The organism is Streptomyces sp. NPDC085946 (assembly GCF_044540485.1).
In the GTDB taxonomy this organism is placed as follows: domain Bacteria; phylum Actinomycetota; class Actinomycetes; order Streptomycetales; family Streptomycetaceae; genus Streptomyces.
Map to the genome: position 1 here is coordinate 1 of NZ_JBITSF010000022.1, position 114,300 is coordinate 114,300.

Genomic DNA, 114,300 nt, shown 5'->3' on the forward strand with positions numbered 1-114,300 from the left:
TGCCAGGTCCGGCGCCAGCGCTGCACCGAGCGCACACTCACCCGTAAGTCCTTGGCGACCTCGGCGTTGGAGGCACCCACAGCGAATAGCTCCGCAGCCTCCAGCCGGATCCGCTCGCGAAACGCCTGCCGTTCAGGCGTCAGCCCACCACCCTGCGGATATCTCACACAACAGGCATACCGCGACGATCACACATCGTCAGCCCTCAACGACATCACGCCGCAAAGGTCAGTAGCGGGGTTCATGACTCTTTGAGTGGATCTGCTGTCACCTGATGGTGTGGCTGCGGGGCGGAATCTGCCGGTCCGCGCTTGTTGATCTGGTGCTGTGACCGGGTGAGTGAACGCAAGCCGTACCCGAGCGACTTAGGGCTTGCCGGGAATCAACACGTTGATTTGATCTTGATGCTGCCGGGGTCAAGGAACCGGGCGATGTCATCTGGTGTGCGGAAGCGGGCTGTTGAGGCGAAGACTCGAACGCCTTGGGCGGCCAGGAGCGGGCGGACGTCTTTCGCAGCCCGGCTGACCGTCATGGCGGTGGTGTTGAAGAGCTGACCCAGGAGGTCCATGGTCGCGATCTTCCGCAGGTGGAGCACGGTGACCAGGACCTTATCGGCTGGGGTGAGCTTGGCCTTGGCGCCCGCGCCGGGGGCCACCAGGCGCTCGTGGCCTCGACGTGTGCGGAGCACTTGCTCGCGTTGAATCTCCATCGCCGGGGTCAATGCGTCGATGAGTTCGCTGAGGTGCTGACGGGTCATCCCGGTCAGTTCCGGGTCCTGGAGCGCACGCCGGGAGATGCACGTCGGTCCGTCTGGCAGGGCATTGTCTGGAGTGCTGCCGGTGGTCGCGGCGTCCATCGGACGCTGGGGGTGGAGGGTGTAGTTCCAGTCGCCGTGGAAGCGATGGCGAGTGATGGGCAGGGCGGCGATCTCGTCGTCGCTGATGCGGATGCCGGTGGGGTACTCACCGTGGTCGAGTTCGGCATGGACGGTGAGGCCGGTGCGGCTGGTGGTCGCGGCGATCGTCTGGAGCATGACTTCGTGGCTGGTCAGGGGTCTGCCGCGCCAGTTCATGGTGATGTGGGAGAACAGCCGGTGCTCGATCTTGTTCCACTTCGAGGTGCCTGGCGGTAGGTGGCACACCGTGATCTCAAGGCCGCTCTCGGCAGCGAGGTCGGCGAGCTGGGTCTTCCAGCCGCGGGTGCGGTAGCCATTGGAGCCTCCGCCGTCGGCGGTGATGAGCAGTCGGCGGGCGCGGGGGTAGTCGTGCCGGCCGCGGGCCTGCCACCAGTTCCGGATCGAGGCGACGGCGAACGCCGCGGTGTCGTGATCGTTTCCGATGCTGACCCAGCCGGCGTTCGCGGCCATGTCGTAGATTCCGTACGGGATCGCCTTCTCGGCCTGGCCGGGGAAGTCGTGCGTCTTGACCTTCACGGGCTGTGCTGCGGGCCGCCATTCCTGCCCGGCGTTCTTGTAGTCGCCGATCAGCTCCTTCTTCTTGCCGTCCACGCTGATCACCGGGTCATCGGCGTCCCGGTGCTCTCGGGCCTGCTCGTTGAGGTATCGGAACTGGGCATCCCTGTCGGGGTGCTGAGCGCCCTCGATGGTCTTGGCATTGGCCTGCAGACTGAAGCCTTCCTCCCGTAGTAGGCCGGCGACCGTGTCGGCGGAGACCCGGTGGCCCTGCCGGGTCAGCTCCGCTGCCAGTTTCCGCGTCGACTTCGTCGTCCACCGCAGCGGTGACATCGGGTCACCGCGTTCGTCGGGCTCGACCAGCGCAAGCAGAGCCGGTCGCAGCCCTGGATCAAGGTCCACGGCTTTCTTCCGACCCCCGCCAGGCCGGCGAATCCGCCCCAGCGGGGCCTGACCAGAGTCCAGTTCAGCCGCTCCGCGAGAGACCGTGCCTTCCCGAACCCCGGCTGCTGCAGCGACGAGCCGGATCCCGCCATGCCCCAGCGACAGTGCCTCCGCCCCTATGGCCAGCCGACGCTGGCGCTCATCCAGATGCGGCAGCAACGCCTGGAACTTCGCAGCCAGGACGTCCTCGATCCCCTCCGGTCTCCCCATACCAGAACAACGAGTTCCGCAGCAGGAAGCCACGACTTGTTTCCCGGCAGGCCCTTACTGATCATTTCAGAATGAGCTTGGTGCAAGGCTTGGCTGTGGGCGGGGCCGGCGGCAGACTCCTGCGAGTGTCGGATGATCTTGTGCCTGATGATCTGTGGGATCGTGTCGCCCCGCTGCTTCCTCCTCGTCCGCCGCGGCATCGGCGGTATCCAGGTCGGCTGCCGGCGGATGACCGGGCCGCCCTGCGCGGGATCATCTACGTCCTGCGCACCGGTGTGACCTGGGCGGACGTGCCGAGCGAGACGATCGGCTGCAGGGGGGTGAGGTGCTGGCGGCGCCTGCGGGACTGGACCGGGGCCGGCGTCTGGCCCCGCCTGCACGAGATCCTCCTCGCAGAACTCCGCAGGACGGGTCTGCTGGACATGAAAAACGCCGCGGTCGACGGCTCGCGCATCCGGGCCCTGAAAGGAGGACTCACACCGGACCTTCGCCAGTCGACCGCGGCCGCCTCGGCAGCAAGCACCATGTGATCACCGACCGGCACGGAACACCTCTTGCGGTGTCGTCGACCGGCGGAAACCGTCACGACGTCACCCAGCTCACGCCCCTGCCGGACTGCGACTAGGACAAGTACCGTCGCCTCCTGCGCGCTCGTGGCATCACGCCGAAGATCGCACGCAAGGGCACCGCCCACGGATCCGGCCCGGACAAGACCAGGTGGGTCGTCGAGCGGACCTTCGCCCGGCTCCACCAGTTCGAACGCCTGCGGACCCGCTACGAAATACGAGCCGACCTCCACCTCGGACTGCTCCAACTCGCCTGCAGCATCATCTGCTTGCGACGACTCCGAACCTCATTCTGAAATGACCAGTTACGGCCGACGAGGGCGGGCAGGCCCTTCACATACTCCCGCATCCGGTGCCGCAGGTCGGCACGGCCGAACCGGTGGCTGATGCGGAGGAACAGGTCGTCGAGTCCTCGTTCCCGGGCCGCGGCCGCATGGTCGTCGATCACGCCAGGGTGCTGCCCGTATCGGGGCCCGGCAGTTTTCCCGATCCACTCGTTGCAGAGGCGGTCCAGCGAGACCGTCCCTGACGCACAACCGGCCGACTACACCCTGGAGGGTTCCTCCGACCAGGTCAGACAGCGAAACGCTGCTGCAGTACTGGCACCCCTCCGAGCGTCGGCCCGGATGCGGACCGTGCCGAGGCTTGTCCGCGGCATGTTTGCGGAACTCATCGCGGGGTCAACGCCGTTGTGGGCAGCTTCGGCCCGCTCAGACCCGGCTCGCGTCCTCACGGACGACCCGTACGGAGCGGCCGGGATCCTCACCGGGCAGGCCCGGCGGGAGCACTGGGGCCAGGGCGCGGAACACCGCCTCCATGTGCCGGTCGTCGTATGCGGCGAGGGTCTCGCTGGCCTGGAGCAGCAGGCCGCCCGCGCGTAGCGGGTGCACCGCGTGGAAGGCGCCGGTGGCCTCCAGCGCGGCCGTACCGCCGAGCCGGTCGGCCAGTTCGGCGGGGACGCCGGTGACCCAGGAGTAGCCGCGCAGCAGGGTCCGCGACTCCCGCAGGGAGCGGCGCCGCGGGCGCTTGAGCACCGCCTCCAGATCGGTGGTCTCGTGGAAGTTGCGGTGGTCGATCCGCGCGAAGGCCGGGTTGGCCCCGTCCAGGGCGGCGGCGAGGAAGGCGACCAGGCCCGCGCACCACGCGGCGTCGGCGACGCGCTCGGCGCCCCGTACTGCCGCCGACAGCTCGGTGTGGCTGCCGCCGCGACCCGTCTGTGTGCCTCCCACGCGGCCCACGTCGTCGACCCAGGCGTCCCCGTCGTCGAGGGCGGGCGCGTGGAAGCCGGCCGCGGCGTGGAACGGCGACGACCGCAGCGCGTCGGCCAGTTGGTCCCAGTGTGCGCGGGCGTCGCGCACCCGGATGTCCCGGCCGCCGGTCATCGACTCGCTGACCAGGGCCCAGGATCCGGCCGTCTCCTCGTCCCCGGCGGGGAAGAGCCGGTCGGTGGCGGTGCGGAACCAGTGGACGAGGAGGTCGCCGCGGGGCGTCGCCGCCTGGTCGTCGAGCGTGGCCCACACGGCCACGTCCATGGTCGGGGTCTCGTCGTCCACCAGGCGCGTGCCTTTGTCAATGTTTCGGAGGCCCTGGTCGTCGGCCCGACTTTATCGGAGCGGGCCGACGACCAAGGGGCGGTGTGTCTGCGGCGGGGACCGCGGTGTGGCTGCGCCGGCGGTCTTGCCGAGGAAGGCCTTGTCGTCGGGCCAGGTGCCGCTGCCGCCGGTCCGGGGCGCGCCGAATGGAGTGCTGTAGCCCTTGGTGACCGCCTGGGTGGTGGCGTCCATCGCCACCGAGGAGGTGCCGTGGTGGTCGGTGGCCGGCCAGCACAGGGTGTCCGTGCCGGACTTGTTGGTGCGCAGGGCGATCCCGTTGCCGTCGAAGCCGTAGTAGCGCTGGGCCCAGAACTTGCCGGTGGTCGTGTCCAGGTGCCCTCGGTGGTGCCGAGGTGGAGGTCCGTCTCCCCGGCGGCGTTGCGGCGGACGAGCAGGTTGCCGTCGGCGTCGTGGACGTAGCCGGTGGCCGAGGTCCCTTCCTTCACCTCACTGAGCTTGCCCTCGGGTGACCAGGACAGGGTCTGGGTGGCCGTGCCGTCGGGGCGGGTTTCGGTGTTGCCGGCCGCGTCGTAGGCGTAGGCAGGGGTGACACCGGTGCAGGAGGCCGCGGTGGTGGTCGCCGTCAGGGCGTGCGGTTGCGCAGAGCCGTAGCAGTAGGTGCGGGTCGTGGTCGCGGTGCGGCTGGTCTCCGTCGCCCCCAGCCCGGCGTCCGTGTAGGTGTAGGGCGTCCAGGCTCGTCAGTTTCTGTCTCCTTGGTCAGCGCCGGGTCCGGATGAGGATGCTCGCGAAGCGGAGTCCGACCTGGCAGGCGATCGCGAGCCGCAGGTCGTCGACAAGGTGAAGCACCCAGGAGATCGACACGTCCGGGTGCCGAGAACGCGGCACCGGTTCCGTCCCAGAGGTACCAGTAGTCAGAACGGACCGCGCGAAGGAGAAGGAGCACCCCGTGACGATCGAGCGGATGGACAACGTAGGCATCGTCGTCGACGACCTGGAGGCTGCCATCGCCTTCTTCACCGAGCTCGGCATGGAGTTGGAAGGCGAAGCGCATATCGAGGGAATCTGGGCAGACCGGACGGTCGGCCTCGACGGGGTCCGCAGCGCCATCGCGATGATGCGCACCCCGGACGGTCACGGCAAGCTGGAGCTGACGAAGTTCCACACCCCCGCGGCGATCACTGCCGGACCGCTCGACCCGCCACCCAACACTCTGGGCCTGCACCGTGTCATGTTCGCCGTCGACGACATCGACGACACGATCACCCGGCTGCGCCGCCATGGTGCCGAACTCCTCGGTGAGGTGGCGCAGTACGAGAACGTCTACCGGCTCTGCAACCTCCGCGGTCCCTCGGGAATCATCGTCGCTCTGGCCGAACGGATCGGCTAGGTTCTGCCTCTTGGGTCGGCGTCAGGTCCGGACGAGGATGCTCGCGAGACGGAGTGCGGCCTGGCAGGCGATCGCGAGGCTGTCGGTTCGTGTGGCCGGGCCGCGCCAAGGACGTCGTCGCGGACGGCGTCGTGTCCCTCACCCTCGACCACCCCGACGGCGTCCGGCTGCCGGACTGGACGCCCGGGGCGCACATCGATCCCGTGCTGCCGAACGGGATCACGCGGCAGTGCTCCCTGTGCGGTGACCGCTGGGACCCGTACGGCTACCGCATCGCCGTCCTGCGCGATCCCGCCGGGCGTGGAGGGTCGGCCTACGTGCACGACCGGCTGATGCGGGGGGACCGAGTGGGTGCGGGCGGGGCGCACAACCACTTTCCCCTGGTGCCGGCCGACCGCTACCTGTTCATCGCGGGCGGCATCGGGATCACCCCGCTGCTGCCGATGATCCGGCAAGCCGAAATGACGGGCACTGAGTGGCAGTTGCTGTACGGCGGTCGTACCCGCGCCTCAATGGCGTTCCGCGCGGACCTCACGCACGCCTACGGCGGCCGCGTGCACCTCGACCCCCAGGACGAGTGCGGCCCGCTGGACCTGGCCGTGTGGCTGAACGAACCGCTGTCCGCGACCAAGGTGTACTGCTGCCGCGGCTCGAGAGGACGGAACGTACCGCCTCGATGCGCTCCAGCCACTGCGGATCGGCGCCACCACCCGCTGCGAAACCCGGCAGCCAGGCAGGCGGTGCACTGCGGATGTCCCCGGAGGCGAGCGTGCTCCCCGAAACGTACTTTCCGGTCAGCAGCCCCATCGCGAGCGGGCTGCGGTTGATGCTCGCGTGGTCGGACGCCTCACACAGGGCGAGCGTTTCGGGCGCGTCCTGGAGGACGTTGCAGCGGTGCTGCACGGCCGCGCAGTGCGGGCCCGCGGCGAAGGAGGGCCGCGCGCCCCGGGGCGTCAGTGCTCCATGCGTACGCGCGGATCAGCCCTTCCCGTACGAGATCCTCGCAGCCGTCCCGCAGGAGAGCGGCCCGTTCGAGCACCTTGTCGGCCAGCCCCTGTGCCTTGGTGCAACCTGATCTGGATCTCCTCCGCCCGGCCCGGCCGGTCCAGCGGGATCACCACCGCCCGCCACGACAAGACCACCACGCATCTCCGCGAGGCCGGCCTCGGCGCCCTGGCCGACCTCGGCTTCGCCGGCCCGGACGACCAGCCCGACGACGACCCCGTGATCATCACCGGCCGCAAGGCTGACCGGCAGGAATCCGTCACTCCCGGACCACACCAGCCCCGCGAACTGCGGAAGCAGGACGAAACGATCCCGCTGGTCGTTCGCGGTGTTCGCCGTACCTATCCAGTACCTGAGCGGCGAGCGTCGTCCAGGACGTCACGCAGTGCCCAGTAGGCGGGTTTCACCTCGTACGTCGCGTCCCAGGGAAGAGCGTTTCCCGGACTCGGGGGATAGTGTCGCAGGTCAGCCGTGGAGCCGTACTTGTCGGTGAAACCCCAGGTCGAGAACGAGGTGCAGTTGGGTTCTTCGACGCAGACCGCGAGTTTCCCCGCCAGCTGGCGGGCCTGGATGTCCTCTTCGTCCTCGTCGACGAGGACGTCCGCCTCCGAGACCCGGGCCTTCAGGCCGAGCTTGGCCAAAGCCCGGACCTTGCGTCGGAAGACCTCGGGGTCGGTACGGTCGCCGACGGCGTATTCGTGGTCCTGGAAACCGACGCCATCGATCGGAACGCCCCGCTCCTTCAACCGGATCAGCAGCGCGTAGAGGGCATCCCAGCGTGGACCGTCCTCCTCCACCCCGTACTCGTTGAGGTAAAGCACCGCGTGCGGGTCGGCCTCGCGGGCAGCATGGAAGGCGATGTCGATGTACTGCTCACCCATCGCTTCGAACCACAACTGTGGCCGCACGCCCCGGTTGCCGTTGGAGTAGTCCTCGTCCTCGTCGGACATGGGCTCGTTCACCACGTCCCATTCCGCCACCTTCCCCCGGAAGTGGCCCGCTACCGCGCGTATGTGCTCCACCATGACGCGCCTGCGTTGCTCGTGCGTCATCTCGGCGCGCATCCATGCGGGGAGGGCTTCGAACCAGACGAGGGTGTGGCCGTGCACCTTCATCCTGTTGGCCTCGGCGAAGTCCACCAAGGTATCGCCTTCCGCGAACGCGAACACGCCGCGTCGAGGCTGGACGAACTGCGGCTTGAAGTCGTTCTCCGGCGTAAGCATGGAAAACTCCTCACCCGCCGTCCGGCGGTAGGCGCTGTCAGTCAGCAAGGGGCCCGCGGCCAGGGCGGTTCCCATACGGATCGGGCGTGGGAGAACCGCCGCCAGATCACGCATCGCATCGCTGGACCGGGGCACTCGCAGGCCAGGCGCGTCCACGACGGACATCCGGCCCCGTCCCAGTGACCGCGCGTGGAGATCGCTGAGGGTCCAGCCCTTCCCGCGGGCTCCCGCATCCGCGCCGAACCAGATGCGGCCACTGCCGAAGACGTCCCGCGCGGGAACGGTTCCCACGACCCTGCCGTCGGCCTCCAGCACAAGCCTGTCTGCGCGGACTTCGACGGCGAGGCGGACTTCGGGCCCCAGGCCGCTCCCGAAGGTCCGGGTCATCGCAGGTCTGTCGGAGTCCCCGTCCCAGCGGTCGATCCGGAGCCTCCCGCCGACCACGCCGATGCGCACGCCGCGCCGTCCGTAGCGCCATTCGTCGTAGATGACCGGCGTCTCACCGTACAGATGCAGGTAGGCATCCGTGTCATCCGTGCGCCGCAGGCCGGCTTCGATCCGGACATCCCCTCGGAACACCATGTGGGGACCGCGCAGGTTCACCGGTGGGTTCGGCTGTCCGCCGGTACCGTCCTGGCGTGTGATGCGCCGGTCGAGGGGTGTGACCCGTACCCCTGCGTGCGTGGGCCTCCCGCCGGCGAAGTGAGCCCAGTCCCTGCCGTTCAGGAGGTCCTCCACAGGTCCCCCCGCGGGCGCGGAGGTGCCGGCACGGTCCCCCGAGACACCAGCGACCAAGGCACACACAACCGCGATGACAGCGCTCTTTCGAAACCGCATGAACAGCAGCACTCCGCATCCTCAGCCCGTCTTCCGACGGCATCGCCGCCCTCGGCCACACCGTCGCCGAGCACCGTCCTCCCCAGCCGCGGCAAGAACGGTGCGCAACCGATCGCGCCGCCCCACTGTGACTGATCGCGATTGTTTCAGGTGCGAGTGAGGGACCGTCGGCCGAGGACCGTTCGGGAACGACGGCCGGAGAGCGGTCGGTACGGTCAGGAATGGGGTCGTTTCATCCTGATTCCGCAGTTCGCGGGGCTGGTGTGGTCCGGGAGTGACGGATTCCTGCGGGTCAGCATCATGATCACTGCGGGGGTGATCGTCGGTCACCTCTGGACCCGGTGTTCGCGAGGACGAGGAGGGCCCGCAAGAGGGTGGTCGCGTGGCGGGCGTTCGTGCGGGTCTTGGTCAGGATGCGCCAGGACTTGAGGTGGGCGAACCCGTGCTCGACGGTGGCGCGTTCGCGGCTGATCAGCCGGTTCGCTTCCTTCTCGGCGTCGGTGAGTTGGTGGTTCCGGGTGGCCTTGCGGCCGGTGATGATCACGGGGTCGTCGTCAAGCCGGTCGTCCGGGCCGACGAAGCCGAGGTCGGCCAGGGCGCCGAGGCCGGCCTCGCGGAGATGCGCGGTGATCTTGTCGTGGCGGGCGGCGGTGATCCCGCTGGACCGGCCGGGCCGGGCGGAGGAGATACCGGCCAGCTCCGTGCGCAACAGCTCCGCACGTTCCTCCGACTCAAGCCGCTGCTGCACCCTCCGCGTCAGCACATCCGTCATGCTGCGGAACCTACGCGGCCAGCCATCGGGCCCGCCTCAGAACGCCCGACCTCACCCGTGACAGACGATCACGTCCTGACGATCTCGCCTCCGACCAGCCGGAGCCCACCAGCCACGACCCACACCAGGGCCCATGACCTGCGATTTTCAGGATGGAACGCGCTCAGTGATCACTCATCGGACAGCCACATCCGATATCAACTGGATCAACCGGCCAGCCCGCCGAAGAGACATGCGCCAGGCCACGCCCACCACGGTGCGCACCGCGGCCGCGGTGGGCCCGTCCTGCTATGCGCAGCTGTTCCTCGGCGCGTGGCCGCGCAGCAGCACCGATGACGCCACCACTGCGCAGGTTCGGCTCGCGCGAAGGGCGAACTGTCCTCCACGGTCGGGCAGTTCTTCGGTGCCTGCCTCACCGGCACCGGAGAGATGGAGCGCTGCATCGCGCCCGGCGTGAAACCGGCGGCCTTCTCCCCGCCCCGTACAACGCGGTCACCGTTGTAGGGCGCGCGAGGGGGCGCTGCCTGGGCCCGGCTGTCCCGGTGACGGCGCCCAGTGGCGACACCCGGTGACGACGGTGTCCACCTCTCCGACGGCGACGCAATGCGGTTGGTGCGGCTTTGCGGGGCTGTGCCCGAGATGGTGTTCTCGCCGGCGAGGTGTCAGGTCATAAAGCTGGTCATGGTCAGACGGATCATGGCTTCACAGCAGCTATACGGTATGTCGGTTTCTCTTCCCATCGCGACCCGAGAAGCGATGGCACTTGTGTGTTCGCGCGGCTTCCGCAGGGCTATTGACCTGCTCGGATTCACTGTGTTTCTCTCGGCCTGAAAACCTGGGGCACCGCTGTCGACCGTGGCTGTCCGCTCTGGGGGGCACACCAAGGGCACGGGTGGCGTGCCGGGGCGGATCGAGAGGGCACGAGGTGTTTCGGGGCTTTGGGGGACGCGGCGGGAGCACTGGCGAAGTGACCGCATCGCACTTGCGGACACCTCGGCCGGGCCTGCCCCGGAAGCGGGTGTTACGAGGCGGGTGCTCCTCGTACGACGGCCTCGCGGCCTTGTCCCAGCCGGTCCTCGACGGCCCCTGTACGCCCGCCGAGCGGGCCCCTTGACGTCACCGCTGCCGCGACACGGGTTGCCGCGGCACCGCCCGCGACGGCGTCCGTCCCGCCTCGGCGCGAGCAGTCGATGCTGCGGGGAACAGCAGTGGCCGGACTGCCGCCGGAGCCATGGGCAGCACCCCCAAGACAATGCCCCGCGCTGGAGCCGGCGGATGACGCACGGTCGGCGGCGAACTCACCGGAACCCGGACTGCGATCTTTCCGTCTTGCTCCGACGGACCGTCCTTCCTGAGAGGAGAAGCGACTCCGGCCGAAAAGTGACGAAAAGCGACGAGCGGAATCCGCCCTGACATGACCAACATCTAGAGAAGCAGCCAAAAGTGAGCCACATACCACCGCAGAACCTTTCGCCGACGCGTCGAAGAACCGCTTTCTTTCTGGGGCGTCAACCGCGGACGGCCCTCTGGATTGCGGCAGGGGCCGTGACCCTGGGGTTCCTCGTCGCGCTGGAGTTCACCGCGCGCCACTACGGCGTGCCGGGGCCGATCACCAACCAGGTGCGGGAGGTGGTGTACGCCCCCAAGTCGGGCGGTCTGCTGTACGCCGCCATGGCGTTGATGATGGTGGTGCTCACCCGGCGGGAACGGTTCGTCGCGGTGGGTACGGCGATCGGTGTCGACGTCTCCTTCCTGGCGGTTCGGTGGGCGGTCGACGCCGGGACGAACGGCGGTCACCCCTTCGGCAACGGCGCCCTCTGGGTGATCCTGGGCAGTGGGGTCATCGCCGTCACCCGCCGCACCGGCCGGGAACGGGTCCTGCTGCTGAAAGGCGTCGGGCTGGCCCTGCTGCTGGTGGCCGGCCGCAAGACCGGCGACACCTGGCTGTTCATCACCTCCATGACCCGCCCGACAGTGCTCGACCAGTACGTGGCCACCGCCGATCACGCGCTGGGCAACCCCTCGTGGCTGGCGGGCCGGATCGTGACGGCCACCGGCCCCATCGGCTTCAACTTCCTCGACTTCGTCTACGGCAATCTCGCGGTGGCCGCGGTCATCGCCGCGCTGTACCAACTGCGCCATGTGGCGGTCGAGCGCCGCTTCCCGCGCCACCACCTGGTGCGCACGTTCCTGGTGATCGGCCTCGTCGGGCCGGCCTTCTACATGATCTTCCCGGTGGTCGGGCCGGTCTTCGCCTACGGCACAGGCGCCGAGCACTGGTCGGCAGTCAGCCTGTGGGCGCCGGACATGCCGCCCAGTGAGCCCTGGGCCGTGGCCGACCTGTGGCCGAGGACGCTGCCGCCGGTCGGTACCCCGCATCCCATGCCGTTCGACGAGGTCACCCCGCGGAACTGCATGCCCAGCCTGCACACGGCGTGGGCCACCGCGATCTTCATCCACTCCCGGAAGGGCCCTCGCGTCCTGCGGTTCGCAGGAACGTTCTGGCTGGTCGCCACGCTCGCCGCGACGCTGGGGTTCGGCTACCACTACGGTGCGGACCTCATCGCCGGCGTGGTGTTCACGCTCACGATCGAGGCGGCCCTGCGCTCATTCGACCAGGGCTGGAACCGGTCGGGGGTCCTGCTGGTCGTCCACGGTGCGACGGTCTTCGCCGCGCTCTTGCTGTCCTATCGGTTCCTGCCGCTGGCGATGGCCGAGCATCCCTGGGTGTCCGGACCCCTGCTGGTGCTGGCGATGCTCTCGGTGATCTACGGCTACATGCGGACGACCACGCTGTGGGAGCCGAGGACCGCGCCGGCGCGGCAGCCGGAACCGCAACCCGAACTGATCTGAGGGCGTTGCCCCCTTAGTGGGGCGCGGGGGCGCGGGTGCGTGACGACGTGCCGGGTCTGTGGTCAGGCCGTGGTGGCCGCCCGTGACGCGTTCCTGGGCGTCTGCCGGGAAGACCTCGCCCGCACCGCTCGCTCCTGGTATCCCCCGCCCCAGGCCGGTGCTCGCGGCAACCGCTACCGCGTCGCGGGCGAGGACGACGTCGTCGCGCAGCCCCGGGTGCCGGGTGAGCGCGTCGGTCATCCGCGGGTCGGCCCGGTGGGTGGCCACGCCGGCCAGGTCCGCGGGCCGCCCGCGCGAGGGCGGTCAGCCCGCTGGTCGCCCATGGGAGCGGCCGGGGCGTGGTGGCGTTCGGACCGTCCGCGTGTTCGGCAGCACCGGCTGCGGCGGAGTGCCTCGGGCGGCTCGGCACGGCAGTACGGTGATGCGGTCTCATCCGGCGCCCTGTGCGCTGATGTGGGCGAGCAGTGCAGCGGTCCCGTCCTCTGCGGCGATCCCGCGGGCGAGTCCGGCCGCGCGGCGGTGGTGGGCCGGCTCGGACAGGCAGGCCGTGATCGCGTCGCCGAGGGCTTCGGCGGTGAGGCCCTGGAACGGCACAGGCCGCGGGGCGACTCCCAGCTCGTACAGCCGGGACGCCCAGAACGGCTGGTCGGCCATGACGGGAACGGGCACGGCGGGCACGCCGGCCCTCAGTCCGGCTGCGGTGGTGCCCGCCCCGGCGTGGTGGACGACGGCGGCGACGCGCGGGAACAGCCAGTCGTGCGGGACGTCGCCGACGGCCAGGACGTCGTCGCCGCGGCCGCTCAGACCGGCCCACCCCTCCTGCACCACCGCGCGCACGCCTGCCCGCCGCACCGCCGCGGCCACCAGCTCACCGAGCCGCTCCCCCTGCCCCACCGCCATACTGCCGAACCCGATGAACACCGGAGGCGGACCGGCCTGGAGGAAGTCGACCAGCTCGGCCGGCGGTTGCCAGCCGTCCGGCCGCGCGGGCCACCAGTAGCCCACTACTTCCGCCCAGGACGGCCAGTCCTCCGGGCGCGGCACCACCCGCGGGCTGAAACCGTGGAAGACCGGCCGGACGTCCACCGGTGCCGCGGGCGCGCCGGCGGGCAGTCCGAGGAGGGCGCGCAGCCGGGTCACGGCGCCGGCGAAGACCCCTTCCGCGCGCCTGAGCACATCCCGGCCCGCGGCGAGGTTGCCCTCCGGTCCCGGGCCGCCGGTGTTCCGGGCGTTGGGCAACGGGAACCGCCCGGTGGCGAAGGACGGTACGAGGTAGGTGCCGATGACGGGGACGCCGAACGCCTCGCCGGCCGTCCGGCTGAGCGGTGCCGGGCCGGAGGCCGTGAGCAGCAGGTCGGCACCGTCCGCCACGGCCTTCGCCACCCCGTCGGCGAGTCCGTCCGCGTACGCCCTCGTCAGCGCCTGTGTCTCCTCCCGCGATGCCGCCCGGGCCCAGTCCCGGATCAGCCCCCGCGGGTCTCCCGGCACGGGCCGGTGGTCGAGACCGCACCCGCCGAGCAGGGCGGCGAAGGACGGGTGAGCGGCCACGGCGACCTGATGACCTGCTTCCAGCAGGCGCCGCCCCAGGCCCGTGTAGGGAGCGACGTCTCCCCGTGAACCGGCGGTGATGATCAGAATGCGCATGGAGTGATTCTCCTCGGCGGCCGTCCGGCCACCATCGCCTGCCACGAAGACGGCGGGGCCATGCGGCCGCTGTTCGCCGCCGGCGGTTCGGACGTCGAACAGGCGGGCCGCGCGGCCCGGCGGAGGGCACGTTCACGGACGCGGGTGGCGGGAGGGCGGCGGAGCCGAGTGGGACGGCTCCCGCGCCCGGCTCGCCGTGCACGCAGACGGACGGTGCCGCTGCGCTCCGGAGCGGGGGCAGACGTGACCGGCTCGTTTCCCGAAGTGCGGGCGGCCGCCCCCGCCCGGTTGCCGGCCGGCATCGGACCGGACGGCGAACCGGTGGTACGGGGTCCGGCCGGCCTTCGTGCGGCACGCGCGGCGCTTGCGGCGGTGTTCGCGGAGTACGGCCCGGCAGCGCCGCTGACGTGCTGTCCGTCGACCGCCAGCCCGGCCGTGACGAAGAGCCGGCTCGCGCGGGCCGCAACCGGGCTGGAGGGTCTCGTCCTCAAACGGTGGGACGAGGCCTGCGCCGCCGGCAGCAGTCCGTCATGAACCCGGTCGGGCCATGGCCGGCCCATGGCCGTGCCGGCTCAGATCGTCAGAGGTATCTCGGCCCAGATCGTCTTGCCCTGCGCCGCGTGACGGGTGCCCCAGTGCCAGGCGAACTGGGCGACGAGGAGCAGTCCGCGTCCGCCCTCGTCGAAGGAGCGGGCACGGCGCAGGTGCGGGGAGGTGCTGCCGGCATCGGAGACCTCACAGATGAGGCTGCCGTCGTGGATCAGCCGCAGCTGGATGGGAGGTTGGCCGTAGCGGATGGCGTTGGTGACCAGCTCGCTGACCACCAGCTCGGTGACGAAGGCGGACTCGTCCAGACCCCAGGCCGTCAGCTGGTCGGTGACCTGCTTGCGCGCCTGGGCGACGACGACGGGTTCCGGGGGCAGGTTCCAGGTGGCGACCTGCCCGGCTCCCAGGGCGCGGGTGCGGGCGACGAGCAGGGCGATGTCGTCCTCGGGAGGGGCGGGCAGCAGCGTCGCGAGCACGTCGTCGCAGAGCGTGTCCAACGTCTGCGCGGGCCGGGTGAGGGTCCGGCGCAGCGCACCGAGCCTCTCGTCGATCTCGTGGCCGCGGTCCTCGATCAGGCCGTCGGTGTACAGGGCCAGGAGGCTGCCCTCGGGCAGTTCGACCTCGCACGCCTCGAAGGGCAGGCCTCCCAGGCCGAGCGGTGGGCTCGCGGGGAGGTCGAGGAAGGCCGCCTCGCCGTCCGGGGTCACCACGACGGGCGGCGGGTGGCCGGCGCGGGCCAGGGAACAGCGGCGGGAGACGGGGTCGTAGACCGCGTAGAGACAGGTGGCGCCGATGTCTCCGGCGATGTCGGCGTCGGCCGCGGCCTCGGAGGACAGGCGGAGGACGACGTCGTCGAGGTGGGTGAGCAGCTCGTCGGGCGGCAGGTCGATGTCGGCCAGGGTCCGGACGGCCGTGCGCAGCCGCCCCATGGTGGCGGAGGCCTGGATCCCGTGGCCGACGACATCGCCGACCACCAGGGCGACCCGGGCGCCGGAGAGCGGGATGACGTCGAACCAGTCACCGCCCACGCCGGCCCGGCCTCCGGCGGGCAGGTAGCGGGAGGCGACCTCGACCGCCGGCTGGTGGGGCAGTGCCACGGGCAGCAGACTGCGCTGCAGGGTCATGGCCGTGACGCGCTCACGGGTGTAGCGACGGGCGTTGTCGATGCACACCGCGGCCCTGGCCGTGATCTCCTCGGCCAGCAGGACGTCGTCCTGTGCGAACGTCTCCGGGTGCCGGGTGCGGCCCAGGAAGACCGAGCCGAGAGTGACACCCCGAGCGCGCATCGGCACCACCATCACCGAGTGCGCCCCGGTCCGGAGGAGCCGGGTGGCCCGCTCGGGGTCCTGGGCCGCCCATCGGGCCATGGAGGAGCCGTTCACCTCGTACACCGTGGAACGGCCGGTGGCCAGGCACTCGGCGGTGGGCGCGGACGGCGGGTACTCCACCTTGTTCCCGAGCCGGAGCATGATGTCGAGGAGGGCATCGGTGGCTGCCTGCCGTGCGGTCCGGCGCATGGTGACCGGACCGCGCGGCGGGCCGTCGGGCGGCTCCTCGCCGCGGTGGATGAACTCCAGCAGATCGACCGACGCGTAGTCCGCGAGCCGGGGGACGATCACGTCGGCCAGTTCCTGCGCGGTGCGAGTGATGTCCAGGGTGCTGCCGATGCGGTTGCCGGCCTCGTTGACCAGCAGCAGCCGCTGGCGGGTCAGGTACTGCTCGGTGATGTCGAGGAGCGCGATGGACGATCCCTGCACCTGGCCGAGGTGGTTCTTCAGGGGGGAGAGGAACACGGACCAGGTACGCCTCCGTGACTCGGTGGGTGCCCGGAGGTGCCGGACCACGTGCACGGGCTCCCCGGTGCGCACCACCTGGTCCTGGAGCTCCGTGAATTCGTCGTACGCCGGACTGGGCAGGAGGTCCATGAGGCGGCGCCCTCGTATCTGCTCCTCGGACAGGCCCACTATCCGGGCTATCACGTCGTTGGCTCCCACCGCCCGGTTGTCCTGGTCGTAGAACGCCACTGCGACCGGGAGCTGGGACAGGGTGAGTTCCCTCAGCAGGGTGCCCTTGTCCCCGGGCGGGCCCGGTCCGTCGGGAGCCGAGGCCGTGAGGACCCATTGAGTCCGCCCGTCCCCGTCCGGGCACGGGCAGGCCCGGACCATCACGTCCACCGTCCGGCCGTCCCGGTGCCGAGCGGGGACGACGCCGTACCACGGCGCCTGTTCCGCCAGACGGCGCAGGACCGACGGGGGGAGGTGCGAGACGAGCAGATCGGCCGCGGGGCGTGAGACGACCTCCCCGGCCACGTAACCGAGCAGGCTCCGGGCTTCCTCGCTCCATCCCGTGATCACACCCCGTTCGTCGGCGATGGCGACGGCGGTGGTCGAGGTCGTGGCGCACGGCTCGGGCGTGTCGTCGGGTCGGCTCTCAGCACCGTTGTCCTGTAGTGCCATGTTCACCCATTTCATCCCAGTACAAGGCATTTTATCGTCCGGGGTCTCCGGTCGGCGGCCTCGCGGCGTCCCGCACCGGCTCCGTCCCGCACCGCAGATTCCGGCTCCGGCTCTCCCGCCTCTTCTGTTCTTGGCGCGCCTCTTCTGTGCTTGGCGCACGGTGAAGCGGCTCTTTTCGGGTGCTCCTCCGGTCGATCGGGCCGGGAAGGGTCGTCCGCAGGGAGCTCGCCTCGCTTGACGAGAGACACAGGGGCACCCCGGAGGCCGGTGCCGTGGTGGCAGTACCGCCCGCGGCCGTCCTCCGGTCCGTGCACCAGGCGCCGCGGACCCACAGCGGCGACCGGGAAGGCGCCGGGGCAGTGTGACGCCGGTTCCGGTGCTCGGCGGCGACACCCGCATGGAGTACGGACTCGTAGGCGGTACGGCCTTCGGAGCGCACCAGCGGGGGGCGTCCCGCCCTGACCCGTAGGACAGTAAGAACCATGAACCGTCACCGACGCCCGCCCCGACGGGCACCGTGGATCGCGGGCGGCGCCGTCGTGCTCGCCCTCGGCGGCGTGGGCATATGGGCCTTGGTGGCGCAGGACGGCGACATGCCTCGCCCGGAGCCTTCGCCCTCGACCGACTTGTCCCTGCCGACGCTGAACCCGCTGCCGACCTGGACGCCCGAACCGGAGACGCCGAGCACGTCACCGCCGACAGCGTCGGAGTCGCGCTCGCCCGAGCCCACGCCGAAGGACACTCGCTCCCCCAGGCCGACGTCCACCGATCCGCGTTCGCCCGCGCCGACGGGGGCGGACCGCACCCGTCCACCCGGACCGCCCAGCGGCCGGCCCACGGCCACGACCCGGTCCCGGCAGCCCACCCCGCCCGGCGAGCGGCCCACGGCCACGACCCGCTCCCGACAGCCCACCCCGCCCGGCGAGCGGCCGACACCGGCGGACGGGACCGGGCAGCCGCAGCCGTCGGCACACCAGCCGACGCCCCGCCGGACGGTGGCGACGACGAGAGGGACGGCGACGCCGGACGCGTCCGACGGTCGGACGCGGAAGGCGACCCCGGCACACAGCCGGCCCGCAACACCCGAACCCTCGCCCCGGCCCTCGCGAGCCGCGACGACCCCGGCACCGGCACGGTCGGGGCCGTCGACGCCCGCACCGTCCGCCTCCGCCCCCACTCCCCCGCCCGGGCCGGTGACGCCGACACCGACGCGCGGCGGCATCAAGCCGGCGACCACCACGTGGTACACGTCCGCGACGGCAGTGGCCGCCGCTCGGCGGATGGCCGCGGCGGAGGTGGCCGGCGACCCGGCGTGCTCGATGGCGGCCGTGGGACGGCCGGACCCGAGCCTGATCCCGCAAGGCAGCCGCATCGGCATCGGCAACCACGGCCGTTACTGGTGCCTGATCTGGTAGGGCGAGGCAACCCCCTGCCCCACGGGCACCGGCGTCATGGGCCATGACATCGATGCCTCCCCCGCGACTCCCCTGATTACCGATTTCAGCTCGTCAGGGGGAACTTCGACGAAGCGAGGCTGTCACGGGTGGGTCTGCCCGGGCAGTGTGAGGATCTCGGCTCCGTCGTCGGTGATGGCGATCGTGTGCTCGCTGTGGGCGGTGCGGCAGCCTGTGGCGCTGCGGAGCGTCCAGCCGTCGGCGTCGGTGACGAGTGTGGCGGTGTCGGCCATGACCCAGGGTTCCAGGGCCAGCAGCAGTCCGGGGCGCAGCTTGTACCCGCGGCCGGGCCGTCCGGTGTTCGGGACGTGCGGGTCCTGGTGCATCGTCGATCCGATGCCATGGCCTCCGAACTCGGTGTTGATCGGGTAACCCGCTTCTGCGAGGACGGTGCCGATGGCATGGGAGAGGTCCCCGATGCGCGCCCCGGGGCCGGCGGCGGCGATGCCTGCCGCGAGCGCGCGCTCGGTCGTCTCGATCATTGCGACGCTCTCTTCGGGACGGGCGTCGCCCACAAGGAAGCTGATGGCGGCGTCCGCGGCCACTCCGCCCTTGGAGACGGCGAGGTCGAGGGTCAGCAGGTCTCCGTCGGCGAGTGTGTAGTCGTAGGGCCGCCCGTGCAGCACGGCGTCGTTGACCGCCGTGCAGATGTAGTGACCGAACGGGCCGCGCCCGAAGGAGGGTGCGTAGTCGACGTAACAGGACCGGGCCCCCGCCTCGATGATCATTTCTTTGGCCCACCGGTCGATGTCCAGGAGGCTCGTGCCGACCGTGCTGCGGCGCCTCAGCGTCTGCAGGATGTCGCCCACGAGGGCGCCGGTGACCTTCGCCCTGGTCAGACGCGTGGTGTTCAGAATCTCGATCACGGGGAGCAGCTTTCCTTGTTCCAATAATTATCCCGGTCTAACTATACCGGTATTAGAATGGCTTCATGGTCAGGTTGCCGCTCACCCCCGCCGAGGTAGAACGTGGACAGCGCCTCGGCGCCCTGCTGCGCCGGGCACGGGGGGGCCGCTCGATGCTCGAGGTCGCGCTCGACGCACACGTCTCGCCCGAGACCCTCCGGAAGATCGAATCCGGCCGCGTCGCGACGCCCGCCTTCCCGACCATCGCGGCGATCGCCGGCGCCCTGGGCCTCTCCCTGGACACGGTCTGGGCGGAGATCAACCAGCCCCAGCGCCCGGCCGAGGACCCATCGCTCCCGCTTGTCGGACAGCGCGCGTGACAGCCAGGCGCACCACTGCCTGTGCATCACCGGTCGGGTGCGCCGTTGAGTCACACATGGAGAGCCGAGGACTTCACCCCCATGCCGGCGCTCGTCGTCATGGGGGATTCGGCACCCTGGAACGGCACGGTGCGGGGGTCACGGACCGGACAGGGACCCGCAACCGGTGAGGATTGCTTCCCACACCCGTGCTCGGCGCCCCGACGGCCCTCCACCCGATGCCGGGGCAGCCGCGGGAGGTGCTGCTCAAGCCGCTGTGACGTACCCGCTGATCGAGGTCGGGGAGTACTTCCCCTACGACGGCCGGGACATCGCCCGGCTGCTCGTGGCGGGCCGGTGGGACCGGCCCGCGGAACGCATCACGGTCCCCATGCGGACCATCAGGCCGGGCGGCATCGCCGGCCTGGAAGCCGCCGTCGCGGACACTCGGCGACCGAGGTGTCCCTCCTGAGCCCGGGCTGAGGCCGCGCTCGCGTTGGCGCGCCCTGTCATGTGAGCCACGCAGGGGCCGGCACGCCTGCGTGTCGTGCCCGTTCCGCCACCGATGCGGAGACTTCCTCGGCTCGGCGGGGCTGTGCGCCGGCCCACGGCCGAGTCGGTGCGCACGCTCAGGGTCGAGCGCCCGACGGGCACACCGGCCGCGGTCCGCGGCCGGGCACCCGGACGCGGTGCCTCCTACGCGCCGTCGGCGGCGTCCTCCCGGCGGATGTCGGCGAACTCCCACCAGGCGAGCGGAAGCCAGTCTCCGTCGACAAAGCCGTCGACGGATCCGCCGGTCCCGCTGATGGCCACACGGGTCCCTTCCGGATATGTGGTGCCGGACAGGCCAGAGACCGGGACGAGTAGGGTGCCAAGACGTCGTGACAAGGTTCTGAATCCTTCCGGTTACACAAAGGGAGCATTGTCCCCCTCGTGCGAATCGTCTCATCATGCCCCAGTCTGGAGTATGAGGCAGAGCACACGAGACCGGCCGGGCTGCGGGCCGGGACCCTCTTCCCCTCGGATGCACCGGCCCCGGCCCCGGCACTTTCGTAGCCGAGCGTGAGCAACAGAGCACACGAGTGGAGGTGCCCCAGGATGAGGGCCGTCGTGTACAAGGGACCGTTCGAAGTAGCGGTCGAGCAAGTGGAGGATCCCCGGATCCAGCACCCGAACGACGTGATCGTCCGCGTCACGTCCACTGCCATCTGCGGCTCGGACCTGCACATGTACGAGGGCCGCACCGCCGCCGAGCCGGGCATCGTCTTCGGCCACGAGAACCTCGGCGTCATCGAGGAGGCCGGCGACGGTGTGACCTCGCTCAGCAGGGGCGACCGGGTCGTCATGCCCTTCAACGTGGCCTGCGGGTTCTGCAAGAACTGCACGGCCGGGTTCACGGGCTACTGCGTGACCGTGAACCCGGGCTTCGCGGGAGGCGCCTACGGTTACGTCGCGATGGGCCCCTTCCTGGGCGGTCAGGCCGAGTACGTACGAGTGCCGTACGCCGACTTCAACTGCCTGAAGCTCCCGGAGGGCGACGAGAACGAGACCGACTTCGTCCTGCTCGCCGACATCTTCCCGACCGGCTACCACGGCAACGAGCTCGCCGACGTACGTCCGGGTGAGAGCGTCGCGGTGTACGGCGGTGGCCCCGTCGGCCTGATGGCGGCCTACTCGGCGATGCTGCGCGGCGCGAGCAAGGTGTTCGTGGTCGACCGGGTGACGGAACGGCTGCAGAAGGCGGAGGAGATCGGCGCCGTGCCGATCAACTTCGCCGAGGGCAGCGCCGTGGACCAGATCAAGGAGCAGACCGGAGGCGAAGGGACGGACAAGGGCATCGACGCCGTCGGCTACCAGGCACAGGCGCACGGCGAGGACCGCGAGGAACCGGCGACCGTGCTGAACCAGCTCGTCGAGACGGTCCGGCCGACCGGCGCTCTCGGCGTGCCGGGGCTGTACGTGCCACGCGACCCCGGCGGTCCCGATGACCAGGCGAAGCAGGGGATGCTGCTCGTCTCCATCGGACGCCTCTTCGAGAAGGGGCTGCGCATGGGCACCGGGCAGTGCAACGTCAAGCGCTACAACCGCCAGCTGCGGGACATGATCGTCGAGGGACGCGCGACGCCGAGCTTCGTCGTGTCGCACGAACTGCCCCTCGGCGAGGCGCCGACGGCGTACGAGAAGTTCGACAAGCGGATCGAGGGCTACACCAAGGTGGTGCTGCACCCGCAGGCCTGACCTGAGGCGTCGGCTCCAGCCGCGTCCGCGTGCCACGCCCCTTCGCGGGTGTGGCACGCGGACGCGTCCGGCTACTCGACCTTGACCCAGTCCAGGGTGCGTTCCACCGCCCTCTTCCAGCCGGCGTACCCTTCCTCGCGCTGGTCGTCGGACCATTGGGGCTGCCAGCGCCTGGACTCCTGCCAGTGGGTGCGCAGTTCGTCGGTGTCCCGCCAGAACCCGGTGGCCAGTCCCGCCGCGTAGGCGGCGCCGAGTGCGGTGGTCTCGGCGACGACGGGGCGGCTGACCGGGACGCCGAGGACGTCGGCCTGGATCTGCATGCACAGGTCGTTGGCGGTGACACCGCCGTCGACCTTGAGGACGTCGAGGTGCACCCCGGAGTCCTGTTCCATGGCCTCGACGACGTCGCGGCTCTGGTAGCAGATGGATTCCAGGGTCGCTCGTGCCAGGTGCGCGTTGTCGTTGTAGCGGGCGAGGCCGACGATCGCCCCCCGGGCGTCGGAGCGCCAATAGGGCGCGAACAGGCCGGAGAAGGCGGGCACGAAGTACATCCCGCCGTTGTCGTCGACGGTGCGGGCGAGGTCCTCGCTCTCGGCCGCGGTCTTGATGATCTTCATCTGGTCGCGCAGCCACTGCACGGCCGACCCGGTCACCGCGATGGAACCCTCCAGCGCGTAGACGACGGGGCTGTCACCGAACTGGTAGGCGACGGTGGTCAGCAGGCCGTGCCGGGAACGGACCAGTTCCGTGCCGGTGTTGAGCACCAGGAAGTTGCCGGTGCCGTAGGTGTTCTTGGCCTCGCCCGGCGCGAAGCAGACCTGCCCGACGGTGGCCGCCTGCTGGTCACCGAGCACCCCGCTGATGGGCAGGGCGGCGCGCAGCGGCCGGGAGGTCCGGGTCACCCCGTACGCCTCGCGGTGGGACGAGGGGTTGATGGTGGGCAGCATCGCCCGGGGGATGCCGAAGAACCCGAGCAACTCCTCGTCCCAGTCGAGGGTCTCCAGGTCCATCAGCATGGTGCGGCTCGCGTTGGTCACGTCGGTGGCGTGGATGCCCCCGTCGGGGCCGCCGGTCAGGTTCCACAGCACCCAGGCGTCCGTGTTGCCGAAGAGGGCGTGGCCCTGTTCCGCCGCCTGGCGGACGCCGTCGACGTTCTCGAGGATCCACTGGAGCTTGCCCGCGGAGAAGTACGTGGCCGGCGGCAGTCCGGCCTTGCGGCGGATGACATCGCCCTTGCCCGAGCGTTCCAGTTCCGCCGCGATGGAGGCGGTGCGGGTGTCCTGCCACACGATGGCGTTGTAGTAGGGACGGCCGTCGCGCGGGTCCCAGACCACCGTGGTCTCCCGCTGGTTGGTGATGCCGATGGCCGCCAGGTCGGTCCCCGACAGGCCGCCGTACCGCAGGGCGTTCTGCATGACCGAGTTGGTGCGCTCCCAGATCTCCACCGGGTCGTGCTCCACCCAGCCGGAGCGCGGGAGGATCTGCGCGTGCTCCAGTTGGTGCTTCGCCACTTCGTTGCCGCCGTGGTCGAAGATCATGAATCGGGTACTGGTGGTTCCCTGATCCACCGCGCCGACGAAGTCCGCCATGGTGTGCCGCCTCTCCGACCGGTGTCACTGCTTGGATGCCGGGACGCGTCCCGGCGGCTCGGGCTCCGCCGTCGGCAGGAACCGGCCGATGAAGGCCTTGTACAGGCCCGCGCCGAGCACGCCGCCGATCAGCGGACCGAGGATCGGCACCCAGAAGTAGAGGTTGCCGTACTGATCTCGCCACGCTCCGCCGTATCCCGTGAAGAAGCTGGCCAGCCGTGGGCCGAAGTCACGCGCGGGGTTGATCGCGTACCCCGCGTTGGTTCCCCAGGCCATGCCGATCGCGACCACGACCAGGCCGATGACGAAGGGGGCGAGATTGGCGCCCGGGGGCGTGTTCAGCAGGTCCGTGATGGCCATGATCATCAGCAGCAGGAGTGCCGTGCCGATGACCTGGTCACGGAACGCGCCCCACTCGTAGACCGGGAGATTGGGGTTGCCGTTGGCGGGGAGTGTGGAGAAGACGCCCTGTGTCTTGATGGTGTGGCCCGGGTCGGCCTTCGCCAGCGCCTCGGTGTAGTTCCAGCGGACGATGAGGGCGGCCACGAAGGCGCCGGCCGTCTGGGCCAGCGCGTAAGGGGCCACTTTGCGCCACGGGAATCCCTTGAACACGGCGAGGGCGACCGTCACCGCGGGGTTGAGATGGGCGCCGCTCAGCCGCGCGGCCACGTAGACACCCAGGGTGACACCGAGACCCCATGCCCAGGAGATGCTGTCGTGGTCTCCGAGGCCGCCCGCCGGGTCCGTGAGGGCCCCGCCCGCAACCACCTGGGCCACCACGCCGCAGCCGAAGAGGATGAGGATCATGGTGCCCGCGAATTCGGACGACACTTCACCGATCAATCCGGACCGTGTTCGCCGCTCAGCCATGGAAGCTCGCCTTCCGCCGGACCAACCGACTGTTGACTCCCCGAGCTGTTCACCTGACAGGCTAAGACGACTTCGGATAAACCGCACGTACAGGGCATTTACCTCTCGCCGGGTGGTCAAGGGGGCCGGTGGAGTCGCCTGGGCGGTTCGTCGGGCACGGGATGCCTGATCTGTACGGCGGCGCCACCTCCCGGGCCGCTCGGTCCGGCGATCCCATGGCGGGTCGGCCCGCCCGCCGAAGCAGGTGCGTGACGGCTGTCGCTCGGCTTCGCGAGGCCGCGCGTTCCCGCCCCGGGACCACCGGGCAGGACAACCGCTCCGGCGTCGTCTTCTTCGCCGTGTGTCACGACCGGCCGTCGACCGCTCGTCGGGGAGGCCGTCCGACGGCTGTCCGCGACGGCAACTCCCCCTCGCACAAGGCGATCGCGCGGACGATTCGACTACGGCCGTGCCTCGCCGCGTCCGGCGGTGCCCCTCGCCGCGGGGAACGCCTCTCCGCGATGCCGCGGCAGGCGGCAGGCGGCAGGCGGCAGGCGGCAGGCGGCAGGCGGCAGGCGGCAGGCGGCAATCATGACGTCACGGCCGCTCCGTCATTCCCGCGTCCCGATGGCGTCCACCGGGCGGACCCGGAGCATCAGCCGGGCGGGCAGCATCGCTCCGGCCACCGCCAGCAACGCCGTCGATCCGACGATCGCGAGCCAGCCCAGCACCGGCACCGTCGGCAGCGGCCCGCCCGTCAGCGCCAGCGCGACCAGCGCCAGCGGCGGCACTGCCAGCACGGTTCCCAGGAGCCCTCCGACGGCCGCCACCGTGACGCTCTCCCGCCGCATCATGCCCAGCACCTGGGACCGGCTCGTACCGGTCAGCCGCAGCAGCGCGAACTCCCGCCGACGGGTCACGGTGTTCATCGCCTGCGTGTTGACGACCGTGAGAGCCGTGTAGGCGATGATGACGCCGACCACCACGTAGTTCACCCACGCCGACGCCTGCTGCTCCGCCACCCGGGCGCCGGCCGCCGGCGTTCCGCTCACCGAGGTGCCCGGGTACCTGCGCACCAGAGCGGACAGCCCCGGTACACCGTCCTCCTCGGACTCGATCAGTACCGACCGGTCGACGCGCGCGCCGGTGTGGGACAGCAGCAGGTCGTGGTCGAAGGTGAGATCGGCGAAGCCGAGCCCGCGGCCGTACACGGCGACGACCTCGCCGCTGAAGGGCGTGCCGTCCCCGAGGTGGAGACGTGCCCGGTCGCCGACGCCGAGCCCGAGCCAGGAGGCCGCCGTCGTGCTGAGGGCGACCGTGTCCGCGGTCAGGGCGGACAGGTCTCCCTCGCGGACGTCCAGGTCGACGGTGCGGGACAGGGCGGAGGGCTGCAGTCCCTGCGCGGTCAGGGAGACGGTTTCCTCCGTGCCCAGCAGCGTGCCCACGCCGACGGCCTCGGAGCGGACCACGCCGGTGGCAGCCTTCACCCCGGGCAGTTCGGCGGCCCGCCGTGCGAGGTCGGGCGACATGCCGTGCGGAGCGTCGAGGATCTGATCGGCGACCGTGCCGGAGCGGATCTCGTGCGCGGCCTGGTGGAGCTGGGTGGTCTGGGTGAAGACGACCGTCGCGGCGAAGGACACCGACAGCAGGAGCGGGGTGACGGCGGCCGCGGTCCGCGCGGCGCGGGCACGGGAGTTCGCCGCCGCGAGCCAGCCGGTGACACCGGTGCGGACCAGCAAGGGGGCCAGGAGGGCCGTCGCGGCCCGGGTGATCAGCGGGCCGAGGACCGCGGCGGCGATGACGAGCACCAGCACCAGTGAGTTCGCCAGTCCGACCAGGGTCATGAAGTCGGTGCGGTAGCCGAGTCCCAGACCGAGCACGGACGCGGCCAGCGCGAGCAGGACACCGCCGGTGACCAGGCGTCCGCGGCGGAGACCCGCGCCGTCGGCCGACGCCTCGCGCAACGCCTCCGTGGGACGGACCCGCGCCGTCCCGCGGGCCGCGACGAGGGCCGCGGTCACCGCGGTCAGCACCGTGGCGCCCACGGCCGCCAGGAACGGGAGCGGGCCCACCACCGGCCGGAAGTCCGGTGGCACCAGGCCACGCCCGGCGAACTGGCCGCTCAGCCAGTACACGACACCGACGCCGAGCGGACAGCCGAGCACGCCCGCGACCGATCCGGCCACTGCGGACTCCGCCGTGATCATGCGGCGGAGCTGGCCCGGGGTGGTCCCGATCGCGCGCAGCAGGGCCATTTCCCGGCGGCGGTGGCGGACGGCGAGGGACGTGGTGGCGCACAGCACGAACACGGCCACGAGCAGGACGTTGCCACCGATGGCGGTGGCGAGCTGCACGAGGCCGGCCGCGCCCACGGCGACGTCGGTGAACTCCGCCTCGCCCCGGCCGTCGCCCGTGTGGACGGCGGCGCGGTGTCCTGCCAGTACCTGTTCGACGGCCGGCGCCACCTTCGAGGGGTCGACACCCGGCCGGGTGAAGACGCCGAAGGCGTCGACGGCGGTGCCTGACCGGGGCACGAGCCGCTCCATCGCGGCGGAGGAGGCGAACAGCACCGCCTGCCGGGGAGTGCGGCCCCCGTCGAGGGCCACCAGCCCGGCCACCCGGAAGGTGAGCGGCGTGGAGGACGCCATGAGCCGTACGCTGTCGCCGGTCCGCAGTCCGGCCCGGGCCGCGAGGTCGGTGTCCAGGACGACCTGGCGGGCGCCCCGGGGGCTGTGCCCCTCGGTGAGGCCGAAGCCTCCCAGGACCCGGCTCCTCCAGGTGTGCGCCTGCGGCACGGCGCCGTTGGCGCCGGTCACGATCCGGTCCCCGGCCAGCAGACGGACCGTGGCACCCCGGTCGGGCACCACGGACGCGACCCCGTCCAGAGCGGCGAGGCCGGCGGCCAGGGAGGCGTCGAGCCGCGGTCGTTCGGACAGCGGCTGGGAGCTGTCGTAGACGGATCCGTCGGCGGACTTCACTTCGAGGTCGACGGACTGCCGGCCGGCCACGATCAAAGGAGCCTTGTCGTACCGCTCGGGCGGCGCGGCCGCGCGCAACCCGGATTCCAGGAGCACCCCGCAGGCGGTGATCACGCTCGCGCCCAGCAGGAGCGCGGCGAACGTGGCCGCGAAGGCCCCGCCGCGGGTGCGCAGCGTGGCGAGGGCGACGCGCAGCATCAGCGGATCCTCCGCAGCTCGGTCATGACGTCCTTGATGTGCGGGGCGGAGGGCGCGTCCACGCGGCGCGCCACGCGTCCCGCGGCCAGGAAGACGACTCGGTCGGTGTGCCGGGCGGCGGCCGGGTCGTGGGTGACCATCACCACGGTCTGGTGCAGGTCGGTGACGGCCTGCCGGAGCAGGGCGAGGATGTCGTCGGCGGTGTCCGGATCGAGTGCGCCGGTCGGTTCGTCCGCGAAGATCACCTCGGGGCGGGTGATGAGGGCGCGGGCGATGGCGACACGTTGCTGCTGTCCGCCGGAGAGTTCCGCGGGGCGCCGGCCGAGCAGGCCGGCGAGACCCACCGCGGCGGTGACGCTGCGGACCGAGTCGTGGTCCGTTTCCGCTGCCGCGAGCCGCAGCGGCAGGGTGATGTTCTGCTCGACGGTGAGTGCGGGCAGCAGGTTGAAGGCCTGGAAGACGAATCCGACGCGGGTCCGGCGGAAGCGGGTGAGCTGCGTCTCGTTCAGCTCGCCGAGGTCCTGGCCGCCGAGCCGGACGGTTCCGGAGGACGGCCGGTCGAGTCCGGCGGCGCAGTGCAGGAAGGTGCTCTTCCCCGACCCGGAAGGGCCCATGACAGCGGTGAAGCTGCCGGCGGCGACGCCGACGCTGACATCGTCGAGCGCGACGACCGCGGAAGGGCCGCGGCCGTACTCCTTGGTCACCCGGGTCAGCCGTACGGCGCTGCGCGACGGGTCGATGCCGATGGGGTCGCCGGGGGACTTCTTCCGGCTGCGTGCTCCGAGCATGGTCGAACCTCACGTCGGGTGGCGGATGACGGACGGCTCCAGTCCACCGGCCTCCGCGGCCCCGGACCTCCGCCGTCGCGTCGAATCACGCACTCGTCCCGGCGGGTGAGGCGGATGCCGGACTCCCCCGCCCGGAGGAGGGCACGCGGCATCCCCGAGCGCCGTCGGCGGTGCGTCTCCTCCGCGAGGAGGAGGGCCTGGAGGAGGAAGGACGGCCGCGCGGTTCAGCCCTGCGGAGGTCGGTCCCCGTGAGCGGCGCCTCTACCGTTGCCTCATGAGAGAGTCGGGGTCCTTCGCGGGCCACCAGGTGCCGGCCGCGGTGACGGACGTGACGCTGGCCGCACTGGCGGCAGCCGCGTGCCTGGCCCTGCCGGAAGCGATCCCGCCCGGCGGGTACACGCTGCGGGCACCGGACGGCCGGTGGCTCGTGCTGGTGCTGCTGTCGAGCCTCCCCCTCGCCGTGCACCGGAAGACGCCGCTGGCGGGTCTGCTGGTGATGGCGGTCGCGTCCGGGACCCTGCAGCACCTCTCCTACATCCCCCGGCTCGCCGGGCCGGACGGCACGTCGATCGGGCCGACCTATCTGGCCGTGGCGGCCGCCGTGTTCCTCACCGCCGTGCGCGGTGTGCCGTGGGTGACGACTTTCGTGGCCGCCGTGTTCATTCCTCTGAGCGCGTCGGCGGAGGCGTTCCTCGCACCGTCCGGGCACCGGCTCGCCGCGCTGCTGACCGATGCCGTGCTCCTGTTGGCGGCGTGGGCCCTGGGCCGGTTGTCCCGGGCGCGGACGGCCGTCCGGGACGAGGCCATGCAGCGCGCCGCCGCCCTGGAGCGGGAACAGGCGGCCAACGCACGGGCCGCGGTGATGGAGGAGCGGGCGCGGATCGCCCGTGAACTGCACGACATCGTGGCGCACAACGTGAGCCTGATGGTCGTGCAGACCATCGCGGCCGACCGCGTCCAGGACCGGTCCCCCGACAAGGCTCACGAACTGCACGCCGCCGTCGAGCGGACGGGCCGGGACACCGTCACCGAACTGCGCCGGCTGCTGGACGTCCTGCGTACCGACGAGGACGCGGAGGAGGCACCGTCCAAGGAACCGCCCCAGCCGACCATCGACGCCCTGCCCGCCCTCATCGACGCCGTGCGCGCCACCGGCCTGGAGGTGGACCACCAGGTGTCGGGCACGCCGGTTCCCCTGCCCGCGGGATACCACCTGGCGGTGTACCGCGTCGTCCAGGAGGCGCTGACCAACACGGTCAAGCACGCCGGCGCGACCCGTACCCGCGTCCGGCTGCTGTGGGGTGAGGAACCGGAGCGGCTGCACGTCCGCATCTGTGACGACGGGCCCGGCGGCGCCGGTGGGACCACGGCACGGGCTCCCGTTCCCGCGGGCGGCTCCGGTCATGGTCTGCTGGGCATGCGGGAGCGGATCGCCGCGACGGGCGGCACCCTGCACACCGGTCCGCGGCCCGGCGGCGGATACTGCGTCCACGCCGTGCTCCAGCTGCCCGAGCACGACGACATCACGAGCACCGGAGGAACTGCCCACCATGCGGCCCATCAGCGTCCTGCTGGCTGACGACCAGCCGATGATCCGGACCGGCTTCCGGTACATCCTGGAGGCGGAGCCCGACATCGAAGTCGTGGGTGAGGCCGCGGACGGCCGGGAGGCCGTCGAGGAGACCCGGCGGCTGTCACCGGACGTCGTGCTCATGGACATCCGCATGCCGGGGACGGACGGAGTGGAGGCGACCCGTTCGATCGTCGACGGCGGGCTCCGCAGCCGGGTCATCATCCTGACCACGTTCGATCTCGACCAGCACGTGGTCGACGCCCTGCGGGCGGGCGCGAGCAGTTTCCTCGTCAAGGACGGCCCGGCCGACTCCCTGGTGTCGGCCATCCGTACGGTGGCCGCCGGCGAGGCCGTGCTCGCGCCCCGCGTCACCCGGCGTCTGCTGGAGCGTTTCGCGGGCATGCCCTCCGAGGCCGCTTCCTCCGTCCCGCCGCGCCTGGACGTTCTGACCGGGCGCGAGGTGGACGTGCTGCGGACGCTGGCCCGCGGTCTGTCCAACGCGGAGATCGCCGCGGAGCTGGGCATCGGCGAGACGACGGTGAAGACGCACGTCGCTCACATCCTCGAGAAGTTCCACCTGCGTGACCGGGTGCAGGCGGTGATCCTCGCCTACGACTCGGGGCTGGTGACCCCGCGCCCGGCCCACCGGCCCGGACCGTCCTGACCCGCGTCTCCGGGCCGCGCCGTGCCCGGCGTGCCTCCTCGCCCCGTACGCCCCGTGGCGTGCGGGGCGAGGCGACCCGCGGCGGCCCGCGGGGAATACGCCGACCGGGGCGGCCACCCGGTCACCGCGTACTTCTCGGGCGAAGATCTACGGCATGGGCCGAGCGGCCGCGCAGGAAGTCAGAGGGCCGAGGCGGAGTCCTCTCGGCAGATGGTCGCGTGCGAGGCGTTTGAAAGTGCCATGTCAGTACAGACGATGCATTGACAGGAACTTTATACGACCAGGTAGGAGACGCATCATGGGCATCATCGCTTGGATCCTCATCGGCCTGCTCGCGGGCTTCATCGCCAAGGCCCTGATGCCGGGCAAGGACCCCGGCGGCATCATCATCACGATGCTCATCGGCATCGCCGGTGGCCTCCTCGGCGGCTGGCTCGGCAAGGTGATCTTCGGTGTCGACTCCATCGACGGCTTCTTCGACCTGTCCACCTGGGTCGCCGCCATCATCGGCTCCGTCATCCTCCTGCTCGTCTACCGTCTGGTCACCGGCAACCGCCGCTCCCACCGCCACGCCTGACCCCCACCCGTAGCACGCGAAACGGCTCCTCGTCCCACCCGACGAGGAGCCGTTTCCGGTGTTGCCGCACCGAGCCAAGAGCCCGGGGAAGGTCTTCAGGTTTCCTTCCGGTCTTCCGGTCCGAGCGTTCGAGGACTTCGGAGAGCCGGCAGAGCTCGGTTCGGCCGCCGGTCGCCGCCGCGGGTGATCCGGTGGCGGCCGGTCGCCCGGAAGAGACCGGGATCCGGGCTGCGCCGACGAAGGGGAAGGGCCGCCCCGGACCGCAATCGGCCCGGGCGCGACCGTACGTACGCCGCGGCCCCGCCGAGCTACGCGCCGACGAGTTCGGACAGGACGTCCTCCATCGTGACGAATCCGATCACGGTTCCCTTGTCGCCGGTGACAGCGGCGAGGTGGGTGCCGTTGATCCGCATCGCGGTGAGGGCGTCGTCGAGCGGGGTGTCGATCTGCACGCGGGTCACGGGGTGCAGGGCGGTGCGGGGGAAGGGCTTGTGCCGTTCGGGTACGCCGATGGCGTCCTTGATGTGCAGGTAACCCATGATCGTGCCGCCGGGGCCCAGGACGGGCATCCGGGAGTACCCGGCGCCCGTGGCCGCCTTCTCCAGCTGGGCGGGGGTGACGCGGTGGTCGACCGTGCTCATGCGGGCCAGTGGGACCAGGACCTCGCCGACCGGGCGGGTGCCGAGCTCCAGGGCGTCACGCAGCCGTTCGCCGTCGGCGGGGTCGAGCAGGCCGGCCCGGCTGGAGTCGGCGACCAGGCGGGCGAGTTCGTCGTCGGTGTAGACGGCGGCGACCTCGTCCTTGGGCTCGACCTTCAGCATGCGCAGCAGGGCGTTGGCGAAGGCGTTGATGCCGAAGATGACGGGCTTGAGCGCGCGGGTGAGCGCGACCAGCGGCGGGCCGAGGACCAGTGCGGTGGGCACCGGGGCGGCCAGGGCGATGTTCTTCGGCACCATTTCGCCGAAGAGCATGTGCAGGTAGGTCGCGAGCGTCAGGGCGATGACGAAGGCGATCGGGTGGATGAGCCCTTCGGGCACACCGGCGGCGTGGAACGGCGGCTCCAGCAGGTGGGCGATGGCCGGCTCGGCCACGGCGCCCAGGACGAGGGAGGAGACGGTGATGCCGAGCTGGGCGGTGGCCATCATCGCCGACAGGTGCTCCACCCCCCACAGGGTGGTCCTGGCACGTCTGTCGCCGTTCTGGGCCTTGGGTTCGATCTGGCTGCGGCGTACCGAGATCAGGGCGAACTCGGCGCCGACGAAGAAGGCGTTGGTGAGCAGGGTCAGGGCGCCGATGAGCAACTGGACGGTGGTCACAGGGCGATCTCCTGCTCGGCGGGCTCGGCCACGGGGGCGGTGAGGACGAGGCGGTCGGCGCGGTGGTGGTCGACGTCGAGGACGGTGATGTCCCATCCGTCGAAGTGCACGGTGTCTCCGGGCTCGGGGATGCGTTCGAGAAGGGTGGCGGTCAGGCCGGCGAGGGTCTCGTAGGGGCCGTCCGCGGCACTCAGGCCGATCTCGGTGAGACGGTCGGTGCGGACGCTGCCGTCGGCCTCCCAGACCCGGCGGCCGTCGTCGCCCGCGGGCCGCAGGAGCAGGTCGGGGGCCTCGTGGGGGTCGTGTTCGTCGCGGACCTCGCCGACGACCTCCTCGATGATGTCCTCGACGGTGGCGACGCCGGCGGTGCCGCCGTACTCGTCGATGACCACGGCCATGGTCCGCTCGGTGCGCAGCCGCGCGAGGAGGGTGTCGACGGGCAGGCTGTCGGGCACCAGCAGCGGCGGCGTCGTCAGTTCGGTGACCGGCGTGCCGTCGCGCCGGTCCTCGTCCAGGGCGAGGACGTCGCGGATGTGGAGGGTGCCGATGATCTCGTCCAGGCTGTCGCGGTAGACGGGGAAACGCGACAGGCCGGTGGCGTGCGTGAGGTTGACCGCGTCCGCTGCGCTGGCGTGGGCTTCGAGCGCCTTGACGTCCACCCGCGGGGTCATGACGTTCTCGGCCGTCAGCTCACCCAGGTGGAGGGTGCGCACGAACAGCTCGGCGGAGTCCTTCTCCAGCGCGCCCTGGGCGGCGGAGTGCCGGGCGAGGGCCACCAGCTCCTGCGGGCTGCGGGCGTGGGCGAGCTCCTCGGCCGGCTCCAGGCCGAAGCGGCGCACGAACCGGTTGGCGGTGCTGTTCAGGTGCCCGATGAAGGGGCCGAAGACGGCGGTGAAACCGCGCTGTGGGGTGGCGACGACCTTGGCCACGGCCAGCGGCCGGGAGATCGCCCAGTTCTTCGGCACCAGCTCACCGACGACCATCAGCACCACGGTGGAGACGGCGACACCGAGGACGGTGGCGATCGTGGAAGCCGCGGCTCCCAGGCCCATCGCGGTCAGCGGGCCGCGCAGCAGCGCGGCCAGGGACGGCTCGGCGAGCATGCCGATCACCAGCGAGGTGACGGTGATGCCCAGCTGGGCTCCGGAGAGCTGGAAGGTCAGCCGCCTGACGGCCTTGAGCGCACTGTCGGCGCCGCGCTCACCGGCCTCGGCAGCACGCTCGAGGTCGGCGCGCTCGACCGTGGTCAGAGAGAACTCGGCCGCGACGAACACCGCGCACGCGAGGGTCAGTGCCAGGGCGAGCAGGAGCAGCAGGAACTCGGTCACCGTGCCACCCCCGATGTGCAGCTCGCTGTCGGACGGGGTATGGCACGGCTCGTACTGGGAGGTTCACCCATTGCGGGTCTGCTGCTCCTTCATCACTCGGCCACCCCCGGTGCAGGGGTGGAACGTCTTCGTCGGGAGGGAAGTCTCCCCACCCAATAGTAAAGGACTGGCAAAGCTGTCATGAAGTGGCTGACCACGAGGCGTTTCCGGACCATCGGACGCCGTTCCTGATGGCGTGATCGCCCGCTGGGCCGTGGCGCCTGCGGCGCGAACACCCACGACGGCCTCGGCCCGAGAGGGTGACGCGGGCGGCGGACGCCACGATCCGGCCAGGGGCACCCCCCTTCGAGGACGACGGTGCCCCTCACCGGCCGAGGAGTCGAACCGCTGCCGGAGCGGAGGGACGCGTCGGACTCAGAGGTTGATCATGTGTCCCGCGATACCCTCGACGGCTTCCTTGACCGCCTCCGACAGGGTGGGGTGGGCGAAGATGTTGCGCGCGACCTCGTCGGCGGTCAGGTCCCACATCTGCGCCAGCGTCAGGGCGGGCAGCAGCTCGGTGACCTCGGGGCCGATCATGTGGGCGCCCACGATCTCGTTGTGCCGGGCGTCCGCCACGATCTTCACGAAGCCGACGCCCTCGGCCATGCCGCGCGCCTTGCCGTTGGCGGAGAACGGGAACTGCGCCACCTTGACGTCGAATCCCAGTTCACGGGCCTGGGCCTCGGAGTAGCCGAAGGAGGCGATCTGCGGCTGGCAGAACGTCGCCCGCGGGATCATCGCGAAGTCGATCTCCTGGGTCTCCGCGTCGGCGATGGTCTCGGCCGCCACGACGCCCATGGCCTCGGCGGTGTGCGCCAGCATGAGCTTGCCGGTCACGTCACCGATGGCGTAGACGCCCTTCACATTGGTGCGTCCGCGGGCGTCGACGGCGATCGCGCCGCGCTCGGTGAGCTCCACGCCGGTCGCCTCCAGGCCGTAGCCCTCGACCCGGGGCGTGAAGCCGAACGCGGCCAGCATCTTGTCGGCTTCGAGCACTTTGGACTCGCCGCCCGCGGCCGGGCTGACGGTGACCTTGACGCCCGAGCCGGTGTCCTCGACCGAGTCGACCTTCGTGGACAGCAGGACCTCGACGCCCAGCTTGCGGTACTGCTTCAGCAGCTCCTTGGAGATGTCCGCGTCCTCGGTCGGCACCATGCGGTCGAGGAACTCGACGATGGTCACCTCCACGCCGAAGTTCTTGAGCACGTAGGCGAACTCGACACCGATCGCGCCGGAACCGCCGATGATGATCGAGCGGGGCAGGTTCTCGTCGAGGATCTGCTCCTCGTAGGTGACGACGTTGGCGCTCGGGCTCATGCCCGGCAGCATCCGCACCTGCGCACCGGTGGCGATGATGAGGTCGTCGCAGGTGTACGACGTCGTCACGCCGTCCGAAGCGGTGACGTCCACGGACTTCGGGCCGGTGAGCACACCGCGCCCGTGCACTTCGGTGATCTTGTTCTTGCGCATCAGGTAGTGCACGCCCTTGGCGCTGGCCTCGGCCACCGACCGGCTGCGCCGGTGGGTGACGGCGAAGTCCATGGTGGCGTCACCGCTGATCCCGAACGTCTTCTTCTCGTGCGAGAGGATATGGGCGATCCCGGCGTTGCGCAGCAGTGCCTTGGAGGGAATGCATCCGACGTTGAGGCACACGCCGCCCCAGTACTTCTCTTCGACGACCGCGACCGACTTGCCGAGCTGGGCAGCGCGGATGGCGGCGACGTATCCACCGGGGCCGGCGCCGAGGACAAGAACATCAAAGTGAGTCATAGCGCCAGCCTACTGATTCCCCTGGTGCCGGGTGGCGGGTGAGCGCGGGGAGAGCGGCTGCGGCGCGGACGGCCCTCAACTGACCGTTGGCCGGACCGGGGTTGCGGCGGGATCGCCGGCAGGTGATCGACGGGATCCTGCACCGGGTACGGACCGCAGCGCAGGGGCGGGACCCGCCCGAGAAGCACGGCCCCGGAAGACCGTCTGCCACCGCGCTCCGGCTGAGCGTGCCGGATCGGCCGGCCCCGTCCCGGCCGGCCCCGTCCCGGCCGGCCCCGTCCCGGCCGGCCCCGTCCCGGCCGGCTGCCGCCGGCTCGGCCCGGCCGATCCACGTCGTTGCGCGCGCGTCCTGGGGGCCGCCCCATGCGCTGAACGCGGCCGTGCCCCGTTCCTCAGGACGCCGGGGCCGGCGGCGCCGTCTCCGGGGCCGGGGCGCTGGGCTCGGGTGCCGGGGCGCTCGGGGGGTCCGTCGCGCCGCCCCCGGGCGTGCCGTCCGACGGGGGCGGCTGCTCCGACCGGGGTTCCTCGGGAGGCGAGGACTGCGGCTCGGACGACGGTGGCTCGGACGACGGGTCGGACGGTGACGTGGGGTCGTCCTCCGGAGAGCCGCTCCTCGGGGAGTCGCTCTCCGGCGCGTCGCTCCCCGGGGAACCGCTCCCCGGGGAGTCGGTCGTGCCGGATCCGTCCCCGGACGGCGCGGAGGGCTCCTCCTTCGACGGCGGGTCCGCCGGACGGTCCTCGTCGCCGGTGTCGCCCTGGGGACGCTCGAACCACTCCTTGCGCTCGGGGTCGTAGAGGACGAAGGCGTCGAGGGGCTCCTTGGCGGGCGAGACGACCACGACGTCCTGCCCCCGGTACGACGGCCAGGGAACGCCCTTCACCTCGGCCGCGGACCGCTGGGCGACCGGCGGGAGCAGCGGGTTGCCGCAGACGCAGCGCACCCGGGGCACTCCGCGGTCGTCGACGAGGACGGCGGTGCCCGCCTGGAGGACGGCCTGGTAGGGCACAGCCCGGCCGTCGCGGTAGCCGTGGCTGGTGACGCGGGTGTCGTAGCGCAGCTGTACGGGGGTGAGCGAGCGCAGGTAGGCGGGGACCTCGGAGGGCCGGATGCCCTGGACGGAGGCGAACGCCCGGTTCTTGTCGGGGTCCTTCCGGAGTTCCCCGATCTGTTTCTCCACGTCGCAGCTGCCGGTGTCGCGGGTGCCGCCGTACAGGCCGGGCGCGGAACCGCTGATGCCGAGCCGCACGTTGGCGGACGGGGACGGCGTGTCCGGGGCGTCCGGCGTCGAGGGGGTGGCCGGCGGTGCGGAGCTGTCGGTGGCCGAGGAGTCGGTGAACGGGTCGGGGCCGGCCTCGCCCGCCGGCAGCAGGAACACCTCGGCGCCGGAGGCGGAGCCGCGCTCGGAGCCGGCTCCCCCGCCGCCGGAGCGGCCGAGGACGACGGCGAGGATCACGGCCGCGACGACGGCCGTGGCGACGACGGCGACGAGGGGCACGGACCTCCACCACGGCCGCCGGCCGGGCCCCTCCCCGCCGTCACCGGACCCGCCCGCACCGCCCGGCCCCGGAGGACCACCCGTGCCCCCCGGCCCCAGGGGGCCGCCCGCGCCGCTTCCGGCGGGTCCGCCGCCCCGCTCCCCGGGCGGCCCGTGCCCGCTCGGCCCGGAACGACCCGACAAGGGGCCGGACGGTGGTCCTGTGGGTCGGCCGGGAGACGGCTGTTCGGCGCTCACGAGGCCTTCTTCCCGCCGTGGGCGTCATGCGGCAGCGCCGTGGAGGCCGCACGGGACGAAAGTGACTCATCGGTTCTTCGGGTGACACCACCATTGTGTCCACCGGTCCGGGACGGCCCGCAAGCGGGCGCGGCCGCTCCGTCCGGCGCGCGAACCGTCCCTGCTCTGCCCGGCGCGGGCAGGGTGAGCACCCGGACCCCGCACCTCCGCTTCCCCTTCGGCCGGGCGCCGTCCGGCCGAAGGGGCACGGCACGGCCGGGCGGAGGCGCCGGCGGTGGTCCTCGCCGGACCGGTGGTGAGGGCGGTGGTCGCCCCGCCCGGTCCGTGGGCGGCCGGGTGCCGCGGACCTTCCCGGCGGCGCGTTCCCGAACCGTCGGGACCGCCCTCGTGGCGGCGGCCGGGGGCGCGGTCGAACTCCCGGGCAGCGCGGGGAGATCGCCGCGCCGCAGGCCGTCCTGGCCGTGGTCCCCTGCCGGCGACGCTCTCGGGAACCCGGGTGGCCGCCGGCGGTTTCCCGCGGCCGCTCGGGCGCGGGACGGTGGCGGGGTGCCCGAACCGGCGGGCCGGGCCGGCCGGACCGCCACGCCGCGGGTGATCGCGCCGGTCGCCCTGCCCTCGGTGGTCCGTCGGTCGTCCACGGCCCCCGGGCGACGGGACGGCCGGTGGCCTGGGCGGCCTGTTCGGGGGGTCGCCCGGGGCGGGTTTCACGACCGACGTGGTGCCGGCCGTGTTCTTCGGACCGCTGTGGTTCGCGGGCGTGTTCGTCCCGGCCCTGCCGGTGGCGCGCGGGGCACCGCCGCCCGCCCGGCCGGCGCGCTTCCGGGAGCCGGCCGTCCGGCCGCGTACGCGATGGCCGTGCCGCTGCTCGCGTGCGTCGCGCCGGGCCTGGTGACGCGCTGCCGGTGGCGGTCGGCCCGGGGCGCGTCGCGGACACGTCCGCGGTGGTGTCGCTCGGGCTGCCGGACCTGGTGGGGCTCGCCTTCACGGCCGGGCCCGGCGCCTGCGGGGAGGGCCGCGTGGCCGGTCAGCGGCGGAAGACCGGGCGGGCCCACCCGGGCGGTTCCGGCGGGGCGCTCCGCGACGGTGTGCGGACCGCGGCGGCGCGCAGTGCGGCCACGAACGCGAGGCAGGAGCCGTACCGGTCGTCCGGGCTCTTGGCGAGCGCCTTCGCCAGGACGCCGTCGACGGCGTCGGGGACGCCGGGGCACCGGCCGGCGAGCGGGGGCGGGTCGTCGTACTGGTGGGCCCACAGCAGCGCCATGTCGTCGTCGCGCCGGAAGGGCGGCCGGCCCGTCAGCATCTCGTGGACGACGCAGGCGAGGCTGTAGACGTCGCAGCGGCCGTCGACCGGCTTGCCGGAGATCTGCTCGGGCGCCACGTAGTCGAGGGTGCCGACGAACTGGCCGACGCGGGTGAACCCGCTCAGCGACAGCGACTTCTTCGTCAGGCCGAAGTCGGTGAGGTAGACGTGCTCGGGGTGGTCGCTGTCGGTGCCCCGCGCGACGAGGATGTTGCCGGGTTTGACGTCCCGGTGCACCAGCCCGTGGTCGTGCGCCGCGTCCAGCGCGGAGGCCACCTGCGCGGTGATGCGGACCGCCGCGGCGAGCGGCAGCGGTCCCTGCCGGTCGAGCAGGTGGCGCAGGTCCCGCCCGGGGACGTAGCGCATCGCGATGTAGAGGACGCCGTCCGTCTCGCCGGCCTCGAAGACCGGCACGATGTGCGGGTGGTCGATCGCCGCGGCCACCCGCGACTCGCGCGTGAAGCGGTGGCGGAAGGTGTCGTTGCGGGCGAGTTCGGGCGCCAGCAGCTTCAGTGCGACGGTCCGCTCCAGGCGCAGGTCCCTGGCCCGGTAGACGACGGCCATGCCGCCGCGGCCGATCTCGCCCTCGACGAGGTAGCCGGCGATCCGCCGGCCGACGAGGCCGGACGGGCGGCCGGCGAGCGGGGTGCCCTCACTCATCGGGAGGCACCGACGGGACCGCCCGGGTCGGCGCGTGGTCCGGTGCGTGGTCCGCTCCGCGCACGGCCCCCGTCGGCTGCGGCTCCGCCGCCGGGTCCCGCGTGGTGGCGTACGGGCTCAGCCGGGTCCCCTCGCAGTACAGCCAGCGCTCCCCTTCGGCGTCGTACAGCCACAGGCACTCGCCGTCGACCACGAGCCCGATGCGCAGCCCGCCGGTGCGGGAGCGGAACGACTCGCCGTCCAGGCGGCCGTCCGCCAGGTCCTCGAGCGCGGCGCGGTAGCGGCGCACGGCCTCCTCCGCGCGGGCCAGCGGCGGCCGGGGGTCCTCCGCCGGGGCGGGTGCGCAGCCCGCGGCGGGCGGGTCCTGGGGCACGGCGACGAGGAGGCGGCTGTCCACCCAGGCCGACCAGCCGTTGGAGCACAGCACCTGTCCCCAGTCGCCGCGCCGGTCGACGAGCCGGACCGGAAGCAGCCCGTCCAGGGCGACGGTGGGCCGGGCCGGGTCGGGGGCCTCCCAGGCGGGCATGCCGTCCAGGGGGACGACGTGCGTGGGACGGAATCCGGGCACGGTCATGGGGGCTACTTCCGCATGACGGCGGGTTCGCGGCGCCGCAGCAGGAACAGGACCGCGCAGCCGCACAGGACCGACAGCGCCACCAGCATGCCCATGTCGAGCAGCCACACCCCGGCGGTGTGCTCGAACAACGGGTCGTCCTTGCCGGGCACGGTGCGCGCGAGGTCGACGGTGGACGCCATCGCGGCGAACGCCCACCGCGACGGCACCAGCCAGGACAGTTGTTCGAGACCGGGCACCCCGTCGACCTCCAGCAGCGCGCCGCAGAAGATCACCTGGACGATGGCGAGGAGCACCAGCAGCGGCATCGTCACCTCCTCCTTGCGGACGAGGCCGGAGATGAGCAGGCCGAACATCATCGCGGTGAAGGCGAGCAGCGCCACGGCCGCGGTGATCTCCGCGAGCGGCGGCCCGATCACGCCCTCGCCACCGGGCGCGCCGAGGTCGACACCGATCAGGGCGACCAGGGTGAGCACCACGGCCTGCAGGACCGTGACGGTGCCGAGGACGACGACCTTGGACAGGAGGTACGCGGATCTGGACAGGCCCACGGCGCGTTCGCGCCGGTAGATCACCCGTTCCTTGACCAGTTCGCGCACGGCGTTGGCCGCGCCCGTGAGCACGGCGCCGACGCACAGGATGAGCAGCGCGTTCAGCGCGCCCTCCCGGTCGAGGCGGCCCCCGGCCAGGGCGCGGGCCATGGCGCCCATCACGAACGGCAGCGCGACCATGATGGCGAGGAAGGTGCGGTCGGAGGCGAGCACCGCGGCGTACCGGCGCACCAGCGTGCCGAGCTGGGCGGTCCGGCTCTGCGGCTCGCGCGGTGGTGTCAACGCGACCGGCTCCGCCCCGGGCGGGCGGGACGGCTCCATCGCCGCGGTGACGTAGCGGCGGTGGAAGGACGAGTCGCGGTACTCCCCCGCCCAGTCCCGGTCACGGTCCCGCTCGAAGGCCTCGAACGCCTCGGGCCACTGGCCGAACCCGAAGAAGGCGAGGGCCTCCTCCGGCGGCCCGTAGTAGGCGGTCCGCCCGCCCGGGGCGAGGACGAGGAGGCGGTCGCAGACGTCGAGGCTGAGGACGCTGTGGGTGACCACCACGACGGTGTGGCCGTCGTCGGCGAGGCCGCGCAGCATGTGCATCACCGAGCGGTCCATGCCGGGGTCGAGTCCGGAGGTCGGTTCGTCGAGGAAGAGCAGCGAGGGCCTGGTGAGCAGTTCCAGCGCCACGCTGACCCGCTTGCGCTGGCCGCCGGAGAGGCTGTGGACGTGCTGCCCGGCGTGCTGCTCCAGGCCCAGCTCGCGGATGACCTCGTCGACCCGCGCCACGCGCTCCGCCTTGGCGGTGTCCTGCGGGAAGCGCAGCTCGGCGGCGTAGACGAGGGCGCGGCGGACGGTCAGCTGGGTGTGCAGGATGTCGTCCTGCGGGACGAGGCCGATGCGCTGGCGCAGTTCGGCGTAGTCGTGGTAGAGGTCGCGGCCGTCGTACAGGACCCTGCCGGAGTCGGCGGGGCGCTGACCGGTCAGGGCGTTGAGGAGGGTGGACTTCCCGGCGCCGCTGGGGCCGACGACGGCGAGGAGGCACTTCTCCCCCACGGGAAAGGTGACCTTGTCGAGCAGCGTCCTGCGGCCCCGGTCGACGACGGCGGTGAGTTCCTGGACGTCGAGGGAGACCTCACCGGTGTCGACGTACTCCTGCAGCCGGTGGCCGACGAGGCTGAACGCCGAGTGGCCGATGCCGACGATGTCACCCGCCGTGACCGGGGCCTGCTCCACGGGCAGGCCGTTGAGGAACGTGCCGTTGTGGCTGCCGAGGTCGACGATCTCGTACGTGCCGTCCGGGTGGGCCCGCAGTTCGGCGTGCCGGCGGGAGACGAGGAGGTCGTCGACGACCAGGTCGTTGTCGGCGGCGCGGCCGATGCGGACGGTGCGTGCGGGCAGCGGGCGCACACTGGTCGGCCGGCGGAAGGTGTGGGTGGCGTCCGGATGCAGGACGGCGGAGGGCCGCTCCCCGTCCTGGTCGGTGAGGACGGCGCGGGGTCCGTCGTGGGGGCTGCCGAAGCGTATGACGCTGCCGGGCCCCACGTCCCCGGCCCGGACGCGGTGGCCGTCGGCGTACGTGCCGTTGGTGCTGTCCTCGTCCTCGACCGTCCAGTGGTCGTCCGCGGGCCGCAGCACCGCGTGGTGCCACGAGACCCGGTCGTCGTCCAGGACGATGTCGCTCGACGGGTCACGTCCCACGTGGTACTCACGACCGGGACGCAACACCGTGGAGCCCGTCTCGGTCTCGAGGACGAGCGCGGGCGCAGTCGGCACGGACGGCCGTTCCGCCATGTCTGGATTCTAACGATTGGCCCGGACGTGTGCCCGGCCGGACCGACGGGGAACGGGACGTGCTCGGGCCCCGGGAGGCGCGCGCCGGTCGGTCCGGGCACCGGCCGGCGGGTGGCGCGGCCCGGCCGAACCGGTGGCGTCCCGCCGCACGGACCGCATAGCTTGTGCGGTCGTGACCGACGAACCGAGTGCACGTCCGGAGGGACACGGCCCCGGCCTCGTGTTCGACGAGCTGTTCGCGGACCTTCGCGCCGTCACCGGTGTCGGCGAAGGGTCGTCGGTGCTGGAAGTGGGGTGCGGGACCGGTCAGGCGACGCGCTCGCTGGCCCTGCTCGGCTGCTCGGTGACCGCCGTCGAACCGGGCCCGGGCATGGCCGCCCTCGCTCGCCTGCGCACCGCCGCCTTCCGCGACGTCGAGGTCGAGACGTCCGCGTTCGAGGAGTGGGAGGACCACGGCCGACGCTTCGATGCCCTGGTGGCCGCGTCGTCGTGGCACTGGGTCGACCCGTCGGTCGGCTGGCGGCGAGCGCACGACGTGCTGTCCCCCGGAGGCTGGACGGCACTGCTCGGCCACGTCGTCGTCCGCCGCCCGGGAGAGCCCGAGGTCTACGCCGGGACCGCCGACCTGCACGAGCGGTTCTGCCCGGGCAACCCCGGCTGGGGCCATCCGCCGCTGGAGGACGAGGTACGCGCCACCGACGGGGGCTGGGGACCGGTCGAAGGCCCCGGTGGCTTGTTCGGCCCGCCGATCGTGCGCTGGTATCCGACCGTTCAGTGGTTCGACGGGAACGGCTTCGCCGATCTCCTTCGCTCGACCTCGCTGTACCGGAGGCTCGACCGCGGGGTGCGCGAGCCCTTGCTCGACGCCGTCGCGGAGCGCATCCGCACACGGATGGGCGACCGGGCACCGCGCCGTCACCTGAGCGTCCTGCGGGTCGGGCGGCGCGAGGAGTGAGGCCGGGGAGGACCGCCGGGAGGGCCCGGTCGTCGGCGGCGGACACCGGCGTCCTGACCGCGTCCGCGGCGGACGGGCCGGTCTCGCGCGGCACGTCCTCGGCGGTGCGCACCGGCGGACGGGCGTGGACGCGGAACGCCACGCCCGGGGGCACGGACGCCGGTCCGGGTCGCCGGACACGGCCGGCGGCTCGACGGCCGCCGCGGGACCGCGCCCGGTCCGCCGGGACAGGCGGCGGCCTGCGGGCGGCGCCGGGACGCGCGGAGCCAGGGCCGGCGGAGGCCGGCCACGTCAACGCGCGCGGCACCGGTCCGGTGGCAGGGGACGCGGCGGAGGCGCTCGCTGCCGGACGTCCTCGGCTCCGGCCGGCGCGCGCCGACCGGCTCCGGCAGGCCGTTGCCCGGAGTCACCGGGTTCTCCTCGCGGTCCCCCACGGGACGGAGCCGCTCACCGGGCGGGCCCCAGGCCGGCGGGCGCCGCGCGGGAGGCGACGCCGCGGGCCGGGAGACCGTCGAAGCGGTTGCGGACGTAGGTGAGGTCGGCGAGCAGGGTGGCGGAGGTGAGACGGGTGCCGCCGCGGGGACGTACCAGGTGGGCGATGGGCAGGTTGCCGGTGGCGGCCCAGCACAGCCGTCCGGCCGGGTCGATGTAGCTGCGGGTCAGGCCCTGGTTGTCGGGGTGGAGGCAGTACGGGATGTCGAGGTAGCCGCGGCGGAAGGCGTGGAGCAGGGCCTGGGAGAGATCGGGGTGCAGGTCGAGGACGGCGTGGACGAGGGCGGCGGCCTCCTGGTAGGTGGGGTTGTCGGCGGGGTGGGGCGGCGGGACCGGTGCGGTCCGCCCGGCGGTGCGCGCGGTGGCCGCAGCCAGTTCGAGGGCGTCGACGTTCTCCTGGACGGTGGGGATGCGCCGTGCTTCGGCGACCGTCTTGACGATGAGCCGTTCCGCTCCCGTCCGCACGGCGAGTTCGGCGGAGCTCGCCAGCAGCCGCCGGGCGCCCTGCTCGGTCTCCGGGAAGACCCCCATGTAGGTGTAGAGGACCACGTGCCAGTCGTCGGTCGGCAGGAGGTCCGCGCACAGGCGGCGCAGTGCCGCGACGGCCTCGGCGTCCTGTTCCGGGGAGCTCTGCTGGGCGTAGCTGACCGACAGGCTGCGCACGCCGTGCCGGAGGAAGAAGAGCGCCTCCAGCACGCTGATGGCCACCAGCAGGCTCGGCGGGCACAGCTGGCCGAGCATGCAGCCGCCGAAGGTCTCCAGGTGGGGTTCGCGGCCGGTCTCCCGCAGCGAGGCGAACAGTTCGCAGGCGGTGGCCCACTGGGTGACGGACTCGGCCAGGGGGGTCCTGCCGTAGGGCAGGCAGTAGGAGACGGGGCCTCCCTCACTGGCGTCCAGGCCGAGGGCGGTCAGGGCCCGGAAGATGCCGACCGGGCGGGCGGAGCCGTGCCGGACCTGGACGGGGAAGCGGGGGCCCTGGATGCCGTGCAGGACCTGCGCGGTGGTGGCCGGGGGGTGGGTGACGACCGGATAGCCGTTGAGGGGGGTGCCGGCGCGCAGCGCGGCCGCGGCGGCGTCGAGGTGGCCGACGCGGGTGTGGGAGTCCAGGGTGATGGTGCCGACGGTCCGGGCGGCGGCGGCCCGGGTGGCGGCCAGACCGGCGCGCATGGCGGCCGGGTCGCTGAAGCCCATCCGGGGCTGGACCACCAGACGGCCGTCGCCGCCCCGGGCACGGACGAAGTCACCGAAGCCGCGCGGGGCCGGACCGGCCGGGGCGGGTCCGGCGGCGGGACCCGGTCGGCGGTCCGGCGCGTTGCCCGGCGCGGGCGGCGTCACGCGAGGACGCCCATCTGCTCGCCGGTGTGGCGCGCCTGCCCGGCGCGGGCGTGCCGCGGGCGGGCGCCCAGGGCACGGTCCGGTCCGGTGCCCAGGTCGTCCAGGAAGCGGCGGAAGGCGGCCAGGGTGTCGGTGCCGTCCTCGAAGACGGCGTCGAACCCGGCGGCCAGGAGCCGCTCGGCGTGGGAGGTGGCACCGCCGTCCACGCCGAGTTTGCCGCCGATGGCGACGGGCAGGGCGGCGGTCAGTTCGTCGTCGCGCAGCGCGCGGATGACGCGCAGCCCGTCCTGGGCGCCGTGGCCGTTGACGCTGCTGATGATCACGGCGGCCGGGCGGATCTCCCGGCAGTGGCGCACCAGCAGGTCGTCGGGGACGCACGGGCCGAGGTTGACGACGTGGTAGCCGAGTTCCTCCAGCAGCAACTGCAGGAACACCAGGTTCCAGGTGTGGGAGTCGGAGGCCACGGTGGTGACGACGACCGTGGGCCGGGCGCGGTCGGGGGCGGTGCCGGCCGGCCGGGACAGGTCAGCCATGTGTGCGCTCCGTGCCGTGCGGGACCCTGGTGCGTTCGATGCGGGTGACGGAGACGGTGTCCTCGCCGTCGGTGACGACCTCCACCGGGCTGGGCCGGCCGAGGAACATCAGCAGGCTGGCGGTGGGGCCGTAGGCGCCGGTGTTGGGCACGGCGAGGAGGTCGCCGGGCGCCAGGCCGGCAGGGACCGTGACGTTGCGGCCCAGGACGTCGCCCGGGGTGCACAGCGGGCCGGCCAGGGTGACCTGCCGGCCGTCCTCGTCCGCGGGGACCTCGACGGAGACGGGCAGGATGCGGCCCAGCCCGGACATGCCGCCGAACACGTTGATGCCCGCGTCCAGGACGGCGAAGGTGTGGCCGCGCCCGGTCTTGAGGTTGCTCACCGCGGTGACGAGGTGGCCGCTGTCGCCGACGAGGTAGCGGCCGGACTCCACGGCGATCCGCGGCAGGCCCCGGCGCCAGTCGGGGAAGAACACGTCCAGGGCGGCGGCGAGTTCGCCGCGCAGCTTGGGGTAGGCGGCGCGGTCGCCGGTCCGGCCGTAGGGCACGGAGAAGCCCCCGCCGATGTCCAGGACGCGCAGCCGCACCCCCAGTTCGTCCTGGATGCGGGCGGCGGTCTCCAGCGTGTGCCGGAACTCCGCCAGCAGGCTCTCCTCGTCGCGGGCGTTGCTCTGCGAGAACAGGTGCAGCCCTTCGACGGAGGTGCCGGGCACGGAGATCAGCGCGGCGGCGGTCTCGGGGACGGTCTCGGCGTCGATGCCGAACTGGGTGGGCTTGCCGGTCATGCGCACCCCGCTGGCGGCGCTCGCCGTCGCGCTGTTGATGCGCAGCAGGCAGCCGGCGGTGGTGCCGTGGGCGCGGGCGGCGCGGCCGATGTGCTCCAGGTCGGTGAGGGACTCCGCGGAGAACAGGCCGACGCCGTTGCGGACGGCCTCGTCGAGTTCGCCCGGCGTCTTGCCGGGGCCGGTGTAGAGGATGTCCGCGCCCGGGTAGCCGGCCTCCAGGGCGGCGGCCAGTTCGCCGGTGGAGCTGATCTCCGCCTTGCAGGCGGGCCCGTCACCGGTGCGCAGCGCACGGACCAGGTCGGGGTGGGGGTTGGCCTTGAAGGCGTAGTAGACCTCCACGCCCTCCGGCAGGAAGCCGAACAGGTCGCGGCGGGCGGCGCGCACCCGGGCCAGGTCGTAGACGTACAGCGGGGTGCCGTACCGCTCGGCGAGGTCGCGGTGGTGGGGGCTGACGGTCACGGGCGTTCTCCGTCGATCAGGGCGGCCAGTTCCCGCCGGGCGTTCTTGCCGTGCAGGGTGAGCGGGAACTCGGCCAGGACCCGGCACCGGGCGGGCATCTTCGCGGTCTCCAGACGCTCCATCAGTTCCCGTACGACGGTGCGCTCGTCGAGGTCGCTCTCCACGAACAGGGTCAGGTCGTGACGGTCGTCCGGGGGGAGCGCGGCGGCGGCCCGCACGCCGGGGATGTCCAGGGCGGCGGTCTCGATCTCCACGGTGCTCATGCGGAAGCCCTTGCGCTTGAACATGTCGTCGCGGCGGCCCTGGAAGTAGAGGTAGCCGTCCTCGTCGAGGTGTCCGTAGTCGCCGGTGTGCAGCCGGGTGACGGCCGGGTCGTCGGGGTCGGGGCGGAAGCTGCGGGCGGTGGCCTCGGGGTTGCGCCAGTAGCCGCGCATCACGTGCGGGCCGACGGCGACGATCTCGCCGGTGGTGCCCGGCGGCAGGGTCTCGCCGTCGGGCCCGCAGACCAGCACGCGGGTGCCGGGCAGGGCGCGTCCGACGCTGTGCGGGCGTTCGTGCTCCTCCTCGGGCGGCATGACGGTGATCCGTTTGGCCTCCGTCTGCCCGTACTGGCGCACCACGCGGGCGCCGGGGAACAGGGCGCGCAGGGCGTCGGCGGTGGCGGCGGGCAGGGCGGCACCGGTGTTGGTGAACATCCGCACGGGCGGCCGCTGGTCGGGGTGGCGCCGGGCCAGCGAGACGATCATCGAGGCGTAGGAGGGGACGATCGGCACCACGGTCGTGCCCGTCTCGTGCATGCGGCGCAGCACGGTGAAGTCCGAGTCGCCGTCGGCGAGGACGATCTCGCAGCGGGCGATGCAGGTCATCAGGACCTTGTACAGGCCGTAGTCCCAGGACATCGGGAAACGGCAGAACACGACGTCGTCGCAGCGGTAGTCCAGGGCCCGGACCAGCGCGGTGGAGGCGAACACCACGGCGGCGTGCGGGCAGGCCACGGCCTTGGGCGCGGCGGTGCTGCCGGAGGTGTAGATGAGGGTGGCCAGGTCGTCGCCGGACACGTCCGGCGACGCGGCCGCGTCCGGACCGGGCTCCTGTGCCGCGGTCTCGGCGAGGACGTCGGCGATGTCGTGGACGGGGGCGCCGGTGAGGGGGCGCAGGCGGTGGACGCCCTCGGTGTCGGTCAGGACGAGGGCGGGATCGGCGTCGGCGACGACGGACCGCAGGTGGAACGGCTTCATGGCCGGGTGCACCGGCACGAAGACGGCCCCGCGCCGCACCGTGGCGTAGAAGAGGGCCGCCAGCGGCCGGCCGGTGGGCAGCTGGAGCAGGACGCGGTCGCCGCGGCCCACGCCACGGGCCGCCAGCCATGCGGTCAGCCGTGCGGCCCGGTCGGCCAGTTGGGCGTAGGTCCAGGCGCCGGTCGCGTCCCGTACGGCCGGGCGGTGCGGGGTCTCGGCCACGGCCTCGTCCAGAAGGCCGTGCACCGTCCGGCCGCCGGCCGCCGGGGGTACGGCGTGTCGTTCGATCAGGTCCTGTGGGGTTGCCAATGCTCCGCTCTCCGTTCTCCGGCCCGGGTTCTCCGGCCCGGCGGGCCTGTGGGCGGGGGCGGGGGCGGACGCGGCCGGGTCCGTGCGCTCCGGCCGGGCCGGCGCGGCGTGCGGCCGTACGGGCCGGGTGCGTGCCGCGGGCCGCGGAACCGCCCCTGGGGTGCGCACCAAGAACACCACCGGCTCCTGACGTTCGGCTCACCGGCGGCTACCGGATCACTAGCGACGCACGTCGGCGGCCGCGTCCGGCCGGCCCGGTAGCCGACGACAACCGGATCGTTAGGACGGGCTGGTGTGCTGGTCACCGACGCCGAATCCCGCAGAAAGGGCGGTTGCTCCGTATGACGACCACCGAAGACGTCCTGGCCTGCATCACCCGCCGGGTCGGAGACCAGCCGATGAGCGAGACCAGCGAGTTGACGGCCCTGGGTGTCGACTCCCTGTTGCTGCTGCGCATCATCACCGACCTGGCGGCGGACGAGACGCAGGAGATCGAGCCGCACGAGCTGGCACGGCTCGTCACCGTCGGCGACCTGACGGAGTTCGTCGGCCGGTGGAACGGCGGGCCGCGCCCGTGACCGCCCTCGACCTGTCCCGGCAGACGCCCGCGACGCGCCCCGACGGGGACGGGGACGCGCTCCCCCTGACCGACTCCCAGCGCAGCCTGCTGTTCATCCAGGAGGCCGCCGCCCGCAAGGACCTGTACAACAACAGCTTCCGCGTCGTCTTCGACGGAACGCCGGACGCCGACGCCATGCGGGCCGCCCTGGAGCGGCTGGTGCTGGTGCAGCCGGCGCTGCGCACCGAGTTCCACGCCGGCCCGGACGGCCCCGGCGCCCGCATCGCGCGGGCGGTCGCGCTGCCCTGGGAGGTCGTCGGGCACGACGGCGGCGCGGTGCCGTGGGAGACCTGGCTGGAGGAGCGGACCGAAGAGTTCGTGCGGCTGCCGCTGGACCTGTCCCGGGCCCCGCTGTGCCGGTTCCGGCTGCTGACGTCCGCGCCGGGCGCGCCCGCCCGGTCGGCCCTGCTGGCGACGGTGCACCACACCGTCAGCGACGGGGTGTCGGTACGGGTCCTCGTCGACGAGATCATCACCGGGTACCGGCAGGCCCTGGGCCGTGCGGCCGCCGACGGCGACGAGGACCCGGCGGTGCTGGCCCGGGCCCGCGAGGGCGCACTGCGCGCGGAGCTCGCGGCGCAGTGCGCGGCGGCGCGGGCGGCGGTGGCGGCCGGGGAGGCCGACGCGCTCGTCGGACCGCTGGCCGGCGTGGCCCCCACCACGCTGTACCCGGTGCCCGGCCGGCCGCAGGACACCGCCCACCGGGCCGAGCGGCTGCGCGTGCTGCTCGACCGGCCGGAGCGGACGCGCGTCGAACGGGCGGCCCGGGACCTCGGCACCACGCCGTACGAGCTGCTGCTGGCCTGCTACGCGCTGCTGCTCGGCGACTACGCCGGCACCGGGGACGTCCTGGTGGGCAGCCCGTTCGCCACCCGGCGCACGGTGGCCTCGCACCAGTTGTGCGGGTTCTTCGTCAACACCCTTCCCATGGCGCTGCCCGCCCGCGACGTGCCGTTCCGGGTGCACTGCCGTGAGGTGTCCACGACGGTGCGCGAGACCCGTGCCCGGCAGTCGGTGCCGTTCGACGCCCTGGTGACGCGACTGGCCCCGGAGCGCTCCGGCAACCGCAACCCGGTCTTCCAGTGCATGTTCGCCATGCAGGACGAGCTGCGCACCCGGGTGGCGCTGATGCCGTGGATCGAGGGGCGGGTCGAGATCCTGGAGAACGGCTCGGCCAAGTTCGACCTCTGGCTGGGCGCCACGGCGGTCGAGGACGGCCTGCGGATCGAGCTGGACTACGACCGGGATCTGCTGCCCGCGTCCTACGCGCAGCGCTTCCTGGCCGAGTACCGGGAGCTGCTGCTGCGCGCCGTCGAGACGCCGTCGGCCGGTACCGGGAGCCTGCTGGCCGGGCTGAGCGCGCGGCGCGGCACGATCGCCCGCGCCCTGCGGCGGGGCGCCGACGGGCGGACCGACGCGCCGGGCGGTCTGCTCGGCCTGGTGCGCGAGGCCGCGCACCGCCACCCCGGCGCCGTCGCCGTGCGGCAGCCGGGCGGTGCCGAGGTGACCTACGCGGAGCTGATGCGGCGCACCGAGCGGGCCGCCACCGGGCTCGCCGGGCGCGGTGTGGGCCGCGGCGACACCGTGGCGGTCGTCCCGGGCGACCTGGTGGAGACGGTGGTGGCGATGCTCGCCGTGCTGTGGCGCGGTGCGGCTTACCTGCCGCTGGACACCTCGCTGCCCGCCGAACGGCTGGCCTACATGATCGAGCAGTCCGGGTGCCGCTTCACGGTCGGCGACCGGGACGCGGTGCCGGACGGGCCGCCGCGCGCCACCCCGGCGCAGCTGGAGGCCGAGGCCGGCACGGCGCAGGCGCCGGACGCGGCGGACGGCACGGACCCCGTGTACATCATGTTCACCTCCGGCTCGACCGGCCGTCCCAAGGGCGTGCACATGGGGCAGGGTCCCCTGGTGAACCTGCTGCACTGGCAGCTGCGCGAGCTGCGGATGGGCCCGGGCAGCCGGTTCCTGCAGTACGCGCCCCTCGGCTTCGACGTCTCCTACCAGGAGATCTTCCCGACCCTCGCCTGCGGCGGGACGGTGGTCGGACTCGGCGCGCTGGACCGCAGGGACCTGACGGCCGTGGCCCGGCTCGCCGAGCGGGAGGAGCTGACCCACGTCTACCTGCCGGTCGCGGTGGCCGGCGCGTTCGCCGGCGCGGTCGAGGAGGCCGGGCTGACCCTGCCCACCGTGCGCCACGTCTGCGTCTCCGGGGAGCAGCTGAACCTGGACGAGCGGCTGCGGCGGCTGCTGGCGCGGGACACCGGACGCGAGCTGGTCAACCTCTACGGCCCGACCGAGACGACCGCGGTCACCTGGCACGTGGTGCGCGGCGACGACCTGCCCGCCCACGACCACGTCCCCGTGGGCCGCCCGGTGCCGGGCGTGGACGCCCACCTGCTCACCCCCGACGGCCGCGACGTGCCGCCGGGCGCGGTGGGCGAGCTCTACCTGGGCGGCGTGTGCCCGGCGGTGGGCTACGTCAACGACCCCGAGCGCACCGCGGCGGCGTTCCTGCCCGCGCCGGACGCGCCGTCCGGGTCCGGCGCCCGTGTCTACCGCACCGGCGACCTGGCCCTGCTCACGGAGGACGGTGCCCTGGTGTTCCTCGGCCGCCGGGACGCGCAGGTCAAGGTGCGCGGGCACCGGGTGGAGCTGGGCGAGCTGGAGTCCGCGGCGGAGCGCCTGCCCGAGGTGGGCGAGGCGGTGGCGGCGGTGACCGGCACCGGCGAACAGGCCGCCCTGTGCCTGTTCCTGCGGCCGGCCGGCCAGGCACAGCCCCAGGAGCCGGACGTCCGGGCCCACCTGGAGCGGATCCTGCCCTCCTACATGCTCCCGCGGCACGTGCGGCTGATCGACGCGGTGCCGCTGACGCCGAACGGCAAGGTCGACCGCACCGCCCTGACGACCGCGCTCCAGGCGGGCCGGCTGCGGGCCGCCCGGCCGGACGGGGCCGCGTCCGGCTGGGAGCCGACCGGGACCGAGCGGATGATCCGCGACCTGTGGGCGACGCTGCTCGGCAGCGCGCCGAGCGGCCCCGACGAGTCCTTCTTCGCCCTGGGCGGCAACTCCTTCGACGTGCTGAAGCTGATCGCGGCGCTGCGCGAGACCACGGACCGGCCCCCGACGGTCGGTGACTTCTTCCGGCGGCCGACCGTCCGGGCGCTCGCCGCCCACGTGGACGGGGGTGCCTGAGCGATGGCGGGAAGGACGGACATGACGACGACCCTGGACGCGATCGAGGAGCGGGTCCGGCGCACCCCGGACCGCACGGCGGTGATCTGCGCCGGCGCCCGGCTCAGCTACCGCGGGCTGTGGGACGGCGCGCGGGCCGTGGCGCGGGCGCTGGCCGCGCGGGGCCAGGCCCGGGGCTCGGTGGTGGGGGTGCTGGGCCCGGGCGACGAGCACTTCATGACCGCCGTCCTCGGCTGCTGGCTGGCCGGGGCGTCCTGGACGCCGCTGGACCCGGCGTGGCCCGAGGAACGGCAGCGGCACGTGCTCGCGGACACCGGCGCACCGCTGGTCCTCGCCACCGGCGGGTCCGCCGCCCCGGACCGGCTGCACGGGGTCCCGGTCCTCTCCGTGGCCGGGGCGACCGCGTCCGGCACGCCGGACGACGGTGCGCTGCCCGGCCGGCCCGGCCCCGACGACCAGGCGTACGTGATCTACACCTCCGGTTCGACGGGCGCCCCGAAGGGCGTGTGCGTGGACCACGGGGCGCTGGCGGCACACCTGGCCGGCGCGGTGGAGGCGTACGGCCTCACCGACGACGACGTGCTGCTCTCCTTCTCGGCGCCCGCCTTCGACGCCACCGTCATGGAGATGTGGGCGGGGCTGGTGGCCGGGGGCACCGTGCTGCTGCGCGGTTCCGCGCTGTGGACCGGTCCGCAGCTGTTCGCCCGGGTCGCCGAGCACGGTGTCACCTACGTGGGCTGCACCACCGCCTACTTCGAGACGTTCTTCGGCGAGGAGCTGACGGCGCGTGACGTGGAGCTGCTGAGCGGGCTGCGCGCCGTCTTCTTCGGCGGGGAGGCGCCCAGCGCGGCCGTGGTGCGGCGGTGGGCGGCCGGGCCGCTGGGTCATGTGCCGCTGTGCAACGGCTACGGCCCCACCGAGGCGGTGATCGCCGCCACCCGCTACTGGATCCGGCAGGGCTGGGACGGCGGCGACCAGGTGCCCATCGGCACCTGCGTGCCGGGTCACGAGGCGGTGGTGCTGGACGCCGAGGGCCGTGAGGTGCCCCCGGGCACCGGCGGCGAGCTGTACCTGGGCGGCAGGTGCGTGGCGCGCGGCTACCTCAACCGCCCGGACCTGACGGCGGAGCGTTTCGTGCGGCTCCCGGGACGCGAGGGCGTGTGGTACCGCACGGGTGACCTGGTCTCCCGGAACGGCGAGGACCTGGTGTTCGTGGGGCGGGTGGACCGGCAGGTGAAGATCCGTGGCTTCCGGATCGAGCCGGAGGAGGTCGAGGTGGTGCTGCGCGGCCTCGGGCGGGTGCGCGGCGCGGTGGTCGGCGTCGGCAAGGGCCCCGGCGGCCGGGACCGGCTGGAGGCGCACGTCGTGCCGGAGGACCGTGCGGTGCCGGCGGACGTCTTCACCGCCCGGGTGCGGCAGGAGCTGCGCGAACGGCTGCCCGCCTACATGGTCCCCGAAGTGATCAGGGTCCTGGACGAGTTGCCGCTCGGCGCGACCGGCAAGGTCGACCGGGCGAAGGTGCTGGCGGGGACGGGGGGAGCATGAGCACCGCCACCACGGCGGCCCCGGCCGACGCCTCCCCGGCCGGGGCCGGCTCCCTGGCCCTGGTCAGCGGCGGCACCCGGGGCATCGGACGCGCCCTGTCCGAGCGCCTGGCCCGCCGCGGCCACCGGGTGGTCGCCCTGTACGTCTCCGACGAGAAGGCCGCCCGCGCCACCGAGGACGACCTCGGCCCCGCCGTCCGGGCCGTCCGCGCCGACGTCACCGACCCCGGTGCCGTGGCCGCCGCCGTGTCGGACGCCGTGCAGCGGTACGGTCCGCCGAGGGTCGTGGTCAACAACGCGGGCGTCAACATCGACAAGCCCTTCCTGCAGAGCACCCCCGCCGAGTGGCACACGGTGATCGGCACCAGCCTCTTCGGCGCCCTGAACCTCACCCACGCGTGCGCCCCGCACATGCTGGACGAGACCGGCGGCAGCGTCGTCAACATCGGCGCGACGACCGGCCTGCGCCCCCGCACGGACGGGGCCGCCTACTGCGCCGCCAAGGCGGCCCTGCTGCACCTCACCAAGTGCCTGGCCCTGGAACTGGCGCCGAAGGTCCGGGTCAACTGCCTCATCCCCGGCTTCACCTGGACCGACGAGGTCGTCACCCGGTTCCGCCTGGACGACGACGCGGCGCGCGAAGCCGTGCTGCGCCAGATCCCGCAAGGACGAATCGCCTCCACCGCCGAGATCGCCGACGCCCTGGAGTTCCTCGTGGACTCCCGCAGTTCGTACGTCACCGGGCAGAAGCTGATCGTCGACGGCGGCCAATTCATGTGGTAGGGAGTCATGATCGAAGAAGTCGCCCGAGCGGCACGCGAGGCCCGTGTGCAGGCGCCCCCCGTGGGTGCCCCGGCCTATCAGGAGTACTGCCTGCGCCTGGCGGAGCAGCTGCGCGCCCGCTGGCCGCGGATCCGCAAGGCCAACGAGGAGGACGTCGCCGCCGCCGAGCGCCGCGGCCTGCCGCCCGTGCTGGTGGACCGGCTGCGTCTGCGCGACGCCCACCTGGAGGTGGCGGTCCGGCTGACCGAGCAGGTGCACGAGGCGCTGCCGCACGTCACCGCCCCGGGCCCGGAGAGCCCGATCGGCACCTGGGGCAGCCGCCGGCAGGTGCGCAAGCCCCTCGGCGTCGTCCTCATGGTGTACGAGGCCCGGCCGACGGCCACCGTCGAGGGCGCCCTGCTGTGCGTCGCCACCGGCAACGCCGTGCTGCTGCGCGGCGGCAAGGAGATCGCGGCGACCAACGCCGAGCTGGGCGAGGCGATCCGCGCCGCCTGCGCGCAGGCCGGGCTGCCCGGGGCGCTGGCCACGGTGCTGGACGACCCGGACCGCTCCCAGCTGCGCTGGCTCCTGGCCCGGCCGGACGTGGTGGACGTCCTCGTCCCGCGGGGCGGGCCGTCGCTGGTCGACTACTGCCGCACCGCGAGCACCCTGCCGGTCATCGCCAGCGGCGGCGGCGTCAACCACCTGTTCGTGCATGCCAGCGCCGACCTGCCGCTGGCCGCGTCGATCGCCCTCAACAGCAAGATGACCGAGCCGACCGCCTGCAACGCCCTGGAACTGGTCCTGGTCGAGCGCGCCGTGGCCGAGGAGTTCACGGCACGCCTGCGCGAGGCGGCCCGGCGCTGGGAGGGGCCGGTGACGCTGCGCACCGATCCGGCCCTGCCGCCCCTGCCCGACCCGGAGGGCGCGGCCGCCGACGGCCTGCGCGAGGAGCCGCTGGCCGAGCACGACTTCGGCCGCGAGGTGCTGGAGCCCGCGATCGGCGTCCACGTCGTCGACGGCCTGGACGCGGCGGTGGCCCACGTGCGCCGCCACGGCTCCGGGCACACCGAGGGCATCGTCGCCGCCGACGAGGCGGCCGTGGCGGCCTACACCGGCGCGGTGGACGCCGCCGCGCTGGTCGTCAACGGCTCCCTGCGCCTGCACGACGGTCCGACCATGGGTCTGGGCCCCGAACTGTCCATCTCCACCGGCCGGCTGCACGTGCGCGGCCCGGTCGCCCTCGGCTCGCTGCTGACCACCCAGTGGGTGGTGCAGGCCCGCGGCGCCCTGCGCACCTGACCGCCGCGCCGCTCTCCGGCGCATCCCTCCTCCATCCGGCCCGCGCACCGTCCCGGGCCGAGAAGGGCTCATCCCCCATGTCCAGCGAACCGTCCGTGTCCACCACGCCGCCCGTGTCCACCACGCCGTCCGCGTCCGGGGCGCCGGACCGCGACCGCATCGCCGCCGCCGTGCGGCGCCTGGTCGTCACCGAGTCCCGGCTGTCCGTGGACCCCGCCACGATCTCCGAGGACGAACCGCTCAACGGCCCCCTGCTGAAGGTCAACTCCCTGGGCTTCCTGGGCATGCTCATCCGCCTGGAGGACGACCTCGGGCTCGCCCTGCCCGACGACCTGTTCGTGGGCCGCAGCTTCGCCACCGTACGCGACCTGATCGACCTGGTCGCCACCGCCGCGGAGACCGCGCGATGAGCGCGCCCGTCACCGAGCGCGTCGCCGCGCGGCCCGCCGCCCCCGCCACCCCGGTGCCGGCGCGCTGGCGCAGCGTCCTGCCGCACCTGGACACCGCCCTGCCCGCCGACCTGCCGCCGGAGAACCCGGCGCCCGGCTCCGGCATCCACATCAACCTGCCGATGGAGCTGATGAGGCAGAGCCTGCAGCCCCGGGAGTTCTGGGACATCCCGCAGGAAGTGGCCGAGGCCTACCGCTCGTTCCGGCCCACGCCGCTGTGGCGGGCCCGCGGCTTCGAGCGGGCGGTCGGCGCCCGCGTCCCGATCTGGGTCAAGTACGAGGGCGGCAACATCTCCGGCAGCCACAAGCTCAACACGGCGCTCGCCCAGGCCTATTACTACAAGCGGGCCGGGGTGACCGAGCTGGTCACCGGCACCGGCGCCGGCCAGTGGGGCACGGCGATGGCCGCGGCCTGCGCGATGTTCGGCCTGCGCTGCACGGTCTTCATGGTGGGCTCCAGCCTGGCCAAGAAGCCCTACCGGGGTGTGCTGATGCGGATGCTCGGCGCACGGGTGCACGCCAGCCCCAGCGGTCTGACCTCGGTGGCCGCCGCCGACGACGGCAGCCAGGGCAACAGCCTCTCGCTGGCCATCGGCGAGGCCGTCGAGTACGCCCAGACGCACGACGGAGCCGCGTTCTGCATCGGCAGCGGCGAGACGTACAGCATCCTGCACCAGTCGGTCATCGGCCTGGAGAGCGAGGAGCAGCTCGCCGCCGCGGGCACCTCGGTGGACGCCGTGGTGGGCGCGGTCGGGGCCGGCTCCAATTTCGGCGGCATCGCCCTGCCGTTCCTCGCCTCCGCCCGCGCGGCCGGCGCCCGGCCGCCGCGCCTGGTGGCGGCCGAGTCCGCCGCCTCGCCCAAGCTGAGCCGGGGCGTGTACGCGTACGACAAGACCGACGCGACGGGCACCGGTCCCCGCGAGGCGATGTACACCATCGGCAGCGACTACCGCATCCCCGACTCCCACTCGGGCGGTCTGCGCTACCACGGCGCCGCCAAGCTCGTCTCGGCGCTGCGGCACTCCGGTGACGTGGAGGCGGTGGCCGTCGGACAGGTGGACGCCCTGGAGGCGGGCCGCCGGTTCACCCTGTCGGAGGCGGTGCTGCCCGCCCCCGAGTCGGGGCACGCGCTCGCCGTGGCGGCCCGGCTCGCCGGCGGGGACGAGGCGGACGGCCTCCCCCGGGGCGTGCTGGTCTGCCTGAGCGGCCACGGCTACCTCGACCTCGGCGCCTACCAGCAGCTGCTGGCCGGCGAGCTGGCGGACAGCGCGCCCGACCCCGCGGGGCTGCGGGAGGCGGTGCGCGGTCTGACCCGCGTCGGCGACGCGCCGGGCGCGGACGGGACGGCGGGAGGCACGGCATGACCACTGTCACCTCCCAGGACGCCGGGCGGGCGGACGGGCCGCGCGCGCTGGAGCCGCCCCGGGTGCGGGCCGCGCTGCTCGACTGCCTCCAGGCCAACCTCGCCGTGCTCGCCGACCGCCACCACGGCCCGGACACCCATCTGCGGCTGGGCGCCGTCCTGCGCTTCGCCCCGGCGCCGCGCGGGCCCGGCGGCCTGCCTACGGTCGAGCCCACCGTCGAGGACCAGCTCGCCGCGGCCGGGGACCTGCTCGGCCTGGCCGTCCGCGCACGCGCGACGGGCCGGCCCGACGCGGCACCGGACGGACCGGCGGAGCCCTCGTACGTCGTCGCGGACGCCTTCCACCTGCCGTGGGTGCCCTACCACGGGCACAAACACGTCGAGCACAGCTTCCTCGTGGAGCCGGGCGCCGACGGCGTGACGGTGACCGACGCCTACCACAACGACACCGTGTGGGGCCCGGCCCGCCCGCTGCGCCTGTCCTACCGGCGCGATCGACTGGACGCCCTGCTCGCGGCGTTGCCGCAGGACACCGTCACCGTGCGGCTGTCCGCGCGCCCGCCGGGGCCCGCCCCGGCGCCGGCGCACACGCCCGCCGACGAGGCGGTGGTCGACGCCTACCTGCGTGCCTACGCCGATCACGAGGACCGCGTCCTCGCCCTGGAGCGGTTCACGCTGGAGACCTGGCTGCTGGCCCGCGCACGGCACCTGCACGCCGCGTACGCCGCCCACCTGGCCGGCGGCGCGCAGGACGAGGCGGTGCGCGCGCACCTGGCACGGTGGGACAGCGTCGTCGAGCACACCTACCTCGCCTACCGCCGGGTGGTGCGCGGCCGGGCGGAACCGGCCGGGCTGTTCGAACGGGCCGGCGAGGCGCTGCGCGCGGACGCCGCCGCGTTCGGCGGACAGCGGCCGCGGTCCCTGGAGGACGAGGTGCGCGCCGTCGTCGCCGAGGTGCTGCACGTCTCCGCGGACTCCCTGGTCGTCGGGGCCGGCGGCTTCGACGGGGACCTCAGCCGGCTCGCGGAGTTCGGTTCGATGCGCATGGTCGAGGCCGTGGAACGGCTGGAACAGCGCTTCGCCGTCGAGTTCGCCCCCGAGGACCTGGTGCCGGAGAACCTGCACCGCGTGGACGACCTGTGCGCCCTGATCCGCCGGTCCTCCCCCGCCCGCTGACCACCTCCCCCTCCTTCGTTCCCTCCCCGTTCCGCCCAGAAAGGCACTGACGATGGACGCACGCTTCATCGAGACGCTCACGCCGTTCCTGCCGTTCCTGCACGGCGAGACGATCACCGAGGACACGCCCCTGCGCACCTACGGACTGGACTCCATGCAGGCCATCGAGCTGATGTTCGCGCTGGAGGACAGCCTCGGCGTCTCCCTGCCCGACGAGGCACTGGTCGAGGAGACGTTCGCCACGGCCGGCAACCTGTGGCGGGCCACCCAGGCCGCGCGGGGCACGGGCGCGGTCACGGCCGCGGCGGAGTCGGTGTGAGCGCCCCCGCACCGGCCGCGCCCGCGCCGGGCGCCGCCGCGTCCGCCCTGTCCGCGTCGCTGCGCGCCGAGGTCGACCAGGTGTCCGCCCTGGCCGCCCGGCACGCCGCGCACTGCGACGAGCGGGCCGAGTTCCCGCTCGCCGTGCTCGACGCCCTGCGGCCCCGGCTGCTCGGGCTGCTGGTGCCCACCCGGCACGGCGGCCCCGGCGGCACCGTCGACGACCTGATCGACGTCACCATGGAGCTGGGCCGCGCCGACATGTCCACGGCCATGGTGTTCGCCATGCACTGCCAGCAGGTCGCCGCGATCGCCGGGCACGCCGGTCCGCGTCTGGCCGCGGAGCTGCTGCCGGAGATCGCCGCCGGGCGGATGTACCTCGCCTCGGTCACCACCGAGGCCGGCAAGGGCGGCCACCTGCTCTCGGCGCGGGCCGAACTCGGCGCGCGGGACGGGTGGCTGGAGATCGACCGGTTCGCCCCCGTGGTGACCGGCGGGATGCACGCCGACGGCTACCTCCTCACCATGCGCAGCCCGCGGGCCCGCTCCGACGGCGAGGTCTCCCTGGTCTTCGCCCGCCGCGACCAGCTGCGGGTGGAGCAGCGCGGCGACTGGAACCCCCTGGGCATGCGCGCCAGCCACAGCACCGCGCTCCAGTTGACCGGCCGGGTCCCCGGGGACCAGGTGGTCGGGGAGCACGGCGCGTTCCGGCGGATCGCGATGAACACCTTCGGTCCGCTGGCCCACCTGGGCTGGTCGGCGGCGTGGCTGGGCACCGCGAGCGGTGCCCTGTCACGGGTGGTGTCGGAGCTGCGCGGCGGCCCCGGCCGCCGCCGCGCCGACCTCTCCTCCGAGCTGCTGCTCACCCGGCTCTCCACGGCACGGCAGCGCCTGGACACGGTGCACGCGATGCTGCGGCACACCGCCGACGCGGTACGCCGGGCCGTGGAGGAGGACGCGGACCTGTCGCACCCCCGCCACCAGCTGCTGGTCAACGCCCTGAAGCTGACCGCGTCCGAGCAGTGCCACCGGGCGGTCGACGACCTGGTGACCGCGCTCGGCATGCGGCACGGCTACCTCAAGGACTCCCCCACCGGCCTCGAACGCGCCCTGCGCGACCTGCGGTCCGCCGCGCTGAACTACAGCAACGACCGCCTCCACCAGGCCGACGGCCGGCTCGTCCTGCTCGACCAGGAGGTGCGCTATGTCTGAGGAGCCCGGCGTCCTGCCACCCGGCCGGGACGCCCGGGAGGTGCTGACCGGGCTGGCCCGCACGGGGACGCTCGGCCGGCTGTACCCCGCCGGCCCCGCCGGGCGGATCGACGCGGTGCTGCTGCGGCGCCTGCTGGGCGCCGCCGACGCGCGGGGCCCGCAGGGGCTGGTGCTGTCACTGCTCGTCCAACTGGCCACGGCGCTGCCGCTGCTGGCGCAGACCGCGTCGTCGCCGGTGGCGGAGAAGGTGCTGGACGCCGCGTCCGAGGGGCAGTCCCTGCTGGCGCTGGCGGCCACCGACGAGCAGGCGGGCTCGGACCTCGCCGGCCTGGCCACCCGCGTGGACCTGACGGCGGCGGACGGCGACGGCGACACGGTCGTCCTCGACGGCGTGAAGCGCTGGGTGACCTCGGCCACCACCGCCGACCACGCCCTGGTCCTCGCCCGGCACCGCCCCGGCCGTCACTTCACCAGCTTCACCTGGCTGCTCGTCCCGCTCGACACCCCGGGCGTGACGGTGCGCCCGGCCGGCACCCCGCTGTTCGCCGGGTCCGGCGTCGGCCACGTCACCTTCTCCGGGTGCCGGCTGGACCGCGGACACCTGCTGGGGCGGCCCGGCCGCGGCCTGGCCCTGTTCGCCCGGAACATCGCCGTCGAACGGCTCGCCTCGGCCGCCTGGGGCACCGAATTGTGCCGCCGGGTGCTCGCGGACACCGCCGCCCGGCTCGCCGGGCGCACCCTCGACGGCAGCCCGCTCGACCGCCACCCCGCCGTACGGCAGCGGCTCGCGGAGTGCGCCGTGCGGGTCAGCGCGCTGGACGCGCTGTGGAAGGCCTCGTGCGACCGGATCACCGGCGAGCGGGACGCCACCGCGGCCGCGGTCCTCAAGGCGGCCTCCGGTGCCACGGTGGACCACGTCCTGTCGGCCTGCGCCCACCTGTGGGGCGCGGACGGGTTCTCCGCCGACGGCATTCAGCAACTGCGGTCCGAGGCGGCCCTGTTCGGCATCGGCGGAGGCGCGACCGAGGTGGTCCTGGACACCGTGGCGGACCGGCTGGTGCCGCTGGTGGAAGGGCTGGCGGCATGAACGGCACCGCGGTGCGCCCCGCTCCCCCGCGGGCCGCGGGGCACCGGAGGCGGCTGTTCGCCGAGGCGGCGCCCGGGGTGTGGGTGGCGCTCGCCGACGGCTGCCCGCCCCGGGGCCACCTCACCGAACGGGACCTGGCCGACGCCGCCGCGCTGCCGCCGCACCGCGCCGCCGAACGGCTCGCGGCCCGGCGGGCGCTGCGCGGGCTGCTCGCCGCCCGCTTCCCCGAGGCCCGGGACGCCGAGGTGGTCTACTCGGCGCACGGCCGCCCCGCCCTCGCCGGCCGGCCGGAGATCGGCATCAGCGTCAGCCACGACGGTGACGCCGTCGCCGCCTGCGCGTCCTTCGGCCACGCGGTCGGACTGGACGTGCAGCACCCGCCTCCGACCGTGGCGGACGCCCTGCTGCGCCGCTGCGCACACCGGCGCGCGGACGCGCTGACCCGGCTCCCGCAGCGGTTGCGCGCCCGGGAGTTCGCCTGGCTGTGGACCGTGCAGGAGGCCTGTGTGAAGGCGGCGGGCACCGGCCTGGCCGGCCGGCCGTGGGCCATCGACGTTCCGCTGCCCGCCGCACGGGGCACCTGGGGCCCCTACCGCTGGATCAGCCTCCGCGGCCGGACGACCGTCCCGCTGAGCATCGCCTACACCCCCCTGCCGGACCCGACCCGCGTACCGGAGACACCATGACCACCCGAGCCGCAGCACCGGAGCTGAGCTGCTACACGGCCGCGCTGCTGCCCTATCTGGAGACGGAACGCCCGGCGGTGCACTCCGAGTTCGCCGCCGCGATACGCCTGGCCGTGCGCACGGATCCCCCCGAGGGCGGCATGGCCTTCTCCCACCACGCCCGGATCGACGTCGACGCACACGGCACCGGCCTCGTCCACCGCTCCGCCGCCGGCTGGGAGGCGGCACGGGAGGCCCTGTCCCGGGAGGCGGGCCTCCGCGGCCGGGTGATCGCCGTGGGCAACACCCGGCACCTGCCCTGGTCCCCCGCGTACGGCGGGACCGAGACCCCGCACTGGCTGCTCGTCGAGGCCCTGGCGGACGACCGCTGGGCGGTGCGCGACCCGTTCCAGGCCCTGACGCCGCACGGCGCCCACACGCCCTGGGCGGGCACCCTGACCGACGCCGAACTGCGCGCCGCCCTGACGCCGCCGACCGCCCTGACCCCGCAGGCCGTCAACCGCGACCGCTACGCGCTCGGCGAGGAGGGCGACCCGGCCGACGCCCGGGAGTACCGGTGGCTGGAACGCGCCGGCACCGCGCGGCGACCGGCCGGCGAGGGCCGTTGGGTGCACGGCGCCGCCGCCCTGCGCCACGTCGCCGAGCGAGTGTGCCACGACCCGCAGGCCCTCGCCGCGCACGCCGACGACCTGTGGACCGCGGCCCGTCACCAGCGCCACCTGCTCGGTACAGCGGCCGCCGGGACACCGCGGGCCGTGGAACGGGCGGCGGCCGCCTGGGCGGAACTGCCGCGCGCGGCCCGCTTCGCGACGGCCTCCGCCGCGCGCGGCCGGCCCCGGCCGGCCGTGATCGAGCGGGCGTTCGCGGAACTCCTCGACGCCCTGCGGGACCTGGAGACGACGGCCGCCTCGCGGACGGAGGACCTGAGCCATGGACGCTGAGAACGTCATGAACACCCCGGCGGGGCTGTACGGCCGGTTCGAGGCCACCGCACGCCGCCACCCGGACGCGGTCGCCCTGGAGGTCGGGGGCGAGTCGTACACCTACCGGCGGCTGGAGTCGCTGGCCGGCAGGCTGGCCCGACGGCTCCTCGACGTGCGCGGCGGCGCCGTGCCCCGGCGCGTGGGGCTGCTGGCCTCCCGCACCGTCACGGCGTACGCGGGCTACCTCGCGGTGCAGCGCCTGGGCGCCGTCGTCGTCCCGCTCAACCCTGCCTTCCCCGGGGCACGTACCGCGGACATCGCCGCGCGGGCCCGTCTCGACCTGGTCCTGGCACAGCCCGACCAGGCCGGGGCGGCGCTGCCGGTGCCGGTGATCGCCCCGCTCGCCTCCGACGGGCCGGACGCCGCGGCGGACCACCCGGCCCCGCCGGTCCGCCCGGTGAACCCGGACGACGTGTGCTACGTGCTGTTCACCTCCGGCTCCACCGGCACCCCCAAGGGCGTTCCGGTGCAGCACCGCAGCGTCGAGGCCTACCTCGACCACGTCGTCCCGCGCTACGGCCTGGGCGTGGGGTCGCGGCTGAGCCAGACCTTCGACCTCACCTTCGACCTGTCCGTCTTCGACCTGTTCGGGGCCTGGGCGTCCGGCGGCACCGTCGTGGTGCCCGGCCCGCACGACCTGCTCGCGCCGGCCCGGTTCGTGGCCCGGGAAAACATCACCCACTGGTTCTCCGTGCCGTCCGTCGTCTCGCTCGCCGCCCGGCTGCGGCAGCTCGGCCCGGACTCCATGCCGGGACTGCGCTGGAGCCTGTTCTGCGGCGAGCCGCTCACCCACGCCCAGGCGGCGGCCTGGCAGGCGGCGGCACCGGCGTCCGTGCTGGAGAACCTGTACGGGCCGACGGAACTCACCCTGAGCTGCGCCCAGTTCCGACTGGACGACCCGGGCGACCGGGACGACGCGGACGGTCCGGCGCGGACGGGAGCGACGGTGCCGATCGGCACGCTGTACCCGGGCCTCGACCACCTGGTGCTCGACGAGGACGGACACCCGGCCGCCGAGGGCGAGCTGTGCGTGCGCGGCGTCCAGCGGTTCCCCGGCTACCTCGACCCGGAGGACAACCGCGGCCGCTTCGTGCGGTACGCGGACGGCACGGCCACCGTCGTGACGGACACGGCGCCCCCGGGACCCGCCCTGTACTACCGCACCGGCGACCGGGTGCGCGTGACCGAGGAGGGCCTCGTCCATCTGGGCCGTCTCGACCAGCAGGTCAAGATCCAGGGCTACCGGGTCGAACTCGGCGAGATCGAGGCGGCGTTGCGCGCCGCGCCCGGGGTGCGGGACGCTGTCGTCCTGGCGGTGCCGGGCACGGGCGGCCAGACCGGTCTGGCCGCCGCCTGCACCGGCGACGCCGTCGACCCCTCCGGGGTGCTGACCGCGCTGCGGTCGCGGCTGCCCGCGTACATGGTCCCCGCCTCGCTCACGGTCCTGGACGCCCTGCCGCTGAACGCGAACGGCAAGACCGACCGTACGGCCCTGCGGCACATCCTGCGGGTGCCCGGCACCGCGAACGGCGCCACGCGTCCGGACGCCCGCCCGGTGGAAGGAAGCAATCGATGACGCGCCCCGCAGGAAGCCCACCGATGCCCCGTCCGGAAGGAAGTCGCCGATGACCTCGCTCACCGCGGAGGCCTCCGCCGCGGGTCCTGTGCCCGAGGGGGCCGGCACGGTCGCGCCCGCCGAGTTCCGGGAGGCGATGACCCGTTTCGCCACCTGCGTGACGGTGATCACCGCCCGGTCGGGGTCCCGTCCGGTGGGCTGCACCGCCACCGCGGTGTTCTCGCTCACCGACCGCCCGCCGACGCTGGTGGTGTCGCTCGCCTCCGGCAGCGGCACGCTGCGCGCGGTCCGGGCGGCGGGCACCTTCGCGGTCAACGTGCTGTCGTGGCAGCAGCGTGCCCTCGCCGACCGGTTCGCGCGGCTGCCCGCGGAGCTGCGGTTCGAGCAGGTCCCCCACGACACGGTCCACGGCGCCCCGCTGCTGGACGGGACCGTGGCCGCCGTGGTGTGCCGGGTGGCGGAGTGCGTGCCCCTGGAGGACCACGTCCTGGTCTCCGGCCGGGTCCTGCACGCCCGCACCCACGAGGACGTGACGCCCCTGGTGCACTTCGCCCGCCGGCCCTCGACCCCGGAGTTCCCGGTATGACCGCGACGCCCGCCCTTCCCCCCACCGCCTCCGGCACGGCAGCGCCCGCGCACCGGGTGAGCCGGCGCAACACCTGGCTGCTGACGGTCTTCACCGCCGTCACCAACCTCGCCGACGGCGTGACGAAGATGGTCATCCCGCTGATGGCCGCCCGCGTCACCGACTCGCCCCTGGCGGTCTCCGCCGTCGCCCTGTCACTGACCCTGCCGTGGCTGCTCACCTCGCTGCACATCGGCGTTCTCGTCGACCGCTTCGACCGGCGGCTGCTGCTGTGGCTCGCGGACGGGGCGCGGGCCTCGGCGGTGTTCGTCCTGATGGCCGCGGTGTCCGGGGGCAGTGCGGGCGTCCCCCTGCTGTTCACCTGCGGTCTGGTGCTCGGCGTCGCCGAGGTGGTGGCGCTCACCGCCGCGGCGTCCCTGGTGCCGGCCGCCGTGGCGGGCCCCGGGCGGGAGCGGGCCAACGCGTGGATGGCGGGCGCGGAGACCGTCTGCAACCAGTTCGCCGGTCCCCTGGTGGGCGCGGCGCTGCTGGCTGCGGGCACGGCGGCGGCGCTCGGCGCGACGGCCGTCACCTATGTACTGGGCACGCTGGTCCTGCTCCCGCTCGTCCCCCTCGCGGGCCGGTTCCGGGCCGACGCCGGCCGGGGCGGCACGGTCCGCTCGGTGCACGGCGACATCCGGGCGGGTCTCGCCTTCCTGTGGGGCAACCGGGTGCTGCGGACCATGGCGCTCACACTGACCGTGATGTGCGCCTGCTGGGGTGCCTGGATGGCGTTGATCCCGCTGGCCGCCACCCGGTCCATGGGCGCCGACGACGGCCGGTACGGGGTGCTGATGAGCGCCCTGGGGCTGGGCGGGGTGGTCGGCGCGGTGACCGTCGGCCTCGTCAACCGGCTGCTGGGCCGCAAGGGGGCGATGTTCGCCGACCTGCTCGGCACCCTGGTCCTGGTCGCCACGCCGTGGCTGACGTCGTCGCTGGTGCTCAACACGGTGGCGGCGTTCCTGGGCGGGATGGGCGGCGTCCTGTGGTCGGTCAACTCCCGGACCATCGGGCAGTCGCTGGTGCCCGACGCGCTCCTGGGCCGGTACACCGCCGCGCTGCGCATGTTCAGCTGGGGCGCGCTGCCGCTGGGCTCGGCCCTGGCGGGCGCGCTCGCCCAGGCGGCCGGCCTGTCCGTCGCCTTCGCGGTGTTCGCCGTGGCGGCGGCCGTCCTCATCGTCCCGTTCCTGCGGTGGATGCCCGCCGGGGAACTGATCACGGAACCGACATCCGAAACGAAGGACTGACCATGAGTGTGCACGCCGACGAAGAAGCCGGCCGGGGAGTGTGGCTGCGCCGCTACGTGCCCGCCGCGGCGCCGCTGCCGGCGACCCTCGTCTGCCTGCCCCACGCGGGCGGGGCTCCGACGTTCTTCCGCCCGTGGGCGGAGCGGCTGGCCGGCTCCCTCGACGTCGTCCCGGTGTGCTACCCGGGGCGTCAGGACCGCTTCGCCGAGCCGTGCATCACGCGCATGCACGTGCTGGCCGAGGAGGTCGCCGCCGCGCTGCTGCCGCTGACGGACCGGCCGCTGGCCCTGTTCGGGCACAGCATGGGGGCGGCCCTGGGGTACGAGGTGGCACGGCTGCTGCGCCGAGAGCACGGGAAGGACGTCGCCCACCTCTTCGTGTCGGGCATGGTGCCGCCGCACCTGGTGCCGGCGGGACGCCGCCACCTGGAGGGGGACGAGGCGCTGATGGCCGACATCCTGGAGCAGGGCGGCACGGACGCGGCGATGCTGGCCGACGAGGAGTTCCGGGCCTTCCTCCTGCCGGCGATCCGCGGGGACTACCGGCTGATGGAGACCTACACGTTCAGCGGCGCCGACCGCGCCCTGAACGCCCCGATCACGGTCTACTACGGGCGGCAGGACAAGGACGTCTCCGCCGAGGCGGCCGGTGAGTGGGCGCGGCACACCACCGGGCCCACCGAGGTCCTCGACTTCCCCGGCGGGCACTTCTACCTCCAGGACCTGCTGGAGCCGCTGGTGGCGGACGTGGAGCGGCGGGTCCTCGCCTCGGTGCGGGAACCCGGACGCGGGCCCCGGCCGACCGCGCTCAGCCCACGCTGAGCAGGCGCGAGCCCGGCGGGGGCGAGAGCCGGCCGACCGGGCCGGAGCCGGACGCGGTGAGTTCGGGGCTCTCCGCGAGGACGGCCGCGTGCAGTTCGCGCAGCCGGGGCGACGGCTCGATGCCGATCTGCGTCACCAGGCGGTCGCGCAGCTGGCGGTACACCTCCAGGCACTGGGCCACCCGGCCGGACCGGTAGAGGGCGAGCATGTACTGGGCGTGCAGGTTCTCGTGCGTGGGGAAGTACACCGTCAGGCTGCGCAGTTCGGGCAGCAGTTCGTGGTGCAGGCCGAGGCGCAGCTCCGCCTCCACGCACTTCTCCAGCAGAGTGACGCGCCGCTCCTCCAGGCTCGTGACATGGGCCTGGATGCGCGGACCCGCCGGGGTGTCCCCGAGAACCGGGCCGCGCCACAGGCCCAGGGCGTCGCGCAGCGCGAAGGACAGCTTGCGGTCGTCGCGGACCAGCTCGGCCTGGCGGGCGACGCGCAGCCGGTGCTCCAGGTCGTCCAGGTCCAGGTCGTTCTCCCCGAGCCGGAGCGCGTAACCGCCGGGCTCGGTGACCAGGATCTGCTTGGCGGCGCGCAGCGAGCCCACCGACGGCACGGCCACGAGGGCCTGGCGCAGGTGCAGCACCCGGGTGTGCAGGCTCTGCACGGCGGTGGGCGGCATCTCCTCGGGCCACAGCTCCTCCCGGCAGATGTCCTGCGGCACCGGCTGGCCGGCGTGGAGCACGAGCAGCGCGAGAAGGCTACGGGTTTTCGGCGCCGTGGGCAGGGGCCGGAGGCCGCCGCCATCACGCAGCGTGAGTGGTCCAAGGACGGTGAACTTCATGCGACCCACCTTTCGTGACGACAGCGATCGTCGTCGGCGGACGGGCCGGTGGGTAGTCACGGATTCACGGTCCCCGTGCGGGGCGGTCCCCGTGCGGAGGCGGACCTCGTGCGGGGCGGTCCCCGTGCGGGGGCGGGCCCGGACCGGCGGTCACCAGGAGATGGCGCGCAGCGAGATCACCTGGAGGACGCACGGGGCGTACACCCCGCCGAGGGCGTAGGCCAGCCCGCCGGGCACGTAGAGCGCCTCGCCGGTCCGCAGCCGCAGGCGCAGGTCCTGGTCGCGAGCGGTGGGATCCGCGTCGCGCGGCTTCAGTTCCACCCGGCAGTCGCACCCGCCCTGCACGGGCAGCAGCACCAGATCGGTGGCGGCCCTGTTGTCCGCCCGTTCCTCACCGGCCGGCAGCGGGACGAGCGCGCTGCGCGCCTCGCAGTTCAGCAACCGGCCCAGTTCCTCGGCCAGTTCCCCGGCCAGTTCCACGGCACGGTCGGGTCCGGGCGGCGCCGGCGGCGGGGTGGTCGGCGCGGTCCCGACGGTCGCCCGTGCGAAGTCGGCCACCGAGGACTCGGCCAAGAGGGTGTCCAGGCCGTCAGGCCAGACGAGGGCCGGACCGCGGTCGCGGTGGACCGCCACGCACAGCGCCAGGTCCCGTACGGACACGTCCAGGGCAGATCTGCTGGCGACCGGAGCGGATTCCATGTCCACGTCCTGCTTCCCCCATCGTCGCGCCTTTCACCGGCGAGTCGTACGACCACGACGAATGCCCCCGGAAGCACGCCGTCGACGACGCGACGGGGTGACCCATGAGTCGGGTCGCCCGTGAACCGGAGCGTGCTCGCGCTGTCGCCCGGGGGCGTACGGCGTGTTCGGGGAAGGAGGATCTGCCCATTCCCTTCCACATGGCCGCGGCCGTGTGCGGACCTCGGCTCCGGCACGTCGGCGTGGCGTGCTCGACACTCTGCAACCCGAGAGCGCGTCGCGGTAGTCCCGGACTTACGGTACCCAGATCGCGGGCGGGCGACGACACCAGTATGCGGACATTGTCAACCATTCTCCGAGCCGGACTCCTCAAAGTCGATCAAACCGCTCCGGGCGGCCAGGAAACCGGCCTGGAACCGGCTCTCCGCCCCGAGTCTCTCCATGATGTCCGCGATGTGCTTGCGCGCCGTGCGCAGCGACATGCCCGTGCGGCGGGCAATGGTCTCGTCCTTGAGACCCGCGGCGAGCAGCCGCACGATGGTCCGGTCGATGTCCTTGGCGACGGCTTCGAGTCCGTCGGCGGCGGCGTCGGAGAACGGCTCGGCCAGGGACCACGTCTGCTCGAAGACCTCGCACAGGTAGTGCACGAGGGACGGCTCGCGCACCACCACGGCGCCTGCGGAGTCCCCCTGTTCGGGCACGAAGGCGACCTTGCGGTCGAAGACGATGAGCCGGCCGAACAGCTGGTGGGCGGTGCGGTACTCGGCGCCGAGCGCCGACATCGTGGCGACGTACGCCTGGCTCGGGCCGTTGAAGCGGGCGGTGTGGTGGTAGAGGGTGCGCATGCGCACGCCGCGGGCGAGTAAGGCGGTGTCCCGGCCGAGTGCCTCCTGGAGGACCGCGGGGTCCCGCCGGCCGCCGGGCTGGCTGGTCAGGATCTCCTCGGTGCATTCGGCGGAGGCGCGGTTGAGGGCGGCGCGCACCTCCTCCACACGCGGCACGATCTCCACGTCGGCGGAGGCGTGGTTGAGGCTGTCCATGTAATGTCCGCGCAGATCGGAGAACTGTTCGCGGATACGGTGCAGTTCTGCCTGCTGGGTGCGGATCGAGGCTTCCAGGGGGCAGGTGGCGGCGACACCGACCAGGTCCGGGTCGACCGGCCGCAGCCGGGTGGGGTCCTCCGAGTCCGCCTTGAGCAGGCCCATGTCGGTCAGGGACAGCAGGGCAGCGTCTATCTCTTCCCGGTCGAAGCCCAGTTCACGTGCGGCGCGATCCGGCTCGAGGCGGTGATTGCGAGCCACCCAGCGGTAGAGGGCCACTTCCCGTTCGTTCGGCAGCACCGGCGGCTCGCTTGGGTATCCTTCGCCCACTATGCACACTTCTGATCCCTATTCGTCTTGCTGTCGGGCAACTTGGTGAGCACCATCGTCGGTGGTCATGGACCCACGGACACGACAAACTTGAGGCCCTGGAGATCAGCGAAACCACGCCGCCGACTCCCCAACACCGCGTTAGGAGTGCCTCGATGAGGACTGTCCGTTCCCGCCTCGCCATCGCCGCCCCACTGATCGCGGTCTTCGCGATCGGCCTCTGCGGAGTGCACGCCTCCTCCGCACCAGCGGGCTCCCCGACCTCCGTGACGGCCGCCCGGACCGACGACGACAGCGGCTGGGGCCGCTCGGCGGACGCCGCAGCGGCGGTCGCGAGCCCCGACGACAACGGCGACAGCGGCTGGGGCTGATCCCGCACACGGCCCGTGGCCGGCTTCCGCGCCCACGGTACGGCTGTGCAGCCGTGGACGCGCCGACGGGATGCCGACCGCACGCTGCTCGCACTCGAGCAAGGCCTCCACGAGTCAGTCCGCACCCTCACTTGTCGTCCACAAGATTTCTCATACCTTAACTCGGGCCGTGGACTTGCCGATTGATCCGGCCGGCCCGCGCTCGCTCCGGCGCGCCACCGCACCATAACCCCCCACGAAAGGCCCCCCGTGAGCCCCATCGCCGTCGAAGCCCTGGACACCCTCAGCGACCGCGAACGCCAAGTGCTCTCCTGCCTGGCCGAGGGATACACCTACCTCTCCATCGCCCGCAGGCTCAATCTGAGCCCGCACACCGTGGACACGTACCTGCGCAGGATCCGCGGGAAGACGGGAGTCAGCAACCGGGCGCACCTGATGATCCTCGCCCTCAAGATCTCCCGCAAAGCGGACCTCGACCCGTTGCCGAGGTGAGACGACGATGACGGACGGGTCCGGCCGGTTCAGGACCGGACCCGCGCCGGCGAAGGACGGCGCCGCCGGGACCCTCCGGCCGGGCTCGCCGTGGACGTCCGACGCCCTTGCGCCCGAGCGGGCTCCCCCCTTGCCATCGGTCACCGACCGCACCGTCGTCGAGGACCACACCGCCGCCGGCAGTACCCCCTTGCCCTGGTGGGTCCACCGCAGGCACCCGCCGAAAGCCGAGCCCCACGTCCGCGTCCCGCCGAGGCGCCGCCCAGACGAGTACGCGCTCCCCCGGACGGGGCCTCGGCCGGCGTCCGTCATCCGCACGGCGGCCGGTAGGGCGTCTCCGGGAGGTGCTCGTTCCACTGGCCGCGGGTGAGCACCGGCCGCGCGGTCCGGCAGACGCGGGCGGAGACCCGTTCGGGTTCGGGGTCCCACAGCCGTACCGTGCGGTCGTTGGAGGCAGTGGCCAGAGTGCGCCCGTCGGGGCTGAAGGCGACCGCGTTGACGTCTCCCGCATGGCCGGTGAGCGTCGCGAGTTCCTCCGGGACCCGCTGCCCCGGCGCCGTGCGCCACAGTCGCACGCTGTCGTCGTTGCCGGCGGTCGCCAGGGTTCGGCCGTCAGGGCTGAAGCCGACGGCGTGCAGGGGTTCGGCGTGGCCGGTGAGAACGGTGGACCGGCCTGTCGGACGGCCGTGGGCCAGGGGCCACAGCCGTGCCGTGCGGTCGTCGCCGGCGGAGGCCAGCAGCCGACCGTCGCGACGGAAGGCAAGGGACTTGACGACCCGGGTGTGCCCGCGAAGTCCGCCCAGGTTCTGCGGCACGGACGAGGCGACCGCCCACAACCGGATGGTGCCGTCGGTGTCCCCGCAGGCCAGGGTACGGCCGTCCGGTGCGAAGGCCAGGGACTGAGCGGCGCCCGGCAGGCGGGCTCCGGAACGCGGCCGGTGCGGATCGGTGATGTCCCACAGCCAGGCGCCCTCGTCGTCGGCGGTGACCACCGTACGGCCGTCAGGACTGACGGCGACCGCGTCGACCGCGCCGTGCGCCGGGAGGGTGGCCAGGAGACGGGGACGGCGCGGATCGGTCACGGACCACAGGCGGGCGGTGCCGTCCAGGCTCCCCGAGATCAGCGTCTCGCCGTCGGAGGTGAAGGCGAGCGTGTTGACCGCGGCGGTGTGGCCGGCCGGGGAGGACAACTCGCGGACGGCGCGGGGGTGCGCTGTCGACCACAGCCGGACGGTGCCGTCGTAGCTGGCCGACGCCAGCAGGCGGCCTCGGGGAGCGGCTGCCACCGCGTACACCGAACTGCTGTGGGCGGCAAGGGTGTCGGTGGCCAGGTCCCACAGTCGTACGGTGCCGTCCTGGCTTCCGGAGACCAGCGTGGAGCCGTCCGGGGCGAACGCCACGGAGGTCACCGCCCCGTTGTGCCCTGTCAGGTGCTCCGCCTGGTAGGGGCGGCCGGCACCGTGCAGGGTCCACAGGCGTACGCCCTCCACACCACCGGAGGCGAGGGTGTGGCCGTCGGGACTGAAGGCGAGGTGGTGGATCCTGTCCGTGTGACCGGTCAGGGTGACCGCCGGGAGGACGCCGCTGCGACCGGTCGCCCAGATGCGGATGGTGTGGTCCCGGCCGCCGGCCGCCAGGGTGCGGCCGTCCGGGCTGAACGCGACGGACGCCACGGCGTCACGGTGCCCCCGCAGGGCCGGCAACTGCCGCGGGCGCTGCGGACGGGTGGTGTCCCAGCGGTGCACGGTGCGGTCGGTGCTTCCGGCGGCCAGGGTACGGCCGTCCGGGCTGAAGGCGACGGAGGTCAGACGGCCGTTGCCCGTTGCGTGGCCTCGGGGCAGGCCGGTCACCGGACGCAGACCGTGGCGGCGGGACGAGGACCACAGACGCAGGACGCCGTCCTGTCCGGCGGTCGCCAGGGTACGGCCGTCCGCGCCGAAGGCCGCCGAGACGGCGACGGCGGTGCGCCGGGCCGACAGCCGCCGGGGATGCCGGGGGTCGGTGACGTCCCAGAGGCACAGCACGCCGCCCCGGTCCTCGTCCCCAGGACCTCCGGACCTGCCACTGGTGAGGAGAAGGCGGCCGTCCGGGCTGAAGGCCATGGCGCGGGTGGCCTCCGGGAGAGCGGGCTCCCCCGGGGCCGCGGCAACCGTGCCGACAGGGCTCGGGCGACGCGGGTCGGTGGCGTCCCACAGCCGCACTCCGCCGATGCGGCCGGTGGCCAGCAGCCGGCCGTCGGGGCTGAACAGCACAGGCGCATCGCCTCGGTGGCCCGCCACTTCGGTGGCGTAAGGGACGGAGAAGGAGCTGAGCAGGCTGCCGCGGGCCTCGACCGTGGGAGACAGCCGGTACGCGGCCAACGACAGTTGCAGTGCCAGGGCGGGGTCGGCCGACCGCAGCGCTCGCACCTGCTCGGCGACGCGCCGGGACGTGGCGATGTCGCGTTGCTGATCGGCTCTGTGCTGGGCTCGTACGGCGGCGATCGTCGCGACGGTCGTGAGGGTGAGCAGAAGACTGAGCAGGACCACGAGGTTGCGCATGCGCCGCATCCGTCGGCGGGTGGTGGCCCGCTCGGCGGCTTCGGCCGCCCGGCCGGCGATGAGGAACTCGCGTTCCAGCGGGGTGAGATCGTCCGGCTGTCCCGGAGCGGCGCAGTGCTGTTCGGCGATGGACAGGCGCAGTCCTCGGTAGAGGGACCCCGGGTCCCGGCCGAGTGCCTGCCAGGTGTGGGCGGCCTCGGTGAGGTGGCGCTGGGCGCGGATGCGGTCGCGGTCGTCGTCGATCCACGTCCGCAGTCGGGGCCAGGCGGTCAGGACGGCCTCGTGGGCGAGGTCGACGGTGTCCTGTTCGAGGGTGACGAGGCGGGCGCGCGCGAGGTGATCGAGGACGAGGTCGGCGTCGGCGGCCGGGCCGGGGCCCAGCGCGGTGACCTCTTCGCGGTCGGCAGGGCGGCGGGTGTCCTGGCTGCCCTGGCCAGGGGTGACCAGGCGGAGCAGGATACGGCGGGCGGCCTCGGCCTGGCCGGCAGTCAGCCGCCCGTAGAAGTCCTCCGCCGTCCGGGCGATCGCGCCGTGGATACCGCCGGCGGAGTCGTAGGCGGCCTCGGTCAGGACCCGGCCCGAGCGCCGCCGCCAGGTCTCCAGCAGGGCGTGGGACATCAAGGGCAGGCCGCCGGGTTCGTCGCAGACGTCACGGATGATGCGGGTGGTCAGGGAGCGCTCCACCACGAGTCCGCCCCGGGCGGCGGGTTTGACGATCGCCTCGCGCAGTTCCTCCGGGCTCATGGGGCCGACCAGCAGCGTGGCGTCCTGGGCGGCTCCGGTGAGTGACCGGTGCTGGGCGAGGTGACCGTAGAAGTCGGCGCGGACGGCGAGGACGACGCGCATGTCGCGGCCGGATCCGGCGGCGGCGCACAACAGGTCCAGGAAGTGCGCGCGCTCGACCCGGTCGGTGCACAGCGTGAAGACCTCCTCCAGCTGGTCCACCACCACCACCGTGCCCGCGGGAGCCGTGCCGGGATCGAGGACCTCGGCGTGCGTGCGCGCGGGATGCGGCCCGGGCGTGAGGATGCGGATCGCGCCGAGCGCGGCCGGACCGAGCCCGCCCCCGCGCAGCCGGGCGATCAAACCGGCGCGCAGGACGGAGGACTTGCCGCTGCCGGAGGGCCCGGTCACCACCACCAGGCGCTTGCGTCCCAGCAGTTCCACGAGCCGGTCGGCGAGCCGGTCCCGTCCGAAGAAGCGCTCGTGGTCATCGACCTCGAAACGGGCCAGGCCCAGGTAGGGCGACGCACTGCCGCTCTCGGCTTCTTCGGCCGCCTTCGCCGCTTCCGCGGCGGCTGCGTGCCAGCGCCGCTCCCACTCCTCGCGATCACCGCCGCACGCGCCGGCGTAGGCCAGGGTGACCGGGAGGGACGGCAGCCGGTCTCCGGCCGCAGCCTGTGCCAGTGTCGCGGCGGAGTAGTGGGCCTCGGCCGCCATCGCCCGGTAGGTGATGCCGCCGGCTTCCCGGCGCAGCTTCCGTAACTCGTGAGCGAAGCGCGCGACGGGCCCCTCGGAGGGATCCAGTGGTCGTTCACGACGCCCCATGACTCCCCGATCATCACGACGTTCTCCCCTACCGACGCTACCCACGGCCCGGCCGGACAGACGGCGCACGTCGGCCAATACCGGGCCGAAAGATTGTCCGGAGTGGTGAAAGGGGTCTGCCGGACAAAAGCCCGCCCGTCAAAACTCGTGTTCAGCGGCCCACGACGTCGAGGGCGGCCGAGCAGCCGGTGGGGTCATCCAGGATCTGCCGGCTCCGGTACGCCGGGCCCGACATCTCAGCGCATCGTCTCCGAGGAGGACTCATGTCCGTACGCAAGACCGTCTCCGTCGCCCTGGCCACCGCCGCGCTGGCCACGGGTCTGATCACCGCCGCCGGGCCGGCGTCGGCGAGGCCCGCCGGCGAGGCCGCCGAGTGCGGGGTCCGCTCCGACGGCAGGCTGTGGTGCGGCAATCGCGCCGGTGCCAAGGGGTACGAGCACCGCTCGTACAGCTCGGCGGTGCGGGGACCGCTGAACACGTCGTTCAGCTGGTTCGCGTGCTGGGGCCCCGGTGACCACCACGCCGGCGGCAACAACGTCTGGTACTGGACGCAGCTCGACAACGGCCAGTGGGGCAACGTGCCGGCGGTGGACGTGCACACGCCGGTCGATCCGGCCCCGGGTCTGCGCCAGTGCTGAGCCGGCCACCGGGCTCATGAGCGGGGCCGCCACCCTTGCGGGGGAGGCGGCCCCGAGGTTCGCCCGCCGGGGGGAGGTGCTGATCATCCGGTCGGAGCAGACCGGCGGGTCCCGGGTTCGCTCGTTCGGCCGCCGCCTCGTCGGCGTGGTGCTTCTCCTCGCCCTCGATCGGGCCGGGCCGGGCCGGTTCGGGTGGTTCCGCGCAGCACGCCGAGGCAGTCCGCAGCACCTCGTTCGCCCGCTCGAGCCGGACGTTCTCCTCGCGCGGGGCGGCGAGCCCGGCGCGTTCGCCGGTGGTCAGCCGATCATCGCGCTCGCCGGCGTCCGCTCCGGCCCGGCGGATCCGGTTGCGCAGGCTTCGGGGTGCCCTTCCCGGAGGAACGCGAGGACGGCGGTGATCACGCACACGGCGATGGCGCCGACGACTGTCGTGAACGCCTCAGGAACGGGGACGCGGACGCCGGACCGGTCGGCCCGCGGCAGACCGCATGCCGCGTCGCCGCGGGAACACGCTTCCGGGCCGTGACAGGCCCGCCGCCGCGTCCTCCCCGTTCGCCCCGAGGGCCCGGTTCACGCCATTTCCGGGGAAACGCCGCTCGCGACAGTGTGAGGCACGCCACGATGGCGAGCGAACTCCCGTTCGTATCGGTCAGTTGGTCAACCGGTCAGAAGGAGCGCTCGTGACACACGCCGTACCTCCCTTACCCGTGGTCGTCGAGAATCCGGTCGTCAAGTTCTCCAGCGCCCCGCAGCGCCCGCCCCTGCGGCATCTGGGCAGGCCCTCCCTGCGCACCTCGGTCTCCGGTGCCCGGCGGCGCGCCCGCGGTGAGGCGCCCCGCGTCCTGCTCGTCGTCCCCTCGTACACGCGGGTCGTGGAACCCTCCCCCGAGCGCAGCAGCTTCCGGGCACTCGGCCTGGACACCTTCGAGGTCATGAAACGCGCAGGCACCCCGATCGGGCTTCTGCGCATCGCGGCCAACGCCCGCCTCGCCGGCTTCGACGTCCGCATCGTCGACTCGCCCTTCGCCGGCTGGGAGCAGGAACGCCGGCTCGTCGACCTCGGCGGCGGCAGCAGCCTGGTCCGCTACGGCCTCGACGACTCGCAACTGCGCGCCATCATCGAGGAGTTCGAGCCGGACGTCGTCGGCGTCCAGTGCATCTACACGGTCCAGTGGGGCAACGCGCGCGCCCTGGCCGATCTGGTCAAGGACATCGACCCGGCGATCGTGACGGTCACGGGCGGCGCCCATCCCAGCGGAGACTGGCAGTACGCCGTACCGGACTCCCCCTTCGACCACGTCGTCATCAACGAGGCCGACCAGACCTTCACCGCGCTGCTGCAGGCGCTGACCGAGGAGGGCGGCGACATCGACGCGGTGCCCGGCGTCGCCTACCGGCGGGCCGACCTCGCCGTGGTGCGGACCACCGCCAAGTCGCCGTACATGCGCATCCTGCCGAAGCGGCAGGGGCTGGACCAGCGGCTCGGCATGATGCCGCTGCCCGACTTCGGGATGCTGGACATGCGCCAGTACGAGCAGGCGTACCACTCGTCGGGGAAGCGGGTGCGCGACCACGGCTCCTGGGCGCAGATCTTCTCGACCATCGGCTGCAACGTGGGCTGCGACTTCTGCTACATCCCGATGGTGAACGGCCCCTGGCGGGCGCTCGGCACCGACTGGTTCGACCTGCACCTCGCCGAGATCACCAAGCAGGGTGTGACCGAGGTGCTCATCGAGGACGACCACCTGCTGCACGACCCGCTGTACGCGATGCGCGTCTTCGAACTGCTGCGCAAGCACGACCTGCCGTGGGTGGAGGAGGGCGGCCTGAGCCTGTTCAACCTCGTCCTGCTGCACCTGGGCGAGGAGTTCGCGAACGGCATGGACGACGCCGAGCGGCGCAACCCCAACTTCCGCAACGTCCTCTCCGCGATGCGTTCCGGACTGACCTGCCGCGACCTGATCAGGGCGATGGCCGACGGCGGCTGCTACAGCGTCTACCTCGCCGTGGAGAGCGCCAACGAGGACAGCCTCGAACAGTCCGGCAAGCCCCGTCTCAACGCCTTCCAGAAGGCCACCGGCGAGATCGTGGAGATGTTCACGGAGTACGGCATCCAGGTCACCGGCGGTTTCATGCTCGGCTTCGTCAACCCGCCCGAGCGGCCCGGGGGCGAACCGTACGTCGAGTCGCTGGAGCAGATCGAGAAGACCGTCGACTACGCGGTCACGCTCATGGGCCACGGGATGGCGTACGCCAACCCCTTCATCGTCACCCCGCTGCCGGGCACCAGGATGTGGGACTTCCAGAAGGACTACGTCGTGCGCCACTACGACAACGGCTGGTCGCACGAGAAGGCGACCATGGCGACGGACAGGTGGAGCGCGGAGGACATCGAGCGCATGCGGCTGGAGCTGCTGGTGCGCGCCAACGGCGCCGACAAGGTGACCGAAATGGTCCGCCGCGGGACCTGGCCCGTGGACGCCTGACGGGTCCGCGGCACGGTCGCGACCGGCTCAGCCCCGGCGGCGCGCCGCGCGCAGCGCGTCCGCCGAGGCGAGCATGGCACCACCGGTGATCAGCACGCAGGCCGCGGCGACGGGCCAGCTCGCGTCGGCCCGTCCCGCCGCGATCAGCAGGGCGGTGGACAGCAGCGGGGCGAAGTACGACAGGGTGCCCAGGAGCCGGATGTCGCCGTGCTTGGTGCCGTGGTCCCAGAGGTAGAACGCGCCGCCGACCGGCCCGAGGCCCAGCGCGAGCACCGCGAGCCACTGACCGCCGTCGGGCCGGACCGTGTCCTCGAACAGCAGATGGCAGACGGCCGCGAGCACCGCGGTGGCCAGGCAGAAGAACGCCACCATGTCCGTCGGGACCTTCGGATAGCGCCGGTTGGCCACCGAGTACGCCGACCACACCACCGCGCAGACGGCGGCTGCCCCGTACCCGAGCAGGTACTCCCCGCGGAACTGGACGCCCTGCCCGCCGGTGACCAGCAGGAAGGTGCCGCCGAGGCCGAGCACCGCGCCCGCCGCGTGCCACCAGCGCAGCCGTTCTCCCGGCAGCAGCGCGGAGAACACGACGATCAGCAGCGGCCACAGGTAGGCGATGAGGCCGGCGTCGACCGCGGGGGCGTTGCGCAGGGCCACGAAGTAGAAGAAGTGGTAGCCGAACAGGCCGCCGACGCCGAGCGCCCAGGCCCCGCGGGGCACCCCGCGGACGAGCGCCCCGCCGCCGCGCAGCGCCCGGGGCAGTCCGAGGACACCGCCCACCGCGAACGCCGTCGCGGTGAGCTGGAACGGCGGGATCCGCCCGGTCAGCGTGGTGAACAGCGCCAGCGACGCCCACAGCAGCACGGCCCCGGCGCCGATCGCGGTCGCCCTGAGCCGGCGCGCCGGACGCGTCGCGGCGTCGTGCTCCTCCCCCGGCGCCGCGGTGCCCGTCGGCACGTCCCGAGCGTCCACATGCCCTCCAACCCACCGCCGGCGTATGACGGTCCGTCAACCCGCGACCACACAGGGGCATCGTAGGGAGGCGCGTCGCGTGGACCCGCGCTTTCCGGTCAGCGCGCAGGACCGGCTCAGCGCGCGGAATCAACCGGGGAGGGACGGCGTCGCCCCGGCCGCCGGTCCTCGCCGGTGCCGGGCGGGCCGACCGCCCCGGGCAACGAGCCGACCGCCCCGGGCGACAGGCCGGAGGCAACCGCCGCCGTGTACACATGACTGACAAGAAGCTGTCACACACAGACCGGAATGGGAGTTCGGCCGGCACCGGTTCTCCCTCACATGACTGTTGGAGTAGCACTCGACGCGTCCGACGCGCCGAACCAGGTAGACGCCACGGTCCGTCTGGCCCGTGAGGCCGCGGCCGCCGGCCTGCGGTCGGCCTGGTTCGGCCAGACCTTCGGCGCGGACTCACCCCAGCTCGCGGCGATCGTCGGGCGCGAGGTGCCCGGACTGCAGGTGGGCACCTCCGCGATCCCCGTCTTCGGCCGCCACCCCCTGCTCGTCTCCAGCCAGGCCCAGACCGCCCAGGCCGCGACGCACGGCCGCTACCACCTCGGCCTGGCCCTGGGCACGAAACTCCTCACGGAGGCCGGCTTCGGCCTGCCCTTCGAACGCCCCGTCGCCCGCCTGCGTGAATTCCTCACCGCGCTGCGCCAGCTGACCGAGACCGGCACGGCCGACTTCCACGGCGAACTGCTCACCGCCGCCACCCCGCTCCCGGCGCGCGTACCGGGCGCCGAGAACGGCGTCCCTCTGCTGGTCGCCGCGATGGGGCCGCAGGCGCTGCGGGTCAGCGGTGAGCTGGCGGACGGGATCCTGCCCTACCTGGCGGGGCCGCGCGCCCTGGCCGAACACATCGTCCCCGCCCTGACCGCCGCGGCCGAGGCCGCCGGCCGCCCCTCGCCCCGGGTCGTGGCCCTCGTGCCGGGCGTGGTCACGGACGACGTGGAGTCGGTGCGGGCGAAGGCCACCGAGAGCCTCGCGTTCTACGAACAGATCCCGTCCTACGCGCGGGTCATCGAGCTCTCCGGCGCCAGACGGGCCGCCGACCTGGCCGTGATCGGCGACGAGAAGGCCGTCGAGGCCGAGCTGCGGCGTTACCGCGACGCCGGCGCCACCGAGGTCGTGTTCTCGAACACCCAGATCGCCGGAGAAGCGGACCGCCGACGCACCTGGGCGCTCCTCGGCGCCCTGGCCCGCTGAGCACGGCGGAGCCGGGCCGCCGGCCCGATGGACGACCTGCACCCCTGTGCGAGGCCGGGCCTCGCCTGACGAAGGAGAACGTATGACCACCGAGGCGACCGCGACGGACCTCCAGGCCTTCACCGAGGACTGGCTGAAGTGGTACCGCGCCCAGGAGGCCCGGATCGCCGACCCGCACGGGTTCCTGGCGATCACCGGCCTGCACTGGCTCGACGACCGGCCGCAGCGCTTCCCCGACGCGCCCGGTGCGTGGCACACCGGCCCCGACGGGATCGTCGTGACCCTCGACGAGGGGGAGGAACTCGTCGTCGACGGAACGCCGGTACGGGGCGAACACCGCTTCGGCGTCCTTCCCGAACGCGGCGGCGTCGACGCGGTCTGGGGAGACGCCGTCATCGAGGTCGCCAAGCGCGGCGGCAACGACATCGTGCGCCCCCGGCACCCGGACGCGCCGCTGCGCACGGCCTTCACCGGGACACCCGCCTACGCCCCCGACCCGCGCTGGGCCGTGACGGGCCGGTTCGTCCCCTTCGACGAGCCGCGGCCGACCACCGTGGGCGCCGCGGTCGAGGGCCTCGAGCACGTGTACGACGCGCCGGGCCGGATCGAGTTCGAGCTGGACGGGCGCCGGCTGTCCCTGACCGCGTTCCCCGGGCAGGGTGAGGGCCGGCTGATGGTGCTCTTCACCGACGCGACCTCCGGGGTCACCACCTACGCCGCCAACCGGGCCCTGACGCTCGGACCGCCCACCGCGGACGGCACGGTCGTGCTGGACTTCAACCGCGCCGCGAACCTGCCGTGCGCCTACACGGACCTGGCCACCTGCCCGCTGCCGCCGGCCGAGAACCGGCTGCCGGTGGCGATCGAGGCGGGCCAGAAGATCCCCCGCGAGCGCGGCGGGTCCTGAGCCGGGCCGCCGGCCGGCCGAAGGAACGGCGGCCGGCCGGCGGCGCGTGCCCCGCCCGGCCCGGTCCCGGGGAGCGCCTCCGGCCGGCGGCCCGGACGCCGGTGCACGGACGCGCCCGGAGGACGGCGGGATGGGCACCCACCCGGCGGCCGAGACGGCCCGGCGTCCCCAACAGGGCCTCCCCGGTGCGGCATTGACGTACGACAAGTTCGCTCCGTACGATCACGAACGGCATTGAGTGTCAGCGTCAAGCCCTGGCTGGCTGACCGGCAACCCTCCCGCGCGGTGGGGTGCTCCAGGTGAAAGCCCGGCGGGATCACCGACGATCCCCGCAAGCGCGTGGCCCCTCCGGCGGGGCCGGAGATGGGGAGGACCGGCATGCGTCGTCACCGTGATGACCTCAGTGCCTCCTTCGCCGTCGCCACGGTGTTCTCCCGGCTCGCGCGCAGGCGCCACATCGACCTGAAGCGCTCGACCAGCTGCCTCTGTCAGGCCTGACGGGTCCTTCCCCGCTGGTCGGCGTCCGGCACCGGTCGTCGCCGCACCGTCTCCGTCCGATCCCGCCCTCTGCCGGATCCCCCGTTTCCCCCGAGTCTTGTCCGCACAGCGCTCCCCCGCCACCGGCACCGCGCCGACCGGGACCGCACGCCCGTGCGCGCCCGCGCCTCGTACGGCACCCCCGTGCCCGGTGACCCGAGTAGGAGAACCCCTCCGTGACAACACTTCCGGTTTTCAGATCCCCCCGACGGGCGGCGCTGGCCGCCCTTCTCACCGCCGGTGTGCTGCTGACCGCCTGCGGATCCGGTTCCGACGGCTCCGGCAGCGGCAGCAGTGGCAGCGGAAAGCCGAAGTCCGGCGGCACTCTGACCTTCGCGGTGGGTTCGGACGCCGGCTGCGTGGATCCGCAGCAGGTCGGCAGCAACGACACCATCTACTCGGTGCGCCAGATCGTGGACTCCCTGACCGACCAGGACCCCAGAACCGGAAAGATCGTGCCGTGGCTGGCGAAGAGCTGGGACATCAGCTCCGACACGACTACGTTCACCTTCCACCTGAGGCCGGGGGTCACCTTCAGCGACGGCTCCGAGCTGACCGCGCAGGTGGTCAAGGACAACTTCGACGCGGTGCCGAAGCTCGGCGCCCTGGGGACCCTGGCCCAGGGCTACCTGAGCGGCGTCAGGAGCACCACCGTGGTCGACCCGCTCACCGTCAAGGTCACCTTCAAGGAGCCCAACGCCCAGTTCCTGCAAGCCACGTCGACACACTCGCTGGGGATCGAGTCGTCGGCGAGCGTGAGGAAGACCCCGCAGCAGAAGTGCAGCGACGGCGTGATCGGCTCCGGTCCCTTCGTGCTGAAGCAGTACGTGCAGAACCGGTCGATCACCCTGGCCAGGCGCACCGGCTACGCCTGGGGTTCCTCGCGGTGGACCAAGAAGGGCGAGGCGTACCTGGACGAGCTGGTGTTCAAGGTCGTACCGGAAGCGGGGGTGCGGGCCGGCAGTCTCCAGTCCGGCCAGGTGGACGCGATCAGCAGCGTCGGCAAGGCCGACGAGGCGACGCTGGAGGGCGGCCAGGCCGCCCTCCAGCGGCGGGCCAACCCGGGCGTGGTGTTCGGTCTCGGGCTCAACAACGCGCGGCCGGTCCTGAGGGACGCGCGGGTGCGCCGGGCGATCCTGCTCGCCGTCGACCGGCAGCAGATCGCCGACGCCGTGTTCCCCACCGGCACCCGGGCGGCGACCAGCGTCCTGGCCCACACCACGCCCGACTACACCAGCCTCGCCTCGGACCTGCCCTTCGACGCGGCCGGGGCGAGGTCCCTGCTGGACCGGGCCGGCTGGAAGACAGGCGGCGACGGCATCCGCGCCAAGGACGGCAAGAAGCTCACCCTGACCATCAACTGGGTCCCCAACGCGGCGACCAACCAGCCCGCGCTGGAGCTGATCCAGCAGCAGCTCAAGGCCGTCGGCATCGGAGTGACCCTCAAGCAGCTCCAGCTCACCCAGCTGACGCCGACCCTGCAGTCGGGCGACTACGACGCGGCCTGGGGGAACATCACCCGCGCCGACCCGGACATCCTGCGCAGCTCCTTCTCCACCGAGCTGGCCAACTTCTACCGCATCCCGGCGGGCGACCTGGACACGGCCCTGACCGCGCAGGCCGCGACCACGGACGCGGCCGAGCGCGAACGACTGGTCCACCGGGCGCAGCAGTCGATCGTGCGCAACGCCCACTACGTGCCGGTGGTGGAGCTCCAGACCCAGCTGGGCGTGGCGAAGAAGGTGCACGACCTGGACTTCGACGCCTCCAGCAGGCTCCAGCTGCACGACACCTGGATCGGCTGACGCATGCGCCGCTACGTCGTCACACGCCTGGCGCAGGCGGTCGGAGTGCTGTGGGCCGCCTACACGGTCTCGTTCCTGGTGCTGGTCTTCCTGCCGGGTGACCCGGTCACCGCGATGGCCGGTGCCGGAATGGACTCGGGGCAGATCGATCCGGAGCGGACAGCGGCCCTGCGGCACGAGTACGGCTTCGACAAGCCGGTACTGGTGCAGTACGCCGATCACCTCGGCCGGGCGGTGCGCGGGGACTTCGGCGACGCGGTCACCACCGGCCGGCCGGTCACCTCGACGCTGGCCGACGCGCTGCCGCAGACCCTCCGGCTGACCGGCGCGGCCCTGCTGCTCGCGGTGGTCCTCGGCGGCGGTCTCGCGGTACTGGCCACGTACACCTCCCGGCGGTGGCTGCGGCAGTTCCTGCTGTCGCTGCCCCCGCTGGGGGTGTCCGTCCCGACGTTCTGGGTGGGGCTGCTGCTCGTCGAGACGTTCTCCTTCCGGCTGCACTGGTTCCCGGCGTTCGGCGACGACGGACCGAAGGGGCTGGTGCTGCCGGCCCTGACGCTGGCGGTGCCGACCGGCGCGCAGGTCGCCCAGGTGCTCGCCAAGAGCCTGCTCACCGCGCTGGACCAGGCGTACGTGGAGACCGCCCGGGCCAAGGGCGCCGGGCGGTGGCGGGTCCATCTGCGGCACGCGCTGCGCAACGCGTCCCTGCCGGCGCTGACGGTGGTCGGCCTGCTGGTGGGGCAGCTGATCGCCGGTTCGGTGGTCGTCGAGACGGTGTTCTCCCGCGACGGTCTCGGCCGGGTGACCGCGGCGGCGGTCACGGCCCAGGACATTCCCGTGGTCCAGGGGGTGGTGGTGTTCGGGGCGCTGATCTTCGTGGCGACGAACCTGGTCGTCGACCTGGTCTATCCACTCCTCGACCCGCGGCTCGTGGCGGCCTCGGGCGGAAGGGCGGGCTTCGCATGAGCCAGAGCCTTGTCGACGACGTCGACGACCCGGCCGAGGCCGCCCTCGGCCTCGCCCGGCCGCTCGGCACGAGGACCGGCGCGGCCGGAACCGGTCCCGGAGCGGGGCGCCGGGTCGACGTACGGCGGCTGCTGCGGTTCCTGCTGCGCCGCCCCGGTCTGCTGCTGTCGGTCGTCGTCCTCGTGCTGGTGGTGCTGGCCTCGTTCCGGCCGGGCCTGTTCACCTCGCGGGATCCGCTGAAGGGCGTACCGTCGCAGAACTTCCGCGGCCCGAGCGGCGCGCACTGGTTCGGCACGGACGAGTTGGGCCGCGACGTGTTCTCCCGCGTGGTCCACGGCGCCCAGCTGTCCCTGAAGGCCACGCTGATCGCCGTCCTGGTCGCGTTCGTGGTCGGCGGTCTGCTCGGTGTGGTCGCCGGGTTCGTGGGCCGCTGGGTGGACGACGTGCTGATGCGCCTCGTGGACGTCCTCCTGTCCATCCCCGCGCTGTTCCTGTCCCTGGCCCTCGTCACCGCGCTCGGCTACGGGACGGTGAAGGTGGCGGTCGCGGTCGGCATCGCCAGTGTCGCCTCGTTCGCCCGGGTGGCGCGCGCCGAGGTGCTCCGGGTGCGTCAGGCGGTGTTCGTCGAGGCGTCGCGCTCGTGCGGGGCCCGCTGGTACGCGGTCCTCGGCCGGCATGTACTGCCCAATGCCGCGGGTCCGGTGATCGTCCTGGCCACCCTCGACTTCGGCGCCTCCATCCTGGCCGTGTCGGCGCTGAGCTTCCTCGGTTACGGGGCGCCGCCGCCGGCCCCGGAATGGGGCACGCTGATCTCCGCCGGCCGCAACTACCTCGCCCACGCCTGGTGGCTGACCGCGCTGCCCGGGCTGGCGATCGCCGCGACCGTGCTGGCCACCAACCGCATCGCACGGGCACTGGACGGCGAATGGTCCCGGCAGCGATGACCGACGAACACGAGAACGGTGAGGACGTGACCACACCACTGCTGGAGATACGCGGCCTGTCCGTGTCGTACCGCACCCGGGGCGGCACGGTCGAGGCCGTCCGGGGCGTGGACCTCGACGTGTGGCCGGGGCAGGTGACCGCGGTGGTCGGCGAGTCCGGCTCCGGCAAGAGCACCACCGCGCATGCCGTCACCCGGCTCCTGCCGGGCAACGGCCGTATCGACGCGGGCACGGTCCGCTTCGGCCGGCGCGACCTGGCCACGCTGTCGGAGGCGGAGCTGCGCACCGTGCGCGGAGCGCGGATCGGACTGGTCCCGCAGGACCCGACCGTGTCGCTCAACCCGGTCGGACGAATCGGCGACCAGGTGGCCGAGGTGCTGCGCGTCCACGGACTGGCGACCCGCCGCTCGGCCCCCGCCGACGCGATCGCCGTCCTGGAGCGGGCCGGGATGCCCGACCCGGCCACCCGCGCACGGCAGTACCCGCACGAACTCTCCGGCGGAATGCGGCAACGCGCCCTGATCGCCATCGCCATCGCCGCGCAGCCCGAGCTGATCATCGCCGACGAGCCGACCAGCGCGCTCGACGTCACCGTGCAGCGGGTCATCCTCGACCGTCTCCAGCGCCTCACCGAGGAGTCGGGGACCGCGGTGCTGCTCGTGACCCACGACCTCGGGGTCGCCGCCGACCGGTCCCAGCGCCTGGTCGTCATGTCGCAGGGCAAGGTCGTCGAGGCGGGCCCGACCCGCGACGTCCTCGCCGATCCCCAGGACGAGTACACCCGGCACCTGCTGGCCAGCGCTCCGAGCCTGACCACCGCCCGCCCCCGCAGGGCCGTCCCGGCACCGGGGCCGGACACCGCGCCTCTGGTCGAAGTACGCAACCTGGTCAAGGAGTTCACGCTGCCCCGCACCGGGGACGGACCCCGGACCCTGCGCGCGGTCGACGACGTCAGCTTCACCCTCCACCGCGGCCGGACCCTCGCCCTGGTCGGCGAGTCGGGCTCGGGCAAGTCCACCACCGCCCGCCTGGTGCTCCGCCTCGCCGACGCGACCGCCGGACACGTCCTGTTCGACGGCACCGACGTCACCACCGGGCGGGGCGCCCGGGTCAGGGAGCTGCGCCGCCGCGCCCAGCTCGTCTACCAGAACCCGTACGCCTCGCTCGACCCGCGCTTCTCCATAGCCGAGGTGATCACCGAACCGCTGCGCGCCTTCAAGGTGGGCGACCGCGCGTCCCGGCTGGCCCGGGCCCGTGAGCTGCTCGACCGGGTGGCGCTTCCGGCCGCCACGCTGGAGCGCCGGCCGGCGGAGCTGTCCGGCGGGCAGCGCCAGCGGGTGGCGATCGCCCGCGCCCTCGCCCTCTCCCCCGATCTGGTGGTGTGCGACGAGCCGGTCTCGGCGCTCGACGTGTCCGTGCAGGCCCAAGTACTGGATCTGCTGGCCGAGTTGCAGGCCGACACGGGGGTGGCGTACCTGTTCATCTCCCACGACCTGGCCGTCGTACGGCAGATCGCGCACCGGGTCGCCGTGATGCGGGCCGGCCGGATCGTCGAGACGGGGCCGCCGGAGGAGCTGTTCACCCGCCCCCGCCACGCGTACACCCGCGAACTGCTCGCGGCGATCCCCGGCGGTCGCGTCCCCGCCGCCGGGACCACCACGAGCTGAGGACCTGCGTCACGCGGGCACTCCCACGATCACCGGGGCGGACCAGCCGCTGCCGGCGCGGCGATGCGGCGGGCCGCGCCGGAGCGATCGCGTACGGCAGGCCGGTGGGGGCGCCCGGGCGTCAGCTCGACCGGAAGGAGTGGCCCCGCCGCCGCCATTCCCGCGCGAGCAGTTCGTAGGAGCGGACCCGGTCCGCGTGGTCGTGGGTGATCGTCGTGATGAGCAACTCGTCCGCGTCGGTGGCTTCCCGGAGTTGCTCCAGCCGGTCCGCGACCCGGCCCGGTGAGCCCACGAACTGCGTGTCGACGCGGTCCCGGACCAGTTCCCTGTCCTCCTCGGTCCACTCGTGGGCGCGTGCCTCCTCGGGCGTCGGGAACGCGATGGCGCCCTCGGCGGTGCGGATGCTGCGCACCCACGCGCCGTAGCCGGTGGCCAGTTCACGGGCCGTGGCGTCGTCCTCGGCGACGACCACGTCCGCGGAGACGCTGACGTACGGCTCGTCGAGGAAGGCGGAGGGCTGGAAGAAGGAACGGTAGCCGTCCACCGCTTCCAGGACGGTCGCGGGGCTGACGTGGTAGTTCGCGGCGAAGCGCAGGCCCCGGGCCCCCGCCGCCTCGGCGCTCGGGCCGCCGCTGCTGCCCAGGATCCACACCTCGACGTCGGCTCCCTCGCCGGGCACCGCGTGCGCCTCCACGCCCTCCGGGGAGCGGTAGGTGCCGGCCAGCAGCGCGAGGATGTCGTCGATCTGTTCGCCGTAGTCCTGGGATTCCGCGTGGGGCAGCAGGAGCAGTTTGCGCTGGAGCGCGACGTGGGGCGAGTCCAGGAGCCGCTCGAAGGAGAAGCGGGGCGGGATGGGCAGGCCGTTCGGGGCGCGGCCGTCGACGACCGGGGTCGCCGCCGGCGGGGCCGCCTTCTCCCCCGGCGGGCGGCCGCCCGAGCGGCCCAGGCCCAGGTCGAGGCGGCCGGGGTGCAGGGCGTCGATCAGGCCGAACTCCTCGACCGTGGACAGCGCGGTCCGGTGGCCGAGCTGTACGGCTCCGGACCCGAGGCGGATGGTGGAGGTCGCCGCGGCGGTCAGGGCCAGCAGGACCGCGGGGGACGTACCGGCCACACCGGGGTTGAGGTGGTGCTCGGCGAACCAGTAGCGGGCGTAGCCGAGGCGTTCGGCCCGCCGGGCGAGGTCGATGGAGTGGCGCAGGGCGTCCGCGGCCGTCGAGCCGGAGGAGATCGGGACCAGGTCCAGGACGCCGAGGGGGATGTCAGACACGTGCCGGCTCCTCGGTGGTCGGTGGTGCCGGGAGCACGGGCCCCCAGGCGAAGGGCGGGTCGGGGATCTCGTGCCGCAGGACGGAGGCGACCTCGGACTGGAACAGTTCGAGGGAGGCACGGTGCTGGGCGTCCGTCAGCCCGCCCGCGTCCGCGTGCAGGTGCAGCACCGTGTGCCCGAACCGCTCGTGGTAGCGGTGCACTTTCTCGATGATCTGCTGCGGGCTGCCGATCAGGGCGGAACTGCGGTCGACGAAGTCCTCCAGGGTCTCGAACACCACCGGCAGACCGGACTGCTTCTGGAACGCCAGGTTCGCCTCGAAGACCGGCCGGTACGCCCTGAGCGCCTCCTGGGAGGTGCGGGTCACGAGCAGTCCGGCCGTGCCGGCGCCGACCGCGATGTCGGCCGGGTCGTGCCCGTAGTGCTCCCAGCGCTCGCGGTAGTGGCGGATCAGCTCGGCGTACGGCTCGATCGGGTGGGTGACGTTCGCCGAGAACACCGGGTCGCCGTAGCGGGCCGCCAGGTCCACCGACTCCTTGCTGGTGGCGCTGCCGTGCCAGACCCGGACGGGCTGCTGCAGCGGCCGCGGCCACACCTCGGCGTCCTTCAGCTCGGGCCGGAAGCGGGTCTTCGCGGTGACCTTGTCCTGCCGCCAGAGCTGCCGGAACACCTCGTAGCTCTCGGCGTTGCGGGCCCACTGGTCCTCGGGCGTGACGTGGAACAGCTCGCGCTGGGCGGCGCCGTTGCCCTTGCCGATGATCAGGTCCAGGCGCCCGCCGGACAGGTGGTCGAGGGTGGCGTAGTCCTCGTAGGCGCGCACCGGGTCGAGGAGGCTGAGCGTCGTCACCGCGGTGAAGAGGCGGATGCGCTCGGTCAGCGCGGCGATGTGGCTGAGGACGACGGTCGGCGAGGAGGAGAGGAACGGCCGCTCGTGCCGCTCCCCCACGCCGAAGCCGTCGAAGCCCAGCTCCTCGGCGAGCAGCGCGTTGTCGAGGACCTCGCGGAACCGGTCGTGGGTCGGCTTCTGCACGCCGGTGACCGGATCCGGGCGGTGCACGATCAGGGTGATGGCGAGGAACTTCACGACGCCACCCGCCGCTCTCCCCGTACGCCGTCCGTGGGGGCCGCCCCGCTCGAACGCGGCCGGGAGCGGGGAAGGGCGAGACCCAGGTGGTGGCGCAGGGTCGGACCCTCGTACTCGGTGCGGAACACGCCCTGTTCCTGCAGCAGCGGGACCACCTTGTCGGCGAAGACGTCGAGTCCGCTCGGGGTGATGTGCGGGACGAGGATGAAGCCGTCCGCGGCGTCGGCCTGGACGAAGTCGTTGATGGCCTTGGCGACGGTGGCCGGGGAGCCGACGAAGTTCTGCCGGTTGCCGGTGTGGATGACCAGGTCGCGGATGGACCAGTTGTGGGCGGCGGCCAGTTCGCGCCATTCCCGGGCGGTGGCCAGCGGGTCCCGGTACATGCGGACCTGGGCCCGGCCCTGGGAGATGTGGTGGTCGCCGATGTCCGGGTCGATGTCGGGGAGCGGTCCTTCCGGGTCGTACGCGGAGAGGTCCCGGTTCCAGACGAACTCCAGGTGCTTGAGGGCCGTGGCCCCGCTGACCTGCTGCCTTCGCACCTCGTGGGCCAGTTCCTCGGCCTCGGCGTCGGTGTCGCTGAGCACGAAGGTCGCGGCGGGCAGGATCAGCAGCTGGTCGTGGCGGCGGCCGTACTTCGCCAGACGGGACTTGACGTCGGTGTAGAAGGCGCGGCCCTCGTCGAACCGGGCGTGCCGGCTGAAGATCGCGTCGGCAGCGGAGGCGGCGAACTCGCGGCCCTCGTCGGAGTCGCCGGCCTGGAAGACGACCGGTCGGCCCTGCGGGGAGCGCGGGACGTTGAACCGGCCGTGGATGTCGAAGTGCTGCCCCCGGTGGGCGAAGGCGCCCGCCGTCGCGTCGCGCAGGAAGGTGCCGGTGGCCTGGTCGGCGACGATCTCGTCGCCGTGCCAGGAGTCGAAGAGCTCGTTCGCCGCGGCGAGGAACTCCTTGGCGCGGGAGTAGCGCTCCTCCTGGGGGAGGAAGCCGCCGCGGCGGAAGTTCTCGCCGGTGAAGGCGTCCCAGGAGGTGACGACGTTCCAGGCGGAGCGGCCGCCGGAGAGGTGGTCGAGGCTGGCGAACTGGCGGGCGACCTCGTAGGGCTCGTTGAAGGTGGAGTTGATGGTGCCGGCCAGGCCGAGGTGCTCGGTGACCGCGGCGAGCGCGGCCAGGACGGTGAAGGTGTCGGGGCGGCCGACGACGTCCAGGTCGTAGATCTTCCCGCCTTGTTCGCGCAGCCTGAGTCCCTCGGCGAGGAAGAGGAAGTCGAACTTGGCGCGTTCGGCGGTCCGCGCGAAGTGCACGAAGGAGCTGAACTCGATGTGGCTGCCGGCCTTCGGGTCGCTCCACACGGTGGTGTTGTTGACGCCGGGGAAGTGGGCGGCCAGGTGGATCTGCTTCAGCGGCTTGCTCATGTCGTACGGTCCCTCCGGCTCAGACGGTCGCTGCGATGGGGGTCCCCCCGGGCTCGGGCGAAGCCGGTGGGTCGGGGGTGTAGCGGTTGGCGGGGCGGGGCAGGCCCAGCAGTCCGCGCAGGGTGTCGGCCTCGTAGGCGCGGCGGAAGACGCCCCGGTTCTGGAGTTCGGGGACCAGGCCCCGCGTGACGGCCGGGAGGTCGTGGCCGAGGACGGCGGGGCGCAGGCGGAAGCCGCTCAGTCCGGCCTCCTGCAACTCCTGGAGCAGATCGGCGAGTTGTGCGGGTGTGCCGGTGAAGACGCGCGCATCGCCGGTGTACGGCGAACCGGCCAGGGCGTCGAGGCGCTCCCGGCGGGCCGCGGCTTCGGCGGGGTCGTCGTCCAGGAAGACCACCAGGTCGCCGAAGACGTGCAGGGGCTCGTCGGCGCGTCCCGCCGCCTCCTGCTCGGCGCGCACCTCGGCGACGATCGCGCGGGCCTGGTCGGAGTCGTGCGGGGTGACGTAGCCGACATCGGCCGCGCGGGCCACCAGCCGGTAGGGCACGGTCTGGTGGGCGAGAGCGGTGACGAGCGGCTGGCCCTGCGGCGGGCGCGGGGTGATGGAGGGGCCCCTGACGCTGAAGTGCCTGCCCTCGAAGTCGATGTGGTGCAGCTTGTCGCGGTCGACGAAGCGGCCGGTGGTGACGTCCCTGATCTCCGCGTCGTCCTCCCAGCTGTCCCAGAGGCGGCGCACGACCTCCACGTAGTCGGCGGCCTCGTCGAAGAGATCGGTCATCGCCTCCTGGGCGGCCGGGCTGTCGTAGTCCTCGATACGCGCGATGGTGCGGCGGCCGAAGTGCGCGGCCTCGTTCGGACGGGCGGTGATCTGCACCCGCACTCCCGCGCGGCCGGTGCTGACGTAGTCGAGGGTGGCGATCGCCTTGGAGAGGTGGAACGGCTCCGTGTGGGTGACCACCGCGGTCGGGACCAGGCCTATGTGCCGGGTCAGCGGGGCGACGCGGGAGGCGATGAGGACGGCGTCGAGACGGCCGCGTACCTGGTCGGTGCGCTCGTCCGGGTCCAGGAAGTGGGAGGACTGCGGGCCGAGGCCGTCCTCGACGGTCACGAAGTCGAGCAGGCCGCGCTCGGCCTCGGCGACCAGGTCGGCCCAGTATCCGGCGGTGAACAACTCCCGGGGGCGGGCCACCGGTTCGCGCCAGGAGGCCGGGTGCCAGCCGGTGCCGTCCAGGGCGACGGCCAGGTGCAGCGGAGAAGAAGGTACTGGGGACACGAGGGGGTGCCTTCCTGGAGATCCGTGAACGAGATCGCCGGCCCTCGCACGGGGGTGGGCACGGCGGTGAGCGGGCACAGCGGGACGGGGGTCCCCCGGCCGAGGGCTGAGGAAGGTTCAGGGACGACAGAGTGCGCCGGCGACGCGCTGCAGGTCGATGTGCGGCCGGGAGTGGAGGCGGACGACCCGGCGCGGGTTCAGGGCAGGGTGGTGGGACGTCTGTCGCACGTGCCGCACCTCCGTCCGCCCTGCCGTAGTGCGCATGTCGTCGTGAGTCACAACAGCCCGGCTTCGCGGTCTGTTCCCGGCGTGCGCAGCCGAAGGACCGTGGCCGGGCGGCGCAGGGCGGAGCCGATCGGCTCGTGCGGGCGGATCGCGCGCGGGCGGGCGGCGGCGACGTGCGGGAAGGGGGTGTCACCGCGTTCACGGGCGCCCGCGGCAGGCGTACGCACCAGCGGGGTGGCCGGGGGGACCCGGACCGCCTCGTCGGGAGGGCGCGTGCTCGGACCGGACAGGGCTTCGTCGCCACGGACGTCGATCGGATGGGCCACGGAGGCGGAGTCCTCGGGGTCGGCAGGGCCGGAGACCGTCTGTCGCGTCACCGGACGTGTTCGGGCCGCGGGCCGGTGCACCGGCTCCGCTGCGATGACCTTGCGGTGGACGCGGGCGCCGTCTCCGTGGTGGTCATGGGTTTCCCCTCTCCGTTCTGCCGTACAGGAAGGACGCGCGAAGGAGCCGTCTCGCACGGGACGGGTGAGGACGGCGTCAGCAGCGTCGACACGCGGAGGCGCCGGCGCGCGCCGGATCCACGGACGACCTGCGGTACAGCGCTGAGGGATTCACCTCACCATGTGTAGCAGGAGGTTGAGGGATGAATCGTTGCAGCTGCATGAAATTCCGCCGCGGCCGGTCACGGCCACGCGCCGGACGACGTCGCGACGACGGTGCCGAACACCTCCGGCAGGGGCCGCCGGGTGCGCGCCGACTGATTATGATCTTGGTCATGTCTGTGCAGAACTTCGACAAGACCCTTTCCCGCAAGCAGAGGCTCCAGGAGAAGCAGCGCCGCCAGTTGGCGGTGGTCGACACCGTGGACAAGACCGAGGCGAAAGTCCGCAAGGCGGAGGTCGAGCTGGCCGTGGCCGTCGCCGAGGCGGTCCAGGTGTTCGGCGACGAGCAGTCCGCTTCCGAGGGGCTCGACATGCCGATCGAGACGATCCGCCGCTTCCTCGGCATGGCGCAGGACGAAGCGGCCGGCGCCGGCGATGCCGCCGACGCGTCCTGAGCCCGGTCCGCCGCGGGTCGGCCACAGGAACCGGGAGGGGGGACTCCTCGTGGCGTGGCAGACTGCGGGCGTGCCTGCCTGGATGACTCCGCGCCGTCTGGGTGCTGCCGCGGTGCTGTACGCCGTCTTCGTCGGCGGCTGGTACCTCGGCCAGCCCCTCCCCCATGTCGGCTGTCCCGCCTTTGAGGCGGCGCCCACCCACGAGGCGGCGCCGCTCGGGGAACCCGGTGACGTCGGCGACGACCTGCGCCGCTCGGCCGGACATCTCGAGACGGTCTTCACCACCGATTTCGTCTCCATCGACGCGATCGTGCCGTGCGAGCCGTGGACGGGCCGTCCCCGCCTCGTCGCCTGGCTCCTCGGCGACTGGCGCTGAAAGCGCCGTGACGCCCCCGGGGACCGGCCCCGCGTCCGCACGTCCGACCGGGGGTGGGGCGAAGCCGGCCGGTGCCCCGCACAGCCGGACCTTCGTCCGGAAGGGGCGCTCGCCGTCCGGCCGGCGGCGAGAGGGCCGGCCATCCGCACCACCGTGCCGCCGGTCAGCCGGCGCGCGGCTGTTCCTGCTCGCGGCGGGCGCTCTCCAGGACCTGCCGCCACGAGACGACGTTCGGTCTGCGCCGCAGCAGAGCCCGGCGCTCGCGTTCGGTCATGCCGCCCCACACCCCCCACTCGATGCGGTTGTCGAGTGCCTCCACCAGACACTCGGTACGCACCGGACAGCCCGCGCAGACCGCTTTGGCCCGGTTCTGCCGGGCACCGTCCGCGAACAGCTCCTCCGGGTCGGTGCCGCGGCAGGCCGCGTCCTCGTGCCAGTAGGCGTTCACGCTCGTCATGTCTTCTTCCCCCGGTCACGGCTCGGCGGCGGCACCGGGCCTGTCGCGCAGATCGCGGCCACTGCGGTGTGGTGCACGGCGGCCGGGCCCGACAGGGGACGTTCCGCCGGCGGAGCGGAAGGATCCGCGGACGACCCCCGCGGCACACGGCACGGGACCTCGGTGTCCGACGCGCCTCCACGCACCGGCGCCACTGTAATGCCACCTCCCTGAGCAGGGTGTCCGTGCGGGTCGGGCTCGGCCCGGCCGAGGACGGGAACCGGTGGGACGGTTTCGCATCCGTGTCCTGTCCGGCGGACCTGTACGGCAGTTCGCGAGGACGGTGGTCGCCCAGGACGGCGGCGACGGCCGCGTCGGGGCGAGCGGCATCCGGCAGCACCATTCCCGTACCGAGGAGCGCGCCGCGTGGCCGTCGAGCCGGAGAAGTCCACCGCCCAGAGCCTCCAGAGCCGGTGCGCGGCCCGGTTCGCGCCCGCCGCGGCGGGCACAGCCGCGGAGGCGTCCCCGGCCGCCGGGACGGCCGGCGCCGAGGAGACCGAGAAGGCACCGGCGCAGGCCTGACCCTCTCGCCCGGCGCGGTGACGCCGGCCGGGCCGGGCACCGGCCCGCGGCGCGGCCCGTGCGGCCGGGGCAACGGTGTCCGGCAGGTGAAGAGTTGGCTTCTCGCCGCGGGCGCGCTCGCAAACGGAGTTCCGGCCGCGCGTGTCGGAGGGGACCGTACCGGCCTCGCGGACGCCGGTGTCCCGAACTGCCGTGGAGCGGCGGGTGATCGGGCGGACCGGCTCCCCCGATCACCCGTCGCTGCGCGGCCGTTGGGTCCGCACGGGGTCGCGGCCCGGCCACAGCAGGGCTCCTCAGGTGCGGTGATCGGCCGAGCGCGGGAGGAGACGGGCAGCGGTGGGGATGCCGTGTGAGCACCTGGGAGGGCGGCGTGCTCCGTGCCGGCCTGCGCGGCCGCAGCCGTCCGTCCGCCCGAGCGCGGTGACCTCCAGGGGCCACTCGTCAACGCCCTGCGCCAGCAGGTATGTTGACCGCGTGATGCGGAGGAGTGACCTCCGGCGCCCCGGTTGACGGTGATAGCATTCCGCCGTCTGCGACCTTGATCCACTTTTGCTCATGACCTGGGCCCGAACGCGGTGAACTGTCCCGTACTCCGCGTCCCCGGACGGGTCGCGGATCCTTGCGAGGCGTACTCGTTGGCGCCCGCATGCCACGCGCCGGGAAAGGTTTCCATGACTCAATACGCGCTTCTTTGGTGCCTGACCGCGATAGCGGTGACAGCCGTCGCCGCGGTCGTGGCACTCGTGCTCCGCAGCAGAGGCCTGAGCAAGAGGAAGAGGGAGTCCGAAGCCGCACTGGAGGAGCGGCTGCGGTACAGCGAGGAGCAACTCGGCCGCACTCAGGCGGAACTGTCCCGGCTCCAGGCCGAACAGAGCAAGGTCATCCGCGAAGCGGAGCAGGCCGCCGAGGAGAACACCAAGACGGTCCTCAAAGGCGCCGCCCGGTTCCTGCAGAGCCTCGCGGCCGAGCAGACGATGCTGCTGGACGGTGTCCAGCGCGAGTACGGAGGCCACCCGGTCCTCGCCGACCTGATGGACATCACCCACGCCAACGCCCAGATGGCCCGCAAGGCCCAGGGCATCGCGGTCATGTGCGGCGCGCCGCTGGGCCGTCGCAGCCAGCCCGCCAGCGTCTACGACGTGGTCCGCAGCGCCCAGAGCCAGATCCGCAACTTCCAGCGGGTCGAGATCATGCAGCCGAGCGGCATCGCGCTGAAGGCCTCCGCCGTCGCGCCGGTTGCCCTGGCCGTCGCCGAACTGCTTGACAACGCTGCCAGCTTCTCCCAGGCGGACGCGCCGATCGAGGTCACGTTCCGTCAGGTCCAGAAGAATCTGTGCATCATCATCGACGACGCCGGCGTCGGCATGAGCGACGAGGACCGGCAGCGGGCCAGCGCGCTGCTGTCCGGTGACGACCTCCCGCGGCTGTCCCAGCTGGGCACCCAGCCGAAGTTCGGTTTCCCGGTGATCGGTCTGATCGCCCGTCAGTACGGCTTCAAGGTGGATGTCACCGGCGTCTCCCGATACGGCGGTGTGCGAGCCGTCGTCCTGCTGCCCGAGGAGCTGTGGACCATGGAGGAGACCCAGCCGTCGGCGTCGACGGCGCCTGTGAGCAGCATCCGGCCGGTGGCGGGCGGCGAGCCGGCGCGTACGGCCGGCGGTCTGCCGAAGCGCGGAAGCCGCACGTCGCCCACCAGTGTCCCCGCGCCGGCGGAGCAGCCGGCCAGGCGAAGTGTCCGCCGTGGCGTCGGCAGCCTGGCCGCCCTGCAGCGCGGTACGCAGACCGCGCGTGACATGACCTCCCCCGACGCTTCGAGGCCCGGAGGGTCCGAAAACGCATGAGTACGACAGACCTGTCGTGGATGGTTCAGGACATCGTCGACAACGTGCCCAGGGCACGGCACGCCGTGGTGCTGTCCGCGGACGGCATACCCCGCGGGGCCACGGACGGGCTGACCGGCCAGGACGTGCGGACCATCTCCGCGGCCATGGCCGGGATGCAGTCGCTCAGCCGGGCCACCGCGCATTTCGCCGGCCCCGTGCGGGACCGGCAGTGGATCCAGACCGTCATCGAGTTCCAGCACGGCTGGGTGTTCCTGATCGGGGCCGGTCAGGGCGCCTACCTGGCGGCCGCCGCGGAACCCGACGTCGACATGGAACAGCTCTCGTTCCGCATGAACCGGCTGGTGGCCAGGCTCGGCACCAACCTCACGGCCCCGCCGCGGGTGAACGTCAGCGACCCGGCCGAGGCCGGGGACGGCCCTGCGGGGCCGCAGGGCGGAGCGGCCGGGTCGGTCGCCGTCCTCGCCGAGCTGGACAAGGCGGTGGCTTCGGTTCCCGGCGCCCTGCACGCCCTGCTGCTCGGCGCGGACGGTCTGCCGCGGGGGGCGAGCGCGGGGGTCGGCAGGGACCTCGCGGACACCATCTCGGCGGCCATGACGGGCATCCACGCCTACAGCCGGGCGACCGCGCCGTTCGCGGGCGGGACGCAGGACGACGAGTGGAGTCAGACCGTCATCGAGTTCCAGCACGGCTGGGTGTTCCTGATCGCGGCGGGCGCGGGTGCCTACCTGGCGGCGGCCGCCGAGCACGACTGTGACATCGAGGAGTTCACCGCACGTCTGAGTGAGGCGATGCCCGCGCTCACCTCGCAGCGGGTCCCGCCGGGAGAGAGGTCCAGCGATGCATGACGACCCGTCCGACGAGCTGGAGCTGACAGCCCCGTTAGTCCCGCTTTTCATCATCGCGGGGGGACGCGCGCTGCCCCGGGACAGCGAGTACGAGCACACCACGATGGTCACGGCCCAGGACGGTGCCTCGGCCACGGCTCGCACCCTGTCTCCGGAAGCCCGCGCGGTCATGGACCTGATCGCGAACGGGTTCCTCTCCGTCGCCGAGGTCGCGGCCCATACCCAGCTGCCCCTGGGCATCGTGCGCATCCTGCTGGCCCAGATGGCCGAGGACGGTCTGATCCATGTGCGCAATCCGGTGCCGCATGCCGAACGCCACGACCCCGTCCTGCTCACCGCCGTGCTCGACGGCCTCATGCGAATTCGAACCGGAGCGTAACCCGCGTGTATCTGGATCCCGAAGTCTCCCGATCCGTGAAGGTCCTGGTGGTGGGCCATTTCGCGGTCGGGAAGACCACGTACATAGGAAGCGTCTCCGAGATCGAGCCGCTTCAGACCGAAGAGGAGATAACCGAGGCCAGCGAGGGTCTCGACGACCTCTCCGAGACCCCCGAGAAGACGACCACGACGGTGGCCATGGACTTCGGGCGTCTGACCCTCAGTGAGGACCTGGTCCTCTACATCTTCGGAACACCGGGGCAGGAACGGTTCAAGCAGATGTGGGAGGGCCTGTCCAGGGGGGCACTGGGCGCCCTGGTCCTGGTGGACCCCGAGCGGCTGGAGGAGACGTTCCCGGTCCTGGACCTGGTCGAGGCGTTCGGCCTGCCCTACGTCATCGGGGTCAACACCTTCGACGGCAAGCGGCGCTTCCCGCTGTCCGAAGTGTGCGAGGCACTCAACATCTCCGAGGAGACGCCCGTCATCGACTGCGACGTCCGTGACCAGGACTCCTCGATGCAGGCACTCATCACCCTCGTGAAGCACCTCTTGTCCTCACTCGGCTAGGAGCCAGCATGCAACAGCCCTTCGAGACCACCGGGACACCGGCCGGCTGCCCCGCGCACGGCAACGTCCCGCTGTACGGGGCCGAGTTCGGCTCCGACCCGGAGCGCACCTACGCACGGTTGCGCTCGGTGGGGCCCAGCGCCCCCGTCGACATCGCGCCGGGCGTCGAGGTCGAGCTGGTGACCAGCTACGACGCGAGCCTGTACATCCTGCAGAACCCGACGCTGTTCCTGCGGGACTCGCGCCGCTGGAACGCCCTGAACGAAGGCCGGGTGCCGGCCGACAGTCCGGCCCTGCCCATGATGGGCTACCGTCCCAACGCCCTGTTCAGCGACGGCGCGGCGCACGCCCGGCTGCGGCAGGCGGTCACCGACAGCCTCGCCACCCTCGACCAGGGCCGGCTCGTCAGGCTGACCCAGCAGTCGGCCGACTACCTGATCAGCCGTTTCAGCACCGAGGCCCTCGGCCAGGCCGAGCTGATGGCCGCATACGCCCAGCCACTGCCCCTGCTCGTCTTCGGCGACCTGTTCGGCTGCCCTCCGGAGCTCGGCGACCGCGTCATCGCCGGGATCAGCGGCATCTTCCAGGGCACCCCGGGTGCCGACGAGATCCTGGGCGGCGCGCTGGCCGAGCTGATCGCCCTCAAGCGCCGACAGCCCGGCGAGGACCTCACCACCCGGCTGATGGTGCACTCCGCCCGGCTGTCCGACGAGGAGGTGCTGCACCAGCTCGTGACCCTGCTCTCCGGCGGGACCGCGCCCCTGACGGCCGCCATCGGCACGAGCACCGCGCTGTACCTCAACGACGACTGGCCGCCCGGTCTGCCGGTCGAGGACGCGGTCGTGAAGACCTTGTGGAACTACGCCCCCATCGCCAACTACGCGGGCCACTACCCCACCCAGGACGTCGAGTTGGGGGACAGGACGCTGCGGGCGGGCGACCCGGTCCTGATCTCCTTCGCGGCGGCCAACACCGACCCCAAGCTGACCGAGCACCGCGAACAGCTCAGTTCCAAGGCGCACCTGGCCTTCGGCGCCGGCCCGCACGCGTGCCCGGCCAAGGACCCCGCCTTCATGATCACGACCACTGCCGTGGAGTCCCTGCTCAACCGGCTGCCCGACGTCGAGATGCGCGTCCCCTTCAAGGACCTCGCGTGGGTGCCGACGCCCTGGAGCCGGTCGCTGGTCACCGTGCCCATCCGGTTCACCCCCCGCACCGTGCCGTCGGCAGCCCGTTCCCGGCCCGCGGGCTCGTCTCCGGCCCAGGCGGCGCAGTCACACGCCGCCGTTCCCCAGCCGGCCTCGGCGAACCGGTCGGCCCACGCCGCGTCGCGCCCCAAGGGCGGACTGTTCAGCCGCTTCCGGGCGTGGGTGAATGGCGAGTGACGTAGGTAACCCTACGAGAACACAGCGTCATTGGATGTTTGGATCATCCTATGGGTACGAATGGCGGCTGGCAGGAAGGAGCCGTCACCGTGGGAAGTATCGCGACTCCGACATCGGAACGTCGGGCCACCATCTCCCTGTTCTCCCGTCTCCGTACGGCTGAAGGACAGGCCAACCCCTTCCCCATCTACGCACAGCTCAGGGCGCGCGGCGAGGTCAGCCCCGCGCCCTGGGGCGGTTTCCTCGTCACCGGTTACGACCTCTGCGCGCAGGTGCTGCGCAGCGCCACCTGGCTCGAACCGGACGCCGCGTGGCGGGAGCGGCAGGGTGCGAGCACCCGCTGGAGCGCCCCCTCGTCCCGGGAGATCAGCCGCACTCTGCCCGCGCTCAATCCTCCGGAACACACCAGGGTGCGCCGGTCGGCGGGCACCTTCGACCGCACCACCATCGACCAGATCGGCCACCGGGTGAGCCATGTGGTCGACCGGCTGCTGGACCGTCTGCAGGAACGTTTGCGCACAGGAGAGGCCGACTTCGCGGCGCTGGTGAGCGAGGAACTCCCCGTCGCCACCATCGGCGACTGGCTCGGTCTGCCCAGCGCCGACTGGCCGCGCCTGCGGGAGCTGACCCACGACCAGGTCTTCACCCAGGAACTCCTCCCGAACGCCAGCCAGCTGGCCCGGTCCGACGCCGCCATGGCCGAACTGCGCGCCTACTTCCTCGACCTGGTGCGCGAGCGGCGCAGACGTCCCGGCGACGACCCCGTCTCCCGGTGGACACGCACCTGGGACGAGCTCGAACCGGACCAGGACAAGGCCGACGAGGCGGTCTACTTCCTCAGCCTGTTCGTCCTGCTGGCGGCCCTGGAGACCACCTCGACCCTGCTGTCCACGACGACGCTCCTGCTCGTCGAAGAACCCCGCCGCTGGGACCTGCTGCGCGAACAGCCCGACCTCGTGCCCGGGTTCGTGGAGGAGGCCCTGCGCTACGACCCTCCCACCCACGTCATCAGCCGCGTCGCCGCCCGGGACACCGTCCTGGCGGACGCCGAGGTCCACGCCGGCGAGATGGTCCACCTCATGGTGGGCGCCGCCCACCGCGACCCCGCCCGGTTCACCGACCCCGACACCTTCGACCCGCACCGCAACCCCAGCCACCTGGCGTTCAGCTGGGGCATCCACTACTGCCTCGGAGCCCCGCTGGCCCGGCTGGAGGCGCAGACCCTGCTCCGCCGCATGATCGCCCGTCTGCCGAGACTCGCCCTGGTCCGCCGCCCCGCGCAGGCACCCCGGGTGGCGTTCCGGCGCATGATGAACCTGGATGTGGAACTGGCATGAACCCGCTCACCAGCCCTGCCGCCGCCCCGGCTCCCGCTCCCGCCCCCGCTCCCCTGGACCTCACCCGCATCGGCCCTGTCCTCCACGTCCGGCTCAACCCCTCCGGGCAGGACGACGTCCTGGGCGCAGCGGTGCTGGACGCGCTCATAGCCGTCCTCGACGATCTCCATGACCAGCCCGACATACGCGTCCTGGTGCTCTCGTCCCTGGGCGACGACTTCTGTCTGGGAGCCGACCGGCGCGAGTACCAGGACGCGGTGGCCGACGATCCCACGGGGGCCGCACTGCGGCGCATCGCGGACAAGGCCCACCGGGTGTGCCAGGCGCTGGAGAACACCCACGCCGTCACCATCGCCCGGCTGCACGGCAAGGTCATCGGCGCCGGCCTCGCGCTCGCGGCCTACTGCGACCTCCGTGCCGGCGCCGACACCTGCCGCTTCCGCATGCCGGAGGTCGGGATCGGACTGGCGCCCGCCTGGGGTGGTGCCATGGGCCGTCTGGTCACGGAGGTGGGAGCGGCCCGGATCCGTGAACTCATGCTCACCTGCGACGAGTTCGACGCCCACACCGCTCACCGCTACGGCCTCCTCCACAAGGTCGCCCCGCTCGACGGGCTGGACGACACCGTCACCGCCTGGACCAGGCCCCTCGCCCGACGCTCCCCCCAGGCCCTGCTGCTCACCAAGCGCATGCTCACCGGCTTCTCCAAGGCCGCCCGCACCACTGATTCCGCCTTGCTCGACTCCCATCTCCTCGCCGCTCAGCTGACCCGGCCCCGCTGACCCCGCCGACCCCCGAGGCGGGAGCCTGCGCCCGCGGCCGCCCGGACACCCGCCCTACCGGACCACCGCGGCGGCGGGCACGGTGAACACGGTGACCACGCCGGGGGAATCCGGCCTCGGGTCACCTGTTCCCGGACGTGGCGACGGGCACCGCGGGAAGTGAGCGTCCGCGGCCGCCGCCGTGCCCCCTTGGCGCTCCCCGCGCACCACCGCCCGGCCGGAAAACGCTTGGACTCCGCGGTCGCCGTCGCGGGACACTTCCGGACTCGAACCGTAACTCCACACATCCATTGCGGTGATGGCCCCTGCCTGCCCGCGCGCGCGTGGCGGCCGCAGGGACGACACAGGGGGTGGGATGGAAACGCCCGGAACACGCAGGGTCCAGCCGGGGAAGCGCTCGGTGCTCCTGGCACTTCGGTACTACGGACGGGAGTTGTCCCGGCTGCGCCGGTGGACGGCTCCCGCCATGCTGTTCTCGGCGCTGGGCAACATCGGCATCAACTACGTCGCGCCGCTGATCGTCGCCAAACTCGTCGGCGACCTGGCCGGCGACGAGGACGTCACGGTCGCCTCGGCGCTGCCGTTCGTGCTCGGCTTCGCCGGTGTCCTGCTGCTCGCGGAGGCGCTGTGGCGGATCGCCCTGCACTGTCTCAACCGGCTCGACGCCTTCGGCATCGAGCACCTGTACGTGATCGGGATGGACGAGCTGTTCGCCAAGGACGCCGCGTTCTTCCACGACAACTTCGCCGGTTCGCTGACCAAGCGGGTCCTCAGCTTCGCCTCACGCTTCGAGCCGTTCGTGGACACGCTGACGTTCCAGATCGTCGGCAGCTTCGTACCGCTGGCGTTCGGGGCGGTGGTGCTGTGGCGCTACGAGCCGCTGCTCGTCGTCGGCCTGCTGGTGATGATCACGCTCACGGCGGTGCTGGTCGGGCCCCTCGTCCGGCGGCGCCAGGCACTCGTCGACCAGCGTGAGGAGGCGATCGCCCGGGTGTCGGGCCATGTCGCCGACAGCCTGATGAACATGGACACGGTGCGGGCGTTCGCCGCCGAGGAGCGCGAGGCAGCCGAGCACCGTGCCCGGGTCGCGGTGTCGCGCAGGCTCACCCTGCGGTCGTGGGACTACGGCAACCTGCGCATCGACACACTGGTCGCGCCGATGTCCGTGCTCACCAACGCGATGGGCCTGCTGCTCGCCGTCATGCTCGGCGGGGGCGCGCACGGCGTGGAGGCGATCGTGGTCGCCTTCGCCTACTACAACAACGCGACCCGGATCATGTTCGAGTTCAACCAGATCTACCGCCGGCTGGAGAGTTCGATGACGGAGGCCGCGCAGTTCACGGAACTGCTGCTGACGCCGCCGACCGTCCTCGACCCGCCCGACCCGGAATCGCTGCGACCGCGGGGCGCCGACATCCGCTTCGCCAAGGTGACCTTCGCCCACCGGGGCGGCCGGCCGCTGTTCGAAGGGCTCGACCTGACCGTGCCGAGCGGGACGAAGGTCGGCCTCGTCGGCCGGTCCGGCGGCGGCAAGACCTCGCTCACCCGGCTGCTGCTGCGGATGACCGACGTCGACGGCGGACGCATCCTGGTCGGAGGCCAGGACATCAGCCGGCTGCGCCAGGCCGACCTGCGCAGTCAGATCGCCTACGTGCCGCAGGACCCGGCGATGTTCCACCGCACCCTGCGGGACAACATCGCGTTCGCCCGGCCGGACGCCACCGACGCCGAGGTCCGCCGCGCGGCCGAGGCGGCCCATGTCACCGAGTTCGCCGACGCGTTGCCGGACGGCTTCGACACCATGGTGGGCGAACGGGGCGTCAAGCTGTCCGGCGGCCAGCGCCAACGCGTCGCTCTCGCCCGGGCGATCCTGCGCGACGCGCCGATCCTGCTGCTCGACGAGGCGACCAGCGCCCTGGACTCGGAGAGCGAACTGCTCGTCCAGGAGGCGCTGTGGCGGCTCATGGAGGGGCGGACCACGCTGGTGGTGGCGCACCGGCTGAGCACGGTCGCCCGCATGGACCAGCTCGTCGTCCTCGACCGCGGGCGGATCGTCGAGCAGGGCAGCCACCAGGAACTGCTCGCGCTCGACGGCGCCTACGCCAAGCTGTGGCAGCACCAGTCGGGCGGCTTCCTCGAAACCCCCCGGCCGTCGGACGGACGTTGAGGTGCTCGCCCGCGCGCGCCCGGGCAGGGGCCCCGACTCCGCCGAAGTGTCACGGGAGTCTTCCGGTTCCCGCCCGTGAGCAGCCCGGATACAACCCTCTCGGTCCGTCGCGAGTCAGAGACGCCGCGATGAGGTGAGGGACCTCGTGCAACCGGGCCACAGGAAATGGCATACGATGCGCGCGACCCTCATAAAGATCACATAAGAGGATGTACACGTCATGGCAATCCGTGCCCCGTATCGTTCCCTCCGCGGCATATCCGCCGTCGTCACCCTGCTCGCGATCGGCGCGGTGGGATGCTCGGACGTCTCCGACGCCGTCGACGGCGCCAAGGACGGCGCGAAGAAGGTGGCTCGCCAGCGCTCGGTGTTCTCGCTGGACATCGGCGACTGTTACAACCCGAACGGCAAGGCCGAGGGGACCGCCTACGTCGTCGAGATCGTGCCCTGCGACGAGGCACACGAGGGCCAGGTCGTCGGCGAGTTCGCGATCGACGAGGGCAAGGAGTACCCCGGCGACGACGGGGTCTCGACGATCGCGGACAACCGCTGCCCGGTCGAGGCGCAGAAGTACGCTCCCGACACCTGGGCGCTCCCCAAGGGCGTCGCCCTCTTCTACTACACCCCGACCAAGGAGAGCTGGGCGACCGGTGACCGTGCGGTGAGCTGCACCTACACCGCGGAGAAGGGCAGGTTCAGCGGCTCGCTGGCCACCGCGAAGTCCCTCGAGCCCGAGCAGACCACGTATCTCAAGGGGTCGAACGCGGTCTACGAGGCCCTGTGGGCGAACCAGCCCGAGAAGGACACCGTCGAGGCCGACCTGGCCGGCTACAAGGCACAGGCCAAGGCTGTTGCGGACGCCCTCGACGCGCACGTCAAGGGCCTGGACGGCATCGAGGGCACCGAGGTCGGCAAGCTCCGCGCGACGCTGACGAAGGCCGCCGGGAACTGGGAGAAGGCCGCGAACGCCGCTGACGCCGACGCGTTCTACGTCGCCTACGACCCGGCCTTCACCGGCATCGACCCGAACAAGTCGGTCGCCGCCCGCAAGGAACTGGGTCTGGCCACCACCGTCCCGGCCGACGAGGCCGAGGTCTGGGCGGGCTGACGCTCCGCCGGTCCAGCGGGGCCGTGTCCGTCGAGGACGCGGCCCCGCTTCCCGGTCCGCGGCGGACGGGCCGGGTATCCGATGAACCCTGTATCGCGGGCATATCGAGAACCTCATACGCCGCCGCAACGGCCTTCCGTCTGCAATGGGGGCATGAACCCCGACGCATCCCTGTCAGCACCGCCTCGCCGCATGCGCGGGATCGTGCTCCTCGGCCTGGCGGTCCTCGGCCTGGCGAGCGCCGCGTTCGTCGTGCGGCGGCCGCTCCTGATGTCCGCTCCGGCATGCATGGCCGGGCGGTGGCACGGCTGTTTCGACACCTTCAACGGCGTGGTGCTCATGACGTCGGTCGCGCTGCCGTTGGCCGTGCTGGTGGTGTGGGCTCTGGCGCGCCGTCGGCGTTCCGCCGGGGTCGCGGCGGCGTGGCGGACGTCGTCGGCCGAGGTGGGCATGGTGCACGGGACGGTGCCGTTCGTGTGGATGACCCTGATGCCGGGCGCCGGGGCCGGTACCGTCCCCGGCCGGGTGAGTCCGGTACCGCTGCGGGACCTGGTCACGATGGGGGCGGGCGGGATCGTCGGAAACCTGCTGGTCCTCGCAGCGCTGGGGTTCTTCGCCCCGATGCGGTTCGCGGCGCTGGCGTCCGTGCCGAGGATCCTGGCGCTCGGGACGGGCTGTTCGGTCCTGATCGAGACCGCACAGTACGTGCTGTGGCTGGACCGGGTGTCCTCCGTGGACGACGTACTGCTCAACGCCGCCGGTGCCGTGCTGGCCGCGCTGGCGTCGCGCCGCTGGTGGCGCACGACGGCCCGGGCGGCGCCGGACCGGCCGCGCCCCGCGCCGGCGTCGGCGGGCTGAGCCGCCTGCCGGGGCGGACGTCTTTGCATACGCCGGCGATACGTCGCGCTGCTTAGGCTTCGGACATGCGCGTACTGATCGTGGAGGACGAGCCCTACCTGGCCGAAGCCGTCCGTGACGGTCTGCGGCTGGAGGCGATCGCCGCCGACATCGCCGGCGACGGCGCCTCCGCCCTGGAACTGCTCGGCGTCAACTCCTACGACCTCGCCGTCCTCGACCGCGACATCCCCGGCCCGTCCGGCGACGAGGTCGCCCGGCGTATCGTCTCCTCCGGCAGCGGCATCCCGATTCTGATGCTCACCGCCGCCGACCGGATCGACGACAAGGCCTCCGGGTTCGAGCTCGGCGCCGACGACTACCTCACCAAACCGTTCGAGCTGCGGGAGCTCGTCCTGCGGCTGAGGGCGCTCGACCGCAGACGCGCCCACATCCGCCCGCCGGTCCGCGAGATCGCGGGCCTGCGGCTCGACCCCTTCCGCCGTGAGGTCTTCCGCGACGGACGCCACGTCGCGCTCACCCGCAAACAGTTCGCCGTGCTGGAAGTCCTCGTCGCCGCCGAGGGCGGTGTCGTCAGCGCCGAAGAGCTGCTGGAACGGGCCTGGGACGAGAACGCCGATCCCCTCACCAACGCCGTGCGCATCACCGTCTCCGCCCTGCGCAAACGGCTCGGCGAACCATGGATCATCACCACGGTGCCCGGCGTCGGCTACCGGATCGGCACCGGCCCGGACACCGCCGTCCCCGGCAGTGCGCGTGCTTAGGCGCCCGGGACCCAGCGCCCGGCTGAAATTCACCCTCAGCTATGCCGGGTTCCTCTTCGTCGCCGGCGCTCTCCTGCTGGTGGTGGTGTGGATGTTCCTGCTGCGCCACGTACCCGACAACAGCCAGGGACTGCTCGGGATCTCGCCCAACCGCTATCTTCTGGTGCGGACCTTCGCGCCCGCCGCAGCCCTGGCGATGGCCTTCCTCCTTGTGTTCGGCCTCGTCGGAGGCTGGGTCCTCGCCGGCCGGATGCTCGCCCCGCTCACCCGGATCACCGATGCGACGCGCATGGCAGCGAACGGGTCGCTGTCCCACCGGATCCGTATGCAGGGCCGCCGGGACGAATTCCGCGAACTCTCCGACGCGTTCGACTCGATGCTCCGACAGCTCGAGTCCCACGTCGCCGAGCAGCAGAGGTTCGCCGCGAACGCCTCCCACGAACTGCGCACCCCGCTGGCGATCTCGCGGACGCTCCTCGACGTCGCCCGCAAGGACCCCACGCGGGACCGGGGCGACCTCATCGAACGCCTGCACGCTGTCAATACGCGGGCGATCGACCTCACCGAAGCCCTGCTGCTGCTCAGCCGCAGCGACCGCGGAAACTTCCCCCGCGAGAGCACCGATCTCTCCCTCATCGCCGAAGAGGCCGCCGAAACACTGCTTCCCTTCGCCGAACAGCGCCGCATCACGCTCGACGTCACCGGCGGGGCGGCCCGGACCAGCGGCTCCGGGGAACTCCTGCTGCGGATGGCGACGAACCTCGTCCAGAACGCCATCGTCCACAACCTCCCCGCCGGCGGCACCGTGACGGTCCGCACCGAGGCGCACGGCGACACGAGTGTGCTGCAGGTCGAGAACACGGGCCGTCGGGTCCCAGCGGAACTGCTCCCGACCCTCACCGAACCCTTCCGACGCGGTACGGAACGCGCACGAGCCGACGAGCACGCCGGTGTCGGCCTCGGCCTCGCCATCGTGCACGGCATCGTCCGCGCCCATGACGGAACCCTCGACCTCGTCCCCCGTCCCGCCGGCGGTCTCCTCGTCACGGTCCGGCTTCCCGGCATGGCGTAGACACCGTCCCCGGGCGGGGCCCGAATGAGGCATGAACAGATCTCATCCCATTCGACCTGTCACCCCACCCGGCCCGTATGCCCCCGTCGCACCCGCCGCCTCTTCCGCATCCCGATCTCGCAATTCGATAACCGGCGCATATACGGGCAACTCCGATGAAAGAAATGAGCTCTCCGTACTTCTCCGTCCGGCACTCCGCCGCGCGATCACGTAGGCAGCCCAGGCGTTCTGGCTCAATACGTCCGCCTGTCGTTCCCCCGCAATCGCTAGCGTTCTCCTCATGACCGCGGAAAGCCGGACCGAGACCTGCGGCACCATGGGCGTCGGGGGATCGGCAGAGCCGAGCATCCATCAACTGCGTCTTTTCCTGGCGTTGAGCAAGGACCTTCATTTCGGTGCAGCCGCTGCGCGCATGTCCATCACCCAATCCGCTCTGAGCCAGCAGATCCGGGATCTGGAGAAACGGCTGAGAGTGAAGCTGTTCGAAAGAACCAGCCGGGCAGTCGCTCTCACCCCGGCCGGGCGTGCTCTGCTGCCCGAGGCCGAGAGGGCGATCGAGGCCATGACCCGGCTGCGCTGCACCGCCGAGTCACAGCTGCGTCAAGTCTCCGGACGGCTCGTCGTGGGGACCGTCGGGGCCGAGGCCGCCATGGAGCACACCCACGGTGTGCTCCAGGCGCTGCACGGCCATCAGCCCCGGATCACCGTGGAGGTGGTCAGTCTGAATCTCACCGACCACATGACCGCCCTCTTCCGGCAGGAAGTCGACGTGCTCTTCCTCCGCCCTCCTGTGCCGAACGGCATGGAGGTGCACCACCTGGCCACCGAGCCGCGGGTGGCCTGCCTGCCCGCCGACGATCCCCTGGCCTCGGCGCCCCGCCTCACGCTCGCACAGCTCGCCGGCTATCCCGTGGTCGACATGCCCGAGCAGGTGCCGCGGGTGTGGTGGGACTTCTGGGCGGTGGACCCGCGCCCGGACGGCACCCCGGTGCGCTACGGTCCGGTCGTGCCCGACATGGAGGCGTTGCTGCACACCGTGGCCCGCGGGAAGGCGATGTGCTTCCTGCCCGCCGCGGCCCGCGCGTTCTTCCCCCGCCCCGGTATCCGGTACGTCGACGTCACCGACCTCCCCCCGTCCACCTCGGCCTTGGCGTGGCTCGTCAAGAACCGCGACGAGCCCACGGTCCGGGCCATCCGGCAGGCCGCGCGCATCTTCACCCGGCGGAGCACCGCGCGGCTCGGCCGGCCCGAGGAACGGTTGTCCTCGGGGGCACCGCGCGTCGACTGACGCGGATCCTCCCCGCCACCGTCCCCGCCGTGACGGGTGCCGGCCCGGCCGGCACCCGTCACGGACAGGGAGGCGATCAGCAGGAGTCGACCCAGCGGTGCGAGGAGATGTTGTCGTTCATCGCCTCACCGCCGCCGGCCCCGTTGTGCGGGAAGTAGTCGTACCGCATGTCCATCAGGTAGTGGCCGTTGGCCAGACAGTACGAGGCGCCTCCGTAACCGGCGTCCCAGTACAGCCGCACATCGTCGTACGCACCCGCGTAGCCCTGGTTGTCCACCGACGACGCCTGGTTGCGCATGTTGCGGTCGGACCAGTTGGAGCTGTCGCCGAACCAGGTGGCCTGGCGGCCGCCCTTCCACGAGTGCTCCCACGCGTAGAGGTTGCCGTCGGCCGCCACGGCCTTCTCCGACGCGGGCGCCTCCGCCCCGGTGCTCGCCGCGTAGGCGGTGGTCGGCGCCACGAGCGCGGCCGCGAACACCGCCGCGGCGAGCAGGGACTTGCCTCGGTTCATCAACATGTGCTGTCTCCTTCTCACTTGGTCGCTCTTGTTCTCCTCGGCCCGCGTTCGGGGACGGGCGGGCACGGCCCGCGCTCCCCCGGCGGTGAGGCTCTGGGGTCCCGGCCCGTCAGCGGGCCAGGACGGTACGGGCCCGCGGAAGGGCGTCGGCCCGCAGGCGTTCCACGAGGTCCACCTCGGCGCGGTGCTCGCGCCGCAGTTCCCGGCCGAGACGGCGGTCCAGGCGCCGCGCGGCGGAGGACAGGCCGCTGCTGCGCGCGCAGCGGGCCTCCTGGACGGCGACACGGACCTCCCGTGCCGTGTCGCGGGCCTCGCCGTGTCCGAGGAACTCGGCCCTGGCCTGCGCCGGGCTCCGGTAGGGCAGTCCGTTCGCCCGCATGCACGCCGACCACTCCCCCGAGGTGCGGGTGAAGTCCGGGTGGGCGGTGACCCGTTGTTGCGTGAGGGCGTTCAGATTGTCGACGAGCGTGCTGGCCGCGTACCAGGCGGACAGGTCCCCGTACAGGGTGCGCCAGGCCTTCGCCCGGCAGCCGGTGGCGCTGTGCCCGATGACCACCCCGCCGGGGAGTTCGGCTCGGAGTCCTTCGCGGCCGGTTCCGTTCAGGGCGGCGATCGCGGCCCGCCGGCGGTCGTCGGGCAGCCCGCGCAGATAGACCTGGTTGGGGTCCTCGGCGCGAAGCCGCTCGATCCGTTCCTCGAAGAGGCTGCCGTAGCCGTACCGCTTCGCCCACTGCGGGTCGTCGATGACGTAAGGGAAGTCACGGGCTTCGGGCAGCGGGTTCTCGGGCACGGCCCAGAACCGGAATCCGGCCGCTCTCATGCACCTGCGCTGGAGCTCCTGCTCGGCGTCGTACAGCAGGGTCCGCTCCTGTGCCGTGGTCGGCCTCGCCGTCGACGGGGCACGCACCGCCTCCGGTCCGCTGCCGGCCGCCGGCCCGTCGGAGCACCCGGCGGCCACCAGCAGGGCCAGCCCCGCCACGGCGGTGGCCGCGCTTCTGCGACATCGCGTCATCGTGTGTGTCTTCCGTGTCCGCCCCACGGAGGTGGGTGGGGTCCGCTCGTACCGGTCGGCGTCACCGCTGCCGCGAAGTGCCTCGTGACCTGTCTCAGCAGGTGCGCACGCCGGGAAGCTGGTTGTCGGGTGAGCTGATGTGGATGTTGGTGATGTAGCCGCCGTACTGGGGGAGGTAGGCCCACCAGTCGTTCGTGTAGGGCGGTACGGAGACCTGCCGGCCCCTCTTCTGGCAGCCGACCAGCACCTCCACGCCGGCGGGCAGCGTGGTCAGCGTGGCGGATTCGGTGGTCGGCAGGGCTCGGACCCGGACACCGGAGCCCCAGGTGCCGAACCAGGTGCCGGTGGGACGCACCCCGCCGGGGACGTCGAGGGAGCGGACCAGCCTGCCCAGGTCCGTGTAGGCCTTGCCGTACGGGGTGCCGTCGGGGTGCAGGGTGAGGACGGCCACGATGGAGCGGTCCCCGGTCCCCACCGTGCCGGTGGTGTGCAGCGCCTCGCGTACCAGGTCCACTCCGTCCGCCCCCTCGGTGCGAAGGTCGCCGGCGGTGGTCACGGGGGCGCCGGCGGCCGATGCGGTGGCGGTGCAGCCCCCGGAGTCGAAGCCGGACCAGCCCTGCTTGACCGCCCACGGCCGGTCGAACGCGCCCGCTGTGCCGAAGTGCTGGTCGAAGCCGTCGGCGCCGCAGCGGGTGGACTGCCGCAGGTTGCCCATCACGTAATCGCGTACGGGTGCGGGCGCTGAATCCAGCAGGTAACGGTAGATCCTCACGGTGTCGGCGGCGGTGAGGGCCGTGTAGCCCCAGTGGCCGGGGTGGGACGCCGGAGGCCGGGCGGTGTGGGTCAGTCCCAGCCGGGCGGCCATCCGGTCGACGATGGCGCCCTGGCCGTTCTGCGCCCAGTAGTGGTTGGCCGCGGTGTCGTCGCTGCTGCGGAGCATGGCGTCCAGCCGTGCGCGATCGGCGGACGGGATGTCGTAGGCGGGGCCGCGGTCCCACAGGTGGTCCAGGGCGATCAGCAGTTTGACCACCGAGGCCGCCCGGAACTGCCGGGTCGTGTCGAGTTGTTCGGTGAAGGTTCCGGTCTGCCGGTCGAACACCGCCACTGCGGCCACCACCCCCGCCGGCACCTCGACGGACCGCGGCCGTGCGGGCTCCGCGGAGGCCGCCGGTACGGCCGAGGCCAGGCACAGGGCCGCCGTCGCCAGGGCGGGGAACGCTCTCGCCGCGGTTCTCGTCCGGAGGGAAAGGAGCATCGGTGATTCCCCGTTCTCAGGTTCACGACTGGTATCGCGACTTCGCCCGCGGTCCTGGAGCGGGCTGCGCGGGCACCGGCGTCCGTCGGCGCCCGGGCGGTGCCGCACGTGCGCGGCGGGCGGGGCCGAGCGAACGGCGCCGGATCCGGCGTCGACCGCTCCGCCTCGTGCGGGCTCACGCGGGGTCATGCGGGGCGGAAGGAGCGAAGCCCGCTCGGGCGGTGGAGTTTCTGTGTGGAAAGTGCTCCCAGGATCTCTCCGGAACGCGACGGCGGAAATTCCGTGGGTTCTTTCACGGACCCGGTCTCCGTCGGCGCGCGCGACTCCACGGACAGAGCGCGCAAGCAGGCGCTCGACGCCGAAGGGTGGCGGGAGACCGGGTCACCGACGACGCCGGGAAATCCCGGCACGGCCTTGAGTGCGGAAGACGGGAGTCGCCGTTCCGGTATGCGCGCCCACCATGGTTTCCTCTTCCCCCGGTCATGTACGGCTGCGAAATGTACAAGTGTCCCGTCTCGTACCGACGGTGGTCGCCCCGGCCGGCGAGGTGCCTCTCAGACACTTGCACAGGGCGACTGCGATGTCAGGAGCGCAGGCCATGCAGGATGCCGTGCGATTGATGGAGGGATCTCCATGACCGCAGGCAGGCCCGCTCGCCACGAGCAACCGACCGGCCGCTCGCGGACGGGGCTCGGCAGGGCGCCCGCGGCGGTCGTTCGGGGCGCCTGAGCAGGCGTACTCATGCATGGTGCGGCTGCTGCGCCGCTTTTCCCCACCACATGGTGGTGCGCGGCCCGCAGGGCCCGCAGGAGGGTGCTGCGGGCCCCTGACCACTCCGGGCGGCGAGGAGTCAGCCCACGGCTTCTTCGTCCCGAAGCGGCCGGGGTGCACGCTCGCCTCCGGTCCGCCCCTCCCCCGACGGGGCCGCTTCGCCCCTCCCCGGGCGGGGGCGACGGTCGGCGCCTCCGGCGTCGTCCGCGTGCCCGTGCGCGCCGGGCGTGATCGGGGTGGCGCGTTCCCCGGCCGTGACCGGCCCCGCAAGCACCTGCCCGGTCGACGGTCCGTCGCCGGGGTCCGCGCCCGGTCGGCGTCACGCCGTGAAGGTGCGGACGAGGAGCAGGACGTTGAGCGCGCTGATCACGGTGCTCACCAGGACGGCGGCCACCGTGGTGACACGGCGGTTGACCAGGTCCCCCATGATCCGCCGGCGGGCCGTGAAGATCAGCAGGGGAACGAGCGCGAAGGGGACTCCGAAGGACAGCACCACCTGGCTGAGGACGAGTGCCTGCGTCGGCTCGACGCCCAGGGAGAGGACGACCAGAGGCGGTGCCATGGTCACCAGGCGGCGTACCGTCAGCGGGATGCGGCGCCCGAGGAAACCGCTCAGGACGACCTGGCCCGCGAAGGTGCCGACGCCCGAGGAGGCCAGTCCGGACGCGAGCAGGGCGAGCGCGAACGCCAGGGCGGCGCCGGGGCCCAGGGCACTGCCGAGACCGGCGTGGAAGGCCTCGAGCGTCTCCTGCGTGCCGGTTCCGTGCAGGGCCGCGGCGGCGATGGTGAGCATGCTGGCGTTCACCAGCCCCGCGATGCCGAGCGCGAGGAACAGCGCGGAGCGGTGGGCGCGCAGTTCGCGGCGTCTGCGGTCCAGGGAGGACCGGGCGGGGCTGCGCGCCAGCGAGGAGTGGAGGTAGATCACGTGCGGCATGACGGTGGCGCCGATCATGCCGGTGGTCAGGAGGATGCTCTGGGTGTCGGCGAAGCGGGGGCGCATGCCGGACAGGGCGCCGCTCCACGCACCGGCGGCCGCCGCCTGGTAGACGAAGCCGGCGAGAATGACCAGGAGCAGCGCGGCGGTCACGATCTCGAAGCGGCGGCGTCCTTCGGGAGCGAGGGTCAGCAGCAGCAGCGAGGTGGCCGCGACGATGAAGACGGCGGGCAGCAGGGGGATGCCGAACAGGATGTGCAGGGCGACGGCGCCGCCGACGAACTCGGCCAGGTCGGTGGCCATCGCGACGAGTTCCGCCTGCAGCCAGAGCGTCCGGTTCAGCGCGCGGGGGGTGTGCGCCCGGCACAGCTGCGGGAGGTCCCGGCCCGTGGCGACGCCCGCTTTGCAGGCGAGGTACTGGACGAACACGGCCATGACGTTCGCGGCGGCGATCACCCACAGCAGCAGGGGGCCGTAGCGGGTGCCGGCCGTCATGTTGGTGGCGAAGTTGCCGGGGTCCACGTAGGCCACCGAGACGACGAACGCGGGGCCGAG

97 protein-coding genes, 3 pseudogenes and 1 riboswitch (1 of these 101 only partly in view) are annotated in these 114,300 nt (G+C 72.8%); of the genes and pseudogenes, 56 read left to right on the forward strand and 44 right to left on the reverse strand.

Annotated features, from left to right (window positions below):
* Both ACIF8T_RS32020 and ACIF8T_RS32025 read right to left on the reverse strand, forming a co-directional pair.
* Positions 1-167: helix-turn-helix domain-containing protein (locus tag ACIF8T_RS32020; protein ID WP_400040051.1), on the reverse strand; the 167-nt coding region annotated here is incomplete at its 3' end.
* Positions 168-382: 215 nt separating this feature from the next.
* Positions 383-2,065 (reverse strand): ISAzo13 family transposase, encoded by a 1,683-nt coding sequence (locus tag ACIF8T_RS32025; protein ID WP_400039871.1) that lies wholly within the window; start codon positions 2,063-2,065, stop codon positions 383-385.
* Between the two features lie 125 nt (positions 2,066-2,190).
* Here ACIF8T_RS32025 and ACIF8T_RS32030 point away from each other — a divergent pair.
* Positions 2,191-2,927, forward strand: a pseudogene (locus ACIF8T_RS32030) (IS5 family transposase).
* Here the strand turns inward: ACIF8T_RS32030 and ACIF8T_RS32035 are convergent.
* The 3 genes from ACIF8T_RS32035 to ACIF8T_RS32045 all read right to left on the reverse strand — a co-directional run bounded on the left by ACIF8T_RS32035 (position 2,840) and on the right by ACIF8T_RS32045 (position 4,415).
* Positions 2,840-3,079, reverse strand: coding sequence for a hypothetical protein (locus tag ACIF8T_RS32035; protein WP_400040060.1), 240 nt, complete (start codon positions 3,077-3,079; stop codon positions 2,840-2,842). The pseudogene ACIF8T_RS32030 and the gene ACIF8T_RS32035 overlap by 88 nt on opposite strands.
* A 262-nt stretch (positions 3,080-3,341) precedes the next feature.
* Positions 3,342-4,184 carry a hypothetical protein gene (locus ACIF8T_RS32040; RefSeq protein ID WP_400039873.1) on the reverse strand — a complete coding sequence of 281 codons (843 nt, stop codon included), beginning with the start codon at positions 4,182-4,184 and terminating at the stop codon, positions 3,342-3,344.
* 51 nt (positions 4,185-4,235) lie between these two features.
* Positions 4,236-4,415 (reverse strand): hypothetical protein, encoded by a 180-nt coding sequence (locus tag ACIF8T_RS32045; RefSeq protein ID WP_400039874.1) that lies wholly within the window; start codon positions 4,413-4,415, stop codon positions 4,236-4,238.
* A 730-nt stretch (positions 4,416-5,145) separates the two neighbouring features.
* Between ACIF8T_RS32045 and ACIF8T_RS32050 the strand changes: the two genes are divergently transcribed.
* Positions 5,146-5,571: a VOC family protein gene (locus ACIF8T_RS32050; RefSeq protein WP_400040053.1), complete on the forward strand. Its 426-nt coding sequence runs from the start codon at positions 5,146-5,148 to the stop codon at positions 5,569-5,571.
* A gap of 332 nt (positions 5,572-5,903) precedes the next feature.
* Positions 5,904-6,098 (forward strand): annotated as a pseudogene (locus tag ACIF8T_RS32055) (oxidoreductase); the annotation flags it as partial.
* 115 nt (positions 6,099-6,213) lie between these two features.
* Here the strand turns inward: ACIF8T_RS32055 and ACIF8T_RS32060 are convergent.
* From ACIF8T_RS32060 to ACIF8T_RS32070, 3 genes and pseudogenes are all read right to left on the reverse strand, one after another.
* Positions 6,214-6,622, reverse strand: a pseudogene (locus ACIF8T_RS32060) (aldo/keto reductase); the annotation flags it as partial.
* Positions 6,623-6,917: 295 nt separating this feature from the next.
* Positions 6,918-8,648, reverse strand: a complete 1,731-nt coding sequence (locus tag ACIF8T_RS32065) for an endo-1,4-beta-xylanase (protein ID WP_400039876.1) — start codon at positions 8,646-8,648, stop codon at positions 6,918-6,920.
* A 292-nt stretch (positions 8,649-8,940) separates the two neighbouring features.
* Positions 8,941-9,408 (reverse strand): transposase family protein, encoded by a 468-nt coding sequence (locus ACIF8T_RS32070; protein WP_400039878.1) that lies wholly within the window; start codon positions 9,406-9,408, stop codon positions 8,941-8,943.
* A gap of 1,500 nt (positions 9,409-10,908) precedes the next feature.
* Between ACIF8T_RS32070 and ACIF8T_RS32075 the strand changes: the two genes are divergently transcribed.
* Positions 10,909-12,261, forward strand: a complete 1,353-nt coding sequence (locus ACIF8T_RS32075) for a phosphatase PAP2 family protein (RefSeq protein ID WP_400040054.1) — start codon at positions 10,909-10,911, stop codon at positions 12,259-12,261.
* A 429-nt stretch (positions 12,262-12,690) separates the two neighbouring features.
* Here the strand turns inward: ACIF8T_RS32075 and ACIF8T_RS32080 are convergent, their stop codons facing one another.
* Positions 12,691-13,905 carry a glycosyltransferase gene (locus ACIF8T_RS32080; protein WP_400039880.1) on the reverse strand — a complete coding sequence of 405 codons (1,215 nt, stop codon included), beginning with the start codon at positions 13,903-13,905 and terminating at the stop codon, positions 12,691-12,693.
* A gap of 243 nt (positions 13,906-14,148) precedes the next feature.
* Between ACIF8T_RS32080 and ACIF8T_RS32085 the strand changes: the two genes are divergently transcribed.
* Positions 14,149-14,439 (forward strand): hypothetical protein, encoded by a 291-nt coding sequence (locus ACIF8T_RS32085; protein ID WP_400039881.1) that lies wholly within the window; start codon positions 14,149-14,151, stop codon positions 14,437-14,439.
* A 38-nt stretch (positions 14,440-14,477) separates the two neighbouring features.
* On the opposite strand, the gene ACIF8T_RS32090 is transcribed toward ACIF8T_RS32085, so the two are convergent.
* Positions 14,478-16,907, reverse strand: a complete 2,430-nt coding sequence (locus tag ACIF8T_RS32090; RefSeq protein ID WP_400039883.1) for a SpoIIE family protein phosphatase — start codon at positions 16,905-16,907, stop codon at positions 14,478-14,480.
* Between the two features lie 490 nt (positions 16,908-17,397).
* The gene (locus tag ACIF8T_RS32095; RefSeq protein ID WP_400039884.1) at positions 17,398-17,799 is read right to left on the reverse strand and encodes a hypothetical protein; all 402 of its coding nucleotides are present in this window, start codon (positions 17,797-17,799) and stop codon (positions 17,398-17,400) included.
* 301 nt (positions 17,800-18,100) lie between these two features.
* On the opposite strand from ACIF8T_RS32095, the gene ACIF8T_RS32100 reads away from it, so the two are divergent.
* On the forward strand, positions 18,101-18,322 hold the full coding sequence (locus tag ACIF8T_RS32100; protein ID WP_400039886.1) for a hypothetical protein: 222 nt from the start codon (positions 18,101-18,103) through the stop codon (positions 18,320-18,322).
* A gap of 122 nt (positions 18,323-18,444) precedes the next feature.
* Here ACIF8T_RS32100 and map read toward each other — a convergent pair whose 3' ends face one another.
* Complete coding sequence (gene map / locus ACIF8T_RS32105; RefSeq protein ID WP_400039888.1) at positions 18,445-19,227, reverse strand: type I methionyl aminopeptidase; 783 nt, start codon at positions 19,225-19,227, stop codon at positions 18,445-18,447.
* Positions 19,228-19,292: 65 nt separating this feature from the next.
* On the opposite strand from map, the gene ACIF8T_RS32110 reads away from it, so the two are divergent.
* Positions 19,293-19,586, forward strand: coding sequence for a helix-turn-helix domain-containing protein (locus ACIF8T_RS32110; RefSeq protein WP_400039889.1), 294 nt, complete (start codon positions 19,293-19,295; stop codon positions 19,584-19,586).
* Between the two features lie 256 nt (positions 19,587-19,842).
* Entirely contained in the window at positions 19,843-20,037 is a 195-nt protein-coding gene (locus ACIF8T_RS32115; RefSeq protein WP_400039891.1) for a hypothetical protein, read from the forward strand.
* Between the two features lie 224 nt (positions 20,038-20,261).
* Here the strand turns inward: ACIF8T_RS32115 and ACIF8T_RS32120 are convergent, their stop codons facing one another.
* Complete coding sequence (locus ACIF8T_RS32120) at positions 20,262-20,453, reverse strand: hypothetical protein (protein ID WP_400039892.1); 192 nt, start codon at positions 20,451-20,453, stop codon at positions 20,262-20,264.
* 210 nt (positions 20,454-20,663) lie between these two features.
* Here ACIF8T_RS32120 and ACIF8T_RS32125 point away from each other — a divergent pair, with 210 nt between their 5' ends.
* Entirely contained in the window at positions 20,664-21,803 is a 1,140-nt protein-coding gene (locus tag ACIF8T_RS32125) for a glutathione-independent formaldehyde dehydrogenase (protein WP_400039894.1), read from the forward strand.
* A gap of 71 nt (positions 21,804-21,874) precedes the next feature.
* Here ACIF8T_RS32125 and glpK read toward each other — a convergent pair whose 3' ends face one another.
* From glpK to ACIF8T_RS32145, 4 genes are all read right to left on the reverse strand, one after another.
* On the reverse strand, positions 21,875-23,392 hold the full coding sequence (gene glpK / locus ACIF8T_RS32130) for a glycerol kinase GlpK (RefSeq protein ID WP_400039895.1): 1,518 nt from the start codon (positions 23,390-23,392) through the stop codon (positions 21,875-21,877).
* Between the two features lie 24 nt (positions 23,393-23,416).
* Positions 23,417-24,262, reverse strand: coding sequence for an MIP/aquaporin family protein (locus tag ACIF8T_RS32135; RefSeq protein WP_400039896.1), 846 nt, complete (start codon positions 24,260-24,262; stop codon positions 23,417-23,419).
* Between the two features lie 590 nt (positions 24,263-24,852).
* Positions 24,853-27,417, reverse strand: a complete 2,565-nt coding sequence (locus ACIF8T_RS32140; RefSeq protein WP_400039897.1) for an FtsX-like permease family protein — start codon at positions 27,415-27,417, stop codon at positions 24,853-24,855.
* Positions 27,417-28,205 carry an ABC transporter ATP-binding protein gene (locus ACIF8T_RS32145; protein WP_400039899.1) on the reverse strand — a complete coding sequence of 263 codons (789 nt, stop codon included), beginning with the start codon at positions 28,203-28,205 and terminating at the stop codon, positions 27,417-27,419. Before ACIF8T_RS32145 ends, ACIF8T_RS32140 begins: the two co-directional genes overlap by 1 nt.
* 274 nt (positions 28,206-28,479) lie before the next feature.
* On the opposite strand from ACIF8T_RS32145, the gene ACIF8T_RS32150 reads away from it, so the two are divergent.
* From ACIF8T_RS32150 to ACIF8T_RS32160, 3 genes are all read left to right on the forward strand, one after another.
* Entirely contained in the window at positions 28,480-29,784 is a 1,305-nt protein-coding gene (locus tag ACIF8T_RS32150; RefSeq protein WP_400039901.1) for a sensor histidine kinase, read from the forward strand.
* Positions 29,756-30,442, forward strand: coding sequence for a response regulator (locus tag ACIF8T_RS32155; protein WP_400039902.1), 687 nt, complete (start codon positions 29,756-29,758; stop codon positions 30,440-30,442). The genes ACIF8T_RS32150 and ACIF8T_RS32155 overlap by 29 nt, the downstream gene beginning before the upstream one ends.
* A gap of 298 nt (positions 30,443-30,740) precedes the next feature.
* Positions 30,741-31,019, forward strand: a complete 279-nt coding sequence (locus tag ACIF8T_RS32160; protein WP_400039904.1) for a GlsB/YeaQ/YmgE family stress response membrane protein — start codon at positions 30,741-30,743, stop codon at positions 31,017-31,019.
* A 308-nt stretch (positions 31,020-31,327) separates the two neighbouring features.
* Here the strand turns inward: ACIF8T_RS32160 and ACIF8T_RS32165 are convergent, their stop codons facing one another.
* From ACIF8T_RS32165 to ACIF8T_RS32195, 7 genes are all read right to left on the reverse strand, one after another.
* On the reverse strand, positions 31,328-32,335 hold the full coding sequence (locus ACIF8T_RS32165) for a hemolysin family protein (RefSeq protein ID WP_400039905.1): 1,008 nt from the start codon (positions 32,333-32,335) through the stop codon (positions 31,328-31,330).
* Complete coding sequence (locus ACIF8T_RS32170) at positions 32,332-33,663, reverse strand: hemolysin family protein (RefSeq protein WP_400039907.1); 1,332 nt, start codon at positions 33,661-33,663, stop codon at positions 32,332-32,334. The genes ACIF8T_RS32165 and ACIF8T_RS32170 overlap by 4 nt, the downstream gene beginning before the upstream one ends.
* A 414-nt stretch (positions 33,664-34,077) precedes the next feature.
* On the reverse strand, positions 34,078-35,475 hold the full coding sequence (gene lpdA / locus ACIF8T_RS32175) for a dihydrolipoyl dehydrogenase (RefSeq protein ID WP_400039909.1): 1,398 nt from the start codon (positions 35,473-35,475) through the stop codon (positions 34,078-34,080).
* Positions 35,476-35,867: 392 nt separating this feature from the next.
* Positions 35,868-37,208 carry a DUF6777 domain-containing protein gene (locus ACIF8T_RS32180; RefSeq protein ID WP_400039910.1) on the reverse strand — a complete coding sequence of 447 codons (1,341 nt, stop codon included), beginning with the start codon at positions 37,206-37,208 and terminating at the stop codon, positions 35,868-35,870.
* A gap of 1,024 nt (positions 37,209-38,232) precedes the next feature.
* Entirely contained in the window at positions 38,233-39,168 is a 936-nt protein-coding gene (locus ACIF8T_RS32185; RefSeq protein ID WP_400039912.1) for a serine/threonine-protein kinase, read from the reverse strand.
* On the reverse strand, positions 39,161-39,742 hold the full coding sequence (locus ACIF8T_RS32190; RefSeq protein ID WP_400039913.1) for a hypothetical protein: 582 nt from the start codon (positions 39,740-39,742) through the stop codon (positions 39,161-39,163). The genes ACIF8T_RS32185 and ACIF8T_RS32190 overlap by 8 nt, the downstream gene beginning before the upstream one ends.
* A 5-nt stretch (positions 39,743-39,747) precedes the next feature.
* Positions 39,748-42,072, reverse strand: a complete 2,325-nt coding sequence (locus ACIF8T_RS32195; protein ID WP_400039915.1) for an FHA domain-containing protein — start codon at positions 42,070-42,072, stop codon at positions 39,748-39,750.
* Positions 42,073-42,244: 172 nt separating this feature from the next.
* Here ACIF8T_RS32195 and ACIF8T_RS32200 point away from each other — a divergent pair, with 172 nt between their 5' ends.
* Positions 42,245-43,027 carry a class I SAM-dependent methyltransferase gene (locus tag ACIF8T_RS32200; protein ID WP_400039917.1) on the forward strand — a complete coding sequence of 261 codons (783 nt, stop codon included), beginning with the start codon at positions 42,245-42,247 and terminating at the stop codon, positions 43,025-43,027.
* Positions 43,028-43,474: 447 nt separating this feature from the next.
* Here the strand turns inward: ACIF8T_RS32200 and ACIF8T_RS32205 are convergent, their stop codons facing one another.
* From ACIF8T_RS32205 to ACIF8T_RS32220, 4 genes are read right to left on the reverse strand one after another with little or no spacing between them, the layout of a single operon-like run.
* Positions 43,475-44,854: a methylaspartate mutase gene (locus tag ACIF8T_RS32205; protein WP_400039918.1), complete on the reverse strand. Its 1,380-nt coding sequence runs from the start codon at positions 44,852-44,854 to the stop codon at positions 43,475-43,477.
* Complete coding sequence (locus ACIF8T_RS32210; protein ID WP_400039920.1) at positions 44,851-45,387, reverse strand: cobalamin B12-binding domain-containing protein; 537 nt, start codon at positions 45,385-45,387, stop codon at positions 44,851-44,853. Before ACIF8T_RS32210 ends, ACIF8T_RS32205 begins: the two co-directional genes overlap by 4 nt.
* The gene (locus ACIF8T_RS32215; RefSeq protein WP_400039922.1) at positions 45,380-46,630 is read right to left on the reverse strand and encodes a type III PLP-dependent enzyme; all 1,251 of its coding nucleotides are present in this window, start codon (positions 46,628-46,630) and stop codon (positions 45,380-45,382) included. The genes ACIF8T_RS32210 and ACIF8T_RS32215 overlap by 8 nt, the downstream gene beginning before the upstream one ends.
* Positions 46,627-48,177, reverse strand: coding sequence for an AMP-binding protein (locus ACIF8T_RS32220; RefSeq protein WP_400039924.1), 1,551 nt, complete (start codon positions 48,175-48,177; stop codon positions 46,627-46,629). Before ACIF8T_RS32220 ends, ACIF8T_RS32215 begins: the two co-directional genes overlap by 4 nt.
* Before the next feature lie 341 nt (positions 48,178-48,518).
* On the opposite strand from ACIF8T_RS32220, the gene ACIF8T_RS32225 reads away from it, so the two are divergent.
* The 17 genes from ACIF8T_RS32225 to ACIF8T_RS32305 all read left to right on the forward strand — a co-directional run bounded on the left by ACIF8T_RS32225 (position 48,519) and on the right by ACIF8T_RS32305 (position 67,142).
* Positions 48,519-48,755, forward strand: coding sequence for an acyl carrier protein (locus ACIF8T_RS32225; protein WP_400039925.1), 237 nt, complete (start codon positions 48,519-48,521; stop codon positions 48,753-48,755).
* Complete coding sequence (locus ACIF8T_RS32230; protein WP_400039927.1) at positions 48,752-51,991, forward strand: amino acid adenylation domain-containing protein; 3,240 nt, start codon at positions 48,752-48,754, stop codon at positions 51,989-51,991. The genes ACIF8T_RS32225 and ACIF8T_RS32230 overlap by 4 nt, the downstream gene beginning before the upstream one ends.
* 21 nt (positions 51,992-52,012) lie before the next feature.
* Entirely contained in the window at positions 52,013-53,536 is a 1,524-nt protein-coding gene (locus ACIF8T_RS32235; RefSeq protein ID WP_400039929.1) for an amino acid adenylation domain-containing protein, read from the forward strand.
* Positions 53,533-54,318, forward strand: a complete 786-nt coding sequence (locus ACIF8T_RS32240; protein ID WP_400039930.1) for an SDR family NAD(P)-dependent oxidoreductase — start codon at positions 53,533-53,535, stop codon at positions 54,316-54,318. The genes ACIF8T_RS32235 and ACIF8T_RS32240 overlap by 4 nt, the downstream gene beginning before the upstream one ends.
* Before the next feature lie 6 nt (positions 54,319-54,324).
* Positions 54,325-55,599, forward strand: coding sequence for a glutamate-5-semialdehyde dehydrogenase (locus ACIF8T_RS32245; protein ID WP_400039932.1), 1,275 nt, complete (start codon positions 54,325-54,327; stop codon positions 55,597-55,599).
* A 77-nt stretch (positions 55,600-55,676) separates the two neighbouring features.
* Entirely contained in the window at positions 55,677-56,009 is a 333-nt protein-coding gene (locus tag ACIF8T_RS32250) for an acyl carrier protein (RefSeq protein WP_400039934.1), read from the forward strand.
* A complete protein-coding gene (locus tag ACIF8T_RS32255) occupies positions 56,006-57,412 on the forward strand; it encodes a TrpB-like pyridoxal phosphate-dependent enzyme (protein ID WP_400039935.1) in 1,407 nt (468 codons plus the stop codon). The genes ACIF8T_RS32250 and ACIF8T_RS32255 overlap by 4 nt, the downstream gene beginning before the upstream one ends.
* Complete coding sequence (locus ACIF8T_RS32260) at positions 57,409-58,587, forward strand: acyl carrier protein (protein WP_400039936.1); 1,179 nt, start codon at positions 57,409-57,411, stop codon at positions 58,585-58,587. The genes ACIF8T_RS32255 and ACIF8T_RS32260 overlap by 4 nt, the downstream gene beginning before the upstream one ends.
* A gap of 52 nt (positions 58,588-58,639) precedes the next feature.
* Positions 58,640-58,906, forward strand: coding sequence for an acyl carrier protein (locus tag ACIF8T_RS32265; RefSeq protein ID WP_400039937.1), 267 nt, complete (start codon positions 58,640-58,642; stop codon positions 58,904-58,906).
* Positions 58,903-60,117, forward strand: a complete 1,215-nt coding sequence (locus tag ACIF8T_RS32270; RefSeq protein WP_400039938.1) for an acyl-CoA dehydrogenase family protein — start codon at positions 58,903-58,905, stop codon at positions 60,115-60,117. Before ACIF8T_RS32265 ends, ACIF8T_RS32270 begins: the two co-directional genes overlap by 4 nt.
* Entirely contained in the window at positions 60,110-61,204 is a 1,095-nt protein-coding gene (locus tag ACIF8T_RS32275) for an acyl-CoA dehydrogenase family protein (protein WP_400039939.1), read from the forward strand. The genes ACIF8T_RS32270 and ACIF8T_RS32275 overlap by 8 nt, the downstream gene beginning before the upstream one ends.
* Positions 61,201-61,890, forward strand: coding sequence for a 4'-phosphopantetheinyl transferase family protein (locus ACIF8T_RS32280; protein ID WP_400039940.1), 690 nt, complete (start codon positions 61,201-61,203; stop codon positions 61,888-61,890). The genes ACIF8T_RS32275 and ACIF8T_RS32280 overlap by 4 nt, the downstream gene beginning before the upstream one ends.
* On the forward strand, positions 61,887-62,831 hold the full coding sequence (locus ACIF8T_RS32285; protein WP_400039941.1) for a hypothetical protein: 945 nt from the start codon (positions 61,887-61,889) through the stop codon (positions 62,829-62,831). The genes ACIF8T_RS32280 and ACIF8T_RS32285 overlap by 4 nt, the downstream gene beginning before the upstream one ends.
* Complete coding sequence (locus tag ACIF8T_RS32290; RefSeq protein ID WP_400039942.1) at positions 62,821-64,449, forward strand: amino acid adenylation domain-containing protein; 1,629 nt, start codon at positions 62,821-62,823, stop codon at positions 64,447-64,449. Before ACIF8T_RS32285 ends, ACIF8T_RS32290 begins: the two co-directional genes overlap by 11 nt.
* 49 nt (positions 64,450-64,498) lie before the next feature.
* Positions 64,499-65,035 carry a flavin reductase family protein gene (locus ACIF8T_RS32295; protein ID WP_400039943.1) on the forward strand — a complete coding sequence of 179 codons (537 nt, stop codon included), beginning with the start codon at positions 64,499-64,501 and terminating at the stop codon, positions 65,033-65,035.
* On the forward strand, positions 65,032-66,321 hold the full coding sequence (locus tag ACIF8T_RS32300; protein ID WP_400039945.1) for an MFS transporter: 1,290 nt from the start codon (positions 65,032-65,034) through the stop codon (positions 66,319-66,321). The genes ACIF8T_RS32295 and ACIF8T_RS32300 overlap by 4 nt, the downstream gene beginning before the upstream one ends.
* A 2-nt stretch (positions 66,322-66,323) precedes the next feature.
* On the forward strand, positions 66,324-67,142 hold the full coding sequence (locus ACIF8T_RS32305) for a thioesterase II family protein (RefSeq protein WP_400039947.1): 819 nt from the start codon (positions 66,324-66,326) through the stop codon (positions 67,140-67,142).
* Here the strand turns inward: ACIF8T_RS32305 and ACIF8T_RS32310 are convergent.
* From ACIF8T_RS32310 to ACIF8T_RS32320, 3 genes are all read right to left on the reverse strand, one after another.
* The gene (locus ACIF8T_RS32310; protein ID WP_400039948.1) at positions 67,129-67,971 is read right to left on the reverse strand and encodes a BTAD domain-containing putative transcriptional regulator; all 843 of its coding nucleotides are present in this window, start codon (positions 67,969-67,971) and stop codon (positions 67,129-67,131) included. The two genes, ACIF8T_RS32305 and ACIF8T_RS32310, sit on opposite strands and share 14 nt — an antisense overlap.
* 150 nt (positions 67,972-68,121) lie before the next feature.
* A complete protein-coding gene (locus ACIF8T_RS32315; RefSeq protein WP_400039950.1) occupies positions 68,122-68,670 on the reverse strand; it encodes a hypothetical protein in 549 nt (182 codons plus the stop codon).
* Positions 68,671-69,014: 344 nt separating this feature from the next.
* Positions 69,015-70,010 carry a LuxR C-terminal-related transcriptional regulator gene (locus ACIF8T_RS32320; protein WP_400039951.1) on the reverse strand — a complete coding sequence of 332 codons (996 nt, stop codon included), beginning with the start codon at positions 70,008-70,010 and terminating at the stop codon, positions 69,015-69,017.
* Positions 70,011-70,195: 185 nt separating this feature from the next.
* On the opposite strand from ACIF8T_RS32320, the gene ACIF8T_RS32325 reads away from it, so the two are divergent.
* Both ACIF8T_RS32325 and ACIF8T_RS32330 read left to right on the forward strand, forming a co-directional pair.
* Entirely contained in the window at positions 70,196-70,411 is a 216-nt protein-coding gene (locus tag ACIF8T_RS32325; protein ID WP_400039953.1) for a hypothetical protein, read from the forward strand.
* A gap of 249 nt (positions 70,412-70,660) precedes the next feature.
* Positions 70,661-70,903: a helix-turn-helix transcriptional regulator gene (locus ACIF8T_RS32330; RefSeq protein WP_400039954.1), complete on the forward strand. Its 243-nt coding sequence runs from the start codon at positions 70,661-70,663 to the stop codon at positions 70,901-70,903.
* A 308-nt stretch (positions 70,904-71,211) separates the two neighbouring features.
* On the opposite strand, the gene ACIF8T_RS32335 is transcribed toward ACIF8T_RS32330, so the two are convergent.
* A complete protein-coding gene (locus tag ACIF8T_RS32335) occupies positions 71,212-74,991 on the reverse strand; it encodes an XRE family transcriptional regulator (protein ID WP_400039955.1) in 3,780 nt (1,259 codons plus the stop codon).
* 263 nt (positions 74,992-75,254) lie between these two features.
* On the opposite strand from ACIF8T_RS32335, the gene ACIF8T_RS32340 reads away from it, so the two are divergent.
* On the forward strand, positions 75,255-75,629 hold the full coding sequence (locus ACIF8T_RS32340; protein ID WP_400039957.1) for a hypothetical protein: 375 nt from the start codon (positions 75,255-75,257) through the stop codon (positions 75,627-75,629).
* A gap of 680 nt (positions 75,630-76,309) precedes the next feature.
* Positions 76,310-78,115: a B12-binding domain-containing radical SAM protein gene (locus ACIF8T_RS32345; protein ID WP_400039959.1), complete on the forward strand. Its 1,806-nt coding sequence runs from the start codon at positions 76,310-76,312 to the stop codon at positions 78,113-78,115.
* 27 nt (positions 78,116-78,142) lie between these two features.
* Here the strand turns inward: ACIF8T_RS32345 and ACIF8T_RS32350 are convergent, their stop codons facing one another.
* Entirely contained in the window at positions 78,143-79,072 is a 930-nt protein-coding gene (locus ACIF8T_RS32350) for a DMT family transporter (RefSeq protein WP_400039961.1), read from the reverse strand.
* A 336-nt stretch (positions 79,073-79,408) separates the two neighbouring features.
* Here ACIF8T_RS32350 and ACIF8T_RS32355 point away from each other — a divergent pair, with 336 nt between their 5' ends.
* The 6 genes from ACIF8T_RS32355 (at position 79,409) to ACIF8T_RS32380 (ending at position 87,155) form a co-directional block, all read left to right on the forward strand.
* The gene (locus tag ACIF8T_RS32355) at positions 79,409-80,332 is read left to right on the forward strand and encodes an LLM class F420-dependent oxidoreductase (protein ID WP_400039963.1); all 924 of its coding nucleotides are present in this window, start codon (positions 79,409-79,411) and stop codon (positions 80,330-80,332) included.
* Positions 80,333-80,414: 82 nt separating this feature from the next.
* Entirely contained in the window at positions 80,415-81,239 is an 825-nt protein-coding gene (locus tag ACIF8T_RS32360; RefSeq protein ID WP_400039964.1) for a DUF1684 domain-containing protein, read from the forward strand.
* Between the two features lie 230 nt (positions 81,240-81,469).
* Positions 81,470-81,583, forward strand: a riboswitch (SAM riboswitch).
* 369 nt (positions 81,584-81,952) lie between these two features.
* The gene (locus ACIF8T_RS32365) at positions 81,953-83,581 is read left to right on the forward strand and encodes an ABC transporter substrate-binding protein (protein WP_400039965.1); all 1,629 of its coding nucleotides are present in this window, start codon (positions 81,953-81,955) and stop codon (positions 83,579-83,581) included.
* A 3-nt stretch (positions 83,582-83,584) separates the two neighbouring features.
* A complete protein-coding gene (locus tag ACIF8T_RS32370; protein WP_400039966.1) occupies positions 83,585-84,544 on the forward strand; it encodes an ABC transporter permease in 960 nt (319 codons plus the stop codon).
* The gene (locus ACIF8T_RS32375) at positions 84,541-85,488 is read left to right on the forward strand and encodes an ABC transporter permease (protein ID WP_400039968.1); all 948 of its coding nucleotides are present in this window, start codon (positions 84,541-84,543) and stop codon (positions 85,486-85,488) included. The genes ACIF8T_RS32370 and ACIF8T_RS32375 overlap by 4 nt, the downstream gene beginning before the upstream one ends.
* Positions 85,485-87,155, forward strand: coding sequence for a dipeptide ABC transporter ATP-binding protein (locus ACIF8T_RS32380; protein WP_400039969.1), 1,671 nt, complete (start codon positions 85,485-85,487; stop codon positions 87,153-87,155). The genes ACIF8T_RS32375 and ACIF8T_RS32380 overlap by 4 nt, the downstream gene beginning before the upstream one ends.
* 121 nt (positions 87,156-87,276) lie before the next feature.
* Here the strand turns inward: ACIF8T_RS32380 and ACIF8T_RS32385 are convergent, their stop codons facing one another.
* From ACIF8T_RS32385 to ACIF8T_RS32410, 6 genes are all read right to left on the reverse strand, one after another.
* A complete protein-coding gene (locus tag ACIF8T_RS32385; RefSeq protein ID WP_400039970.1) occupies positions 87,277-88,422 on the reverse strand; it encodes an LLM class flavin-dependent oxidoreductase in 1,146 nt (381 codons plus the stop codon).
* A complete protein-coding gene (locus ACIF8T_RS32390; protein WP_400039972.1) occupies positions 88,415-89,506 on the reverse strand; it encodes an LLM class flavin-dependent oxidoreductase in 1,092 nt (363 codons plus the stop codon). Before ACIF8T_RS32390 ends, ACIF8T_RS32385 begins: the two co-directional genes overlap by 8 nt.
* Positions 89,503-90,915, reverse strand: coding sequence for an NtaA/DmoA family FMN-dependent monooxygenase (locus ACIF8T_RS32395; RefSeq protein ID WP_400039974.1), 1,413 nt, complete (start codon positions 90,913-90,915; stop codon positions 89,503-89,505). The genes ACIF8T_RS32390 and ACIF8T_RS32395 overlap by 4 nt, the downstream gene beginning before the upstream one ends.
* Positions 90,916-90,934: 19 nt before the next feature.
* Positions 90,935-92,185 carry an LLM class flavin-dependent oxidoreductase gene (locus tag ACIF8T_RS32400; protein WP_400039976.1) on the reverse strand — a complete coding sequence of 417 codons (1,251 nt, stop codon included), beginning with the start codon at positions 92,183-92,185 and terminating at the stop codon, positions 90,935-90,937.
* A 117-nt stretch (positions 92,186-92,302) separates the two neighbouring features.
* Positions 92,303-92,449: a putative leader peptide gene (locus ACIF8T_RS32405; protein WP_400039978.1), complete on the reverse strand. Its 147-nt coding sequence runs from the start codon at positions 92,447-92,449 to the stop codon at positions 92,303-92,305.
* Positions 92,450-92,460: 11 nt separating this feature from the next.
* Positions 92,461-92,736 carry a hypothetical protein gene (locus ACIF8T_RS32410; RefSeq protein ID WP_400039979.1) on the reverse strand — a complete coding sequence of 92 codons (276 nt, stop codon included), beginning with the start codon at positions 92,734-92,736 and terminating at the stop codon, positions 92,461-92,463.
* A gap of 452 nt (positions 92,737-93,188) precedes the next feature.
* Between ACIF8T_RS32410 and ACIF8T_RS32415 the strand changes: the two genes are divergently transcribed.
* Both ACIF8T_RS32415 and ACIF8T_RS32420 read left to right on the forward strand, forming a co-directional pair.
* Complete coding sequence (locus ACIF8T_RS32415) at positions 93,189-93,470, forward strand: hypothetical protein (RefSeq protein ID WP_400039980.1); 282 nt, start codon at positions 93,189-93,191, stop codon at positions 93,468-93,470.
* A gap of 82 nt (positions 93,471-93,552) precedes the next feature.
* Entirely contained in the window at positions 93,553-93,846 is a 294-nt protein-coding gene (locus ACIF8T_RS32420) for a hypothetical protein (RefSeq protein WP_400040055.1), read from the forward strand.
* A gap of 163 nt (positions 93,847-94,009) precedes the next feature.
* Here the strand turns inward: ACIF8T_RS32420 and ACIF8T_RS32425 are convergent, their stop codons facing one another.
* Positions 94,010-94,303, reverse strand: coding sequence for a WhiB family transcriptional regulator (locus ACIF8T_RS32425; RefSeq protein WP_400039982.1), 294 nt, complete (start codon positions 94,301-94,303; stop codon positions 94,010-94,012).
* 405 nt (positions 94,304-94,708) lie between these two features.
* Between ACIF8T_RS32425 and ACIF8T_RS32430 the strand changes: the two genes are divergently transcribed.
* The 14 genes from ACIF8T_RS32430 (at position 94,709) to ACIF8T_RS32495 (ending at position 109,256) form a co-directional block, all read left to right on the forward strand.
* Positions 94,709-94,864: a hypothetical protein gene (locus tag ACIF8T_RS32430; protein ID WP_400039984.1), complete on the forward strand. Its 156-nt coding sequence runs from the start codon at positions 94,709-94,711 to the stop codon at positions 94,862-94,864.
* A 671-nt stretch (positions 94,865-95,535) separates the two neighbouring features.
* Complete coding sequence (locus ACIF8T_RS32435; protein WP_400039986.1) at positions 95,536-96,705, forward strand: ATP-binding protein; 1,170 nt, start codon at positions 95,536-95,538, stop codon at positions 96,703-96,705.
* Between the two features lie 20 nt (positions 96,706-96,725).
* Positions 96,726-97,553: a roadblock/LC7 domain-containing protein gene (locus ACIF8T_RS32440; protein ID WP_400040057.1), complete on the forward strand. Its 828-nt coding sequence runs from the start codon at positions 96,726-96,728 to the stop codon at positions 97,551-97,553.
* The gene (locus tag ACIF8T_RS32445; RefSeq protein ID WP_400039987.1) at positions 97,546-97,932 is read left to right on the forward strand and encodes a DUF742 domain-containing protein; all 387 of its coding nucleotides are present in this window, start codon (positions 97,546-97,548) and stop codon (positions 97,930-97,932) included. The genes ACIF8T_RS32440 and ACIF8T_RS32445 overlap by 8 nt, the downstream gene beginning before the upstream one ends.
* 5 nt (positions 97,933-97,937) lie before the next feature.
* The gene (locus tag ACIF8T_RS32450; protein ID WP_400039988.1) at positions 97,938-98,498 is read left to right on the forward strand and encodes a GTP-binding protein; all 561 of its coding nucleotides are present in this window, start codon (positions 97,938-97,940) and stop codon (positions 98,496-98,498) included.
* An 8-nt stretch (positions 98,499-98,506) separates the two neighbouring features.
* Positions 98,507-99,883 carry a cytochrome P450 gene (locus ACIF8T_RS32455; RefSeq protein ID WP_400039989.1) on the forward strand — a complete coding sequence of 459 codons (1,377 nt, stop codon included), beginning with the start codon at positions 98,507-98,509 and terminating at the stop codon, positions 99,881-99,883.
* 89 nt (positions 99,884-99,972) lie between these two features.
* Positions 99,973-101,220: a cytochrome P450 gene (locus ACIF8T_RS32460; protein ID WP_400039991.1), complete on the forward strand. Its 1,248-nt coding sequence runs from the start codon at positions 99,973-99,975 to the stop codon at positions 101,218-101,220.
* Positions 101,217-102,002, forward strand: a complete 786-nt coding sequence (locus ACIF8T_RS32465; protein ID WP_400039992.1) for an enoyl-CoA hydratase/isomerase family protein — start codon at positions 101,217-101,219, stop codon at positions 102,000-102,002. Before ACIF8T_RS32460 ends, ACIF8T_RS32465 begins: the two co-directional genes overlap by 4 nt.
* A gap of 355 nt (positions 102,003-102,357) precedes the next feature.
* The gene (locus ACIF8T_RS32470; RefSeq protein WP_400039994.1) at positions 102,358-104,169 is read left to right on the forward strand and encodes an ABC transporter ATP-binding protein; all 1,812 of its coding nucleotides are present in this window, start codon (positions 102,358-102,360) and stop codon (positions 104,167-104,169) included.
* Positions 104,170-104,389: 220 nt separating this feature from the next.
* A complete protein-coding gene (locus ACIF8T_RS32475; protein WP_400039996.1) occupies positions 104,390-105,277 on the forward strand; it encodes a septum formation family protein in 888 nt (295 codons plus the stop codon).
* A 153-nt stretch (positions 105,278-105,430) separates the two neighbouring features.
* Positions 105,431-106,135 (forward strand): VanZ family protein, encoded by a 705-nt coding sequence (locus ACIF8T_RS32480; RefSeq protein ID WP_400039998.1) that lies wholly within the window; start codon positions 105,431-105,433, stop codon positions 106,133-106,135.
* A gap of 65 nt (positions 106,136-106,200) precedes the next feature.
* Positions 106,201-106,896: a response regulator transcription factor gene (locus tag ACIF8T_RS32485; RefSeq protein ID WP_400039999.1), complete on the forward strand. Its 696-nt coding sequence runs from the start codon at positions 106,201-106,203 to the stop codon at positions 106,894-106,896.
* Positions 106,889-107,968: a sensor histidine kinase gene (locus ACIF8T_RS32490; protein ID WP_400040001.1), complete on the forward strand. Its 1,080-nt coding sequence runs from the start codon at positions 106,889-106,891 to the stop codon at positions 107,966-107,968. Before ACIF8T_RS32485 ends, ACIF8T_RS32490 begins: the two co-directional genes overlap by 8 nt.
* Positions 107,969-108,284: 316 nt before the next feature.
* Complete coding sequence (locus ACIF8T_RS32495) at positions 108,285-109,256, forward strand: LysR family transcriptional regulator (RefSeq protein ID WP_400040059.1); 972 nt, start codon at positions 108,285-108,287, stop codon at positions 109,254-109,256.
* A 76-nt stretch (positions 109,257-109,332) separates the two neighbouring features.
* Here the strand turns inward: ACIF8T_RS32495 and ACIF8T_RS32500 are convergent, their stop codons facing one another.
* From ACIF8T_RS32500 to ACIF8T_RS32515, 4 genes are all read right to left on the reverse strand, one after another.
* On the reverse strand, positions 109,333-109,773 hold the full coding sequence (locus ACIF8T_RS32500; protein WP_400040002.1) for a hypothetical protein: 441 nt from the start codon (positions 109,771-109,773) through the stop codon (positions 109,333-109,335).
* 109 nt (positions 109,774-109,882) lie between these two features.
* The gene (locus tag ACIF8T_RS32505) at positions 109,883-110,785 is read right to left on the reverse strand and encodes a hypothetical protein (RefSeq protein ID WP_400040004.1); all 903 of its coding nucleotides are present in this window, start codon (positions 110,783-110,785) and stop codon (positions 109,883-109,885) included.
* A 94-nt stretch (positions 110,786-110,879) separates the two neighbouring features.
* Positions 110,880-112,040: a hypothetical protein gene (locus tag ACIF8T_RS32510; RefSeq protein WP_400040006.1), complete on the reverse strand. Its 1,161-nt coding sequence runs from the start codon at positions 112,038-112,040 to the stop codon at positions 110,880-110,882.
* Between the two features lie 1,090 nt (positions 112,041-113,130).
* Positions 113,131-114,300, reverse strand: partial view of an Nramp family divalent metal transporter gene (locus ACIF8T_RS32515; protein ID WP_400040007.1) — the 3' portion only. The gene runs 162 nt beyond the window's last position; only the last 1,170 of its 1,332 coding nucleotides appear in the window; its start codon lies off the right edge, out of view; it ends in the stop codon at positions 113,131-113,133.

Excerpts from the sequence above, each read along its gene's own strand:
- ACIF8T_RS32340 (WP_400039957.1), top strand. The coding sequence starts at position 75,255 with ATGTCCGTACGCAAGACCGTCTCCGTCGCCCTGGCCACCGCCGCGCTG.
- ACIF8T_RS32485 (WP_400039999.1), top strand. The coding sequence starts at position 106,201 with ATGCGCGTACTGATCGTGGAGGACGAGCCCTACCTGGCCGAAGCCGTC.
- ACIF8T_RS32470 (WP_400039994.1), top strand. The coding sequence starts at position 102,358 with ATGGAAACGCCCGGAACACGCAGGGTCCAGCCGGGGAAGCGCTCGGTG.
- ACIF8T_RS32290 (WP_400039942.1), top strand. The coding sequence starts at position 62,821 with ATGGACGCTGAGAACGTCATGAACACCCCGGCGGGGCTGTACGGCCGG.
- ACIF8T_RS32240 (WP_400039930.1), top strand. The coding sequence starts at position 53,533 with ATGAGCACCGCCACCACGGCGGCCCCGGCCGACGCCTCCCCGGCCGGG.
- ACIF8T_RS32475 (WP_400039996.1), top strand. The coding sequence starts at position 104,390 with ATGGCAATCCGTGCCCCGTATCGTTCCCTCCGCGGCATATCCGCCGTC.
- ACIF8T_RS32395 (WP_400039974.1), bottom strand. The coding sequence starts at position 90,915 with ATGAGCAAGCCGCTGAAGCAGATCCACCTGGCCGCCCACTTCCCCGGC.
- glpK (WP_400039895.1), bottom strand. The coding sequence starts at position 23,392 with ATGGCGGACTTCGTCGGCGCGGTGGATCAGGGAACCACCAGTACCCGA.
- ACIF8T_RS32315 (WP_400039950.1), bottom strand. The coding sequence starts at position 68,670 with ATGGAATCCGCTCCGGTCGCCAGCAGATCTGCCCTGGACGTGTCCGTA.
- ACIF8T_RS32255 (WP_400039935.1), top strand. The coding sequence starts at position 56,006 with ATGAGCGCGCCCGTCACCGAGCGCGTCGCCGCGCGGCCCGCCGCCCCC.
- ACIF8T_RS32455 (WP_400039989.1), top strand. The coding sequence starts at position 98,507 with ATGCAACAGCCCTTCGAGACCACCGGGACACCGGCCGGCTGCCCCGCG.
- ACIF8T_RS32110 (WP_400039889.1), top strand. The coding sequence starts at position 19,293 with ATGGTCAGGTTGCCGCTCACCCCCGCCGAGGTAGAACGTGGACAGCGC.
- ACIF8T_RS32285 (WP_400039941.1), top strand. The coding sequence starts at position 61,887 with ATGACCACCCGAGCCGCAGCACCGGAGCTGAGCTGCTACACGGCCGCG.
- ACIF8T_RS32275 (WP_400039939.1), top strand. The coding sequence starts at position 60,110 with ATGTCTGAGGAGCCCGGCGTCCTGCCACCCGGCCGGGACGCCCGGGAG.
- ACIF8T_RS32325 (WP_400039953.1), top strand. The coding sequence starts at position 70,196 with ATGAGGACTGTCCGTTCCCGCCTCGCCATCGCCGCCCCACTGATCGCG.
- ACIF8T_RS32050 (WP_400040053.1), top strand. The coding sequence starts at position 5,146 with ATGGACAACGTAGGCATCGTCGTCGACGACCTGGAGGCTGCCATCGCC.
- ACIF8T_RS32080 (WP_400039880.1), bottom strand. The coding sequence starts at position 13,905 with ATGCGCATTCTGATCATCACCGCCGGTTCACGGGGAGACGTCGCTCCC.
- ACIF8T_RS32145 (WP_400039899.1), bottom strand. The coding sequence starts at position 28,205 with ATGCTCGGAGCACGCAGCCGGAAGAAGTCCCCCGGCGACCCCATCGGC.
- ACIF8T_RS32415 (WP_400039980.1), top strand. The coding sequence starts at position 93,189 with ATGTCTGTGCAGAACTTCGACAAGACCCTTTCCCGCAAGCAGAGGCTC.
- ACIF8T_RS32070 (WP_400039878.1), bottom strand. The coding sequence starts at position 9,408 with ATGACGGATGTGCTGACGCGGAGGGTGCAGCAGCGGCTTGAGTCGGAG.
- ACIF8T_RS32280 (WP_400039940.1), top strand. The coding sequence starts at position 61,201 with ATGAACGGCACCGCGGTGCGCCCCGCTCCCCCGCGGGCCGCGGGGCAC.
- ACIF8T_RS32265 (WP_400039937.1), top strand. The coding sequence starts at position 58,640 with ATGGACGCACGCTTCATCGAGACGCTCACGCCGTTCCTGCCGTTCCTG.
- ACIF8T_RS32125 (WP_400039894.1), top strand. The coding sequence starts at position 20,664 with ATGAGGGCCGTCGTGTACAAGGGACCGTTCGAAGTAGCGGTCGAGCAA.
- ACIF8T_RS32440 (WP_400040057.1), top strand. The coding sequence starts at position 96,726 with ATGGTTCAGGACATCGTCGACAACGTGCCCAGGGCACGGCACGCCGTG.
- ACIF8T_RS32510 (WP_400040006.1), bottom strand. The coding sequence starts at position 112,040 with ATGCTCCTTTCCCTCCGGACGAGAACCGCGGCGAGAGCGTTCCCCGCC.
- ACIF8T_RS32250 (WP_400039934.1), top strand. The coding sequence starts at position 55,677 with ATGTCCAGCGAACCGTCCGTGTCCACCACGCCGCCCGTGTCCACCACG.
- ACIF8T_RS32375 (WP_400039968.1), top strand. The coding sequence starts at position 84,541 with ATGAGCCAGAGCCTTGTCGACGACGTCGACGACCCGGCCGAGGCCGCC.
- ACIF8T_RS32300 (WP_400039945.1), top strand. The coding sequence starts at position 65,032 with ATGACCGCGACGCCCGCCCTTCCCCCCACCGCCTCCGGCACGGCAGCG.
- ACIF8T_RS32355 (WP_400039963.1), top strand. The coding sequence starts at position 79,409 with ATGACTGTTGGAGTAGCACTCGACGCGTCCGACGCGCCGAACCAGGTA.
- ACIF8T_RS32210 (WP_400039920.1), bottom strand. The coding sequence starts at position 45,387 with ATGGCTGACCTGTCCCGGCCGGCCGGCACCGCCCCCGACCGCGCCCGG.
- lpdA (WP_400039909.1), bottom strand. The coding sequence starts at position 35,475 with ATGACTCACTTTGATGTTCTTGTCCTCGGCGCCGGCCCCGGTGGATAC.
- ACIF8T_RS32305 (WP_400039947.1), top strand. The coding sequence starts at position 66,324 with ATGAGTGTGCACGCCGACGAAGAAGCCGGCCGGGGAGTGTGGCTGCGC.
- ACIF8T_RS32235 (WP_400039929.1), top strand. The coding sequence starts at position 52,013 with ATGACGACGACCCTGGACGCGATCGAGGAGCGGGTCCGGCGCACCCCG.
- ACIF8T_RS32380 (WP_400039969.1), top strand. The coding sequence starts at position 85,485 with ATGACCGACGAACACGAGAACGGTGAGGACGTGACCACACCACTGCTG.
- ACIF8T_RS32155 (WP_400039902.1), top strand. The coding sequence starts at position 29,756 with ATGCGGCCCATCAGCGTCCTGCTGGCTGACGACCAGCCGATGATCCGG.
- ACIF8T_RS32310 (WP_400039948.1), bottom strand. The coding sequence starts at position 67,971 with ATGAAGTTCACCGTCCTTGGACCACTCACGCTGCGTGATGGCGGCGGC.
- ACIF8T_RS32505 (WP_400040004.1), bottom strand. The coding sequence starts at position 110,785 with ATGACGCGATGTCGCAGAAGCGCGGCCACCGCCGTGGCGGGGCTGGCC.
- ACIF8T_RS32140 (WP_400039897.1), bottom strand. The coding sequence starts at position 27,417 with ATGCTGCGCGTCGCCCTCGCCACGCTGCGCACCCGCGGCGGGGCCTTC.
- ACIF8T_RS32335 (WP_400039955.1), bottom strand. The coding sequence starts at position 74,991 with ATGGGGCGTCGTGAACGACCACTGGATCCCTCCGAGGGGCCCGTCGCG.
- ACIF8T_RS32225 (WP_400039925.1), top strand. The coding sequence starts at position 48,519 with ATGACGACCACCGAAGACGTCCTGGCCTGCATCACCCGCCGGGTCGGA.
- ACIF8T_RS32420 (WP_400040055.1), top strand. The coding sequence starts at position 93,553 with ATGACTCCGCGCCGTCTGGGTGCTGCCGCGGTGCTGTACGCCGTCTTC.
- ACIF8T_RS32495 (WP_400040059.1), top strand. The coding sequence starts at position 108,285 with ATGGGCGTCGGGGGATCGGCAGAGCCGAGCATCCATCAACTGCGTCTT.
- ACIF8T_RS32295 (WP_400039943.1), top strand. The coding sequence starts at position 64,499 with ATGACCTCGCTCACCGCGGAGGCCTCCGCCGCGGGTCCTGTGCCCGAG.
- ACIF8T_RS32405 (WP_400039978.1), bottom strand. The coding sequence starts at position 92,449 with ATGCGCACTACGGCAGGGCGGACGGAGGTGCGGCACGTGCGACAGACG.
- ACIF8T_RS32185 (WP_400039912.1), bottom strand. The coding sequence starts at position 39,168 with ATGAGTGAGGGCACCCCGCTCGCCGGCCGCCCGTCCGGCCTCGTCGGC.
- ACIF8T_RS32445 (WP_400039987.1), top strand. The coding sequence starts at position 97,546 with ATGCATGACGACCCGTCCGACGAGCTGGAGCTGACAGCCCCGTTAGTC.
- ACIF8T_RS32425 (WP_400039982.1), bottom strand. The coding sequence starts at position 94,303 with ATGACGAGCGTGAACGCCTACTGGCACGAGGACGCGGCCTGCCGCGGC.
- ACIF8T_RS32160 (WP_400039904.1), top strand. The coding sequence starts at position 30,741 with ATGGGCATCATCGCTTGGATCCTCATCGGCCTGCTCGCGGGCTTCATC.
- ACIF8T_RS32045 (WP_400039874.1), bottom strand. The coding sequence starts at position 4,415 with ATGGACGCCACCACCCAGGCGGTCACCAAGGGCTACAGCACTCCATTC.
- ACIF8T_RS32370 (WP_400039966.1), top strand. The coding sequence starts at position 83,585 with ATGCGCCGCTACGTCGTCACACGCCTGGCGCAGGCGGTCGGAGTGCTG.
- ACIF8T_RS32135 (WP_400039896.1), bottom strand. The coding sequence starts at position 24,262 with ATGGCTGAGCGGCGAACACGGTCCGGATTGATCGGTGAAGTGTCGTCC.
- ACIF8T_RS32480 (WP_400039998.1), top strand. The coding sequence starts at position 105,431 with ATGAACCCCGACGCATCCCTGTCAGCACCGCCTCGCCGCATGCGCGGG.
- ACIF8T_RS32025 (WP_400039871.1), bottom strand. The coding sequence starts at position 2,065 with ATGGGGAGACCGGAGGGGATCGAGGACGTCCTGGCTGCGAAGTTCCAG.
- ACIF8T_RS32500 (WP_400040002.1), bottom strand. The coding sequence starts at position 109,773 with ATGTTGATGAACCGAGGCAAGTCCCTGCTCGCCGCGGCGGTGTTCGCG.
- ACIF8T_RS32150 (WP_400039901.1), top strand. The coding sequence starts at position 28,480 with ATGAGAGAGTCGGGGTCCTTCGCGGGCCACCAGGTGCCGGCCGCGGTG.
- ACIF8T_RS32465 (WP_400039992.1), top strand. The coding sequence starts at position 101,217 with ATGAACCCGCTCACCAGCCCTGCCGCCGCCCCGGCTCCCGCTCCCGCC.
- ACIF8T_RS32195 (WP_400039915.1), bottom strand. The coding sequence starts at position 42,072 with ATGGCGGAACGGCCGTCCGTGCCGACTGCGCCCGCGCTCGTCCTCGAG.
- ACIF8T_RS32190 (WP_400039913.1), bottom strand. The coding sequence starts at position 39,742 with ATGACCGTGCCCGGATTCCGTCCCACGCACGTCGTCCCCCTGGACGGC.
- ACIF8T_RS32360 (WP_400039964.1), top strand. The coding sequence starts at position 80,415 with ATGACCACCGAGGCGACCGCGACGGACCTCCAGGCCTTCACCGAGGAC.
- ACIF8T_RS32090 (WP_400039883.1), bottom strand. The coding sequence starts at position 16,907 with ATGGCACTACAGGACAACGGTGCTGAGAGCCGACCCGACGACACGCCC.
- ACIF8T_RS32435 (WP_400039986.1), top strand. The coding sequence starts at position 95,536 with ATGACTCAATACGCGCTTCTTTGGTGCCTGACCGCGATAGCGGTGACA.
- ACIF8T_RS32245 (WP_400039932.1), top strand. The coding sequence starts at position 54,325 with ATGATCGAAGAAGTCGCCCGAGCGGCACGCGAGGCCCGTGTGCAGGCG.
- ACIF8T_RS32260 (WP_400039936.1), top strand. The coding sequence starts at position 57,409 with ATGACCACTGTCACCTCCCAGGACGCCGGGCGGGCGGACGGGCCGCGC.